Genomic DNA, 89251 nt, shown 5'->3' on the forward strand with positions numbered 1-89251 from the left:
TCAAGTAGCTGAGGGATGAGTAACCGGTGCCAAAGTCATCGATGGCAATCAACGCCCCGGAGCGACGCAGGCTCAGCAGATGCTGGGCTGCGGTGCTGATGTCTTCCATCAGGCCGGTTTCGGTGACTTCCAGTTCCAGGCTGCGCGGCGGCAGGCGGTAGATCTGCATCAGGTTATTGACCACCCGTGGCAGTTCGGTGTGGTGCAGTTGCACGGTGGACAAGTTGACCGCCATGCGCAGGTCGGTGAAGCCCAGGTCGTGCCATTCGCGCAATTGCCGGCAGGCCTGGTCCAGCACCCATTCGCCAATCGGAATAATGGTGCCGTTCTGCTCAGCGAGCGGGATAAACAGGTCCGGCGGTACCAGGCCATGCTCTGGATGCTGCCAGCGGATCAGCGCCTCCACACCGACCACGCGGTGATCGCGGTAGCTGATCTGCGGTTGGTACACCAGGTGGAACTGGTCGCGGCTGAGGGCTTCGCGCAGGTCTTTTTCCAGCTCGCGGCGGCGGCGCATTTCGCTGTCGACGCTGGCGATGTAGAACTGATAGCGGTTGCGCGAACGGGTCTTGGCCAGGGTCATGGTCTGTTCGGCTTTTTGCAGCAGCTTTTCGGTGCTGTCGCCGTCTTCCGGGAACAGGGTGATGCCGATGGTGGCGCGCAGGCGGATGCCTTCGTGATCGAGAGCGAACTCCGCCTCCAGGTCGTCCAGAATGCTTTGTGCCAGTTCGGCGGCCTCGTAAGGCTGGTCGATATCGGCCTGCACCAGGGCGAACTGGTCGCCACCCAGACGGGCGAGTGCGCCGAGGCGGCCGCTGTGGGCGCGCAATCGGTCGGCCAAGGCCAGCAACAATTTGTCACCGGCCTGGTAGGTGAACTGCTCGTTGACGCTCTTGAAGTCATCCAACCCCACGCACAATACCGCTACGCGCCGTTGTCGACGGCCGGCGTCGATGAGGATCTTGTCCAGTTGCTCCTGCAGTTTCTGGCGGTTCGGCAGGCCGGTCAGGAAGTCGTACTGGGCCATGCGCAACAGGCTGCTTTCGGCCTCATGACGCAAATGGGTGTTACGTTCGATGGATTCGAGCAATTGGTTGGCGGTGTTGATCCACAGCCCCAACTCGTTGCGCTCGTGGCCCTTGAGCTGCGGGATCTTGTGTTCGCTGGGCCGGTCCGGGTTGATCGACGTCAGGTGCTCGATAATCCGTGACAGCGGCTTGGTCAGCAGCCAGTGATAGACCAGGTACAGCACCAGGCCCATGGCCAGGGCGCGCAACACCCCGGAAATGAAGATGATCACCGAGTTGACGATAAAGCCCTGGCCATAAGTCGCGGTGTCGAGGGTGATGCTCAGGTCGCCGTAATACTCGCTGTAGGGGCCTTTGCCCACCAGCGCCGTGGTGAAGGTGCGTTCCCGGCCGAGAATCAGGTCAGTCAACCAGCGGCTGGGCGCTTGCTGCAAGGCACGGCTTTTTTCCGCCAGCATGGTTTCGTTGGGGTGGCCGATGGACGCCATGCGCACCGCGTCATCCTGGAACAGGCCCTCAATCACTTGCATGCCCATCTCGCGGTCCAGGCTGTAGACGGCCTGGGTCGAGGGGTCGCGAAACATGTCGAGGATGCGCTGGGCATCACCGGCTACGGCCTGGCGTGTCTTGTAGGCATCGAACACGATCTGCGCCACGCTCAGCACGACGCCCACGATCAATGCCGACAGCAGCACAACCCGTAGCAACTTCACCGACAAGCTGTTTTTGAGTTCCAGCTTCAAAGGGGCATTCCTTGTCTCATGCGGGTGGCCTTCAATATGCCATGAGTATTGGCAATCTGGGGTTGGCAGTCAAAGGGACATTGGGTCAGCCGCAAAAAGGTCATGAGACATGGAACCCTCTCCTTGGAAATGCCCACTCAGGGCGGGAGAGGAATGTGCCTTTCATTGAATATCGGAGTATTTACTTATGAGCGTAGCAATAGCCGCCGCAGCACTGGCACCCGTCGCCGCCGCCGTGGCCCCCGTGGTTCTCTCCGTTGCAGGTCAGGCAGCAAAAGTGGCTACGGATGCCGCGAGGGACATGGTGGGCGGTGCAATCGATTTGGCAGGAAGCGGTGTCAGCAAACAACCGCAAATCCGGTTCTGACTGGGCGTATCTGTACGTTTCGATCCTATGTCATCAGGGGGGGGCGGAGAGAGGCGCTCCCGCCACCCCTTGGTTTCTTCTTTAACTCAGTCAGTGCTTATTGCTTGAAGCTGATGGCTATTTTTCCTGCGCCTTTCTCCATGGGGAGCTCAATGGTTTTGCTTGGGGGCTCTTCCTCTTTGCCGGCAATCTGTTTAGCCAGGGCATCGGCAAAGGGTTGCAGCAGCGGCGCGACCGCTTTGACTATGTCGCCAACCACAGGAAGTCCTGTTTTCACCAGATCACCCACTACGGGAAGTTGTGCCAGTGCACCAATAGTCATTGTTATTTCTCCGACAGGTAAGAGACCTCAATTTGTCTCACTGAATACGTGGCAAATGACAATGGCTGAGTTCCTGAGCCTGAATGACTATATGTTGCGCAAAAAAACCGGCATTCCAGGCTGTCTGAAAACGCAGCCTGCGCCGGTCAAAAGCAAATGCCCCGACTTATCGGGGCATTTGCTTTTTAGGTTTCGGATAATGAAAAAGGGCTTTTCAGCCCATCAACCCCATCATCTTTTGCACACCCAGCACGGTTATGGCTCGTTTCAGGTTGTACGCCTGTATCGCAAGTGCCATTTCCGGTCGCCTTTGTTGAGCGCTTTAAGCGTGAGTACCGTGCCGTTGGGGCAGTGGTAGCTATCACTTTCCTCGTCGTAACTGAAAAGTGTGCGATCAAGATTTTGCTCTTCACCACCCTGGGTATTTACAGCTCGATTGGGCGGGACAAAGGGGGTGATACCAGCATCTTCACACGCCTGGAACTGGCCGCCATCGGCTCAAGCTGACGGTTATCAGTACCTTCCTGGGTTACTTCGTGATGCACGATCAGGCGGTGTTTCGCGTCGACCGCACTTTCGTCCAGTGAGACTGGAAACAGAGCGCCTTGAGTACGGTCTTCACCTTGGATATAGCGCATAAGAAAAATGCCCGTATCTTGCGATACGGGCATTTTTTTAAACCGGGCGGCAGATTGCTAGGTTTTCACACAGCCTGATTCGCCGGGCTTTTTTTACTGCAAGCGTTGCTTAGGCAGTGAAGGTCTTGCCTTCGAACTGCTCAGCCACGAACTTCCAGTTGACCAGGTTCCAGAACGCTTCCACATACTTTGGACGCACGTTGCGGTAGTCGATGTAGTAGGCGTGTTCCCAGACGTCGCAGGTCAGCAGCGGGGTGTCGCCGCTGGTCAGCGGGTTGCCGGCGCCGATGGTGCTGGCCAGGGCCAGGGAACCGTCAGCCTTTTTCACCAGCCAGCCCCAACCGGAGCCGAAGGTGCCGACGGAGGTCTTGGTGAACTCTTCCTTGAACTTGTCGAACGAACCGAACGCAGCGTTGATGGCTTCAGCCAGCGCGCCGGTGGGTTGGCCGCCAGCGTTTGGCGCCAGGCAGTTCCAGTAGAAGGTGTGGTTCCAGACCTGGGCAGCGTTGTTGAAGATACCGCCCGAAGAGGATTTGACGATCTCTTCCAGGGTCTTGCCTTCGAACTCGGTGCCTGGCACCAGGTTGTTCAGGTTCACGACATAGGTGTTGTGGTGCTTGTCGTGGTGGTATTCCAAGGTTTCCTTGGAGATGTGCGGCTGCAGGGCATCGTGTGCGTAGGGCAGCGGCGGCAATTCGAAAGCCATGATAAATCTCCTAATCAGGTCAGTTGCGGTGAGCGCAAGGCCGATCACGGGCGGCCAAACAAGCGCCGGGGAGTTTGTACTCTTTGCGGCGCAGGGTCAGGATCATAGCACCGGGGTTGTGGCAAAACCACGCAACAACTGTGTGGGATAGAGGTTCCAGAGCGTTTTGGAATATTCCTCAGGCACTGATCAATTGATAGGCCACGCTGAACATCATCACCGCCACCAACAGGTCCAGCAGGCGCCAGGTGGCCGGGCGTGCCAGCCAGGGGGCCAGCCACGCCGCGCCGAGCGCCAGGGTTGCGAACCACAGCAGCGACGCACTGGCCGCGCCGGCGACGTAGGCGCCGGGTTCGGTTTGTTGGGCGCCGAGCGAGCCGATCAGCAACACGGTGTCCAGGTACACGTGAGGGTTGAGCAGGGTGACGGCCAGCGCGCTCAGCAGCACCGCGCGCAGCGAGCGCACCTGCAGGTTGCCGCCCTGGTCCAGGCTCTGTTTCGAACAGGCCCGGCGGAGTGCGCAGGCCCCGTACCAGATCAGGAAAGCCGCGCCGCCCCAGCGTGCGATCGCCAGCAGTATCGGGCTCTGCGCCAGCACTGTCGCCAGGCCGAACACCCCGGCGGCCACCAGCAGCGCATCGCACACCACACACAGCGCTGCCACGGGTAAATGATGTTCACGGCGCAGGCTTTGCGCCAAGACAAAGGCATTCTGGGTGCCGATGGCCATGATCAGGCCGAGGGCGACCAGCAAACCATTCAGGTAGCTTTGCCACATAGGGTCTACTCCGCGTTTGCCGCCAGTTGCTGCAACACCTGCATGGCACGCTGGGCATCGGCACGGCCGACGAACAGGTGGTCGTGGTAATAGCCGGCAATCACGTTGCAACTGATGCCGGCCTTGCCCAAGGCACTGGCGAAGGCGGCGGTCAGGCCCACGGCCTCCAGGGCCGAGTGCACATTCAAGGTGATCCACGCGGCGACGTAGTCGAAGGCCAGCCCAGCCTGTTCCGCTTGTTGGCGTTCGACGATCAGGGTCAGGCCTTCTTGTTCGCGGAAGCTGCCGATCACCTCGCAATCGGCAGGGATTCGCTGATCGGGCAGGGTGCAGAATATGTAGTCGCCGTCATTCAGATGAGGGCTCATGCTGCGCAGCAGGGTAGCCAGGGCGGTTTCGGCAGCCATGGAGGTTCCTTATAAAGAGAGAAGCGATGCTGGCTATTCTCATGGCGCAGGCTGTATAAGAAAAACCAATATTGCTGATCGCTCATTAGAGAAACTGATGTTCGACTATAAATTGCTTTCCGCTCTGGCGGCGGTGGTGGAGCAGGCGGGCTTCGAGCGCGCCGCCCAGGTGCTGGGGTTGTCGCAGTCGGCGATCTCCCAGCGCATCAAGTTGCTGGAGGCGCGTATCGGCCAGCCGGTACTGGTGCGGGCCACGCCGCCGACACCCACCGATATCGGCCGTCGCCTGCTCAACCATGTGCAACAGGTGCGCCTGCTGGAGCGCGACCTGCAAAGCCAGGTGCCGTCCCTGGATGAGGAAGGCATGCCCGAGCGCCTGCGTATCGCGTTGAACGCCGACAGCCTCGCCACCTGGTGGGCCGAGGCCGTCAGTGGTTTTTGCGCCGAACAGCATCTGCTGTTGGATCTGGTGGTGGAGGACCAGACCGTAGGCCTCAAGCGCATGCGCGCCGGTGAAGTGGCGGCCTGTATCTGCGCCAGCGAGCGCCCGGTGGCCGGGGCACGCAGCCTGCTGCTGGGGGCCATGCGTTATCGCGCGTTGGCCAGCCCGGCCTTTATTGCCCGGCACTTTCCCGACGGCGTGCGCGCCGACCAACTGGCACGCACCCCGGCATTGGTTTTTGGCCCGGATGATTTCCTGCAACACCGCTACCTGGCATCCCTCGGCGTGGATGGCGGCTTCGAACACCATTTATGCCCATCGTCCGAAGGCTTTATTCGCCTGACCGAAGCGGGCCTGGGTTGGGGGCTGGTGCCGGAATTGCAGGTGCGCGACCAACTGCAAAAGGGCCTGTTGGTCGAGTTATTGCCAGATAAGCCCATCGATGTGCCGTTGTACTGGCATCATTGGCGCAGTGGCGGGCAACTGCTGGGCTTGTTGACCGACCATCTGGCCCAGGCATGCGGGCAGTGGTTGGTGCCGTTGGAGTGATGGCGTGCGTCAAGGCAACAGCGATGAAAAACGAAAGCACACGGGGTAATACATGAAGATTCTGGTCACCGGCGCAAGCGGCTTCATCGGCGGGCGCTTTGCGCGTTTCGCCCTGGAGCAGGGCCTGGACGTGCGGGTCAACGGGCGACGTGCCGAAGGTGTGGAACACCTGGTCAGGCGCGGCGCCGAGTTTATCCAGGGTGATTTGAATGACGCCGACCTGGTGCGCGATCTCTGCCGCGATGTCGAAGCCGTGGTGCATTGCGCCGGCGCCGTCGGGCTGTGGGGCAAGTATCAGGACTTTCATCAGGGCAATGTGCTGGTCACCGAAAATGTCGTCGAGGCCTGCCTCAAGGAACGCGTGGGCCGGCTGGTGCACCTGTCGTCGCCGTCGATCTATTTCGATGGGCGCGATCACCTGGGGCTGACTGAGGAGCAAGTGCCCAAGCGCTTCAAGCACCCCTATGCCGCCACCAAGTACCTGGCCGAACAGAAGGTGTTCGGTGCCCAGGAGTTCGGCCTCGAAGTCGTGGCCCTGCGTCCGCGCTTCGTCACGGGCGCCGGTGACATGAGTATCTTCCCGCGCCTGCTGAAAATGCAGCGCAAGAATCGCCTGGCCATCGTCGGCGATGGTCTGAATAAGGTCGACTTCACCAGCGTGCACAACCTCAACGAAGCGCTGCTCAGCAGTTTGCTCGCCACGGGCTCGGCGCTGGGCAGGGCCTACAACATCAGCAACGGTGCGCCAGTGCCGGTGTGGGATGTGGTGAACTACGTGATGCGCCAAATGGAGTTGCCGCAGGTGACGCGGTATCGGTCCTACGGTTTGTCCTACAGCGTGGCAGCACTCAACGAAGCGTTTTGCGCGATGTGGCCCGGTCGTCCCGAGCCGGCGTTGTCGCGCCTGGGCATGCAAGTGATGAACAAAGATTTCACCCTCGACATCAGCCGCGCCAGGCATTATCTGGACTACGAGCCCAAGGTCAGCCTGTGGACCGCCCTCGACGAGTTTTGCAGTTGGTGGAAGGCCCAGGACCCTGGGTTGAAGTAAGAACACAACAGGCAACACTTCGGGAACCGAATTCGGCGTTCCGGGTCGATCAGGGCGTCGGGAACGCGGTTTATACTCCCGTCGCTCGCCACCTCACCGATTCAGGGTTGATACATGCGCAACGATGCTAAAGACGATTTCGACAACGTTCCCAGCCTGCGGGCGGATGTCGGGGATGACGATGACTTCGAACCTACCCCGGCCACCTCAGTGCGTTCGCGTAACACCAAGGTGGTCAAGGTCAAGAGCGCCAGCACCGGCCCGTTGTGGGCCTTGATCGGCGCGCTGCTGATCGCCTTTGCGGGCCTGGCCTGGTGGAGCTTCCAGCAGATCTCCCTGATGGGCCAGCAGTTGGTGGCCACCCAGGAGAGCTTTGCGCGCATCAGCGAAGAAGCGGCGGGGCGCCTGCAGGATATTTCCGGCAAGGTGGTGGCCAGCGAGGCCAGCGTCAACAACGGCAGCGAAGCGCTGAAACTGCAGATCAAGCAGCTTGAAAGCCAGTTGCTGGAGCAGGGTAAACAGCAGGTCGGCGTGGCCGGCCAGGCCACCGAGCTGGACAAGCGCCTGGCGCAAATGACCGCCAGCACCACCGACCTGTCCAACGCCAACAGCAAGCTGCAAGGCCAGGTCCAGGCGTTGACCGACGCCGTGGCGACCCTCAAGGCGGCGCAGGTTGACGCCGGCAAGCGCGATACCGAGATCAAGGAACTGGCCGCTGACGTGGCCGCCTTGAAGAAACAGGGCAACCCCAGCGCCGCCATCGCCCGGATCGAACAGGACCTCGTGGTGCTCAAGAGCGCCCAGGACAACGCGTCGGCCAACAGTGATGCGCCTACCAACAAAGAGTTCGACGTGTTCCGCATCCAGACCACGCGTAATATCACCACCTTGCAGAGCCAGGTGCAGAACCTCAACCAACAACTTAACGCGCCGGCGAGAGTTACCCCGCTCGGGCAATGAGGTCTCTTGTAGAAATGTCACCACTCGGTGACATTTCCCATCCCCTTCGTTACTTGCTCCCAGTGCGCCCTTGTTTAGACTCCGGTCATCCCACAAACAATAATAAGGGCCACCCATGACCACCCAACCACTGCCTGCCAGCAGTTGGCTGAACGCGCTTGCCCATCACGCCTGGCTCGCTGCCGAAGGCCAGCGCCTGCTGGCGTTTGCCAAGGCGTCTCGACTGCCCGATGGCTTTGGCAACCTGGACGACAAAGGCCGGCTGCCGGCCGATGCCCGCGCTGAAACCATGAACACCGCCCGCATGACTCACAGTTTCGCCATGGCCCACGCCATGGGGTTGCCTGGCTATGCCGAACTGATTGAACACGGGGTTGCCTCCCTCAACGGCCCGTTGCGCGACAGTGAGCATGGCGGCTGGTTCGCCGCACCCCACGCCGTCGACGGCAACCGTGGCAAGGCCGCGTACCTGCACGCCTTCGTGGCCCTGGCCGCCAGCTCTGCAGTGGTGGCGGGCGCTCCCGGCGCGCAACACTTGCTGAATGACGCCATCCATATCATCGACCAGTTCTTCTGGAGTGAAGAGGAGGGCGTGATGCTCGAGTCCTTTGCCCAGGACTGGAGCGGCGTCGAAGCCTATCGCGGCGCCAACAGCAACATGCACGCCACCGAAGCCTTCCTCGCCCTGGCCGATGTGACCGGCGATACACGTTGGTTGGACCGTGCGCTGCGGATCGTCGAGCGCGTGATCCATACCCATGCCGCCGGCAACCAGTTCATGGTGATCGAGCATTTCGATACAGGCTGGCAACCCTTGCTCGGTTACAACGAAGACAATCCCGCCGATGGCTTCCGCCCCTACGGCATTACCCCCGGCCATGGCTTCGAGTGGGCGCGGCTGGTGCTGCACCTTGAGGCCGCGCGTCTGCAAGCCGGGCTCGCCACACCCGAGTGGCTGGTGACCGACGCCAAAGGCCTGTTCGCCAGTGCCTGCGAGTACGCCTGGGCGGTGGATGGTGCCCCCGGCATCGTCTACACCCTTGACTGGAACCACCGCCCGGTGGTGCGCGAGCGCCTGCACTGGACTCACGCCGAAGCCAGCGCTGCTGCCCAGGCCCTGCTCAAACGCACCGGCGAATCGCATTACGAAACCTGGTACCGGCGCTTCTGGGAATTCTGCGAAACCCACTTCATCGACCGCATCAACGGCAGCTGGCATCACGAACTCAGCCCGCATAACCAACCCAGCAGCAAAATATGGGGCGGCAAGCCGGACCTGTACCATGCCTGGCAAGCGGTAGTGCTGCCTGCACTGCCCTTGGCACCCAGCATGGCCAGTGCCATCGGGGCTGGGCGCTATGTCACCAACTGGTGACATTTGTGCATCCCTTTGTTACCTGCGCCTCAAAAAACCCTGTTTAAACTCCGTGCAGCGCAAGCCTAAGACTTGCATGCATAACAACAAGAAAAGGTACTCAGATGAACGCGATTAATCGCCTCGCCGTCGCTATTTCCATTGCCTCGTTGTTTCCCCTCAGTGCATTTGCCGCCGACTCGAAAGGGACGGTTGAAGTTGTGCATTGGTGGACCTCGGGTGGTGAGAAGGCGGCTGTAGATGTCCTGAAGGCCCAAGTTGAAAAAGACGGCTTCACCTGGAAAGACGGTGCCGTCGCAGGTGGCGGTGGCGCCACGGCCATGACCGTGCTGAAAAGCCGCGCAGTCGCCGGCAACCCGCCAGGCGTTGCCCAGATCAAAGGCCCCGACATACAGGAATGGGCGTCCACCGGCCTGCTCGACACCGACGTGCTCAAGGACGTCGCCAAAGAAGAAAAGTGGGACTCCCTGCTCGACAAGAAAGTCTCCGATACCGTGAAGTACGACGGTAACTACGTTGCCGTACCGGTCAACATCCACCGCGTGAACTGGCTGTGGATCAACCCGGAAGTCTTCAAGAAAGCCGGTATCACCAAGAACCCGACCACCCTCGAAGAATTCTACGCCGCTGGCGACAAGCTGAAGAAAGCCGGCTTCATTCCGCTCGCCCATGGTGGCCAGCCTTGGCAGGACAGCACCGTGTTCGAGGCGGTGGTGCTTTCTGTTATGGGCGCCGATGGCTACAAGAAAGCCCTGGTCGACCTGGATAACGCTGCACTGACCGGCCCGGAAATGGTCAAGGCCCTGACCGAGCTGAAAAAAGTCGCGACCTACATGGACGTCGACGGCAAAGGCCAGGACTGGAACCTCGAAGCAGGCAAGGTCATCAACGGCAAGGCCGGCATGCAGATCATGGGTGACTGGGCCAAGTCCGAATGGACCGCCGCCAAGAAGGTCGCCGGCAAAGACTATGAGTGCGTAGCCTTCCCGGGCACCGACAAAGCCTTCACCTACAACATCGACTCCCTGGCGGTGTTCAAGCAGAAAGACAAAGGCACTGCGGCGGGTCAGCAGGACATTGCCAGAGTCGTGCTGGGTGAAAACTTCCAGAAAGTGTTCAGCATCAACAAGGGTTCGATCCCTGTGCGTAACGACATGCTGAACAAAATGGACTCGTACGGCTTCGACTCCTGCGCCCAGACCGCTGCCAAGGACTTCCTGGCAGACGCCAAGACCGGCGGCCTGCAGCCAAGCATGGCGCACAACATGGCCACGACCCTGGCGGTGCAAGGTGCATTCTTTGACGTTGTGACCAACTACATCAACGACCCGAAAGCCGACCCGGCCGACACCGCCAAGAAACTCGGCGCTGCGATCAAGTCCGCCAAGTAACGGTTGACCTTATGGGGGGGACTCCCTTGCCCCCCATAAGGCGTGTTCCTGTAGTCCTTTTTCCCTGTACTGGATTTTCCCATGAGTTCTGTTGCTGTGTTCAGCAAAGCCTCGCCGTTCGATGCACTGCAGCGCTGGCTACCCAAACTGGTGCTGGCGCCCAGCATGTTCATCGTGTTGGTGGGCTTCTACGGCTACATCCTGTGGACGTTTGTACTCTCGTTCACCAATTCCACGTTCCTGCCAAGCTACAAATGGGCGGGCCTTGCGCAATACGCGCGGTTGTTCGACAACGACCGCTGGTGGGTGGCGAGCAAGAACCTGGCGGTGTTTGGCGGGATGTTCATCGGCATCACCCTGGTTATCGGGGTGACCCTGGCGATCTTCCTCGACCAGAAAATCCGTCGTGAAGGCTTTATCCGCACCATTTACCTGTACCCGATGGCACTCTCGATGATCGTCACCGGTACGGCCTGGAAATGGCTGCTCAACCCGGGCATGGGCCTGGACAAACTCCTGCGTGACTGGGGCTGGGAAGGCTTCCGTCTCGACTGGCTGATCGACCCGGACCGCGTGGTCTACTGCCTGGTGATCGCCGCTGTATGGCAAGCCTCGGGCTTTATCATGGCGATGTTCCTCGCCGGCCTGCGTGGCGTCGATCAGTCGATTATCCGTGCCGCCCAGATCGACGGCGCGAGCCTGCCACGCATCTACTGGAGCGTGGTGCTGCCCAGCCTGCGTCCGGTGTTCTTCAGTGCGGTGATGATCCTGGCGCACATTGCGATCAAGAGCTTCGACCTGGTGGCGGCAATGACTGCCGGCGGCCCGGGCTACTCGTCCGACCTGCCTGCCATGTTCATGTACTCGTTCACCTTCAGCCGTGGCCAGATGGGCATGGGTTCGGCCAGTGCGATCCTGATGCTCGGTGCGATCCTGGCGATCATCGTGCCTTACCTCTACTCCGAGCTGAGGACCAAACGTCATGACTAGTCTCGCCTCCAAATCACCTGTCAGCCTGAGTCGCATCGCGATCTACGCGGTGCTGATCCTCGCCGTGCTGCTGTACCTGGTGCCGCTGGTGGTGATGCTGCTGACCAGCTTCAAAACCCCGGAAGACATCAGCACCGGCAACCTGCTGAGCTGGCCGACCGTGGTCTCCGGCATCGGCTGGGTCAAGGCCTGGGCCACTGTGGACGGTTACTTCTGGAACTCGATCAAGATCACCGTTCCGGCCGTACTGATCTCCACCGCCATCGGTGCGTTGAACGGCTATGTGCTGTCGTTCTGGCGCTTCAAAGGCTCGCAGTTGTTCTTCGGCTTGCTGCTGTTCGGTTGCTTCCTGCCGTTCCAGACCGTGCTGCTGCCGGCGTCGTTCACCCTCGGCAAGATGGGCCTGGCCAGCACCACCACCGGCCTGGTGTTTGTGCACGTGGTCTATGGCCTGGCGTTCACCACGCTGTTTTTCCGTAACTACTACGTGAGCATCCCGGACGCGCTGATCAAGGCGGCACGCCTGGACGGTGCGGGATTCTTCACCATCTTCCGTCAGATCATTCTGCCGATGTCGACCCCGATCATCATGGTCTGCCTGATCTGGCAGTTCACCCAGATCTGGAACGACTTCCTGTTCGGCGTGGTGTTCTCCAGTGGCGATTCCCAGCCCATCACGGTGGCGCTGAACAACCTGGTCAACACCAGCACCGGGGCCAAGGAATATAACGTGGATATGGCGGCGGCGATGATCGCCGGGCTGCCGACCCTGCTGGTCTATGTGATCGCAGGCAAGTATTTCGTGCGCGGCCTCACGGCCGGCGCGGTCAAGGGGTAATCATGGCTACGCTTGAACTTCGCAATGTAAACAAGACCTATGGCGCCGGCCTGCCCGACACCTTGAAGAACATCGAACTGTCGATCAAGGAAGGCGAGTTCCTGATCCTGGTCGGCCCTTCAGGGTGCGGCAAATCCACGCTGATGAACTGCATCGCCGGCCTAGAGACCATCACCGGCGGCGCGATCATGATCGGCGACCAGGACGTGAGCGGCATGAGCCCCAAGGACCGGGACATCGCCATGGTGTTCCAGTCCTACGCGCTGTACCCGACCATGAGCGTGCGCGAGAACATCGAGTTCGGCCTCAAGATCCGCAAGATGGCCCAGGCGGATATCGACGCCGAAGTGGCGCGGGTTGCAAAACTGCTGCAGATCGAACACCTGCTCAACCGCAAGCCGGGCCAGCTCTCCGGCGGCCAGCAACAGCGCGTGGCCATGGGCCGTGCCCTGGCGCGTCGGCCGAAGATCTACCTGTTTGACGAGCCGCTGTCCAACCTCGACGCCAAGCTGCGCGTCGAGATGCGTACCGAAATGAAGCTGATGCACCAGCGCCTCAAGACCACCACGGTCTACGTGACCCACGACCAGATCGAAGCGATGACCCTGGGCGACAAAGTGGCGGTGATGAAGGACGGCATCATCCAACAATTTGGCACGCCGAAAGAAATTTACAACGACCCGGCCAACCTGTTTGTGGCAAGCTTTATCGGTTCACCTCCCATGAACTTCGTTCCTATGCGCCTAAAACGCAAGGAAGGTCGTTTGGTCGCGCTGCTCGACAGCGGCCAGGCCCGTTGCGAATTGCCATTAGGCATGAACGACGCAGGTCTGGAGGACCGTGATGTGATTCTGGGCCTGCGCCCGGAGCAGATCGTGTTGGCGGCGGGTGAGGGCAACGGCTCGTCGAGCATTCGTGCTGAAGTCCAGGTCACCGAACCGACCGGTCCGGACACCTTGGTGTTCGTGCAGCTCAATGACACCAAGGTCTGCTGCCGTTTGGCGCCGGATGTGGCGCCCCAGGTCGGCGAGACCCTGACCCTGCAATTTGATCCGGCCAAGGTATTGCTGTTCGACGCCAACACTGGCGAACGCCTAGGCACTGCTTCTTCATTGCCCGCACAGGGGCATGCCGACAACGTGGCCCAATTCAAAGGCCGCTGAAGCAGCTAAGTTGTTGTTTCAAATAAAAAAGTAACCCGCGTTAGATAAAAACAGTTTAATAACAATAAAGACGAGGATGTAGGGATGAAAAAGCAACACAACAACACTCGGCTGATCTGCCAAATGTCAGCTGCAGCAGCCCTGGTTTTGTCCGCCAATGCGATGGCGGCCGATGCATTCAGTGCTGATTCGAAGTGGATGACCGGCGATTGGGGTGGTGAGCGTACCAAGCTGATCGAGCAAGGTATCGACATCAAGGCTGACTACGTTGGGGAGATGGGCTACAACGCCAAGGGCGGTTACAACCACGACAAGACCGGTCGCTACTCTGACCAGTTCGGTCTCGGCGTGGCACTCGACCTGCAAAAACTGTGGGGCTGGGATAACACCCAGGCCAAGATCCAGTTGACCAACCGTAATGGCCAGAACATCTCCAACGACCGCATCGGCGATCCGCGTGCCGGCACCTTGAGCTCGTCTCAAGAAGTGTACGGCCGTGGCCATATGGTGCGTCTGACCCAGTTCTGGATCCAGCACCAGATGTTCGATAACAAGTTGGACGTGAAGCTTGGTTACTTCGGCGAAGGCGAAGACTTCAACACCTTCCCGTGCGACTTCCAGAACCTGTCGTTCTGCGGTTCGCAAGTGGGTAACTACGTCAACACCTGGTACAACTGGCCGGTCAGTCAGGCCGCGATCCGTGTGAAGTACAACATCACGCCTGAGCTGTATGCGCAGATCGGCGCGTACAACCAGAACCCCTCGCAGCTCGAACACGGTAATGGCTTCAAGCTCAGCGGCAGCGGTACCAAGGGCACCGTGATCCCAGTGGAATTGGTCTGGTCGCCGAAGGTCAACAACCTGCCGGGCGAATACCGTGTGGGTTACTACAAGAGCGCGGCTGATGCCTCTGACGTCCGTGAAGACATCAACGGCAATGATGCTGCGACCACCCGCGCCGCCTACCGTACCCGCAGCAGCAAGAAAGGCTACTGGTTCGTTGCTCAACAGCAACTCACCACCCATAACGGCGATGCCTCCCGCGGCCTGAACATCGCGGCCAACGCCACCTTCCACGATAAGGAAACCAACCTGGTCGACAACTATCAGTCGCTCATGCTGGTGTACAAAGGCCCATTCGACGCGCGTCCGAAAGATGACGTCGGCATTGGTGTCGCGCGCCTGCACGTCAACGATGACGTGAAGAAAAACTCTGAACTGCTCAACGCCGCCAATGGTGTGAGCGACTATGACAATCCTCTCTACACGCCGATCCGTGAGACCGAGTACAACGTTGAACTCAACTACGGCTTCCACGTCACCAACTGGCTGACCGTGCGTCCTAACCTGCAATACGTTGTCCAGCCTGGCGGCGTGGACAAAGTCGACAACGCGTTGGTGGCGGGCCTGAAAATTCAGTCTACGTTCTAACGCTGTTGCGATAAGCTCCTTCTCTCTGTGCGCATTTTGCGGGTAGCCATGGCTACCCGCTTTTTTTGGGTCGCACTGTGAAGACAATCAGGACCGTGGCACATGCATGAGCAACCGCTGCAACGCTTTTTCAAATCCCTGCGCGAGCGTCCGGTGTTCGCCTGGGAGCGTTTTCAGATGCGTGATGTGTTGGTGATCGATCATCCGCTGTGCCAGGCGGTGTTCAGTCGCCAGGGCGCGCAATTGCTGCACTTTCAGCCTACCGGCCAGAAACCGTGGTTGTGGTGTGCCGCCAAGTGGCCGCAAGTCGGCGCCATCCGTGGAGGCGTGCCGGTGTGCTGGCCGTGGTATGGCCGTCACCCGAGTGAAAATGCCTGGCCATCCCATGGCTGGGCGCGCTTGATCGACTGGAAATTGCTCGACAGCAGCACTGACGACGACGGTGTGCGCCTGCACTGGCAATTGCAGCTGTGCGACTGGCAGGTCGACCTGCACGCGCACCTGGGCGAAACCTTGGAGCTGCGCCTGAGCACCGAGCATCAGGATGAGTTGCCGTGCCAACTGAGCCATGCATTGCACGCTTACTGGCGTATTGGTCATGTTGATGAGATAGCGCTGTCTGGGCTCGACGGTGCGCAAGGTTACGACCAGCTCAACCGCCAGGTCTGCCAGCAGGAGGGTGAGTTGCGGGTAGAAGGCGGTTGCCAGCGGGTGTTCCAGCACGAAGGCGAATTGCAACTCAAGGACCACGCCTGGCAGCGCGAACTATGCATCGACACCGGCGACAGCGCCGACACGGTGGTGTGGCATCCGGGCAGCCGGCCGCTGTTGGGCGTGAGCTTCAACGAGGCGTCGGGGTTTGTGTGCGTGGAGTCGGCGATGGCCGGGGCGAGCCTGGCGCCGGGGGAGAGGGCGCATTTGAGTTTGCAGGCCAGGGCTGGGGTTTAGCGGGGTGGTTGATGGCCTCATCGGGGGCAAGCCCCCTCCCACACTTTGCTCTGTGAATACAGTCAAAATGTGGGAGGGGGCTTGCCCCCGATAAGGCCAGTACAGCCAACACAAAGGCAGGCCTAGTTGAACTCATCCCCCACCGGATACCGGCTGTCATTCAAACTCTCTTTGATCTTGCGCAAATGCGGCTGGAAATCCACCCCGCGACGCAAGGTCATGCCGGTGGCCAATACGTCCAGCACCGTCAACTGGATGATCCGCGAGGTCATCGGCATGTAGATGTCGGTGTCTTCGGGCAGTGGAATGTTCAGGCTCACCGTACTGGCCTTGGCCAGCGGCGAGTTTTCGGCGGTCACGCCCAACACTGAAGCGCCGTTTCCACGGGCGATGCGCGCCACTTCCACCAGTTCACGGGTACGCCCGGTGTAGGAAATGATCACGAACAACTCGCCGGTGTGTGCCACCGAGGCGATCATGCGCTGCATCAGCACGTCGGCATGGGCGGTGACCGCCAGGTTGAAGCGGAAGAACTTGTGCAGCGCATCCATCGCCACCGGTGCCGAAGCGCCCAGGCCGAAGAAGTGGATCTGCCGCGCCTGGATCAACAGGTCCACGGCCTTGCTGATCAGGGCCGGGTCCAGGGCCTGGCAGGCGCTGTCGAGCGACGCGATGGCGCTGCCAAAGATCTTCTGGGTGTAGGCCTCGGGGTTATCATCGGCTTCCACTGCGCGGCTGACATACGCCGCGCCGCTGGCCAGGCTTTGCGCCAGCTGCAATTTCAGTTCAGGGTAACCGCTCACGCCGAACGAACGGCAGAAACGGTTGACCGTCGGTTCACTGACCGAGGCGGCCTGGGCAAGGGCGGCGATGGAGAAGCGGGTCGCCTGCTGCGGGTTGAGCAGGATGACCTCGGCAACTTTTTTCTCGGCCTTGTTCAATTCTTCGAGGCGGTTCTGGATCTGTTCCAGAAGATTTCGCACGCGGTCCATTCAGTCTTTCCTTCGGGCGACGATGCAAATTAGGGTGGCAACCAATCGACGAGTGGCCTTTTGCGGTGGCCTATCCTACTGAGGGTAGCTGAACACCACCACTCGGAATGCGTATTTTGGGAAAATGTTGTGGTTATTACTACATTTTTCCTTGAGTGATGCCTTGAAAAAAGGTATTTGTAGCTTAACTTGATAAAAGAACAAACATCATGCCTTCGATAACCGTAGAACCCTGCACCTTTGCCCTGTTTGGCGCCTTGGGTGATCTGGCGCTGCGCAAGTTATTTCCTGCCCTCTATCAACTCGATGGCGCCGCGCTCCTGCACGACGACACACGCATCCTGGCCCTGGCTCGCGAAGCCGGTTCCGAGCAACAGCACCTGGCGCACATTGAAAAAGAACTGCGTAAATACGTCGGCAAGGAACTGGACGAAACCATCGCCCAGCGTTTCCTGGCGCGCCTGACCTATGTTCACGTCGACTTCATGAAAGCCGATGACTACGTGGCCCTGGCGGAAGTCGCCGGCACCGAACAACGCTTGATCGCCTACTTCGCCACACCGGCGGCGGTGTACGGCGCTATCTGCGAGAACCTGTCCAAGGTCGGCCTGGCGGACAACACCCGCGTGGTGCTGGAGAAACCGATTGGTTCGGACCTGGAGTCCTCGCGCAAGGTCAACGACGCCGTGGCCCAGTTCTTCCCGGAGAACCGCACCTACCGTATCGACCACTATCTGGGCAAAGAGACCGTCCAGAACCTGATCGCCCTGCGTTTCGCCAACAGCCTGTTCGAAACCCAGTGGAACCAGAATTACATCTCCCACGTGGAAATCACCGTGGCCGAGCAGGTCGGTATCGAAGGCCGTTGGGGCTACTTCGACAAGGCCGGCCAGCTGCGCGACATGATCCAGAACCACTTGCTGCAGCTGCTATGCCTGATCGCCATGGACCCGCCGGCCGATCTGTCCGCCGACAGCATCCGTGACGAGAAGGTCAAGGTGCTCAAGGCCCTGGCGCCGATCAGCCCGGACGGCCTGACCACCCAGGTGGTGCGCGGCCAGTACATTGCCGGCTACAGCGCCGGCAAGCCGGTGCCGGGGTACCTGGAAGAAGAGAACTCCAACACCCAGAGCGACACCGAGACCTTCGTTGCCCTGCGTGCCGATATCCGCAACTGGCGTTGGGCCGGGGTGCCGTTCTACCTGCGCACCGGCAAGCGCATGCCGCAGAAGCTGTCGCAGATCGTCATCCACTTCAAGGAACCGTCCCACTACATCTTTGCCCCCGAGCAGCGCCTGCAGATCAGCAACAAACTGATCATCCGCCTGCAACCGGACGAGGGCATTTCCTTGCGCGTGATGACCAAGGAGCAGGGCCTGGACAAGGGCATGCAACTGCGCAGCGGCCCGTTGCAATTGAATTTTTCCGACACCTACCGCAGCGCCCGTATCCCGGATGCCTACGAGCGGTTGTTGCTGGAAGTGATGCGCGGCAATCAGAACCTGTTTGTTCGCAAAGATGAAATCGAAGCCGCGTGGAAGTGGTGTGACCAGCTGATCGCCGGGTGGAAAAAATCCGGTGATGCGCCCAAGCCGTACGCGGCCGGGTCCTGGGGGCCGATGAGCTCGATTGCACTGATCACGCGGGATGGGAGGTCGTGGTATGGCGATATCTGATTTGAAACTGCCCCAGGGCGTAACCCCTCACGAGTACCGCACCCCGGTGCTGTTGGCGGAAGGCCTGGCCAATGACGTGGCCGAGCAACTGCGCACGGCCATCAGTGCCCGTGGTGAAGCGACCCTGGTGGTGTCCGGTGGCCGCAGCCCCGTGGCGTTTTTCCAGCACCTGGCCAAGCAGGGCCTGGACTGGTCCAAGGTCACCATCACCCTGGCCGACGAGCGCTGGGTGCCAGTGGAACATGCCGACAGCAATGCCGGCCTGTTGAAGCAGCACCTGCTGCAAGGCCCGGCGGCCAAGGCCAGGTTCTTGAGCCTGTACAGCGCCGCGGCCAATCTTGAAGACGCAGCCGAGCAGGCCGATCGCCTGCTGGCCGAATTGCCAGCCATTGACGTGCTGGTGCTGGGCATGGGCGATGACGGCCACACCGCATCGCTGTTCCCCGACAGTCCCAACCTGGGCGAAGCGTTGAAGGCCGACGGTACCCGCCGTTGCTGGCCGATGCTGGCGCCGACCGTGCCGCACCAGCGCCTGACGATGAGTCGCGCGCTGCTGGCCACGGCGAACTACACCGTACTGTCGATTTCCGGCAGTTCGAAGTTGACCACCTTGAGCGCCGCGCTGGCCAGCGATGACGTCGCTGCCATGCCGATTCGCGCGTTTCTGCAACCTACATTAGAGATTTACTGGTGCCCATGAGCCAAGGATCAGCCGCTATGAAAAGCCCTCAACCGACCGTGTCCATGGCGGATAAAGTTGCCTTGATCGACAGCCTCTGCGCCAAGGCGCGGATCCTGCCGGTGATCACCATTGCCCGCGAACAGGACATCCTGCCGCTGGCCGATGCCCTGGCAGCCGGCGGTTTGACCGCACTGGAAGTGACCCTGCGTTCGGAGTTCGGCCTCAAGGCCATTCAGGTACTGCGCGAACAACGCCCTGAACTGTGCACCGGTGCCGGCACCGTGCTGGACCGTCACATGCTCGAAGCGGCCGAAGTGGCCGGCTCGCAATTCATCGTCACCCCCGGCATCACCCGCGACTTGCTGGAAGCTTCGGTACACAGCCCGATCCCGCTGCTGCCGGGCATCAGCAATGCCTCCGGCATCATGGAAGGCTATGGCCTGGGTTATCGCCGCTTCAAGCTGTTCCCGGCGGAAGTCAGCGGCGGCGTGGCGGCGATCAAGGCCTTGGGCGGCCCGTTTGGCGAAGTGAAATTCTGCCCGACCGGCGGCGTGGGCCCGGCCAACATCAAAAACTACATGGCGTTGAAAAACGTGATGTGCGTGGGCGGTAGCTGGATGCTCGACCCGGAATGGGTCAAGAACGGCGACTGGGCCCGTATCCAGGAAGTTACCGCACAGGCGCTGGCCCTGCTGGATTGATCTGCTTTTACTGAATCGTTGTTGCTGTGCTTGACGGCATTTTTGCGGTGCACTTGGTCGGTGTACCGCTTTTTTTTTCTGTAGAAAAGGCGCTTAGCCGACGCTCAACTCGGTGATGGCTTTGACCAGCACGGCGATCTCGGTTGCCGACGTCACCAGCCCCGGCGTCACCCGGATACAGGTGCCGAACGACGCACCGGTTCGAGTAGTGACAAACAGGTTGTAGTCCTTGAGCAGTCTATCGACCATCGCCTGCTGATCCCGCCCGCTGAACTTGAACGCCGTAATCCCGCAATACACCCTCGGATCATCCGGCGTCAGCACCTCGATCCCCGGCAATGCCCGCACCTGGCTGACCCACAGGTCCCGCAGGTAATTCACCCGTGCGCCTTTTGCCGCCGAGCCACCTAATTGGCGATGCTCTTCAAACACCAGCGGCAAGGTCATCAGCGCCGGAAAGTTCGGCGTGCTGTAGGACGTACGTGCACGCACATCGGTGGCGGGGTAGTGAAACTCACCCATGTCCGGGTCGATATCGGCCAGGCGCTCCGGGGCGATGTACAGGAAGCCCAGGGTCAGTGGCGCGCCGATCCATTTGTGCAGGTTGAAGCCGGCAAACTGAATGCCCAGCTCGGCCAGGTTGAACTCGATCTGGCCCAGGGCATGGGCACCGTCGAGGATCACGTCCACGCCATGCTCACGGGCCGCCCTGGCGACCGCTTCGACGGGCATCACCAGGCCGGTGCGGTGGGTGACGTGGGTCAGCGCCATCAGCTTCAGACGTGGGTACTGGACGAACGCATCGAGATACGTCTGCACCAGGCTGTCGAAACTGGCCGGGTGTGTGTGGGACAGTTCGATCACCTCCACCCCGCGAACGCCGGCCAGCCAACGCATGGCACCCTTGACCGTGTCGTACTCCAGGTCACTGATCAGCACCTGGTCGCCCGGTTGCAGGCGGTTGTAGTTGCGGATCAGTGATTGCAAGGCTTCGGTGGCGTTGCGGGTAAAGGCCACCGACTCCGGTGCCACATCAATCAGCTCGGCCAGTTGCCGACGAATCTCGACGTTCTCGCCTCGCTCGAAGCGCTGGCGCACATGCAGCGAATTACTCCGGTTGATAAACGCAACCTGGTCAAGGTAATGGGATTGCACCGTTCGGCTCATACGCCCGAAGTAACCGTTTTCCAGGTTGATCGGGCCGGGCTCCAGGGCGTAGCGCTCGGAAACGGCCTGCCAATGTTGTTCGTCGTCAGCATTGCGTGGCATTGGGAGGTCTCAATGGCGCGGGGCGGGTTTGCCGTGTTTGGCACGTAGCGGTTCGAGTAACTCGGACAATCCATTGCTGTCGATTTCCTGCATCAACGCCAACAAGCCGCCGAGTTCGCCGTGGGGGAAACCTTCACGGGCGAACCAGTTGAGGTAGGGGCCAGGAAGGTCGGCGATGATCCGTCCCTTGTATTTGCCGAAGGGCATTTCGCGGGTGATCAGCAGTTCGAGTTTTTCGGGATTCATGAAGGCTCGGAGGGTTGAGTCGAGACCTTGGAAAATACAGGCATTCTGCATGAAGGCCAAATGACAGATCATGCAAATAACATACATACAGATGGTTCAATTAATCTTAAGTTATTGAAATATATATGGATTTTGTTTTTTGAAAACCTGGCACGGGCGCTGCAATCACTAAGACAACCTTCTAACCCGTACAAGGAATTGAAAAATGACTGACATCAATAAAGAATCGATCTCCGTACTGAACGACCTGATCGAAACCAGCATCGACGGCCAAAAGGGTTTCAAGGAGTGTGCTGAAGACATCAAGCACCCTGAACTCAAAGCCCTGTTCGCCAAGCGTTCCGCCGACTGCGCCACTGCTGCCGCCGAGCTGAAAACCGCCGTGCGTGCCCTGGGTGGCGATCCGGAAGATTCCGGCAGCGTTGCCGGCGCTTTGCACCGTGGTTGGGTCGACGTGAAGTCGATGCTCACCGGTAAAACCGGTAAAGATGAAGAAGCGGTGCTGAACGAAGCCGAGCGTGGTGAAGACCACGCACTGAAGGCTTACAAGGAAGCGATCGAGAAGATCAACAAGCACAACCTGCTGGGCATTCGTGACCTGGTTGAGCGTCAGTACCACGGCGTGCAACGCAACCACGACCAGGTGAAAGCCCTGCGTAACCAGGCTCGCGCTCAGTCGTAAGCTCTGCGCTGTAAAAGAATGTGGGAGGGGGCTTGCCCCTCCCACATTTTTTTTGCGCAGACTTCAGCCAATGCTGATCGGCGGCAACTCGGTCAGCGTCACCACCTGCTGCTTGCGCGGCGCCAGGATTTCCGCCTCGCCATCCACTACCAACTCATCGCGCTGGTTGAACACACGCGTGGCGATGCGCACGCGGAACTTTGGCAGCTTCTCGAGGATTTCCAGGCGCACGGTCAGGGTGTCGCCGATTTTCACTGGCTTCTGGAAGCTCATCTGCTGGCCGATGTAGATCGTGCCCGGCCCAGGCAGCTCGCAGGCAACGGCTGCGCTGATCAGGGCACCGCTGAACATGCCGTGGGCGATACGCTCCTTGAACATGGTCGCCTTGGCGTACTCGGCATCCAGGTGCACCGGGTTGTGGTCGCCGGACATGGCGGCGAACAGCTGGATATCACGCTCCTCCACCAACTTGCTGTAACTGGCGGTCTGGCCGACTTCGAGGGCTTCGTACGGGGTGTTGGTTACCTGGGTCATCTAAACGTGCATCCTGTGGCTAATCGGTAATTTAACTGACTGATTTTAATCGAAAATTTATTCGCAGCGCGTCGGTCTGCGCAAGGTCAGGGCCTGGCCGAGCCAGCTCAGTACATCCGCCGTGACTTCATCACGGTTGGTTTCGTTGAACACTTCATGGCGCGCCTGCGGGTAGATATTCAGTTGCAGGTGCTGGCAGCCCGCTTCACGCAGGGCGTCGGCCAGGCTGTTGAGACGCTTGCCTTCGCTCACCGGATCACATTCGCCACCCATCACCAGGATCGGCAGGCCCGGGTCGATCTGCGCGAGATTGGACGCTTTGCTGATTTGCTGCAAGCCGCCGAGCAGGTCGATCCACAGCTGGTTGGTGCAGCGGAACCCGCACAGTGGGTCGTTGATGTACTTGTCCACTTCGGCCGGGTCACGGCTGAGCCAATCGAAAGCGGTGCGATTGGGTTTGAACGCCTTGTTGAACGATCCAAACGACAGGAAATCGATCAGCGCACTGCGCCCGCGCAATCCCTGGCGCAGTCGTTCGACCCGTGCGATCAATCGCGCCGCGCGGTACAGCGCCACCGGCTGGAAATTCGAACCGCTGAGAATCGCCCCATCCAGGCTGGCGCTGTGGTGCAGCAGATAGGCCTGGGCGATATAGCTGCCCATGCTGTGCCCCAGCAAGATGATCGGCAACCCCGGCTGCTGCTGGCCGATGTGCTGGTTGAGGCTGGCGAGGTCGCCCACCACCTTGTTCCAGCCGTCGTGCTCGGCGTACAGGCCCAGGGTGCCTTCGTCGGCGGTGCGGCCGTGACCCCGTTGGTCCGGCGCATATAAACCGTAGCCAGCGTCGCACAGGGCTTGCGCCAGGCGCGCATAGCGCCCGCTGTGCTCGGCCATGCCATGGGACAGCATCACCAGCGCCCTGGGCGGACCGTCGGGCATCCATTGATTGACGTACAGGCGGCTGCGGTCATTCGCGGTCAGCCAGAAGGAGGTGTGGTTCATGGCGGTTCCTTTGCTCAAGGTCTGCTCAAGGTCTGCTCAGCGTCGTTGCAGTGTATAGCTCATCCGCACGGCTGCGTCTGATCAGTGCGAAGCCTTGTAGGAAGATTCACGCAATTAATGACGCTCTTTCCTGTATTTGCCTGTTTGGCCATAGCTGCTAACGTCCCCAAAGCTCCGCTTTTCATAGCAGTCAGAAAGCGGCCGGACACACTCAGGTAAGAGGACAAGAATAATGCAACCTGATTTCTGGAATGACAAACGCGCAGCGGGCGTTCCCAACGACATTGACCTCTCTGCCTACAAGTCGGTGATCGAAGTCTTCGAGCGCTCCTGCAAGGCCTTCGCCGACCGTCCGGCATTCAGCAACATGGGCATCACCCTGACCTACGCCGAACTGGAACGCCAGAGCGCCGCGTTCGCCGGCTACCTGCAACAGCACACCGACCTCAAGCCGGGCGAGCGCATCGCGGTGCAGATGCCCAACGTGCTGCATTACCCGATTGCGGTGTTCGGCGCCTTGCGCGCCGGGCTGATCGTGGTCAATACCAACCCGCTTTACACCCCGCGCGAGATGCGTCACCAGTTCAAGGACGCCGGCGTGCGTGCGCTGGTCTACCTCAACCTGTTCGGTTCGCGGGTGCAGGAGGTGTGCAGCGACACCGAGATCGACTACCTGATCGAAGCCAAGATGGGCGACTTCATGCCCGCTGCCAAAGGGTGGCTGATCAACACGGTGGTCGACAAGGTCAAGAAGATGGTGCCGGCCTACAACCTGCCGCGCGCGGTGTCATTCAAGCGCGCCCTGCACATGGGCGCTGGCCTGGGCGTGACCCGCCACCCCGTCACACTGGACGACATCGCGGTGCTGCAATACACCGGCGGCACCACCGGCCTGGCCAAGGGCGCGATGCTCACCCATGGCAACCTGGTGGCGAACATGCAACAGGTGCGCGCCTGTATGTCCCAGACCGGCGATGACGGTCATCCGCTGATCAAGGAAGGGCAGGAGGTGATGATCGCGCCGCTGCCGCTTTACCATATCTATGCCTTCACGGCGAATTGCATGTGCATGATGGTCTCGGGCAATCACAACGTGCTGATCACCAATCCGCGAGACATCGGCGGCTTCATCAAGGAACTGAAAAAGTGGCGGTTCACCGGGCTGCTGGGGCTCAACACGCTATTTGTGGCGTTGATGGACCACCCGGACTTCAAGACCCTGGACTTCTCCCACCTCAAGCTCACCAATTCCGGCGGCACTGCGCTGATCAAGGCCACGGCCGAACGCTGGCAGCAGATTACCGGTTGCGCGATTGGCGAGGGTTATGGCCTGACAGAAACCTCACCGGTGGCCAGCACCAACCCCTACGGCAGCAAATCCCGCCTGGGGACGGTGGGCATTCCGGTGCCGGGCACGGCGATGAAAGTGATCGATGATCAGGGTGTCGAGCTGCCATTGGGCGAGCGCGGAGAACTGTGTATCAAGGGCCCGCAGGTGATGAAGGGCTACTGGCAGCAGCCGGCCGCCACCTCCGAGGCGCTGGACGCCGAAGGCTGGCTCAAGACCGGTGATATCGCGGTGATCGATGACGATGGCTTTGTGCGCATCGTTGACCGTAAGAAAGACTTGATCATCGTCTCGGGCTTCAACGTGTATCCCAACGAAATCGAGGATGTCGTGATGGCCCACCCGGCGGTGGCCAACTGCGCGGTGATCGGCGTGCCGGATGAACGCACGGGGGAGGCGGTGAAGCTGTTCGTGGTGGCGCGTGCCCAAGGGGTGAGCCTTGAAGAGTTGAAGGCATACTGCAAGACCAACTTCACGGGATACAAGGTGCCCAAGCACATCGTGTTGCGCGACTCGTTACCGATGACGCCGGTGGGCAAGATCTTGCGGCGTGAGTTGCGCGATATCGCTTGACCTGAAATATGCTGAAAAAAAGTGGGAGGGGGCTTGCCCCCGATGGCGGTGGGTCAGTCACCAGATGCGTAGACTGAACCACTGCCATCGGGGGCAAGCCCCCTCCCACATTTGTACTGTGTTGTTCTGAAAGCCCCGTTCCAGAGCCATCTATGCCGCTATTTCAGCTTGGTTTAAAGTGTGACCAAATATTGTAGGACAGTCGTGTTTATGACCGTGACCCCCTCTTTTGGCTCTAGGCGGCCTTTGGCAAAGCTGCTACTCTCGGCGCGCTTTGTGACGTCTCGGCCTGCTTGAAAGCGCCAGATTCACCTAAAAAAACATACACCAATAATAATCGCATCAAATGCGATGATGAATTCGCGTCGCTGACGTCGCTGAGGAGTGGGCTTCCATGAACGAAGACTTTTGGAAGGATAAGTACCCCGCCGGGATTGCCGCAGAAATCAATCCAGACGAGTATCCGAATATTCAGGCGGTACTGAAGCAGTCCTGCCAGCGCTTCGCCAACAAACCGGCTTTCAGCAACCTGGGCAAGACCATCACCTACGGTGAATTGTACGAACTGTCCGGCGCCTTCGCCGCGTACCTGCAACAGCACACCGACTTGAAGCCCGGCGACCGAATCGCCGTGCAACTGCCCAACGTCCTGCAATACCCGGTCGCAGTGTTCGGCGCCATCCGCGCCGGCCTGATCGTGGTCAACACCAACCCGCTGTACACCGCGCGGGAAATGGAACACCAATTCAACGACTCTGGCGCCAAGGCCCTGGTGTGCCTTGCCAACATGGCGCACCTGGCGGAAAAGGTCGTGCCCAAGACCGCCGTCAAGCATGTGATCGTCACCGAAGTCGCCGACCTGTTGCCGCCGCTCAAGCGCCTGCTGATCAACAGCGTCATCAAGTACGTGAAGAAAATGGTCCCGGCCTATCACCTGCCCAAGGCGATCAAGTTCAACGACGTGCTGGCCAAGGGGCACGGCCAACCGGTCAGCGATGCCAGTCCGGCCAGCAGCGATGTGGCCGTGCTGCAATACACCGGCGGCACCACCGGCGTCGCCAAGGGCGCGATGCTCACCCACCGCAACCTGGTCGCCAACATGTTGCAATGCAAGGCGCTGATGGGCTCCAACCTGAATGAAGGCTGCGAGATCCTGATCACGCCGCTGCCGCTTTACCACATTTACGCGTTCACCTTTCATTGCATGGCGATGATGCTGATCGGCAACCACAACATCCTGATCAGCAACCCGCGCGACCTGCCGGCGATGGTCAAGGAACTGTCGAAGTGGAAGTTCAGCGGCTTTGTCGGCCTGAACACGCTGTTTGTGGCGCTGTGCAACAACGAGGCGTTCCGCAAGCTGGATTTCTCTGCGCTGAAAGTCACCCTGTCCGGCGGCATGGCCCTGCAACTGGCGGCGGCCGAGCGTTGGAAGGCCGTGACCGGCTGTGGCATCTGCGAAGGCTACGGCATGACCGAGACCAGCCCGGTGGCCACGGTCAATCCGATCCAGCATATCCAGATCGGCACCATCGGCATCCCGGTGCCGTCCACCGTCTGCAAGGTCATCGCCGACGACGGCACCGAACTCGCACTGGGTGAAACCGGCGAGCTGTGCGTCAAAGGCCCGCAAGTGATGAAGGGCTATTGGCAGCGCCAGGACGCCACCGACGAGATGCTCGACAGCGAAGGCTGGCTCAAGACCGGTGACATCGCGATCATCCAGCCGGACGGCTACATGCGCATTGTCGATCGCAAGAAAGACATGATCCTGGTCTCGGGCTTCAACGTATACCCCAACGAGCTGGAAGACGTACTGGCGGGCCTGCCGGGCGTGCTGCAGTGCGCGGCCATTGGTGTGCCGGACGAGAAGTCCGGGGAGCACATCAAGCTTTTTATCGTGGTCAAGCCGGGTGCCACCCTGACCAAGGACCAAGTGATGGAGCATATGCGCGCCAACGTCACGGCCTATAAAGTGCCCAAGGCTGTCGAGTTCCGCGATGCCCTGCCGACCACCAACGTAGGCAAGATCCTGCGGCGTGAGCTGCGTGATGAAGAGTTGAAGAAGCTCGGTCTTAAAAAGTAACGCTATACAAATGTGGGAGGGGGCTTGCCCCCTCCCACATTTTGAACAGCGGTTTCTATAGGGCGAACTGCGCGAAGCTCACGCCAGCCCCGGCGGGGCGCACATCTTTCAAGAACGAGTCCTTGTCCGCGCTCAGCTCCAGAGTGATCTCAGGCTTGCGCTTGCCCGCATTGCGCACCACCAGGCCTTCGAGCTTTTCACGCAGGAACACCGTCGGCACCTTCAGGTGCAGCAACTGATCGGTCTCGGCGTTGTGCATCAACAGGTGGATCCACTCGTACTGGCCCACGGCAATCCGGCCCACTGGCAGGTCGAACCACCAGATGTTGCGCTTGCGGTCCAGGTCGGTGAAGTGGCAGTTGTTGACGCCGAGTACGGCACCGCCCAGTTCGGTGTTTCTGCGGGCGATGGCCTGTGCTTTATTGAGTTTCATAACCTTCCTACGGGATCTGTTATTCAGCGTTGTAGCCTGAATGTGCCGGGCATTCTCGTGGGTTGGCCGCAAAACATAAAGCCAAACCTGCGGTCGGCGATGAAATGCCCGACGAAAATAATTGAAACTCTGCCGAACGGCCCCGGGTCAATCTTTAGGTAATGACCAAAACCCTTTGATTGTTCTTTCGGAGAAATACCATGGGCAGCACAGCGGATAAGGCAAAAGGTTTGAAAGACGAGGCCGTCGGCAATATCAAGCAAGGCGTCGGCAAAGTCACCGGTAATGACAAACTGCGCGCTGAAGGCGTGGTGCAGGAAAAGAAAGGCCAGGTGGAAAAAGCCGTCGGCGATACCAAGGATGCAGTAAAAAAAGCGACCAAATAGGCCTGCTTTTGCGCAACCTGACGGCCATCCACGGATGGCCGTTTTTATGTCACATGGCGTGATTAAAGTTTCGAAATTGTTTCAAGGTCGCCAAATAGGCTACCTTGATGTAGAAAACGGCCCCTGAGTCGCCCACAAACTCAACCTTTATGCGGCGAAAGGAGACGCTATGATTTTTCCGGTTCTCGATGGTCTCAAGCTGCATAAAGTGCTGTTGCGTACCGTCAAGGAATTCGTCGATGACGAAATGCCCACCTACGCTTCGGCACTGGCCTACCAGATGCTGTTCTCGCTGTTCCCCTTCCTGCTGTTCCTGATTGCCCTGATCGGTTTCCTGCACCTGCCGGATTTCTTCACCTGGCTGCGCCTGCAATCGGAGCTGGTGTTGCCGCCCCAGGCCCTCGAGCAGGTCAACCCGGTGATCGACCAGTTGCAGCAATCCAAGGGTGGCCTGCTGTCGGTGGGTATCGTGATTGCGCTGTGGACCGCCTCGGCCGGTGTGCGCCTGATGATGAGCGCGATGAACGCCGCCTACGACGTGGTGGAAGGTCGGCCGATCTGGAAGCGCTTCCCGCTGTCGATTTTCTACACCGTCGGCATCGCCGGCATGTTGCTGGCCGCGGCCGCGCTGATGGTACTGGGCCCGCAAGTGATGGAGTGGCTGGCCGGGCAGATCGGCATGCAGGAATTCGTTGTGACCCTGTGGACCATCCTGCGTTGGCCGTTGATCGTGATTTTGTTGATGTTCGCCGTGGCCCTCATGTACTACGTGATGCCGGACGTCGAGCAGAAATTCCGCTTCATCACCCCAGGCTCCGTGCTGGCGGTGGTGGTGTGGATCGTCGCGTCCCTGGGCTTTGGCTACTACGTCAAAACCTTCGCCGACTACAACGCCATGTATGGCAGTATCGGTGCGATCATCGTGCTGCTCCTGTATTTCTATATTTCCGCCGCCGTGTTGCTGCTGGGGGCGGAAATGAACGCGGTGATCGAACACATGTCCGCCGAAGGCAAGGACCCGGGTGAAAAGGAATTCGATCAGTCCGCGCCGCCTGTCGGCGAAAAACAGCACGTCTCCGGCCTCGGCCGGGACCACTCCAAGCCCACCCCTGACGAAGTCTGATCGATGATCCGTGAAATCCTGAAAATGGGCGACGAGCGCTTGCTGCGTATCGCGCCTCCGGTTCCGCCGGAAATGTTCGACAGCCCCGAGCTGTGGCAATTGATCGATGACATGTTCCAGACCATGGAGCACGTGGGCGGCGTAGGCCTGGCCGCACCGCAGATCGGCGTGGACCTGCAATTGGTGATCTTCGGCTTCGAGGCCAGCGAACGTTACCCGGACGCGCCACCGGTGCCGCAGACGATCCTGATCAACCCGTTGATTACCCCCCTCAGCCCGGTGTTGGAAGAGGGGTACGAAGGTTGCCTGTCCGTACCCGGTATGCGTGGTGCAGTGAACCGCTATCAGCAGATTCGCTATGAAGGGTTTGATCCCAAGGGCGAGCCGATTGTGCGGTTTGCCGACGGTTTTCATGCGCGGGTGGTGCAGCATGAGTGCGATCACCTGATCGGCCGGTTGTACCCGTCGCGGATCACCGACTTCAGCAAGTTCGGGTTTATCGAGGTGATGTTCCCGGACATGGACCCCACCGCCGACGACTAACTCTCAGACATACTGAGATCACCCTGTGGGAGGGGGCCAAGCCTCCTCCCACAGGGTGACTGTATTTCAAGGCGGGTTATTGGGTCGGTTTGACGAACCGCAACGTCATCCGATCCGACTCGCCAATCGCCACATACTTCGCTTTGTCCTGCTCTCCCAATTTCAACGTCGGCGGCAACGTCCACACGCCCGCCGGGTAATCCTTGGCGTCCTTCGGGTTGGCATTCACCTCGCTCTGTCCCGCCAGCTTGAACCCGGCATCGGTCGCCAGCTTCACCACCTGCGCGGTGGTCAGGTAGCCGCTGTCCTTGATTGCCTGCAGATCCGCCCCGTCCTTGGCCCGGTGATCTTCCACACCCAGCACACCGCCCGGTTTCAGTACCCGGTAGAACGCACTGAACGTCGCCGGCGCGGTGCCTGCCGCTACCCAGTTATGCACATTGCGAAACGTCAGCACCGCATCCGCCGAAGCGGGTTTGCCGAATACCGGCGCCTTGGGATCGAACTCCACCACCGAGGCCTTACCGTAGCGCGTAGGGTCGGCCGCGAATTTCTTCTTCAGGTTCTCTTCCGACGTGCGCGCGTAGGCGCTGCTGCTCGCGGCCTGCACGGCGGCGATGTACTGCCCGTGATCCTTGAGCAGCGGCGCCAGTACTTCGCTGTACCAGCCGCCGCCCGGGGTGATCTCGATCACGGTTTGCCTGGCGCCCAGGCCAAAAAACTCCAGGGTCTGTTGCGGGTGGCGATAGCCGTCGCGGGCACTGTTGGCCGGGTCGCGCCAACTGCCGGCCAGCACGCTTTGGTACTGCCGGGAGCTGATCGGTGCGTCGGCGGCCTGGCTCAAGGCCGGGGCGAGCAGGGCGGTGAGGGAGAGAGCTGCGAGCGTCGTTTTCATGATCATCCTGTAAAGGGCCATTGTGCCGCCGAGGCTAGCATGGGCCCTGTACATGCTGATCACACATTATCGGTGGTCGACCTCACCAAACGATCTAAGCCCATCGCGATCATCGGTTTGTTGCGCTTGTAGCGCACCAGCCGTTCGTTGAGCGACTGCGGCAACAGCGTGTCCTGGGTGAAGCCCATGCGCCGGTACATCCCTTCCAGTTCCGGATGGCACAGCAACCACAACATACCGTCCACATCGGCCGCAGCCGCCGTGATCAGCCGCGCCGCCAAGCCTTGGCCGCGATAGGCCGGGTCAACGAACACCCCGGTCAACCACTGCCCGCCAACCACGGGCGTGAGGCACAGGCCGGCGACAATCTCGCTGTCGCGCGCCACCCACAAGCGCCCGCCCTTGAGCGCTTTCATCGACGAATTGTGGCTGCGGTAAAACTTGTTCAGCAGGGGCCACAAGGGCTCGGCCAGCGCTTCGATGTGCAATGGGGGCATGGTCTTCAGGCAGCGTGATCAAGGGCCGGGGATTATAAACGCCTTGTGCGAGGCAATAGGTGGTATACCCATGACTGCAACCCCTTAAAGTGGAGTACGCATCATGGCCAAAGGTATGGATTCAAAGAAAGCCGCGAAGAAAAAACCGGCGAAGACCGCGGATGAAAAACGCGCCGACAAGAAAGCCAAGAAAACCGAGACAGGCCTGTTCGGTCACTGAGTTACAAGCTTATAGCCAAACGATCTGCAAGATTTTCCCGCGCCATTGCACAGAGCAGGAAACACCTGCTCTGAGCTGCCGATGGCCCACTACCTTGATCCTGCCCAACGCCGGGAAATCGAAACCCTGGCCCAATGCTTTACCGCCAGAACCGAATGGCCGACCTGGCTACTGTTGATCGGCGTATACGCTGGCTGGTTTGCCGTGATCCTTGGCAGTCACTGGCTGGGCCCGTGGTTGAGCACACTGCTGTTGATCCCGCTCGTGACGCTGTGGTTGTCGGTCCAACACGAACTGCTCCACGGCCATCCCACCCGTTCGCTGCTGCTCAATAAACTTCTCGGCTATGCACCCTTTGCCGTGTGGTACCCCTACACGTTGTACCGCGACAGCCACCTGCTGCACCACAACGACGAAGACCTGACCCTGCCGGGCATCGACCCGGAAAGCCGCTACCTCACCCAGCAGCAATGGGACCATAGCTCGCTGTTCGAACGCGGCGTGCACGGGGTGACCAAGACCGTGCTCGGCCGCTTCCTGCTTTCTGCCCCTTTGGCAATTGGCCGCCTGATCCGCCACGAATGCCAGCGCCTGCCCCAGGTATGGCCGATGTGGCTGGCCCACGGTGCCGTCACCGTGCTGATGTTGATATTCATCGCCCACTACAGCGCGCTGTCGGTGGGGCATTACCTACTGCTGGTCAGCGTGCCGGCCTTGTCCCTGGCCTCGATCCGTTCCTACTATGAACACCGCCCGCACCCCCGGCCCGAGCAACGCAGCGTGCTCAACGAAGCGTCCTGGCCGTGGACCTGGCTGTTCCTCAATAACAACCTGCACCTGGTGCACCACGATTTGCCGAAACTGCCCTGGTACTTGCTGCCCACGGTTTACCGTGCCCGGCGTGAACAATGGATCGCGCGCAGCGGCGGCTTCCTGGTGCAAGGCTACGGCCAGTTGATCGGCCGCCACGGGCTCAAGGCCATCGACAGCCCCCGGCACCCCTTTGCGTGAGAGACGAGCATGAGTGAGCACTACGCCGAACTGCTGATGTATGTCGCGCCCGAGCCGATCCGGCAGGCCAACCAACAGTGGCTGGAGCGCATCCTTGAACACCTCGGACTGCGCCGTCTCAATGCCGATCATCTGGACTTGCCCGGCCTGTGGCTCGCCCCCGAATTGCTGGTAACCCAAACCTGCGGTTATCCACTGATGACCCAATTGCGCGGCCAGGTCCGCGTGATCGGTCGACCGCGCTATGAGCTGCCCCACAGCCGCCGGGGCGAACATTGCAGCCTGTTGCTGACCCGCGACGACAACCCGCGCCACCCTCTGGCGGACTTCTACAACAGCCGTGGCGTGATCAACGGCCACGACTCCAACAGCGGCATGAACCTGTTGCGCGAACGCCTGGCGCCGCTGCAGCGCGACGGGCGTTTCTTCGCCAGTGTCGGCATCAGCGGCGCCCATCGCGAAAGCCTGCGCTGGCTGCGCGAAGACCGTGCCGACCTCGCCGCTATCGACAGCGTGACCTACGACTACCTCGCCCGCTTCGCGCCGCAAGAGGTGGCGGGGCTGCGCATCGTCACCCACAGTGCGCCCAGCCCGACCCTGCCCTACATCGGCCCGCCGGGCTTGAGCGATGAACAGGTGGTCCAGGTCCGCCAGGCGATGAACCAGGCGTTGCAGGACTTACCCGAGGTGGCCGAGACACTGGGCTTGCATGAAGTATTCCCCGCCAGCGAAGACGACTACGCAGTGCTCTTGACCTACCAGGATCAGGCCGTCAGCGTCGGCTATCCTGTAATTCAATAGAGTTATATAAAAATACCTTTTAAATATTATTAAAGAATAAGCAGCCTTGCTAGGATCGCTCCACCGGAACACCGGACATAACGTGCAACCCTCTCAAATGGAGCCACTATGTCCGGCGCCGACACTTCTCACAGCGATTACGTGGGCGGATTGTTCCGCAGTCATTACGGCTGGCTGTGCAGCCGTTTGCACCGCCATCTCGATTCCCGCGCCCACGCCGAAGACATTGCCGCCGACACCTTCGTCCAGCTCCTGAGTGCGCCGAGTGTGGTGCCGATCCGCCAGCCCCGCGCCTTGCTCACTACGATCGCCCAGCGCCTGATGTACCAGCTGTGGCGTCGCCGTGACCTGGAACGTGCCTACCTCGATGCTCTCGACAACGATACGACGTCTACCGCGCCATCCCCGGAAGAGCTGGCACAAATGCTCGAAGCCCTGCACGCCATCGACCAGCTGCTCGACGGCTTGCCGGCCAAGGTCAAGGCGACCTTTTTGCTTTCGCAACTCAATGGCCTGACCTACCCGGAAATCGCCGCCGAGCTGGGGATTTCCCAGCGCTCGGTCAGCGACTACATGACCCGCGCCTTCAACCGTTGCCTGCGGCTGTGCCTGGAATGAACGACGACCTGATCAACGACGCCACGCGCTGGTACGTGCTGCTGCGTTCCGGCCAGGCCACGGCGGGCGACTGGCAGCGCTACCAACTCTGGCGTGCCGCCGACCCACGCCATGACGCGTTGTGCCGGCAGTTGGAAACGCGCCTCGGCGTGTTCCAGATTCCCCAGGCACAAGGGGTCAGCGGCCAGCTGTTGCAGCAGGCATTGGACGCACCGTCCAGCCGTCGCCAGGTGTTACAGGTCGCGCTGGTCGGTGCTGGTGTGGCTGCCGGCGCGACTTGGTTGGCCAAGCCGCTGGGTGTGCCGTTGGCGGACCTCACGGCGGATATCCGCACCGGCACCGGCGAGCACCGCACCGTCACGTTGGACGACGGCAGCGAGCTGTCGCTCAACGCGCAAAGCGCGGCGGATATTCAGTTCGACCCACAACGGCGCCTGGTGCGCCTGCGCGAAGGCGAGTTGCTGGCCAAGGTGGCTGGCGATCGCATTCGGCCTTTTATGATCCAGACCGACCAGGCGCGTTTGCGTGCCTATGGCAACCGCCTCCTGGTGCGCGAGCGTGCAGGGCAGGGCCAGGTCGTCGCGCTGAACGGCGCGGTGGAAATCGACAGCCAGAACGGCGAGCGCCTGCAACTTGCCGCCGGCCATGAGGTGCACTACGACCGTGCCGGTTTCGGCCCGGTGCAGGCCAGCTCATCCGGAGCCACGGCCTGGGTCGATGGCTTCCTGCAAGTGCGCGACCGCCCGCTGTCTGAAGTCATCGAGGCGCTGCGGCCTTACCACAACGGCGTGTTGCGCCTGGACCCCTCCGTGGCGGGCCTGCGTGTCAGCGGCCTGTACCGCTTGGACAACCCCCAGCAAATCCTCGATACCCTGGCGCGCACCTTGCCGATCCACATCACTCGCCGCACCGGTTTGTGGGTGAACGTCAATGCCGCGTGACCTTGGTTCTATCGACATAACCAAACGATCTGCAAGTTTCCCCCCGGCCGTGCCACATCACTCCCGTAAGCGCTGCGGGGAGCAGCGTTCTCGAGTTTCCTTGGGGGGAGCCAAAGTGAGTCAGTTCAACCGTGTGCCGCGTCGAACCTTTGCCCTGGTGCCGTTGGCCAGTCTGTTTTTCACGTTCGCCGCCAGTGCCGAAGAGTCGCGCCAGGTCTACCACATTGCCCCTGGCCCGTTGGATGAAGTACTGCTCGATATCAGCCGGCAAAGCGGCCAAGTGATCTCGTTCACGCCACAGTTGGCAAACTATTCTTCGTCCAGCGTAGACGGTTCGCTGTCGGCGCAACAGGCCGTCGACGCCGCACTGAAGGGCACCGGCCTGCACGTCCAGGTCAGCCCGGACGGCGCGTTCATCATCAAGGAAAGCGCGAGCAACAACGCCATCCGCAACGTCAAGGCCCAGACCAGCGCCGCCCAGGCCCCGACCCTGGACCGCGTGGTCGCCATCGGCACCCGGCGCAATGACGCCACGGCCCTCACCAGCGCCGCGCCGGTGGATGTGATCAACGCCGAAGAACTCAAGCAGACCGGCGCCACCAGCCTCAACCAGGCTTTGTTCCAACTGCTTCCGTCATTCAACTTTCCGCAGAACCAGAGCGCCACCCGTGGCCAGAACCCCAAGGGCGCATCCCTGCGCGGGCTGGCCCCGGACCAGACGCTGGTGCTGATCAACGGCAAGCGCCGCCATGCCTCGGCGGTGGTGAACATCTCCGGTGGCGTGCCGTTCATTGGCGCGCAGCCGGTGGACCTGGACATGATCCCCATCAGCAGCATCGATCACGTCGAAGTGCTGCGCGATGGCGCCTCGGCGCAATACGGTTCGGATGCGGTGGCGGGCGTGGTCAACATCGTGCTCAAGGAGCGTGACAGCGGCGGCCAGGTCAACACCCAGCTGGGCAAATACGCCCAGGGCGACGGCTTCAGCAAGACCACCGATGGCTGGTACGGCCTGGGCTTGCCGGGGGATGGTTTCCTCACGCTGAGCTTCAACACCCTCAACAACAAACCCACCGACATTGGCGACAAATATGTCGCCGACGGCCAACTGCAAGACCCCCGCTGGGGCGGTGCCGGGCGCGATAAATTCAACCTGGCGGCGAATGCCGAAATCGGCTTGAACGACCAGTGGCGGCTCTACAGTTTCGCCACCTTCGGCCAGGACAAGTCGGTGAACAACACGCCGCCGCTGCTGGCCAACAACCCAAACAACGTGCCGGGCATCTACCCCAACGGCACCATTCCCAAGTACCGCTACCGCTATGAAGACGGTGCGCTGACCGTCGGCACCCGCTACGAAGACGAGACCCTCGGCCGCTTCGACCTCAGTGCCACCTATGGGCGCGACCAGCACGATGAACTGGCCTTCAACACGGTCAACCCCAGCTACGGCTTGAACAGCCCGACCAAGTTCGACGTGGCCACCCTGGTCAACGAGCAGACCAACCTCGGCCTGGATTACGCCAAGGATCTGGACGTCAACTGGTCGAGCCATCCGCTGACCGTCTCGGCGGGCATTGCCTACCGCCATGAGCAATATCGGCTGGAAGAGGGCGACTACGAGTCTTACTCCTTTGGCGGCATCAGCGGCGTGCAGGTCGGTGCGGTGCAAGCCTCCGGGCTCACGCCGGATGACGCCGGCACCTACAAGCGTGATGTCGGCGGTGTGTACTTCGGCCTCGAACATCAGCTCACCGATAAATTCCAGATCGGCCTGGCCGGGCGTACCGAGCACTACTCGGACTTCGGTTCGGCCACCACCGGCAAGCTCTCGGCGCGTTATGACTTCACCCCGCAGGTGGGCCTGCGCGCCACGGTGAACAACTCCTTCCGCGCACCGACCCTGGGCCAGATCGGCACGTCGTGGACCACCACCACCAACGTCGACATCAACGGCAACCCGGTGTTGACGCGCATGCTGCCCGCCGACAACCCGGCCGCCCGTGCCTTGGGCGCCGAGCCGCTCAAGCCCGAGAAGTCCACCAACTACTCCCTGGGCCTGGTGCTGCGGCCGGTCGAAAACGCGTCCCTGACCGTTGACGCTTACCAGATTTCGATCCGTGACCGCCTGCTCTACAGCGGCGGCATTTCCGGGCCGCGCGCCGAACAGATCCTGCAGCAGGCCGGGTTTGGCCAGTACACCTGGGCGCAGTTCATGACCAATGCGGCCAATACGCGCACGCGGGGTGTCGACATCGTCGGCAAGTACAACCTGGACCTGGCGCAGTACGGCGCATTGAGCCTGTCGGCCGGTTACACCAGGGCGCGCACCACGATTGAGAAGGTCCACGAGAACCCCAACGGATTCGACATCCTCACCCGCGAAGCCCGTGGTTTCCTCGAGCACGGTTACCCCGAAGACAAGCTGGTGCTCGGCGCCACCCACCGCATCGGCGCCTGGACCATCGCCCTCAGCGAAACCCGCTACGGCGAGTACCGCAAATACGCCGCCAGCGCAGCCAATGCCCAGTACGACCAGACCTTCGCCGCGCAATGGAACACCGACCTGGACGTGAACTACGCGTTCACCCAGCAACTGCGCCTGTCGATCGGCGCCAACAATCTGTTCGACAGCAAACCCGACGACTTCAACACCCGCCTGCGCCAGACCCCGGGCCAGCAGTACAGCTACCTGTCGCCGTCGGCGCCGGAAGGGGCGTTCTACTACACGCGGCTCAGTTATGACTTTTAACGAACATCACCGCACAACTATGAGGTTGCCGATGAAGCATCTGAAGAAACTCCTGGGCGGCGGCCTGCTGGCCCTGAGCCTGCTGTCCCCAACCGTCCACGCCGCCGAAGCCGTCAAACCCATCCACTTCGGTGACATCACCTGGGAAAGCGGCAGCCTGATCACCGAGGTGCTGCGCCTGATCATCGAGAAGGGCTACGGCTTGCCCACCGACACCCTGCCCGGCAGCACCGTGAGCCTGGAAGCCGCCCTGGCCAAGGACGATATCCAGGTGATCGGCGAAGAGTGGGCCGGGCGCAGTCCGGCGTGGGTCAAGGCGGAAAACGAGGGCAAGGTGTTCGGCCTGGGCGACACGGTCAAAGGCGCTACCGAAGGCTGGTGGGTGCCGGAGTTCGTGATCAAGGGCGATGCGGCGCGCGGTATCAAGCCCCTGGCGCCGGACCTGAAGTCGGTGGCCGACCTGCCGCGCTACAAGGATGTGTTCCGCGACCCCGAAGATCCGAGCCGTGGGCGCTTCCTCAACAGCCCCACCGGCTGGACCTCGGAGATCGTCAACAGCCAGAAACTCAAGGCCTACAAACTCACTGACAGCTTCGTCAACTTCCGCACCGGCTCCGGCGCGGCGCTGGATGCCGAAGTGGCCTCGTCGATCCGCCGTGGCAAGCCGGTGTTGTTCTACTACTGGTCGCCAACGCCGCTGCTGGGCCGGTTCAAGCTGGTCAAGCTGGAAGAGCCGCCGTTCAACGCTGATGCCTGGAAGACCCTGTCCGACGCGAAAAACCCCAACCCCATCGGCACCCGCTCGATGCCGGCACGCCTGGCGATTGGTGTGTCGGCGCCGTTCAAGGCGCAGTACCCGCAACTGGTGAGTGTGTTTGAAAAGGTCGACCTGCCGATTGATCTGCTCAACGGCATTCTCGGCGACATGAGCGAGAAACGCACGCCGCCCCGCCAGGTGGCTGAGGCGTTCCTCAAGGACCATCCAGACGTCTGGCAACAATGGGTGCCGGCGGATGTCGCGGCCAAGGTCAAGGGAGCGCTCTGATGCTTAAAGTCTTCGCTGCAGCTGTACTTTCGTTGATCGCCGGTCACGTGCTGGCGGCCGAGCCCTCCACCTTGCGCATCGGTTACCAGAAAAGCTCGGTGAGCATGGTGTTGGCCCGTGAGCACAAACTCTTCGAAGCGGCGCTGCCCGGCACCCAGGTGCAGTGGATCGAATTCCTCGGTGGCCCGCCGCTGATCGAAGCGCTGAATGGCGGCAGCCTGGACATCGGCAATATCGGCGACATCCCGCCGATCTTTGCCCAGGCCGCCGGCATCGACTTGCAATACTTCGCCGTCGAGCCCAACGAGGGCAAGACCGAAGCGGTGCTGGTGCCCAAGGCCAGTCCGGTGCAGAGCGTGGCTGAACTGAAGGGCAAGCGCGTGGCGCTGCTCAAGGGCTCCAGCGCGCACAACCTGTTCCTCAAAAGCCTGCTGCGCGCCGGCTTGCAATGGAAGGACGTGAACGTGGTGTACCTGTCGCCGTCCGATGGTCGTGCTGCGTTCGAGCAAGGCAAAGTCGATGCCTGGGTGGTGTGGGACCCGTACTACTCCGCCGCCGTGGTCGACGGCTCCGCCCGTGTGCTGGGTGACGGCCAGGGCCTCAACCCGGCCGGCAGTTTCTTTGTGGTCAGCAGCCCGTTTGCCAAGCAGTACCCGCAGTCCATCGGCACGATCATCCAGACCCTGGGCAAGGCGCAGCGCCTGTCCCTCGACAAGCCCGAAGAAAGCATCGCACTGATGGCCAAGACCCTGGGCCTGCAACCGGCCGTGGTGAAAAGCTACTTCGAACACCGCTCGCCCGCGCCGATTCGGCCGCTGCAAGCCTCGGACGTCGCGACCCAGCAACGCACGGCGGACCTGTTCTTCGCCAACGGCCTGATCCCGAAAAAGGTCGACGTGCAGCAAGCCGTCTTCAAGGCGCCATGAATGTGTGGTGAGCGGGCTTGCCACAACCACAAAAGCCCTTAATCAGTGAGCAGACCATGCAACCGATCTACATCGATTTTCTCAACGGCCTCGACATCGACGAACTGGGTCTCTCCAACGATGAAATCCTTAGCGCCATCGAAGCCAGCCTGGCGATCCAGGGCCGTGGCGAGGCGGTGATCGAGCCGCGTACCCACCTGATTCCCGGTGGCGAGATCAACGGCCACTTCAACGTGCTGCGCGGTGTGCTTGGCGGCGCTATCGGTTATGCCGGGGTCAAGGTGGTTGGGGATTTTGTCGACAACTATCGCAAGGGCCTGCCCTCGGAACTGGCGATTCTCAACCTGCTGGACCCGGCCACCGGGATTCCCTGGGCCATCCTGGATGCCTCGGCGATCACCGATATGCGCACCGGCGCGGTCACGGCCATCGGCGCCAAATACCTGGCCCGACCCGACAGTAAAGTGCTGGCGCATATCGGCGCGCGCGGCACGGCCTACTGGAACGTGCGCCTGCTGGATCACCTGTTCGACTTCGACGAAATCCGCGTGCACTCGCGCCGCAGTGAAAGCCGCGAGGCCTTTGCCGAACGCCTGCGCCGGGACCTGGGCAAGCCGGTGATCGTCACCGGCGATTGGGAATCCGCCGTGCGTGGTGCCGACATCGTCGTCGAGGCCTCGCGCCTGGACCAGCCCGAACCGCTGCTGCGCACCGAGTGGATCAAACCCGGCGCCTTCGTGGTGCCCTACGGCACCATGAGCGCGGTGGAACTGTCGCTCACCGACATCATGAGCAAGTTGGTGGTGGATGATTGGGGCCAGTGCAAGGGCGGTCTGTTCGGTTCGTTGCGTGCCCATGTCGATGCAGGAAAACTCAGCGTCGAGACCCTGCATGCCGAGTTGGGCCAGATCGTGGCCGGCTTGAAGAATGGCCGGGAAACCCCCGAGGAAACCATCCTGTTCTGGCATCGCGGGCTGAGCCTCAGTGATATCGCATTGGGCCATGCGCTGCTGGAGAAATCCAGGCGCCTGGGCATCGGCCAGCGGTTGCGCTGGGCATGATTCACTTCGATCCCCAAGGCTTGGTGCTGGCGGATTTGCTGGCGATTGCGCGGCAGGATATACCGGCGGATTTCAGTCAATCGGCACGTCAACGTATCGACGAAGGCCATCGGCTGCTGGTGAAACTGGCGGCTGACGGCACGCCGATCTATGGCGTCAACACCGGCCTTGGCGCGGCGGTGGATACGCCGGTGGCGCCGGTGCAGGCGAGCATTCCGTTGGGGCGTGCGGTGGGGGTGGGGCGCCTTGCCAATCGCCAGGAGTTGCGCGCCATCACCGCGGCGCGCCTGGCCGGGTTGGCCCAGGGTCGCTCGGGGATTTCACCGGCAGCGGCGCAGGCATTGCTGGACCTGCTCAACTCGGGCGTCGAGCCCGAGGTGCCGTTGCTGGGTTCCCTGGGCGAAAGCGACCTGGCGCCATTGTCGCACCTGAGCCTGGCGCTGGCGGTGCCTTTGACCGGTAAGGATGGCTTGGCGCTGGTGTCGGCGAATGCCGCCAGCGTTGGGCTCGGTGCGTTGCTGGTGGCTGAGGCGCAGCAGGCGTTGGAGGCTGTGCTCGCGGCGCTGGCGTTGTCGTGTGAAGGCTACCGCGCCAATCTCAGTGCGTTCCAGCCATGGGCCTCACGCCTGCGCCCGGCCCCGGGGCAAACCGAGCAATCGGCGGCGCTGTTGCGCTTGCTGGCGGGGGGCGAGTTGGCGGACAACCCACGTCGCCTGCAAGACCCACTGAGCTTTCGCTGCGCCACGGTGGTCCAGGGCGCGGCGCAGCAGGCGTTGCACCAGTTGCATGAGCTGATCGAACTGGAACTGCGCAGCGGCGCGGACAACCCGGGGTTGATCAGCGAGGAAGCGCTGGTGTTGGCCACGGCGAATTTCGACAGCACGCATCTGGCACTCGCCGCAGAAGGGCTGGGCCTGGCGCTGAATCGAGTGGCGGCGTGCAGTGCAGAACGCATCGCCAAGTTGCTCTCGCCTGGGTCCAGTGACTTGCCGCGCTTCCTGATCACTCAACCGGGTCATGTCGGCATGGCCGCGTTGCAGCGCACCAGTTCGGCGCTGGTCGCGGAAATCGGACACTTGGCCAATCCGCTGCCGGCGGTGAGCGTGCCGGTGGCGGATCGTGTCGAAGACTATGCGGGGCAGGCCTTGGCGGTGGTCGACAAAACCCGGCGGTTGGTCGAGCGGGTCGTGTGGCTGGCCAGCATCGAGCTGATCGTCGCGGCGCAGGCGGTGGACCTGCGGGGGGCGTTGCGATTGGGGCAGGGCTCCGGGCAGATCCATGCCGAGGTGCGCAGCCAGGTGGCGCACCTGGATCAGGATCGCTCGGGCTCGGTGGATGTGTTGGCGCTGAGCCGCTTCATCTCAACTCATGGGTTTTCAGCGGCCAATGCGGCAACCACCGCAGGTCGCTCACCCACCCGTTGCTGAAACGCCGCCAGCGCCGGCCACCGGCCCAGGTCAATTGCGTGAAACGCGGCCCAGCGCAGCACCACGAACAGGTAGGCATCCGCCACCGAGTAGTGCGACCCCAGCAGGTAATCCTGGCGCTCCAGCGTTTGCACCAGCACCGCGAAACGCTTGAAGAGTGTGGCCTCGAACAGCGCGCGCACGTCGCCCTGGATCGCGTCGTTGAAGAACACCGCCAGGCCGCCATGAATCTCGGTGGCGATAAAATTCAGCCATTCCTGCAAACGCACCCGTTCCCAGCTGCCATTGGCAGGGGCCAGGCCGGCGGCGGGTTTCAGGTCGGCGAGGTATTGCAGGATCGCGCTGGCTTCGGTCAGTACCTGGCCGTTGTCCAGTTTCAGGGCGGCGACGTAGCCCTTGGGGTTGATCTGCAGGAAGTCCTCGCCCTCGGCGGTGGTCTTGGCCTGGTTATCGACCAGCACCAGGTCGAACGGCAACGCCAATTCGCGCAACACGATATGCGGGGCGAGGGAACAGGCGTGAGGGAAGAAATACAGTTTCATCTGGGGCAGCTCCGTTGAATTTGCGCCAGTCTCGCGGGCGTGGCACCGTGCGTAAAATTAAACCTTCAGACCCCTGCCATAAGGACAGCTACTGCCATGATGAACCTGATGCACTGGCGCCTGCTGGTTGCCGTGGCCGATCACGGCAGCATCACCGCCGCCGCCGAGCGGGTAGGCATGACCCAGTCCGCTGCCAGCCAGGCCATGGCCGGCATGGAGGCGACGCTGGGCGCGCAACTGTTCACCCGTGAACCGCGCAAGACCTTGCCTACGGCGTTGGGCTTGAGTGTGATCGAACAGGCGCGGGTGATGCTCGGTGCCTTGCAGGCGATCCGCAGCACCGTGGACGAAGCCAGGCCCATGCTGCGGGGGACGATTCGCATCGCCAGTTTCCCGAGGGTGCTGGCGACGTTTCTGACACCCGCGTTGCAACGTTTTGCGCAGCTCTATCCCGGCATCGAGGTCACCACCCTGGATGTCACCGACAACGAAGTACTCACCCTGCTCGACACCGGCCTCATCGACCTGGGCGTGGTGCTCAACCCCGCGCCCGAGCGCAATGCCACCGTGTTGGGCCGTGACTTATGGATGGCCGTGCTGCCAGCGAACCATGCCCTGGCGCAACGCCCGGCTGATGCGTGTGTGTCGCTCGAGGAGTTACTGGAGCAGCCTTTCGTACTGGCCACCGGTGGCTGTACCGCCAATGCCCGCAGCCTGGGGGCCGCAGCGGGGCTGACCCTGCGGGATATCCGCGTGGAAGTGCGCGAATGGAACAGTGCCTTCAGCCTGGTGCGCGAGGGGGTTGGCGTTACGCTGGTGCCGGAAATGGCCCTGCCCATCCAGCGTAAGGGGCTGCGGGTGATGGCACTGAAGGTGCCGCTGCACCGTGAGTTTGCCTTGGTCGGTACGCCAAATCGTCCACCTTCAGCCGCCGCCCGTGCATTGTTAGAAATGCTGGCTCAATAGTGGCTTGCAGAGTGCCAAGCCCTGTCTATGCTCATCCAGAACCGTTGATGACGCTTGGTATATAAAGCGATTTGGATGGTTTGCGACTGTATTCGATCCGTGAATGGAATGCGCCCCGCCAGGCGCTGGTAATTGAAGGGTGATCCGAACATGTTCAACCTCCACCACAAATCCGACCTGCAGCAAATCGAACGTTTCTCCTGCGCCCTGTCCGAATCCAACGCCAAGCTCGCCGCCATCAGCCGTTCCATGGCCATGATCGAATTCGACCCTGGCGGCGTGATCCTCGACGCCAATGACAACTTCTGCAAAACCATGGGCTACAGCGTTGAAGACATCCGTGGCAAACATCACCGCATCTTTTGCGACGAGGCTTACACCCACACCGACGCCTACGCCAAGCTATGGCACGACCTGGCGCGGGGCGAGGCGCTCAGCGGCACCTTCATGCGCTTGAACAAGCACGGCCAGGAAGTGTGGCTCGAAGCCAGCTACATGCCGGTGCTGGACAAGGACAATCACGTGCAGAGCGTGATCAAGGTCGCTTCGGATATTTCCGCGCGGGTTCACCATGAACATGAAAACCAGAGCCTGATCGATGCCATTAGCCGTTCCATGGCGGTAATCGAGTTCACTCCCCAGGGCCAGATCCTCAACGCCAACGAAAACTTCCTGAAAACCGTGCAGTACTCCCTGGATGAAATCGTCGGCCAGCACCACAGCCTGTTCTGCCATCGCCGTGACGTCGAGTCGCCAGCCTACAAGGCGTTCTGGGCGTCCCTGAACCGCGGCGAGTACCACTCGCACCGTTTCGAGCGCAAAGACAAATACGGCAAGACATTGTTCCTGGAGGCGTCCTACAACCCGATCTTCGACGCCAGCGGGCGCCTGTACAAAGTGGTGAAGTTCGCCAGCGACATTACCGACCAGGTCACCACCCTGCGCAACGCCGCCGACTCGGCTCACGCGACGTCAGTGCAAAACGATGTCTGCGCGCGCAAGGGCTCGGAGGTGGTGCAGCAGACCGTGCAGATCATTGAAGAAATTTCCAACGACCTGAACCAGGCGGCGCAGAGCATTGATGCGGTGAACAAGCAATCGGACATCATCGGCAGCATCGTGCAGACCATCCGCAGTATTGCCGAACAGACCAATATGCTCGCGCTCAATGCGGCGATTGAAGCGGCGCGGGCGGGCGAGCATGGGCGCGGCTTTGCGGTGGTGGCCGATGAAGTGCGCAGCCTCGCGGCACGTACCAGCCAGGCGACGGTGGAGATTGTCGATGTGGTGCGCAAGAACCACGACCTGTCGCTGAGCGCGGTGTCGAGCATGCAGTCGAGCTTGAGCCGCACGGGGCTGGGGGTGGAACTGGCGAATGAGGCGGGGCAGGTGATCCTGGAAATCCAGGAAGGGTCACGGCATGTGGTGGATGCGATCGGGCAGTTCAACTCGACATTGCAACTGCAATAGCCTGCAGGAGCGCGTTCGCTCCCGCAGGGGCGGATGGCGTCAGATCGCAGCCAGGGTTTCTTTGACTGTCTGCGCCTGCGGCTCAGCGGTTTTCGCCGCTACTTGCTGTTCTTGCTGCTGCTTCAGGCGTTCAGCCACCTGCTTGGAAATAGCGTCCTGCTTTTCCTGGGACATGTTCTGCACATCCGCCTCGGTCAAACCCTGCTCCTTGAGCAATTGCTCGCGGATACGCTCGGCCGGGGATTTGCTCATGTAGTCCGTGAATTCGGCACGTGCGCCGGAGGTGGCGCTGGTAGCCGGCACATCCGAGGTCGCCGCGCTGGTCTGCAACTGCACACGGGTCTTGGCGAAGGCTTCGTCGATGCGGTCGGCGGCCTTGTCCAGTTCCTTCTGCGCGGCCGGCACGGTCACGCTTTGCTGCGCGGCCTGCAGGGCACCGCTGTACAGCGCGCTGGCGGCGGCGTTGGCGGGGTCCATGTCGGGCCGTTTGATCTGTTGAACGGTCGACACGGCTTGGGTGTTGTTGTTAACCAGCATGATCGGTCACCTGTGGAAATGTGCGGTGCCACAGGTGGAGCAAATAGCGTGCCGGGCGTGAAGTGCCCGGTTTTATTGGGGATGGCGTGGCCGGCGCGGCAAGGGTTGTCCTGCCGGCGGCCAGCCGTTGCCGTCAATGGGCGATGTTTTCCAGCGCCAGGTTCCGCGTACGCGGCCCGAACCAACTGATGGTGATCATCACGATCAGCATGCTGCTGGCAATGAACGCCAACACTCCAGGCGTGCCCAGATGCTCGAGGATAAAACCGATCAACAAGCTGCTGAACACGGTGGACAAACGGCTGAACGAGTAACAGAAACCCACCGCCCGTGCGCGAATGTTGGTGGGGAACAGTTCGCTCTGATAGGAGTGGTAGCTGAAGCTCAGCCAGGCGTTGCAGAAGGTGATCATCACCCCGCAGATCACCAGACCCACCGCCGTGGTTTGCAGGGCGAACAGGCTGCCGAAGATCATCGCGCCCAGCGCCGATCCGACGATTTGCCATTTGTTTTCAAAGCGATTGGCCACCTTCACGAACAGCAGCGGCCCCAACGGGTAGGCGAGGGTGATGATGAAGGCGTAGAGCAAACTGTGGGTCACGCTGACGCCCTGGCCGGACAGCAACGCCGGCAACCAATTGCCGAAGCCGAAGAAGCCGATGGCCTGGAACACATGAAACACGATCAGCATCAACGCGCGGCGGCGGTACGGCGGTTGCCAGATATCGGCAAAGCGGCCACTGCCTTGCACGCTGACGGCTTGCGGCTCGGGTTCGTCCAGCGGTTTGCCGTGGTCTTTCTGGCAGCGTGCTTCCAGGTTGTCCATGATCGTCCCCGCTTCTGCGAAGCGGCCCTTTTGCGCAAGCCAGCGCGGTGACTCTGGCAGGCGCTTGCGCAGTTGCCAGATAAACAGCGCAAACACCGCACTGCTCAGCACCACCCAGCGCCAGCCCGACACGCCGAATGGCGCTTGCGGCACCAACCACCACGACATCAATGCCACCGCCGGCACGGACAGAAACTGGATAAAAAACGCAAAGGCAAACGCCGAGCTGCGCATGCGCTTGGGCACCAGTTCCGAGAGGTAGGCGTCGATGGTCACCAGTTCGATACCCAGGCCGATCCCCACCAGGAAACGCATGCCGATGATGCCCAGCGCTGACGTTTGAAGCCCCATCAACACGGTAGCGACGGTGTACCAGATCAACGCAAAGGTGAAGATCGCCCGGCGTCCGAAGCGGTCGGCGATGGGGCTTAGCAGGCTGGCGCCAAGGAACAGACCGAGAAAGGTCGCCGAGGCGAAGGCGGCCTGATCCGAGAAGCCGAACACACCCTCGCTGCCGGTGTGGAAAATCCCGTCGCTGATCAGGCCGGGGCTGATGTAGGCGGTCTGGAACAGGTCATACAGCTCGAAAAAACCACCGATGGACAGCAGCGCGACCAGGCGCCAGACGGTGGCGACGGCGGGCAGGCGGTCAATGCGTGCGCTGATGTGGGCGGCGCGGATCGGGTCGATGCCGTCAGTGCTAGAGAGTACGGGCATGGGAAAACTCAATAAGTGATCGGAATCTCGACTGTTTGAAACGCGCCATCCCGAGGATGCTTTCTCTCGCAGCGTGCTCAGTTATGGCCGTCGAGGGCAAAGGTTTTGAAGCCGGAGCTCTGGCTGAGGCGCTGGTAATACGCTTGCACCGCAGGGTAGTCGGGATGCGCCAGTGGGGCGTTGCGCCAGCGGTGCACCGAGAGGCCGATGAGGATGTCGGCCAGGGTGAACTCATCGCCCGCGACGTAGGCGCCGGTCTTGAGCAACTGCTGTTCGAGCAGGCCCATCTTGTCATTCCACGCTTGCACGCCAGCCTGGATGCGCTGCGGGTCCTGGTAGTCCGGGTTCTGGCGCACCAGCGCATGGAACGCATAACCCCACGACGGGTTGAGTTCGGTGGCTTGCCAGTCCATCCATTGCTCGACGCGTGCCCGTGGCGCGGGTTCGGCGGGGAGCAGGTCGTGGCGTTGGTAGAGGCCGACGAGGTAGCGGCAGATGGTGTTGGACTCCCACAGCACGCCGTGGTCGTCGATCAGCACCGGTACCTGGGCGTTGGGGTTCAGGGCGAGGAACTCAGCGGATTGAGTGGGCTTGAAGCCGATGCCCCAGTCTTCGCGCTGGTAGTCGATGCCCAGTTCCTGGCAGGTCCAGAGTACTTTGCGCACGTTGATGGAAGAGGTGCGGCCCAAGATTTTCAGTGAGTGTCCCATGGTGCTTCCCTGGCATTTGGAGAAGGCTCAATCTAGCAGGGGTGATAGCAATGTGGGAGGGGGGTTGCCCCCTACCACATGGGTCAAGTGCTTTCCCGTATCTGCAATTCAAAGCCCATATCCACCACCGGCTTGGCGATTTTGCTGCCCGCCATGATCGTCAGCAGATGCTCCGCCGCCCGCCGACCAATCGCTTCCCTTGGTGTACTGATACTGCTCAGGCGCGGCACCATGAACGACGACGCCGGTAAATCGTTGAAGCCCAGCACAGCCACGCGCTCCGGCACCTTGATGCCATGGCGCATGGCCTCCAGCAGGGCGCCCTGGGCCAGGTCGTCGTTGCCGAAAAAGATCGCATCCACGTCCGGATGGGTTGCCAGCAACTGCAGGAACAATTCACCTCCCAGGCCGACTGAGGAAGGGCGCGGCGTCAGTAGTTCCAGCGCCGGGTCGTACAGGCCGGCCTGTTGCAGCGCCCGGCGGAAACCTTCACCGCGCAGCAGCGTGCGTTGGTCCAGTTGCGCGCCGATATACGCCAGGCGCTTGCGCCCACGGGACAGCAAGTGCGCCGCCGCTGTCTCACCCGCCGCCAGTTGCGAGAAACCCACGCAGTTCACCCCGGCGTTGGGGTCCAGGTCCATCATGTACACGCAAGGCACATTGCTGGCCTCGACCATTCGTCGGGCGCTTTCGGTGCGATCAAAGCCGGTCAGCAACAAACCCCGTGGCTGATAGGCCATGTAGTTGCGCAACAGGTTTTCTTCTTCGTCGCGGGAATAGTGGGAATTGCCGATCAGCACTTCGAAGCCCTTGGGCCGCAGAATCTGGTGGATGGCTTCGAGGGTTTCGATAAACAGCAGGTTGGACAACGACGGCACCAACACCACCACCGAATGGCTCTGGGCCGAGGCCAGGGCGCGGGCGGCGGGGTTGACCACATAGTTCAGTTCGGCGGCGGCCTGCTGTACTTTCTCCACCAGCTCGGTGGCGACGGTACTGATGCCGCGCAGGGCGCGGGAGGCGGTAATCGGGCTGACGCCGGCCAGGCGGGCGACTTCGTTAAGGGTCGGGCGACCCGTGGTGCGCATTTTTTTATCGTTCTTGGAGGTCATCAGGCGGCTTGCCAAACAAAAATCGAGGCACTAAGGTAGCGCTGTCTCCAAGTAGCTGCAAATGCTTGAACGCTGGGTTGCCTGATCCGGTTCAAATGATTGGAGAGGATGCACGCGTCACTCCATAAAAATGACAAGACGGCGCGGGAAAGCCTGTTTTTGCACTAGCCTTACAGCGTGCAAAGGTAGCGCTATCTGCGTCCTGAGGTGTTTCATGAGTCAACCTGTTACCGCCCTGGTCATCATGGGTGTCGCCGGCTGTGGCAAGACCAGTGTCAGCGAGGCCCTGTGCCGCCTGAACGGCGCCACCGCGATCGAAGGCGACAGCTTTCACCCCGCCGCCAACATCGAAAAGATGAGCGCCGGCCACCCCCTCAACGACGACGACCGCGCCGGCTGGCTCGACATCCTGTGCGATGAACTGCGCCGTTCGCTCAAGGCGGGCGAGCATCCCGTGCTCACCTGTTCCGCCCTCAAGAAGAAATACCGCGACCACCTGCGCGAAGCCGCCCCGGGCCTGGGTTTTGTGTTCCTGGAACTGACCCGTGAAGTGGCCGCCGACCGTGTGTCCCATCGCCCCGGGCATTTCATGCCGGCCAGCCTCATAGACAGCCAGTTCGCCACCCTTGAATCGCCCAAGGGCGAGCCGCTGACCCTGGCCCTCAATGCCAGCGAAGACAGCGTCGAGCAGTTGGCCGAGCAGACCAATGCCTGGTGGCTGCAACACGGCTTTGAACCAACCCATTGATTTTTTGCCGGAAAAGATAGCGCTGTCCCCGGCAGGAAATTCAACACCCGCTTTAATAACAACAACAAACAGGAGAGACCCCCCATGTTTGGCATGTCCCACGAGTCCTACCTGCTGCTAGACGCAGTGGTTACCATCATCGGGTTGATCGTTCTGATCACCAAGTTCAAGGTGCACCCGTTCATTGCACTGATCATCGCGGCCGGCTTCCTCGGCCTGACCTCGGGCATGCCCGTGGACAAGATCATCAAGGCGTTCCAGGACGGCTTCGGCGGAGTGCTCGGCTTTGTCGGCATCATCCTCGCGCTCGGTACGATGCTCGGCAAGATGATGGCCGAATCCGGCGGTGCCGATCAGATCGCCCAGACCCTGATCCGCGCCTTCGGCAAAGAGAAGGTCCAGTGGGCCATGATGTTCGCCGCGTTCCTGGTGGGCATCCCGCTGTTCTTCGAGATCGGCTTCGTGCTGTTGATCCCGCTGGTGTTCATCGTCGCGCGCCGTACCGGTGTGTCGCTGATCAAGATCGGCATCCCGTTGCTGGCCGGCCTGTCGGCGGTACACGGCCTGGTGCCTCCGCACCCGGGCCCACTGCTGGCCATCGGCGTGTTTGGCGCGGACATCGGCAAGACCATTCTCTACGGCCTGATCGTCGCACTGCCGACAGCGATCATCGCCGGCCCGATCTTCGGTACGTTCATCGCCAAGTACATCCCGGGCAACCCGTCCCAGGAACTGGTCGATCAACTGGCCCGCGAGCCTGAGAACAAAGACCTGCCGAGCTTCGGCATTACCCTGGTCACCGTGCTGCTGCCGGTGTTCCTGATGCTGCTGAAAACCTTCGCCGACATCGCGTTTGCCGAAGGCAACGTGGTACGCAACTGGATGGACATGATCGGTCACCCGATCACCGCCTTGCTGCTGGCGTTGCTGCTGTCGCTGTACACCTTTGGCCATCGCCAGGGCATCCACTCCAAGCAGATCCTCAAGCTGCTCGACGCCAGCCTCGCGCCGACCGCCGCGATCATCCTGATCATCGGTGCCGGTGGTGGCTTCAAGCAGATGCTGGTGACCAGTGGCGTGGGCGATGTGATCGGCCACATGGCGGTGAACGCGCAGATCAACCCGATCCTGCTGGCGTGGCTGGTGGCGGCGGTGATCCGTGTGGCGACCGGTTCGGCCACAGTCGCGACCATTACCGGCGCGGGCATCGTGGTGCCGGTGGTGGGGATGATTCCGGGGGTTAACCGTGAGCTGCTGGTGCTGGCGACGGGGGCGGGCTCGTTGATCCTGTCTCACGTCAACGATGCGGGGTTCTGGCTGGTGAAGCAGTACTTCAACATGACCGTGGCCGAGACGTTCAAGACGTGGACGGCGATGGAGACCATTCTGTCGGTGGTCGCGCTGATTTTCATCATGCTGCTGTCGTTGGTGGTCTAAGCCACACCGTGGAACAAATGTGGGAGGGGGCAAGCCCCCTCCCACAGTTTTGACTGCAGTTCTACAGGTGGATGCGGTCAGGCTTTGGTGACCAGGCCATCCGCCCGGAACATCCCGCGAATCCCGCGCACTGCCTGGCGGATCCGGTCCTGGTTCTCGATCAGCGCAAAGCGCACGTGATCATCGCCATACTCGCCAAATCCAATCCCGGGCGACACACATACCTTCGCCTCCAACAGCAATTTCTTGGCAAATTCCAGCGAGCCCAGGGCGGCATACTGCTCGGGAATCTTGGCCCAGACGTACATCGACGCCTTGGGGTTCTCCACCATCCAGCCCAGCTCATGCAGGCCCTTGACCAGCACATTGCGGCGCTGGCGGTACTGCTCGGCGATGTCCTTCACGCACTGTTGGTCGCCTTCCAATGCAGCAATCGCGGCGACTTGCAGCGGGGTAAAGGTGCCGTAGTCGTGGTAGCTCTTGATCCGCGCCAGGGCGTTGACCAGCTCCGGGTTACCCACCATGAATCCGATGCGCCAGCCGGCCATGTTGTAGCTCTTGGACAGGGTGAAAAACTCCACCGCAATGTCCTTGGCGCCAGGCACTTGCATGATCGACGGGGCTTTCCAGCCGTCGTAGACGATGTCGGCGTAGGCCAGGTCATGCACCACCAGCACGTCGTACTGCTTGGCCAGGGCGATCACGCGTTCGAAGAAGTCCAGTTCCACGCACTGCGCGGTAGGGTTGGACGGGAAACCGAGGATCATCATTTTCGGCTTGGGGATCGAGCCGCGAATCGCCCGTTCCAGCTCAGCGAAGAAGTCCACGCCAGGCACCAGCGGCACTGAACGCACCTGGGCACCGGCAATCACCGCACCGTAGATGTGGATCGGATAGCTCGGGTTGGGCACCAGCACCGTGTCGCCCTGGTCCAGAGTGGCGAGCATCAAGTGCGCCAGGCCTTCCTTGGAACCGATGGTGACGATGGCTTCCGACTCGGGGTCGATGTCCACTTCATAGCGGTCCTTGTACCAGCGCGAAATCGCCCGGCGCAGACGCGGAATGCCTTTGGAGGTGGAGTAGCCGTGGGTGTCTTCACGCTGGGCGACGGTGACCATTTTCTCCACGATGTGGGCAGGCGTGGCGCCGTCAGGGTTACCCATGCTCAAGTCGATGATGTCTTCGCCGCGCCGACGCGCAGCCATCTTCAGCTCGGCAGTGATATTGAAAACATACGGGGGGAGTCGATCTATGCGCGCAAAGCGGCGCGGCGAACCTTGGTCGGCCATTGTTGCCTCGAGAGTACGTAAGCGCCCGGAACCGTCCGAGCGACGTCGGCCACTGCGGTGGCCTGCGGGGCAGACAATACGGTCGATGATGGCCAGTTGTCCAGATGCGTAGGAAAATTTTCTGCATGGAGTAGCGCGTGGATATGCCCCTATACTCGATACGGGTTTGTTCCCTCATAAGAAGGAGACTGTTCGTATGGATCAGCAGACAAAACAACCGTTGGAGCCACGCATGGAAGCAGGCAAGGCCCTGGTGATTGCCGGTGTACAAGGGCGTTATTCGAAGGCCACCGTGGGCGATATCCCCAAGCTGTGGGAGTTGTTCGACACCTGCATCAAGGACATCAAGAAGCGCGTCGGCGGTGTGACCTATGGCGTTTGCCATAACCCCAACCATGGCGAATTCGACTACATGGCGGGTGTCGAAGTCCCCAACAAGGGCGACGTGCCGAGCAACTTTGAATACATCGAAATTCCGCCGCTCAACTATGCCGTGTTCCCGCATTACGGGCCGGTGCAGGCGCTGGAACAGACGTACGAACGCATCATGTTCGAGTGGCTGCCGCACTCGGGCTACAAGGTGATGGGTGCGGATTTCGAACGCTACAGCGAGGATTTTGATGCGCGTAAGGGCACCGGGACGGTGGAGATCTGGTTGCCGGTGGGCGAAAGAGGCTGAAGCACTCGCCGATGTCACGTAAACAGGACATTAACGTCTGAAAGTCATGTTTACGTGACATCAAAGGGCTGGGTTAAACACCCTCTTCAATCTGCGCTCATACCCGATCCGCCCTTTATACGCCTCCCCGCTATCGACCCAACCAGCCGACAGATACAACCCCATCGCCGCCACATTGTCCGCGTCCACCGACAACTCCAGGCCCCTGATCTGCGGCCACGCAGCCAATGCCGCCGCCGGCAGCGCCTGCAAGCACGCCTTGCCGAACCCGCGCCCTTGTTGATGCCGATCGACCTGCAACGCATGCAGGGTCGCGCTGTGCTCATCGGCCCAATGGGGCAGGCACGGTGGGCGTTTGAGCAGCAGGAAGGCCACCGGGATTTCATCGGCGAGCAGGGCGAAGCCTTTGATGGCACCGGTGCTGGGATTGACCAGCAGGCTGTTCAGCGCACAGTAGATATCGCCGGAGTACGGCAGTTGCTCGGGATGCACTTGCAGGGTGTCGAGTTGCTGTTTCTGCACAAGGCTCAGCGTCTCATAGGCGACGAGGCGGGTTTCCATCGGTGGCGCATCCGAAATCCTACAAAGAGGCGTGGATTCTAGCGGGTTTGCCGAAGACGAAATTATTTTTAAGCGGGGTGTCGATTTGTCGGCGGGCCATTCGACCAAGGGTGTCTTCCGTGATGTTTTCCAACCCGAGGAGTATCGCCATGAGCACTGCCATCAACACCCTGATCGAACAATGGAAGCAAGCTGTCACCGCCAAGGATGTCGACAATATTGTCAGCTTTTATGCCGAGGATATCGTCGCGTTCGACGCCGTTGGCGCCCTGCAATTCAAAGGCAAGGCCGCCTACCAGGCGCACTGGAAGGCCTGCATGGAGTTCTGTCCCGGCCCCGGCATTTTCGACTTTCATGAGCTGCATATCGTAGCCGGAGAAGACAGCGCCTTTGCCCACTGGCTCGCCCACTGTGGTGGCGCCGGGCCGGATGGCGTGCTCAAGACGTGCTGGATGCGGGTCAGCGCCGGTTACCAGCGCATCAACGGGCAGTGGAAGGTGGTGCATGAGCACTGGTCCGCGCCTTTTGACATGGAAACCGGCGCCGGTCTGTTCGACCTGAAACCTTGACCTGCGCGATCTATAGTCAGTAATCCGAAAACGGAGAACGCCATGAAATACCTGTGCCTGATCTACAGCAACGAACAGGTGCTGCACACCTCGCCGGACAGCCCCGCCGACCCGGAGTGCTTCGCCTACGCGCAGTCCGTGCAGGCCAGCGGTCGCATGCTGGCCGCCGAGCCGTTGGAGTCGGTGAGCACCGCCACCACCGTGCGCATGCGCAATGGCAAGCTGTCGATCACCGACGGGCCGTTTGCCGAAACCAAGGAACAGCTCGCCGGCTTCTACCTGATCGAGGCCCGTGACTTGAACGAAGCGATCCAGGTGGCTGGCGGTATTCCGGCCGCCCGGGTCGGCAGTGTAGAAGTGCGTCCCGTGCGTGAATTGAATCTGTGACTGCAACAACCTCGGTCGATGCCCTTTACCGCAGCGAATCACGTCGGGTTCTCGCAACGCTGATTCGCTTGCTGGGCGACTTCGACCTGGCCGAAGAAGCCCTGCACGACGCGTTTTTCGTCGCCGTGCAGCGCTGGCCCCTGGACGGTGTGCCAGCCAACCCAAGGGCATGGCTGGTGTCGACTGGGCGCTTCAAGGCCATCGACCGTCTGCGCCGCCAGGCGCGGTTTACCCCGTTGTTGCAGGAGCAGGCCGACACGCTGGAAGCGGCTGACTGGAGCGACGAAGACGTGGAAGACGACCGCCTGCGCCTTATTTTCACCTGCTGCCACCCAGCACTGGCGGCAGATGCCCAGGCGGCGCTGACCCTGCGTGAGATCTGCGACCTCACCACCGAGGAAATTGCCCGGGCGTTCCTGGCCACGCCGGCCACCATCGCCCAGCGCATCGTGCGCGCCAAGGGCAAGATCCGCGAGGCGAAAATCCCTTATCAAGTGCCGTCCAGGGACGCGCTGCCGGAGCGTTTGGATGCGGTGCTGCGGGTGATTTACCTGGTGTTCAACGAGGGGTATTCGGCGTCCATCGGTGCCGACCTGACCCGCGAGGAGTTGACCCGCGAAGCGATTCGCCTGGGGCGCCTGCTGCTGGAGTTGCTGCCCGAACCGGAAGTCATGGGTCTGCTGGCCTTGATGCTGCTGCACGAGTCCCGCCGCCCGGCGCGCACCTCGGCCGAGGGTGAGTTGGTGCTGCTGGCTGAGCAGGATCGCTCGCTGTGGGACGCCTCGTTGATTGCCGAAGGTTGTGCCCTGGTCGAGCGCGCGCTGGGCACACGGCGCTTTGGTCCGTATTGCCTGCAGGCCGCCATCGCCGCGGTGCATGCCGAAGCGGCGCGTGCCGATGAGACGGACTGGCCGCAGATCGTCGGGCTCTACGATGTATTGCTCAGGGCCGTGCCGTCACCGGTGATCGAACTGAACCGCGCCGTAGCCCTGGCCATGCGCGATGGGCCGTTGGCGGGGTTGCAGCAGGTGGAGGGCATTCTGGCACGCGGCGAGTTGCTGGATTACCACTTGGTGCATTCGACGCGGGGGGAGTTCTGCCGGCAACTGGGGCGCGTCGAAGAGGCGCGCGCCGCCTACGCAAAAGCCCAGTCGCTGACCCAGCAGGGCCCGGAACGACGTTTCCTCGAACAACGTTTGCAAAACCTGTAGGCGGTGTCATTCGAGCATTTGACTGAGCATCCAACTGCCCGCCGGCCCAGGTGGGTGTTGTCGCGACCACAACGCATCCACCGCCACCGAGCGTGGCCAGCCCCGAACGTTGAGTTCAATCAGTTCGGCATTACCAAAGCGCTCCACCAACCAGCGTGGTAACTCCGCCCAGCCGAAACCGAGTTGAGCCATCTCCATCAGCATCAGAAAACTCGGCGCCGACCACACCCGGCCCATGGGGCGTGTCTCGTTGGGGCTGATGATGCTTGCCAGGCGCAGTTCCCGGTGTTGTTGCAGGGCCTGCGAGTCGATGTTTTCTACGCGCGCCAATGGGTGAGTGGGGGCGACGAACAGTGCGATTTCCGTGCGTTCGGCCACGGGCGAGTGGGTCAGGTCGGGCGGGTAGATGTGCTGGGCTTCGATCAAGGCAATCTGTGCACGGCCGCTCTGCACCAGGGCGATCAGGTCTTCACACTCGGCGATCAGCCATTCCAGTTCAAGGTCCGGGTAGCGATGTTCAAAGGCCTTGAGGGCGATCTCGAAGCGTTCCGACTGATACGTATCGGACATGGCGATCGTGACCTTCGGCTCCAACCCCTGGGACAACTGGCTCGCCGCCAGTTCCAGGCGACTGCTGGCCTCCAGCACCTGTTCGGCGCGCTGCAGCAGCACATGGCCGGCCGGGGTCAGCGTCGGCTTGCGGCTGCTGCGGTCGAACAGCACCACATCCAGGTCAATCTCCAGGCTCGCCACGGCCGCACTGACGGTGGACTGGCTCTTGCCCAGCTTGCGTGCCGCCGCCGAAAACGAGCCTTGGGTAGCGGCCTGGACAAACGCTTGCAGCACTTCGTGGGAGGCCATGACTATCGCCTTGATCGATGGTTATTAGTTATGAAGTATCGATTCAAAGGGTAATCATGGCAACCATCGTCCTTCACAGAGCACAGGTTATGAGCCCTACCAAGTCGATTACTGAACGCGTTTGCCAGGCCCTGGGTTTTGAAGGCCTGGCGTTGTTGATCTGTACGCCGCTGCTGGTCTGGATCACCGGCAGGCCGGCCCTGGAAATGGGCGCGGTGACCCTGGGCCTGAGCCTGTTGGCGCTGACCTGGAACATCATCTTCAACAGCCTGTTCGACCGCCTCAAGGTGCGCCTGCAACTGTCCAACGGCGGTTGGACGCGAGTGTTGCATGCGCTGATGTTCGAAGGCGGGCTGATCATCGTCGCCGTGCCGCTGATCGCGGCGTGGCTGAACATCAGCCTGATGCAGGCGTTCATGCTCGACATCGGCGTGTTGCTGTTTTTCCTGCCGTACACCTATGTGTATCACTGGGGGTATGACGTGATCCGGGAAAAAATCATCAACAGAAACGCGCCTGCAGGTTATGTGTGAAATCAGAGGAACATGCCGCCTGAGGCTTCGATGCGTTGCCCGGTGATCCAGTGGCTGCCATCGGCCAGCAGGGTCGAGATCGCCCCGCCAATGTCGTCCGGCAAACCGGCGCGACCCAGGGCGGTGTTGTTGGCCACCATCGTATTCACATCCGGGTTGTCGCGCACGGCGCCGCCGCTGAAATCCGTGGCAATGGCGCCAGGGGCCAGGGTGTTCACGCTGATCCCGCGCGGGCCCAGTTCCTTGGCCTGGTAGCGCGACAGCACTTCCACCGCACCTTTCATCGACGCATAAGCCGCATACCCCGGCAGGCTGAACCGCGCCAGGCCGCTGGAAATATTGAGGATGCGCCCACCATCGCAGATCAGCGGCAGCAATTTTTGCGTGAGGAAAAACGGCGCCTTGAAGTGGATCGCTACCAATTGGTCGAACTGCGCTTCGGTGGTCTCGGCAAAACTGGCGTGGGCGCCGATACCGGCGTTGTTGATCAGAAAGTTGAAGTGATCCTGTGCAAACACGTCCTTGAGCAGGGTGCCGACTTCGCCGACAAAGGCATCGAAGCGGTCGCTCTGGCTCACATCCAGTTGCAGCATGGCGGCGCGGCCACCCAGGGCCTGGACCTGCTCGACCACCGTCTGGGCTTCAGCTGCCGCGCTGTGGTAGGTGCCGATGATGTCGACGCCCTGGGCCGCCAGGTGCAGCGCGGCGCTTTTGCCCAGGCCACGACTGGCGCCGGTGATCAGTGCGATTTTACGGGGCATGGTGCAGTCCTCTCAGGTGATTGGTGGGACTGAGTGTATTTATTCGTCCGTAACGTGATAAACAGCGCCATACCGGAATCACTGGCCGGATAAGGCGAACAATCCCATGAATAAACTTGAGCTGTTGCGCACCTTCGTGCGCGTCACCGAACTGTCGAGTTTTACCCAGGCCGGCGAGAGCCTCGGCCTGCCGCGCTCGACCGTGTCCGAGCATGTGCAAGCCCTGGAAGAACTGCTCGGCGCGCGCCTGTTGCAACGCACCACGCGTAAGGTGCAGGCGACCCAGGACGGCCGGGTTTTGTATGAGCGCAGCAAGGACCTGCTGTCGCACATGGAGGAGTTGGAGGGGTTGTTTCGCCAGGATGAGGCGCAACTGAGCGGGCGCATCCGGGTGGACATGCCCACCGTGATGGCGCGGGAGTTGATCCTGCCGCGCTTGCCCGAATTCATGGACGCGCACCCGCTGATCGAGCTGGAGATCAGCAGTTCCGACCGCCAGGTGGATCTGATCGCCGAAGGCTTTGATTGCGTGTTGCGTGTCGGCGCCCAGCCGGATCAAACGGTGGTCGCACGAAAAGTCTGCAGCATGCCGATGGTCAACTGCGTGAGCCCGGTCTACCTGCAACGCTATGGCACGCCGATGACCCTGGCGGACCTGGCGCAGCATCAACTGGTGCATTACGTGCGGCCGCTGGGGTCACGTTCGGCGGGCTTCGAATACCAGCAGGGCAACAAGGTGCACCGCGTGCCGATGGCCGGGCGGGTCACGGTCAACAGCACAGATGCCTATCAGGCTGCTTGCCTGGGTGGGTTCGGGATTACCCAGGTGCCGTTGCTCGGTATCCGCGAGTTGCTGGCGCGTGGCGAACTGGTCAGCGTCCTGCCGGATTACCCGGCTCCCCCATTGGACGTGTCGATGCTCTATGCCGGGCAACGGCATTTGCCGCAACGTGTGCGGGTATTCATGGAGTGGCTGGCTGCGACGTTGCGAGCCCAGCTCTAACGCCGTGCCGACAATTGCTGCGGCGCCAGGAACGCGTCGTGGAAGTAATCGCGCACTGCCTGCATCGCCGGGGTGAACGCGCGCTCGCGGTGCCAGGCCAGGCCCACGCTCATCGGCGTGACGGGGTCGGTGACGGTGAGGGTTTCGATGCGCTTGCCTTCCAGGGACCAGGGCCGATGCACCAGGTCGGACAGGATCGCCACGCCGCTGCCATTGGCGACCATGCTGCGCACCGCTTCCACCGAACTGGTGCGCAGCCGCACCTGGGGCGTTTGCCCGGCCTGTTCCCAATAGCGCATGGCGCTGTGTTCGGCCTCGTCGACGGTGAGCAGGATGTAGGGTTCCCGGGCCACATCGGCCAGGCTCACGGCGCCGCGCTCGCACAGCGGGTGGTGGCTGGGCAGCCACAGGCGGCGTTCCGAGTTGAACAAGATCTCCGAGACGATAGCCGGGTGGGTAAGGTTGGCGGTGAGCACCACCGCCATGTCGAACTGGCCGTCGAGCAAACCCTGTTCGATGGCCTGGCGTTCCTGCTCGAAGACCTCGATGGTCACGTCCGGGTGCCAGTGCTCCATGCGCTGCAAGTGGTGCGGCAGGAAGTAGCCGAGCACCGTGTAGCTGGCCGCCAGGCGCAGCACGCCGCTGGCGCGGTAGTCGGGCAGCGGGCTGTTCAGCGCGTCATCGACACTGCGCAGGATCACGTAGGCGCGGTTGAGAAAATGCCGCCCGGCGTCAGTCAGGTTCATGCCCTGGGCCGAACGCACGAACAGTTGCACACCGAGCATGCCCTCCAGCTCCTTGATCGCCGTGGTCACCGCCGACTGGGAGATGTTCAGGTGGATGGCCGCCTGGGAAATCTGGCCGATCTCGGCGGTGGCGACAAAGTAGCGGACTTGGCGCAAGGTCAGGGACATCGGCCTCTCCAAAACGTAGGGCTATCTGATTTTCAGAAGATGGGTCATCTGATAATAGATCTTCCCAAGGGGTCAAGGGGCAGCCTACTTTTCCTGCATCACTTAGGCGGAGCGACTTCGATGCAGGCAGTGGATTTCAATTCGGACATGGGCGAAGGCTTTGGCCCCTGGACCATCGGCGATGGCGTCGACGCTGAGCTGATGGCCTACATCAGCTCGGCCAATATCGCCACCGGCTTCCACGCCGGCGACCCCGGCACCATGCGCCGCACCGTCGAGCGGGCCAGGCAATTGGGCGTGGCCATCGGCGCGCATCCTGGCTTCCGTGATCTGGTCGGCTTTGGCCGCCGCCATATCAACGCTCCGGCCCAGGAGCTGGTGGACGACATGCTCTACCAGCTTGGCGCCCTGCGGGAAATTGCCCGCGCCCAGGGCATGACCCTGCAACACATCAAACCCCACGGCGCGCTGTACATGCACCTGGCCCGCGACGAAGAAGCCGCGCGCCTGCTGGTGCAGAACCTGCGCATCATCGAGCCGACGCTGCTGCTGTACTGCATGCCCAACTCGGTGATCTGGCGTGTCGCGCAGGAGCTGGGACAGCCGGTGGTCCGGGAGTTTTATGCCGACCGTGAGTACGATCTGACCGGCTCCATCGTGTTTACCCGCAATGTGCGGGCGCTGGACCCGGCGACGGTGGCGGCGCGCGTCCTGCGGGCCTGTCAGACGGGACTTGTTCGAACCGTGGAAGGCGAAGACCTGTTTATCGAATTCGACTCCATCTGCCTGCACAGCGACACCCCCGGTGCGCTGGAGCTGGTGGAAGCCACCCGCGAAGCGCTGGACCAAGCGGGCATCACGGTCAAGACACCACAATAAAAATCATCGCCTTATTTTTTCGCCTGCCTTTCTACAATGATTCCAAGAGGAACAGACATGGCTGAAACGTCCCCCATCCGCTACAGCTTCGGCGGTGATGAACACCTGTTTGCCGAGGTCAGCGACAGCATGTCCCTGGAGGCCTTTTTCAAGGGCATGGCGGTGACCCGCGCGGTGGAGCGCCTGGCGCTGGAAGGCGTGCTGGATGTGTGCCTGGCCAACGCATCGTTCCAGATCCGCTTCGACCCCGACCGCATCGCGCCCCATGTATTGCTCGATGCGGTGCACACCGCCGAAGCCCAGGCCGTGGCCGAACGCACGCTGCACACGCGCATCATCGAAATCCCGGTGCTGTACAACGACCCGTGGACCCATGAAACCCTCATGCGTTTTCGCGACCGCCACCAGGACCCCAGCGGCACCGACCTGGAATACGCTGCGCGTATCAATGGCCTGGCCGATGTCGACGCGTTTATCGCTGCCCACAGCGGTGCGCCATGGTTTGTGTCGATGGTCGGGTTTGTCGCGGGCTTGCCGTTCATGTTCCAGATGGTCGAGCGCGAGCGGCAGTTGCAGGTGCCCAAGTACCTGCGCCCGCGCACCGACACGCCGAAACTCACCCTCGGCCATGGCGGCTGTTTTGGTTGCATCTACTCGGTGCGCGGTGCCGGCGGTTACCAGATGTTCGGCGTGACCCCGGCGCCGATCTATGACCCGGCGCAGCAGTTGGCCTACCTCAAGGAGCACATGGTGTTCTTCCGGCCAGGCGATATCGTGCAGTTCAAACCCATGGACCGTGACGCCTACGACCGAGCGGTGGCCGAGGTGGACGCAGGACGTTTCGACCTGCGTATCCGTCCGGTGGAATTTTCCCTCGACGCTTTTCTCGCCGACCCCATTGGCTACCCGAAAACCCTGCAGGAGGCGCTGGCATGATCAAGGTCCTCAAACCCGGCCTCGCCACCTCCGTGCAAGACCTTGGCCGCGAAGGTTACTACCACCTGGGCATCCCGCCGTCGGGTGCGTTGGATCAATACGCGTTGAGCGCGGCCAACCACCTGGTGGGCAACCCGGTGGGCGCGGCGGGTCTGGAATGCACATTGATCGGCCCAGAACTGCAGTTCCAACAGGATGCGCTGGTGGCCCTCAGCGGCGCCCTGATGTCGCCGCGCCTGGACGGTGAAGTGGTGCACCAGGACACCGCGTTCCAGGTGCGCGCCGGGCAGGTGTTGCGCTTTGAATTTCCCAAGGCGGGGGCGCGGACTTACCTCGCGGTGGCCGGTGGCATTGATGTGCCGCTGGTGCTCGGTAGCCGCTCGACCTACACCCTCGGCGCGCTTGGCGGCTTTCAGGGGCGGCGCTTGCAGGAAGGCGATGAATTGCCCATAGGTGAAGCCAGTGGCACGGGGCGCGCGGGCAACAGTCTGCCGATGGCGTTGCGTCGCTCAGTGGGCGGGGATATCACCCTGCGCGTGGTGCCGGGGCTGTATTACGAGCGCCTCACGGATGCGGCAAAAAGCAGCTTTTTCGCCGAGCCCTGGACCGTGGGTTCCGAAGCCGACCGCATCGGCTATCGCTTCAAGGGCGGCAGTGCGTTGAGCTTCCAGCCACGGGAGCAGCCGTTTGGCGCGGGGTCGGACCCTTCGAACATCGTCGACAGTTGCTACCCGATCGGTTCGATCCAGGTGCCGGCTGGCTTGGAGCCGATTGTATTGCACCGGGATGCGGTGTCGGGCGGTGGCTACGCGATGATCGGCACGGTGATCAGCGCCGACCTGGATTTGATCGGGCAGATGCAACCGAACCAGCGGGCAGGGTTTGTGGCGGTGACGCTGGAGCAGGCGTTGGAGGCGCGGCGTGTCTACAAGAAGCGGTTGAAGATAATGTCCGGGCTGTTCGCTGGATAAAACTGTGGGAGGGGGCTTGCCCCCGATAGCGGTGGACCAGCCAGCTTCTCTATAGCTGACCCACTGCAATCGGGGGCAAGCCCCCTCCCACATGTTCAATCACTGTTGTGTCAGAAGAGTTGGGTGAACAGCCAGTAGAGGCTGCCGGAAAGCAGAATCGCCGCCGGCAACGTCAGCACCCACGCCATCGCCAGGTTGCGGATCGTGCGCATCTGCAACCCGCCCCCGTTCGCCACCATGGTCCCCGCCACACCCGACGACAGCACATGGGTGGTCGACACCGGCAACCCATACATGTCCGCCGCGCCGATGGTCAGCATCGCCACCATTTCTGCCGAGGCGCCTTGGGCGTAGGTCAGGTGGGTCTTGCCGATCTTCTCGCCCACGGTCACCACGATGCGCTTCCAGCCGACCATGGTGCCCAGGCCCAGGGCGATGGCCACGGCGATTTTCACCCACAGCGGAATAAAGCGCGTGGAATTGTCGATCTGTTGCTTGAACAGTTGCAGCTTGCCCTGGGTGTCGGCGTCGAAGCTGCCGACCTTGCCCTTGTCCATCAGGCGAATGGTTTCGCTGGTCAGGTACATGTCGTTACGCACGTTGCCGACGGCTTCGGCAGGCACCTTGGCCAGGGAGCCATAACCTTTGACTTCATCACCGATCTGCCCGGCGAGGGCGGCGAGGGCGGGGACCAGTTCCGGGGTGGCTTCCTTGGTGCGCACGTAGGTGGAGAGGATCGGGCGCGGGTCACCGGTCAGCGCTTGCGGGGCACTTTTCACCAGGGCGACCTGGGTGACTTCGGCCACTGCCGCGAACTGCAGCGACTGCTCGGCCGGCATGGTGCGGTTCAGCGCGTAGGCCATCGGCAAGGTGCCCACCAGGATCAGCATGATCAGGCCCATGCCTTTTTGCCCATCGTTGGAGCCATGGGCAAAGGACACGCCGGTGCAGGTGGCGATCAGCATGCCGCGGATCCACCACGGTGGCGGGGTGTCGCCCTTGGGCGCCTTGTACAGCGCGCGATTCTTGACGAAGGCGCGCAGGGCCAGCAACAGCATCGCCGCAAACGCGAAGCCGATCAGCGGCGACAGCAGCAAGGCGTAACCGATCTTGATCGCCTGGCTCCAGTCCACACCGCTGGTGCCGTCACGCCCGTGCATCAAGGCATTCGCCACGCCCACGCCGATGATCGAACCGATCAGCGTGTGGGACGACGACGCCGGCAAGCCCAGCCACCAGGTGCCGAGGTTCCACAGGATCGCGGCGATCAGCAGGGCGAAGATCATCGCAAAGCCGGCGGAAGAACCCACCTGCAGAATCAGCTCGACCGGCAGCAACGCAATAATCCCGAACGCCACCGCGCCGCTCGAAAGCAGCACGCCGAGGAAGTTGAAAAAGCCCGACCACACCACCGCAAAATGCGGCGGCAGCGAGTTGGTGTAGATCACCGTCGCCACGGCGTTGGCGGTGTCGTGGAAGCCGTTGACGAACTCGAAACCCAAGGCGATCAACAGCGCCACGCCCAGCAGCAGAAACGGCGTCCAGGTGGTGAGCTGGGCGCCCATTTCATGCATGTCGTGCATCAGGCTGTAGGCGGTGAACAACAGGCCCATGGCGAGCACGGCAAAGAAGATGATTACCGTCACCAGGCCGGGTTTCTTGTCCAGCCTGGGCTTGGGCGCGGCGGGTGAGGCGTGGGTGGAGGCAGTCAGGGAAGGGGTGGCCATGCCGGGGCATCCAGTGTGGGGAGGATGCCGTTCATAGTCATTGCAGAATGTTACAAAGATACTGCCATAGGTCAGTGTTTGGAGGATTGAGCATGCTGCTGGTCAGTAGTCATTCTAAAGGTCCGGTCCGCCATCATCAGGAGGCAATGCCTATTGAAGGAGACAATTTTCAGTGTTGTTAAGTTTGATGTCGGGTCTTATTGGTAATGCCTGTTTCAGAGTGACTTGATACTCGTATGTACCTGTTATATTTGACAGTAGACGTACTAATGAGGGGGGCGGTTTAATCGAGTTGTCGGCCTGATTCAATTAATTTAAAAAAGGTGAATGTGATGGCTATTCCTACTCTCCCAAAAATCCAGATTCCTCAAGCTATACCTAATGCCTATGGTGAAAGCGTCCGCGTGGGGCATTTTGATATATTGAAAGTTGTTGTTCCTCCAATTACTTACGTTCCACCTTTTGGGTATAACACTGTCACAGTACTGATTGATGGCTGGCCAGTCCAAGAAACATTGCTTGAACCAGGGGACTCCGAACTTATTCTACTTGATATCCCACCCTTTGCGCTAAAGTGCTGCTGGCAAACAATCGGATATACGGTTGCACATGTCCATGGTACGGATATTTCAGAAACACTCTTGCTTCTCAATGAGGGCGCGTGAGGCTGAGATAAATGTTTTAACGGGCGCCAAACTGGGTTGGCGCCTCTATTTATTTGAAAATCACGTGTTTACTTGTCTTTCAAGACGGTGCTGTTTCAGGCGTCAAGGTTTAATTAGGACCCCCTGCTAGGGGCGTGGTTACGCAAATCTCAAGTCAATAGTCTTTACGCTTGCGAAAGGCCCACCGCCCGGCAATCAAGGTAAAGGTCGCCACCAACGCCACCAGGATCCAGAAGCCTTCCGGGTCCTGCGAAAGCGGCACACCCCCCACGTTCATGCCGAAAAAACCGGCGATGATGTTGATCGGCAACGCCAGCACCGTCACCACGGTGAGGGTGAACAGTGTGCGGTTGCTCTGCTCGTTGAGGTTGGCGGCGATCTCTTCCTGTAACAGCTTGATGCGTTCGCCCAGGGCCATCAGGTCGTTGATGATCAGCGCAAACTCCTCGGTGGATTTGCGCAGCTCTTTCACGTCCTCTTTTTGCAGCCATTGCGGCGGGCGGTTGAGCAGGCGCAGCAGCGAACCCGGTTCCAGCGCCAGCAGGCGTTGCAGGCGCACCAGCACCCGGCGTGCCGCCCCCAGTTCAGCGCGGTTGGTGGACAACCGTGACGAGAGCAATTGGTCCTCGATATGGTCGACGCTGATGCTGGTCTTGCGCACGATCTGCGTCAGCACTTCACCCTGGTCACGCAGCAAGTGCACGAGCAAGGCCAGCGGTGAGCGGAAGCTTTCACCGGCTTTCACCGACGAGCGCAGCTTGTCCACCGAGTGCAGCGGTTGCAGGCGTGCGCTGATCAACAGGCGGCTGCGGGCGCACACCCACAGCGTAGAAATGTCCGACGAGACCATGCTGCTGAAGTTGAACACCACGTCGTTGACCACCGCCAGCAAGGCCGAGTCAACATGCTCGATGCGGGTTGAGCGCGAACCTTCATGCAGGGCTTCGAAGAACTCTTCCGGCAGGTCCAGATGCGCCTGCATCCAGCGCTCGCATGCGGCGTGGGCCAGGTTCAGGTGCAACCACAAAAACTCGTCCGGGTCGGCCGGCTGGCGCAAGGACTGGAGGGCCGTGGCCGAATCGATCTGCTCGCCCTTTTCACCGGGGCGAAAACGGAAACCGTAAAGCAAGCCGAACAGGTCTGAGTCCTGGTGGCTGTGGTCGATGCTGTGGTTCATGGAGACTCGCAGAGAAAGGGCCTGTAGGACGTTTCACAGGTCGCGCAGCGAATCATTGCAAGGTGATATGACGATTCTGTGACCGTTTGACGGTGCCCACAAAAAAACGCGCCACCCGAAGGTGGCGCGTTTTTCACAGGGGGTAAATCAAGTGTCCAGCTTGTCTTCCAGCACGGCGCCGGTCTTGGCGTCGAGCTTCACTTCAAACCGCTTGCCGGCGGTGTCGGTCAGCTCGACTTCGTAGACCAGCACGCCGCTGTTGTTGTGGTCCAACTCGGTGTCGTTGATGGTGGCGCCAGCGTGTTGGGCCAGGGCGGCAGCGTTGAGTTTGTCGAAAGGCATCACGGCGCCGGACTTGAGCAGGCCTTCAATATGATCCGGGCGAACATCCGCCTGGGCCAGGCCGGCGGTCAGGGTCAGGGCGGTAGCGGCGAACAGAGCGGTCAAGGTTTTCATGGTGTGTGTCCTTCTTCAGTGAGCTGTTTAAGTGGCGCCAGATTAACCGGCGCAACTTAACTCATCCTTAATGGCACACTGACCACTCAGTACTTATAGTCGTTCAGCAGGTCTTGCACGCTGGACGACGGCCAGCGCTTGTAGAACTTCAGCAGTTCGGCGGCGCGGTTGGTGAAGATGCCATCGACGCCGGCCTTCATCACTTTGTCGAAGTCCACCGGCTCATCGACGGTGTAGACGTGCACCAGCAGGCCCTTGTCGTGGGTCAGCTTGTTCATCTCCGGTTTGACCAGGTCCGAATAGCTCTGGTCGCCGTGGTTGGTCAGCTCGGCCGATGGGCCGGTGCCGATAGCGCCGAGGCTCTTGGCTTCGTCGACCCATTTTTCGAACTCGGCGGCATCCTTCGGTTCCTGCTTGGCGTAGTAGGCGGCCTTGGTGGTTTCGCCGGACTCAGCGAACGTCTGCTTGTTTTTCGGCTCGATGCTGCCTTCACCCACCCACAACAGCAGGATCTTCGGGGTGTTGGGCATTTCTTTCTGCAGCTCTTTGAGGCTGGCAACCTCGAAGGTTTGCAGCACCACGCGGCCCTTGCCCTGGCCGACGCCGGTGTTGCTCTTGCCCAGCTTGGAGCCGGCGGAGCTCAGCCAGCCTTTATCCAGCAGCTTGTTCTTCAGGTCGGCTTCGATGCCCGGGAATTGCTTGGGCTCCTTGGTCTCGATGTACAGGCCGGGTTTGTGCGACGGGTTGCCTTCGGCGATCTTGATGATGTCGTCCAGGCTCTGGATTTTCAGGCCGACGAAGCCTGGACGCGCGCGGTCCGGGTAGGCGGCGTTGAACCAGCTGCCGGCGTCGAGGGTTTGCAGTTCTTTCCAGGTGAACTCGTTGGCCGGGGCGTCCTTGCGGTCGGGGAACTTGGTGGCCACGTCGGTGGTGCGCTGCAGGTTGTTGTCGTGCAGGGCGAACAGCACGCCGTCCTTGCTGCGCTGCAGGTCCATTTCCAGGTAGTCGGCACCCAGGTCGCGGGCAATCTTGTAGGCCGCGGCGGTGGATTCGGGGGCGTCGTAGGACGCGCCACGGTGGGCGATCACGGCTGGATACGGAATGCCTTCGTTGGTTGCCAATTCAGCCGGGCTGATCGGGTCGGCAGCCTGTGCCTGGCCAAGGCCGAGCATCAGGGCGAGCAGCAAGGCACTCTTGGTAAACGTGACAGGCATATGCGAAGTCCTTTCGTGGAGGTAGCTTTGAGAAGGCCTCCTTTTTAACAATTGATTGCGAAAGGCGCTATCACCAAACCGACATTAACGTGTGCACGCCTCGATTTTCTGCGTTTTTTTTGCAGGCATTGCAGTACTCTTGCCCGAAGCTGCCCCGTTAGAGGGCGGTACTTTGTGCCACGCGTGTAAACCATCTTTCCAGTCCCTGTGGGACTTTTCAGTGAGGTTTACCATGCGCATCACCTCCGAGCTTATCTGCCAGGCCGCCGACCAACTCCGTGGTTTTGTTGGCCTCAACCGCAAGACCGGCCAGTACATCGTGCGTTTCAGCGAAGACTCCTTCGGCATGGACGTGGCCGATGACGGCATCATCCCCACCTCCGAGTTCGTCTGGCTGCCGGCCCCGGAACAGACCATGACTCTGTCTCGCGAGCGCATCCAGTTACTGCTGGACCAGAACATCGACGAGCGTATCAACATCACCGAGCCGCTGCGGGTGTATATGCGGCGGGTGGAGATTCCGCAGATCAGTGCGTTGCGCAGCCTGGTGAGCTAACCCTGTGGCGAGCAGGCTTGCCCTGCGTTGGGCTGCGCAGCAGCCCCAATAAAGATCGCACTGTTCTTTCAGGAAAAACGCAGCCGCTGGTTTCAGGGGCGCTTCGCGCCCCAACGCAGGGCAAGCCTGCTCGCCACAACAAGCCTGTTAACCACAAACAACCCTGCTTTCATCATCAGGCCCTCTCACCCCAAAGCCTCAACCGCTTTCGAAGGCGTACGCCCGTTCGACTTTGCATACCCGCGTCTGGAACGCCGAGTACCAGGTGGTGCGCCCCTGTTCGCGTACCGCCCGGTGCTCGGCCTGCTGCTTCCAGGCCAGGATCGCCGCCTCGCTCTCCCAATACGACACGGTAATGCCCAACCCGTCTTCCCGTGCTGATTCCACGCCGAGAAATCCCGGTTGTCCGCGCGCCAGTTCGAGCATGCGGTTGGCGGCCTGGCCGTAACCCTGGTCGCCCTCGGTGCGCAGTGAACTGAAAATCACCGCGTAGTAGGGCGGGGCGGGTGTGCGGGCGATCATGCCGACACCGACTGGCAAGCCTTGAGCAGGGCAATTGCCAAGGGAGGGGTAATACCCTTTAACGCAGCGCGTTCGGGTTGGAACAAGGTGGCGACGAAGAACGGGTGGTCAAGCAACTCCACTGACCGCAGATCGCCCTCCGAGTCATGGCCGCTGGGGATCAGGTCGCCTTCCAGCAGGGCGTCGAGAAACTCGGGGTTCACGCCGTAGCGGCAACGATAGCCCTCCTGCTGATCAAGGGTGCCGTAGGCCTCGGCGATGCGTGTGTACGGCACCAGGCGCACGGTGTCGGTGGCTTCCACCAGCGCACAACTCAGTGGCGCGATCACGGCGCGCCTGGCGTGCGGCGCAAGTTCGCCGTGCTCGGCATCTTTCCAGCCCAGTACGTTGCGCGCATATTCCACCACCGTGTGCTGAAAACCGCCGCAGGTGCCGAGGAACGGCCGGCGTTGCTCGCGGGCAAAACGGATCGCCCGCAGTGCGCCATCGGTGTCGCGGTAGGGGCTGGCGGGGACGCACCAGAAGCCGTCGAAATCGTGCAGTGATTGCGGCAGGGTATCGGTGTCGAGCCATTGGACATGCACGCTCAGCCCCAGGGTCTCGGAGGCCTGTTGCAAGGCCACGGGAATGGCTTGGTGGGCGATGACATCGGGGTTGTAATCGCCGATCAGGGCAAGGTGCAGAGGTGTGGTTTTCATCGTGTACATCCCATGACTTGTGGTGTCCTGGGGCGCACTATAGATTGGCGTTCACGCAATCAATATTGGCGTTTGCCCATATGTTCAATGCAGCTACGCACTATTCACTCGATTACCCTGATTTGTCGCTGATCCTCGCGCTGGTGCGTGGCGGTACGCTCGCACGGGCGGCCGCGTTGTTGCGGGTGGACGTGTCCACGGTGTTCCGCGCGGTGCGGCGCCTGGAGGCGGCGCTGGGCCAGACATTGTTTGAAAAAAGCCGCGCCGGCTACCTGCCCACCAGCCTGGCAAGCAACCTGGCGCAGCAGGCCGAGCGTGCCGAACAAGCGCTGGAGGCGGCGCGCATTGGCGTGGAGCAGGGCGGTGAGGTGATCAGCGGCACGGTGCGCCTGACCTGTACCGACTCCGTACTGCAAGGTCTGCTGTTGCCGGCCCTGGCGCAGTTCATGCCGCACTACCCGGCATTGACCCTGGAACTGAGCACCTCGAATGACTTCGCCAACCTCAGCCGCCGCGACGCGGACATCGCCCTGCGCCTGACCCGCACGCCGCCGGAACATCTGGTCGGCCGACGCCTGGGCAACGTGGCTTATCAGGTGTGCGCCAGCGCGGATTTTGCTCGTCAGCACGCCGGTCGCGAGTTGGCTGACCTGCCATGGATCACCCCGGATGACTTCCTGCCCGACCACCCCACGGTCGCCTGGCGTCGCGAGCATCTGCCCGGTGTGCGTCCCAGTTATCGCTGCAACAGCATGTTGTCGGTTACCGAGCTGGTACGGGCAGGGTTGGGGGTGGCAGCCTTGCCGGACTTTCTATTGGGTGACGGCCTGCAATCGCTCGGCCCCGCGTTGGCAGGGCATGACACCGCGTTGTGGCTGCTCACGCGCCCGGACTGCCGAGCGTTGCGCTCGGTGGTGACCCTGTTCGATGAGCTGGGACGGCAGGTGCGATTGCCTTAGGTTTTTCGCACAAAATGCTCATGCATTTCGCAGGTCAGGCTTTCAATGTGCTCAGTCAGTTGTTTGGTCATTTCCGTGAGCCGGGTGTTTTGCTCCAGCAGTTCCAGTAACTGTTTGGTGGTCTGCGCCGCCTGGGCCTGGCGCTCGGTATTGGCGATCGCCAGGGCTTCACGGTGCTGCGCATCTGCATCGGACTGCGCCTTGTCGCGCGCGGCCTGGCGGGTCTGGGCCAGCAGGATCAGCGGCGCGGCGTAGGCCGATTGCAGGCTGAACGCCAGGTTGAGCAGGATGAACGGGTACACATCGAAATGCGTGATGCCGGTCATGTTCAGTACCACCCACAACACCACGATGGCGGTTTGTGCGCCAAGGAAGGTCGGCGTACCGAAGAAGCGCGCGAAGGCTTCGGCCTTGAGGGCAAAGGTGTCGTTGCCGAAGGTCGGCGCCAGGTGGGCGTGGGGGCGGTGGAAGCGCAGGTGGTCGACGGGGGTGGCTTCGGGCTTTTCTGGGGTCATGGCGGGCTCGGATCTCATGCTTGAAGAACAACCAGCACTATAGACCGAGCCCCCGGCACTCCGTATGAAGATCGGGTCAGTTGCCGCCACGCTCGTTGGCGAATGCACTCACCGCCTGCACCGCTTCGCTGGTGCCTTGGCGAATCTGCAGGATAACTGTGCCAGCCTGGTTGGCCATTTCAACGCCTTGGGCGGCGCGGTCGCGGGTGGCGTCCATGCTGTCGATGGCTTGTCGGGTTTCAGCCTGAATCATCGCGATCATGCTGGAAATCTCCGTGGTGGAGCCGCTGGTGCGCGCCGCCAGTTGCCGGACTTCGTCGGCTACCACGGCGAAACCACGGCCTTGTTCACCCGCACGCGCGGCCTCGATGGCGGCGTTTAGGGCCAGCAGGTTGGTCTGGTCGGCGATACCGCGAATGGTGTTGACGATGGCAGTGATCTGTTGCGAACGATCACCGAGCTTGGCGATCAGTTGTGAGGAACCGTCGATGTCGGCAGAAATTTCGCGCATGCCGTTGGCTGTTTTCTGAATCACCTCGGCACCTTTTTCTGCCATGTCCTGAGTGTTCAAGGACAGGTGATAGGCCTGCGCCGCACTCTGCGCGTCCGCCGCATGCTGTTGCACGCGGGCGGTGATGTCCGAGGCGAACTTCACCACTTTGCACAGCCGCCCGCTGGCGTCGTACACCGGGTTGTAGTTGGCTTCGAGCCACACGACCTGGCCGTTTTTATCCACCCGCTCGAACTGGCCGCTGAACATTTCCCCTTGGTTCAGGCGTTTCCAGAAGTCGCCGTAGGTTGAGCTGCTGGCCAGTGCCGCGCTGCAGAACATTCGGTGATGCTGGCCCTGGATCTGCGCCAGGGTGTAACCCATGCGCTGCAGGAAGTTGGCGTTGGCGGTGATGATGGTGCCGTCGAGGTTGAACTCGATCACCGCCATGGCGCGGCCAATGGCATCCAGTTTGGCATTGGCTTCGCTTTCGGCCTGCAGGCGCGGGGTGACGTCCATCGCGTATTTCACCACTTTGGTCACCAGGCCCGCGTCATCACGCACTGGGTTGTAGCTGGCTTCCAGCCACACCGACTGGCCATCGCCGGCCACCCGTTCAAAGGTGCCGGACTGGAATTGGCCGTTGCGCAGGTTTGACCACAGTTGGCTGTACTCGGGGCTACGGGCGAAGGCCGGGGTACAGAACATTCGATGGGACTGGCCCTCTACCTGCTCGGCGCGGTAGCCCATGGTCTGCAGGAAATTGGCATTGGCGCGCAGCACATTGCCGGACAGGTCGAATTCGATCACCGCCATGGAGCGCTCGATGGCGTCCAGCAGGCTGGCCTGTTGGGCGATGGTGTGTTGCTGGGTGCTGATGGTTCTTTTATGTGTGTTGAATAGCATGTGCGGTGCTCGGGCAAGCAGACTCTGGGGTTTCCTTGGATATGCGCCTGCCCCCGTAAGGCGTACGCCACACGGTTGACTTGCTCATTGCCAGCTTCCTTGTGCTGACAGAGGGGGGTGGGACAACGGGTTCAGAGTGATCAGCCTGACAAGAAGTTCGCCCGTGTGGGAGGACCTTTTTTGGGTAGGCGACCAGTGGTGGCATTATGCTTTCTTGTTGGGTGCTTTCTGGTCTTTGCAGACGAGGAGTCGTAGGACGACTTCAGGCGGAATGGGCGATCACTTCGTCGCTGACATTGACCCGGTTGCGCCCGGTGTCCTTGGCGGCGTACAGCGCGCGATCCGCTGCATTCAGCCACATCGCGGCATCGCTGAAGAAGGGTTGGAAATCGGCCAGGCCGATACTCAGGCTGACCCGCAATTCGGGGATCTGCGGGTTGCGGTAATTGCTGAAAGTTTCGCGCATGCGTTCCATGATTTCGGCAGCCTGTTCCAACGGCATTTGCGGAAGAATCACACAGAACTCATCGCCCCCGTAACGACCGGCCAGGTCGTTTTCCCGCAGGTTGCGCCGCAACTCCAGGCTCAACTGCCGCAGTACCGCATCGCCGACGATATGGCCGTGGGTGTCGTTGATCTGCTTGAAGTGGTCGATGTCGATCAAGGCAATGGTGGCGTGGCTCCGCTGCTGCCGGCACTTGTGGAACTTGAGGTGCAGCAGGTCCTTCCAGGAGCCGTGATTGAGCAGCCCGGTGAGGCTGTCGGTGCGGCTCAGGGCGCTGAGGGCGCGCTTGTGTTCGGAGAGTTTGATTGCCAGTTGATAACAGACCATGCCGATGGCCATGGGGTAGAGCGTCAGCATCGGCAGGCAGGTGTAGACCTGCAGCAGGCTGACATCGGGGTTGAACCGGATGCCGAACAGCGCGTTGGCCACGCCGATTCCAAGCCCTTGTGCGCACAGGCCACGCAGGAACAGGCGCTTGCCGCCGGCGGCGACGTTATTCATGGTCATCATCGACAGAATGGTCACGGCCGTCAGTGGCGTGAACTGCGTGGCGGCGGCCCAGAAGCCGCCGAGCAGCGAGTCATACAGCAGGTTGCGTTGTTCGGCCTGGTAGGGGTACCGCGAGCGGGCCGACAGTTGATACGCCACATGCGCCCAGGCAAACCCGTTGAACAGCAGGAGTGCCCACACCCAGCCCGGCATGGCGAGAGTGTAAAGGGCGCCGCTGACGCTGATGCAGCCGATAGAAAGGCCGATGATCCTTGGCTTGTAGATACGCTTGGCAAATGAAAGCCCTTTGCCTTGTCTGTTTTCCATAAATTCCTGGGGCAGCTGTTTTTTGCAGATACGGTGGCGCGCGTTCGCTGGATCAACCGTTGATCGGATAATGCCTGTGAATATTGTCAGTTATTCGCGTGGGAATAATCAGTGTCCTTCCAGGCCATTTGCGCAAAACAGAGGGCGAATGCGTCAAAAGCGACCTGGAATGTCGCTCACACAACAGGTTTTTTATGGCTGGCGGGGCAGGGTGACTTCGTAGCCGGCGAGGAACAGGTCGATGGCCGACTCGATCACGCTGGCCTGGTGGGCGGCATCCAGGGTGGGTTGGCCGAGGGTAATCTGTGGCCAGAAGGCGAAGGCCTTGAGCAGGCTCTGGATCTGGTGGGCGGCGAAGGCCGGGTCGGAGCAGTTGAGCCGGCCGTCTGCCTGGGCGGCGCGAACCCATTGGGTGAAGCCTTCTTCGCGTTGGCTCAGGCGGGTGACCATGTCTTGCGCACGTTCCGGCGAATGGATGGTGGCGGCGATGGCGACCCGGGCCAGGTCGAGGAAATTGGTGTCCGACATCATCTTCATCTTCGCCTCCAACAACCCGCGCAGTTGTTCGCGCAATGGGCGGTCGCTGGCGTAGCTGACGTCAAGTTGGGCGACGCTGCTGGCCCAGAGCTGATGAAGAATTTCTGCGAACAATTCTTCCTTGCTGGGGAAGTGGTTGTACACGGTGCGCTTGGATACGCCGGCAGTGGCGGCGATCTTGTCCATGCTGGTGACCTCGAAACCGTTTGCGCGAAATTCGGCGATGGCCGCAGCCACAATGGCTTCGCGTTTACGGTCGGTGAGGCGTTGAGGGGCAGTCATGGGTGGGGCTCGGCTCTTGGACGAAAATTACACTCGGTAGTTTACTTGCTCCGGGTTTTGTTGCAATCTTGAAACTACACTGTGCAGTGTAATTTATAAGCGATCCGTAGGAGTCACCCGGTAATGGCCACGATCTCGTCCCGTGTCGATTCTTCGCCAGCAGCGCCCAAGCAAGGCCAAGGGCACTTCAGCAACGATGCCCCCGTGCAGCACGGTGGCTTCGGCAAGACCTTGCGCATTTTCTGGAACATGCTGTTCAACAAACCCCGCAGCACGCGGCCGGTGGGGCAGATTCCGGTACAACCGCTGACGCGCGAGCAATTGCTGGCGGCCCCGGATCACAGCGTATTCCGCCTTGGACATTCCACCGTGTTGCTGAAAATGCGCGGTAAATTCTGGGTAACCGACCCGGTATTTGCCGAGCGCGCCTCACCGTTCAGTTGGGCCGGCCCCAAGCGCTTCCATCAGCCGCCCATCAGCCTTGAAGAGTTGCCGCCCCTGGAGGCGGTGATTCTTTCCCACAACCACTACGACCACCTTGACCGCAAGGCTGTCGTCCAATTGGCCGACAAGGCTCGTTATTTTCTTGCGCCGCTGGGCGTGGGCGACATCCTGGTCAAGTGGGGGGTGGATGGCAGCAAGGTGCGCCAGCTGGATTGGTGGCAGGGCACCGAGGTGGATGGCGTTCGGTTTGTCGCCACCCCTGCGCAACATTTTTCCGGGCGCGGTCTGTTTGATGCCAACCAGACCCTGTGGTGTTCCTGGGTGATGATCGATGGACCTCGGCGGATTTTCTTCAGCGGTGACACGGGTTACTTCGACGGTTTCAAACGCATCGGCGAACAGTACGGTCCATTTGACCTGACACTGATGGAAACAGGTGCTTACAACGTCGACTGGCCCCATGTGCACATGCAGCCAGAGCAAACCCTGCAAGCGCATATCGACCTCAAGGGCCGCTGGTTGCTGCCGATTCACAATGGCACTTTCGACCTGGCGTTCCATGCCTGGCATGAGCCGTTCGACCGCATCATGGCCCTGGCCTGGGAGCGCAACGTGTCGATCACTACGCCGCAGATGGGGCAGGCGTTCAGCTTGAATCAGCCAGAGCGTGGAGGTGCGTGGTGGCTGGAGGTGGAAACCCAGGGGGCACAGGAACACCTCGCAGGCTGACGGAGGGGGCTATGGAAAAAGGAGTTTTCAAGCTGTTTCAGAGCTGCGACAGGCGCCAGGCAACGGTGCGATGATCCCCGGAAATTTATGTGTCGGGGGACATATTTCATGGAGTGCAAATGTAAGAAATATTGGCAGGCGGGGTTGCCCTGTCCGACGGGGCAACCGGTGTCTGCGCTCACTGACTCGTCAGCCCAGGCAACGACAGCCCAAGAGCATACAAGCCCTCGTGGTATCGTTTTCGGTGTCGATCCCCAGGCTCATGGCACCCGAGGGGGCGTCCCGATCCCGGGGTATGACGCCCCGGGACTTGCCCTCAAACCCCCGCGCGACCCGTCGCTGTCATTGATCGCATTGAGTGGTATTGACCCCTCGGGGCCGTTGATGGCTGAAGTCCCTCCCGTGATGAACAACAGCCCCTTCACCCGCACTCAGGTATTGGTTGGCTGGCGCATAGGGTTTGCCAACCGTTACGTTGGACCCGGTGCAAGCGAGGCCGTAGACCACAGTCCTGCTTTCCTACAAGCCCTGGATACCTTGCGCTCGGCGGGCGCGCAACTGGTGGCGCTGGATGCCTTGCGAGGTGACAGGGCCAATCCATTCGTTGCGTATACTCGCAATGAGATCGATGAGCGCGTCGGTGAGCAAAGTCTTGATGCCCTTGTGTCCGAAAGTAAAAGCGCAGCGTTTCATGGCGCGTGCGCCAGCGGGTATCCCGGAGCATGCGAGCTGCTTGAGGACGGGACGAAACTGTGGTTTTACGGTGCTCGTTGGGCCGGTGACCGCATACTGGTACTGGTTCGGTTCTATCGTCGGTTACTGAAAGATTCCTTGCGGATGCCTACATCGAGTAGTAAATGATCGGACCCCGGAGCAGGATTAGCCTCAACGGTTGTCCACGGGGGACTTCTTAGACTGATGTCGGGTTATCGACCGATAGCCTGACATTCAGTCAAGTAGTGAGGCAGTTTATGACCGGACCGATTATCGCAGGCGGATTAACAGACGGTGTGCTGCAGGCACTTTTGAATCAGCCGCAAGGCTTCAAGAGTGCCTTTCAAATGTCAGAGGAAATGGCAAAAGGCCAAGCCACTTCAGAATCGCTGGTGAACGACTCGCTGAAACAAATCGCCAATATTGATCGCGGGTTGCAAGGTGGCAACGCGTTTATAGAAATCAACCCCGATGCCCGCAAGCAGGCGCAAATGCGCGATCAGGAGCGTGCCAGAGGCCTCTCTTGTGGATACTTACACGGCGTTCCGGTTGCGTTGAAAGACGTTTTTGAAACCAAGGACCGTATGCAGACAAGTGCAGGTTCCAAGGCATTGGTAGGCGCGCCGGCGCCAAAGAACGCCAAGGTCGTGGACAAATTGCTGAAGGCTGGTTCGGTGGTTGTGGGCAAAACCAACATGAGTGAATTTTCCAACTTCCGCTCTGAATTACCCGTTGATGGGTGGAGTTCCCGAGGTGGCCAGACGCTCAACCCACATCGGTTGGGAGGCCAGGTGGCTGGGTCGAGTTCCGGTTCTGCTGTTGCGGTTGCCCAAGGGCATGTTCCTCTGGCGTTAGGGGTGGAAACCAGTGGTTCGATCATTACCCCGGCTGCCTACAACGGTGTTTTCGGTCTGAAAACCACGGTTGGACTGGTCAGTACCGAGGGTGTCATGACCAGTTCACGTATGGATACGATAGGCACCTTCACACGTAATGTCCGGGATGCGGCAGAGGCACTCAACGCAATGACCGAAAGCAAGCGCTACACTGAAGGCCTGCGGTCTGATGCCTTGAAAGGCAAGAGAATTGGCTACACACCGCTGCCTGAACTGTCTGAAGAGGATGCCAAAGACCCGGCGAAACGGGCAGACCGAAAGCACTATGAGGCTGCAATCGAAGTGTTGAAGGATAGGGGCGCTATCTTGGTTCCGGTCGGACAATTGGATGAAGGCATTACTGAACAAACCTACAAGGACTATAACGAAGCGTTGTTTGCAGACGTCAAACAACAACTGGAAAATTACCTGGCAGGTCGGGAGGGGTTGCCGGTCAAGTCGATCTCGGAAGTGATAGCTTTCAACAAACGTCACTTGCAGCCAGGAGAGCCTGACCAGAAGCTTCTGGAAATCATCAACGATCTGAACGTGACCCAGGAGAGGCGCGATCAGTTGTGGCAGGATATCGTTCCGATTTTCCAGAAAATCATCGATGATCCCATCAAAGAACACAAACTCGATGCCATGGTGTCGAACTTTCTTTCTCACAACTATTATTACGCCGCCGCTGCGGGCTACCCGGGCATGTCCATCCCGTCCGGGATGGATGATGAAGGTATGCCTACAGCGCTCTATTTATATGGCACAGCTAACAGTGAAGCGGCCTTACTCTCGGCTGCTTATGTCTATGAACAAGCTTCCCCGTCGATCAAGGAACCCGCCTTTCTTCCGGGGACGCCCTTCTCGCCAGCACCCGTTGATACAGGCGCCACTATAGAGGAACCTACAAACCTCGCATAAGGTTGATTCAACCTCTGCTGGCAGATGCACAGCAGAGGTCCGTCTCCCTTGATCAACTCGAACCGTAGCGTAAGGCGGGTTTGCGATGTGACAGGTTTGGCCCCAGGGCCAGGGGCCCAAATTGATGCGCCGGGCACTGCAACTGCAGGCCTGAAGCGCTACACACCATTAGGTTGTGGCGTTGGTGAGTCAAGTGATGACGAAGTTGCGCCGATCAACCGAGAGATGATCCCTTGCGCCGCGTGTTCGGTTGTGGCGGTGTCAAAGCGGCGCGCACTCATCCCCCACCCCGGCGCAAACCCCGGGAAGAACGCCAGCCCTTCAGCTTCCAACCGAAACGCCAATGCCAGGCGGGTTTCATCCCCCACGTCGTATTGATTTTCAAACTGTTGAACCGCTTCGACCGCCACGCCGGCCTGAATAGCCAGGTGTTCCCTGCTCCAGCCCAGCATCGCGCGCGCTTGCACGCTGTGTTTGGCGGTGAATTGATGCAGGACGATCTGCTGTTCTACGAAAGAGCTCATTGCCAGAGAGGACATGGGTTTTCTCCAGGATTCGACGGGGGAGGGCAAACTATACTGTGTTTTTGTACAGTTGTTTTGACCGCTCATCAACTGGATGTTCAACGACCCGTTATTCCACCCCTGGCGCCTCGCGAATGATCAGGTGATCCAGGTTCTCGATATTCGCGCTGAACACCCCGAACGTCTGCTCGGGGTTTTTCTTGCTCGGCACCTGTTTCAGCTCCGGCGTCACCCCATAGAAGAAGCAGTACAACGCCCGCTCACTGTCCACCGCCGCCTTGATCTGCTCCAGGAATGCCTTGCGCTTGCGGTAGTTCTCGATGAGTTTCTTGCTCAGGTAGACGTTGACCGAGTAGGGCTTCTTGTCGAGCCACGCCTTCTTTTCGAAATCGATGCGAAAGCTGCTGGTGTAGTCCTTGATTTCTTTGATCTTGCCCCAGTAGATCAGGCCCTTGTTGTCCTGCAGGTATTCGATCTTCTTGAAGAACGTCCAGTAGGTGGCGGTGTGGTCGCCGATCTTCAACGGCATGGACTTGAGCTTGTCCTTGTCGTCGATGTTGGACACATAGCATTCCACCGGGTGGGCGAACACGCTGGTTTTGTCTGGTGTGGTGTCGCTGGCGCCGTGGGAAACGGAGTTGCGGTCTGAGGGGGTCTTGGTTGGTTCTAGTGGCATGCTTCCTTCGGTGCCCGCCAACGGGATCTTGCGCTCGTACTGGCGGCGTGTGAGGACAAATTCCGATGGGAAATTGTCCTCACGCTCGTCATCACTTTCGCCGGCGGTGGTCTTGTGCGTGCTGGCGTAGCGGCAGCCATCGATGTGTTGGGTGCCGGTCTTGTTCTTGAAGTGCGGCGTGCGCAGGTAATTGACGTTTTTGGCGTTGAAGGTGCTCAGGGTATTGTTGGTATCAAACGCTGCCCGGCATTCGTCGTTGGGGCACAGGAAGCGATCTCTGTCGGAATCGAAGTCGGCGGTTTCGTCGAAATTCAGGTCTCGTACGTCGTAGATCGACAGCTTGTCATCGAGACTCAGGCTGTAGGCCGTATCGAATTTCATGGGGCGCTGGTCCGTGGGAGGTTTCGCTATTAATAGCGGGATCCTGGGTAAATATCAGCAAGAACCTGCTACCCGTCGTCCACTCAAGAAACACAAGGTGCCACCTACCGCAGTCAGTGCCCCCAACGCATAGAACATGCTGGCCGGCGTGGCATTGATCAACAGATAGCCGCAAATCACTGGGCTCATTGCCCCGCCAAATGCCGCCAGGTTCTGCGCACCGTAGTAACTGCCGCGCAGCGCATCAGGTGCGATGGTGTCGATAAACAGGAACTCGGAGGGGTAGATGATCATCTCGCCCAGGGTGAACACGAACATTGCCAGGCACCAGGTGACCAGGCTGTTTGCGAGGCTGAAACCGATAAGCCCGGCAATGAACAGCAACGTACCTAGCACGATCCAATAGCGCAGTTGCTCACGCTTGAGGAAACGGCCGATCTGGTACTGCATCAAAATCACAGTGATGGCATTGCAGGCCAGTACCGCAGACAGAATCTTCAGCGCCTCGGCAGGTTTGTAGGCTACGAGCAAAAACTGCGACAGATACAAGGTGTAGCGCCCATGGACAATGGTGCTCAGCAGGCTGCCGCTGGTGAACAGAATCAGCGTGCGGTCGTTGCGCAAGGTGCGCAGGGTGATGAGGAAACTCAAGGGCTTGTTGCTGTCATCCCGTTGGGTGGGCGGGATGCCAATCATCAGGAACAGGCTGCCAAAGGCGATCGCGCTGGCGATCAGGAACGGTGCCAGTTGCATATGGCCGGCAATCACGACGCCGACCATCGGGCCTGTGGCGTAGCCGACGTTGGTCAGTGTGTAGCGCAGGGAAAACACCTTGGCACGCTCGCCCACCGGCAGGTTCTCGCTGATGATGGCTTTTGAGCCAATCAGGAACAGCGCCGACGCCGCTTCGGTGATGACCAGGGTCAGGGTGGTGAGGTAGAGGTTGCTGGCAAAGGTCAGCAATAGAAAACCGATGGAGCTGGAGAGCATGGCCAGGATCAGCAGCTTGCGCTTTTCCAGGCGGTCGATGATGTAGCCACCGTACAGGCCCAGCAATGTCGCGATAAACACCGCGATGCCCATCAGCAAGCCGATGTCCTGCTGGTTCAGGCCCAGGCGGGTACTCAGCAACAGGGCCAGCAACGGGCTGGTCATGGCGCGGCTGACCACGATGGTCACCGAGCAAATCATCAGGCGGCGGATTACCAGGGAGTAGGTGGCCACGGTGGGGCGGGTGTCCTTGTTATCTTTGTGGACAACGAAAATCCAGGGTGGGAGGGGGCTTGCCCCCGATGGCGGTGGCTCAGTCACCAGATGCTTGGCTGATAGACCGCTCTCGGGAGCAAGCCCCCTCCCACATTGTTCAGATCGAGTTATTGGCCGGAGTTGATGGTGATCTTCTCGACCGCACCTTGCTCCAGGTCCCACTTCTTCAGAATCTTGCCGTAGGTCCCATCATCGATCATGCCTTGCAACGCTTCACTGATCGCCGTGACCAATTCTGTGTTGCTCTTCTCAATCCCAAGCCCGGTGAACTGCTTGGAAATCGCCAGGCCCACCGGCTTGTACTTGCCTTTATCCAGCGACATCAGATAAGGAATGGTCTCGCTGCCCTGCATCGCCGCGTCCAGGCGGTTCTGTTGCAACTGCGCCCGTGCATCCGCCGAGCCCTCAGTGCCGATCACCACGATCGCCGGTTTACCCGCCGCTTCGCAGTTTTCCTTGCTCCACGCGGCAATTTCCGACGGCCAGGTGGTACGGCGGCTGGTGCCGACTTTTTTACCGCACAGGTCGGTCAATTCCTTGAGGTCGTCACGCTTGGCCAGGGTGTACAGCTGCGGGCCGCTGGTGAAGTAGTCGATGAAGGTCACCGCTTTCTGGCGCTCGGCGGTGTCGGTCATGCCTGACAGCACGATGTCCACGCGCTTGGTGGTCAGGCCGCTGAGCATCTGCTCGAAGCCGGTTTCCTGCCACTTGATCTTCACGCCCAGGCGCTCGGCGAGGGCGTTGCCCAGGTCGAAATCCAGGCCGGTGATCTTGTTGGTGGCCGGGTCCTTGAAGTCCATCGGCGGGTAGTTCGGCACGATGGCCGCGCTGATCTCACCCTTGTCCTTGATTGCCGCCGGCAATGCCGCGAAAACAACGGAAGAGGCCATCAGGCCTGCGAGCAACGTGGGGATAACTATTTTCTTCATGGAGGCGTTCTCGTTTGTTTTTTAGTTAAGTGCGAACGGCAGAAATAAAGCTTTGGGTACGCGGGTTTTGTGGGCTTATTAGAATTTCTTCGGGGCTGCCGGCTTCCACAATCTGGCCGGCATCCATAAACACCATGCGGTTGGAGACCTCGCGGGCGAAGCCCAACTCATGGGTGACCACGATCATGGTCATGCCAGTGGTGGCCAGGTCGCGCATCACCGACAGCACTTCTCCTACCAGCTCAGGGTCGAGGGCTGACGTCGGTTCGTCAAACAGCATCAGCTTGGGGCGCATCGCCAGCGCACGGGCGATCGCCACACGCTGTTGTTGCCCGCCGGACAACTCCACCGGATAGGCATTGCGTTTGTCCGCCAGGCCGACGCGGGCCAGCAACTCCAGGGCGTCCTCGGTGGCTTCCTTGGGCGAACGCTTGAGTACCTGGCACGGGCCTTCGATGATGTTTTGCAGCACGGTCATGTGCGGGAACAAATTGAAACGCTGGAACACCATGCCGGTGGCCAGGCGCTGGCGGGCAATCTGCGATTCATTCATCTCATGCAGCTTGTTGCCGACCACGCGGTAACCCACCAGTTCGCCGTCGACCCACAGGCCGCCCTTGTCGATTTTTTCCAACTGGTTGACGCAGCGCAGCAGGGTGCTTTTACCCGAGCCGGACGGGCCGATGATGCACATCACTTCGCCTTGCTCGACCTCGATATTGATGTCGCGCAGCGCGTGATACTGGTCGTAGTACTTATTCAGGTTGACGGCCTTGACGATGCTTCTCATGGGGCAATTCTCCTCGACCCAGACTTACGAACGCTTGCCGGCGCCGCGGGCAAAGCGGCGCTCGAGGCGGCTTTGGCCAAATGAAAGAACAGTCACCACCGCCAGGTACCAGATGCCGGCCACAATCAGCAGCTCCATGACCCGGGCGTTGGCGTAGTAGATGTTTTGCGCGTTGTGCAGCAGTTCCGAATACTGGATCACGCTGGCCAGGCTGGTCATTTTCACCATGCTGATGAACTCGTTGCCTACAGGCGGAATGATCACCCGCATGGCCTGCGGCAGAATGATCCTACGCAGTGCTTGTAGGCTCGGCATGCCGATGGACTTGGCGGCTTCGTACTGGCCGGTGTCGACCGAGAGCAAACCGGCGCGCACCACTTCGGCGGTGTACGCACCCTGGTTGATACTCAGGCCGAGCAGGGCGGCCACGAACGGCGTCATCAGGTCGACGGTGTCGATGCTGAACAGACCGGGAATCGCGATCACCGGGAAGATCAACGCCAGGTTGAACCACAGCAGCAGCTGCAGGATCAGCGGCGTACCGCGAAACAGCCAGGTGTAGGTGATTGCCACGTAGCGCAGGATCGGGTTGGCCGACATGCGCATGATCGCCGTGATCACCCCGATCACCACGCCCAGCGCCATGGCCAGGATCGACATGACGATGGTGTTGACCAGGCCCCAGAGGATGGCCTCAGACGTGAGGAACTGCCCGATGTAGGACCATTCGATCTGGCCGTTGGCGAAGGCACGCAGCAATGCAGCCAACACGATCACGATCAACGTGGCAAAGAACATCCGCCCGTAATAACGACGCGGCACGTGTTCGTACTGCGTGATATCGAACTGGTTCTCGGACAACTTGCGCTCGGCTGCCAAGCGCTCGGCCGGGGTTTGGTTCATGGTGAATCTCCAAAACTTACAACGCTCTAACTACTGTACGCGGTCCAAATGTGGGAGCTGGCTTGCCTGCGAAGACGCCAGCCCAAACACCGCAGATTTAAATCCGGAACCCCTGATAACTCTCTGCCCACTGCTGTTGAGCCGCTAATGCGGACTTCAACCGCCCAATCTGCTCCCGAACCCGCTCCGGCGCTGTTCCACCCCACCCACTGCGCGCCGCAATCGCCGCTTCCAGGGTCAGGCAGTCGCGCACTTCTGGTGTGAGTCGTGCATCCACCTCCGCTAACATCGCCGGCGAGGCTTCCCACAACTCAATCTCATGCTTCTCACAGGCCTGCACCAACGCGCCGGTGATCTCGTGGGCCTCTTTAAACGGCACGCCACGGGTGGCCAACCAATCCGCCACCTCAGTCGCCAAGGTGAAGCCCATCGGCGCCTGACGCCGCAGCTCTTGTACCTGCACCTTCATGGTCGCAACCATTCCGGCCATCGCCGGCAACACCAGCAGCAATGTATCCACGCTGTCCAACACGCTGTGCTTGTCTTCACTCAAATCACGGTTGTACGACAGCGGCAATGATTTGAGCGTCGACATCAAGCCGGTCAGGTTGCCAATCAAGCGCCCAGCCTTGCCGCGCGCCAATTCGGCAATGTCCGGGTTCTTTTTCTGCGGCATGATCGAGCTGCCGGTAGCGTAGGCATCGTCCAGCACCACCCAGCGAAATTGCCGCGAGGACCACAGGCAAAACTCTTCGGACAGGCGCGAAATATTCACCCCGAGCATGCCCGCCACAAACAGGAACTCCGCTACATGGTCACGGCTGGCCACCGCGTCGATGGAGTTTTCGCACGGCCCGGTGTAGCCCATTTCCTTAGCGGAATGTTCTGGCTGACGGGCAATCGCAGAACCTGCCATTGCGGCTGCGCCTAAAGGCGACAAAGCCGTGCGTGCATCCCAATCCACCAAACGCTGTACATCCCGCAACATCGATTGGGCATGGGCCAGCAAGTGGTGGGCGAACACAATCGGCTGCGCCTGCTGCAAGTGGGTGAAGCCGGGGCAAATGCTCTCGATATGCTGCTCGGCCTGATCCACCAGCGCCTGCTGCAAACCCAGTACTTCAGTGGTGATGGTGCGCGCATGGTCCCGTAGGAAAAGGCGCAAATCGTTGGCGGTCTGATCGTTACGCGAACGCCCGGCGCGCAATTTTCCGCCCAGGGCACCAAGGCGCTCGGTCAATACGCGTTCGATGAAGGTGTGCACGTCCTCGTCATCCAGGGTCGGATGCAGCGTGCCGGCGGCGAAATCTGCGCCAATACCGTCCAGCGCGTCGAGGGTGCGCAGGGTCTCCGACTCATCCAGCAAACCGGCGCGCTGTAATTCACGGGCATGGGCACGGGAGCCGGCCAGGTCGTAGGGTGTCAGGCGGAAATAGCGCTCAGGGCAACGCGACAACGCGGCCAATGCAACAGACGGGCCGGTCTTGAAACGAGCGCCCCAAAGGCGGTCGGTGGGCTGGGACATGGTTGTTCCTCACGCTTGTTTTTAGAAGAGTCGGAGGCAGTAAAAATAAGTTTTCAACTAGACTGAACCAGCGTCTGACGCGCCGTATTCAAGGTTGCCAAGGGCGGATGTTTATGTTCATTATCGCCGCCTGGCTATGTTCAAGGATTGGGTTGAAGCCTGTTGAATATGGCACTTGAGGTCAACGCGTATTATGGAAACCCCACTTTCCACTTCTGGAAACCTGCTACCCAAACCCGGCACAAGACCGCCCCTGCAGTTGAGCGGGCTGGACTTCAAACTGCTGCGCGTGTTCATGGCCGTGGTCGAAGCCGGCGGCTTCAGTGCCGCGCAAAACGAGCTGAACGTGGGCCTGGCGGCCATCAGCAAACAGATCTCCGACCTTGAGATTCGCATCGGCATGCGCCTGTGCACCCGGGGTCGCGAAGGGTTTGGGCTGACCGAAGAAGGCAAGTTGGTGTATCAGGCTTCCATCGAGTTATTTACCTCGGTGGACAGTTTTCGCGACAAGCTTAGTTCGGCGCAGAACGAGCTTATTGGTGACCTTAGTGTGGGCGTTATTGATAACACGGTGACCGACGTTAATTCCCCGCTCATTACCGCGTTGGGGAAATTACATAGCGAATCGCCAAAGATTAGATTGCGCCTGCATGCCTCACAATTGGACGAAGTTGAACGCGGCGTGGTGGAAGGGCGCTTGATCGTCGGCATCGTGCCGGTGTACCAGCGCCGTGAAGAATTCGACTATTTCCCGCTGTATGAGGAAAAGGCCCACGCCTACTGTGCCGTAGGGCATCCACTGTTCAACGCGAGTGAAATCACACCGGAAGTGCTGCGCCAATACGAAGTGGTCAACCATCGCTATGCGATTCATCGCGACAAGGCCAACTTCGTCAACTATGACAGCCAGTCCGCCTCGGCCTCACAAGTCGAAGCCGTCGCGATCCTGATCCTTACTGGCCGTTTCCTGGGCTTCTTGCCCGAACACTACGCCGCGCCATTGGTAAGAGAAGGGCGCCTACGGGCACTGTGCCCGGAGCAAGTGCACTTGAGCACCGACTTCAACCTCATCCTTCGCCACAACGCCCCGCGCAGCCCGATGGTAAAAGCCTTTGCGACGGCGTTGGGCGTGGACCTCAAAGCCACGGCATAGACCTCCTGCCAAACACGAATCTGGGCTCGGCGAAGATCAAATGTGGGAGCTGTCGAGCTTCGGCGAGGCTGCGAAGGGATCGAATCGGTTTCCCTGGCGAACCTGCCATTCGCATCGATACATTTTCCGCCTAGGCAACAAACAAGCTGGCTTGTATTGTCTTCAGCCAACCCAAAGGAGGGATGCTCATGACTCAAACAAAAAACAGCCCCCCAGCGGAAAGCACCTGGGACAGCTATTTTCTCCATGGCGAATCAGTGTCTGACGACTTTATGTCTGAGGATAATCGATTGGAGGTTCTGAAGTTGAATCAGATTGTTCAGGAGCGACTCGACGTCAGCGAAACACCCATTGATGTGTCCCTCGAAGAACGAGATTTCGGGGCAACGTAATTCAATCTTTCAACCCCTAGCACCCCTTGCTAGTGCGCGACTACCGCAGCTGCTTGCGCTTCTTCTTCGCATGAAAATGCCGAAAATGCGCATCCTGCGCCGCCGCCAGCAACTCCCGATCCCCACGCGTATCGCCCCAGGCCCGCAGCCGATACTCGCCCAAATCCCCGTACACCGCCTCAAGCCGCAACACCTTGTTCTCACACCGGCAGTTATTCCCGGTGAGCTTGCCAGTCAACACCCCGTCGACCACCTCAAGCTCCGTGCCGATCAACTTGATCCCCAGCCGATTGGCAAACGGCTGCAACACTAATGCCGGCGACGCCGAACACAGCGTGACCTCCGCCCCGGAGCCCAACTCCTGCTCCACCGATAACACCCCTGTCGGCCGCATCAGTCGCGCCCAGGTCTTCTGGCAATACTCCTCGGCTTTCTGTTGCACCCATGCCTTCTCCACCCCGGTCATAAAGGTGCGGATCAACTGCGCCTTCAACTCATCCCGGCTGATCTGCCGCACCAGAAAGCGCAGCCCCGGCACCGCCAGCTTGACCATCCGGCCGTAGAACTCACCGGGGCCAAAGGCAAACTTGAGGAAGGGCACGAAACTGTCGTGGTGGGTCAGGGTGCCGTCGAAGTCAAAGACGGAAAGTACTTTGGCGTCAGCGGGGCCGGCTTCGAGCATGTCTGGGTTCACGGGTTGGCCTCGGTCCTATCGGGTATTTTTTGAGTGTGCATCAGGTGTGACAGCGGGAGTTTACTCCCGTGCCAACCTTCCGACGTTGCTGTAACGCGCCTCGGTGAAGGCATCCCGGTCACTCGACCGGTGACAACGCTGATGGCAATTGGGGCACAAGGCTACAGCATTGGTGATGCAATCCGAACCCTTCTGGGCGAGGAGGTCAGCCTGATGTGCTTCAAAAAGTGGCAATTCACCGCGCACAAAAAAGCCCTGAACACGTCAGGGCTTCATGGGTGAGGCCTGGCTCAGGAATCAATCCCAGCTCAGCGCGCCGCCAGTCTGGTATTCGATCACACGGGTCTCGAAGAAGTTTTTCTCTTTCTTCAAATCCATGATCTCGCTCATCCACGGGAACGGGTTAGTCGTCCCTGGGTACTCTTCCTTCAACCCAATCTGCGACAGACGACGGTTAGCGATGAACTTGAGGTAATCCTCCATCATCGCCGCATTCATGCCCAACACCCCACGCGGCATGGTGTCGCGAGCGTATTCGATCTCCAGTTGAGTCCCTTGCAGGATCATCTGGGTCGCTTCTTCCTTCATCTCGGCATCCCACAGGTGTGGGTTTTCGATTTTGATCTGGTTGATCACATCGATACCGAAGTTCAGGTGCATCGACTCGTCACGCAGGATGTACTGGAACTGCTCGGCGACACCGGTCATTTTGTTGCGACGGCCCATGGACAGGATCTGGGTGAAGCCGCAATAGAAGAAGATGCCTTCCAATACGCAGTAGTAGGCGACCAGGTTGCGCAGCAGTTCCTTGTCGGTTTCGACGGTGCCGGTTTCGAACTTCGGATCGGAGATCGAGCGGGTGTACTTCAGGCCCCAGGCGGCCTTTTTGGCGACCGATGGGATCTCGTGGTACATGTTGAAGATCTCGCCTTCATCCATGGCCAACGATTCGATGCAGTACTGATAGGCGTGGGTGTGGATCGCTTCTTCGAAGGCCTGGCGCAGGATGTACTGGCGGCACTCCGGGTTGGTGATCAGGCGGTACACGGCCAGCACCAGGTTGTTGGCGACCAGGGAGTCGGCGGTGGAGAAGA

At 60.7% G+C, this 89251-nt stretch carries 91 protein-coding genes and 4 pseudogenes (1 of these 95 running past the window's edge); 51 read left to right on the forward strand and 44 right to left on the reverse strand.

Annotated features, from left to right (window positions below; translation table 11 throughout):
* Both BMX59_RS20875 and BMX59_RS20885 read right to left on the reverse strand, forming a co-directional pair.
* Positions 1-1771 carry the 5' portion of a putative bifunctional diguanylate cyclase/phosphodiesterase gene (locus BMX59_RS20875; protein ID WP_092246961.1) on the reverse strand. 281 nt of this gene lie to the left of the window's left edge, so 1771 of the gene's 2052 nt are visible here — the first part of the coding sequence; its start codon is at positions 1769-1771; its stop codon lies beyond the left edge, outside the window.
* 464 nt (positions 1772-2235) lie between these two features.
* Positions 2236-2460, reverse strand: a complete 225-nt coding sequence (locus BMX59_RS20885; protein ID WP_092246967.1) for a hypothetical protein — start codon at positions 2458-2460, stop codon at positions 2236-2238.
* Between the two features lie 61 nt (positions 2461-2521).
* Between BMX59_RS20885 and BMX59_RS31190 the strand changes: the two genes are divergently transcribed.
* Positions 2522-2818, forward strand: coding sequence for a hypothetical protein (locus BMX59_RS31190; RefSeq protein WP_371914388.1), 297 nt, complete (start codon positions 2522-2524; stop codon positions 2816-2818).
* Here the strand turns inward: BMX59_RS31190 and BMX59_RS20890 are convergent.
* The 4 genes and pseudogenes from BMX59_RS20890 to BMX59_RS20905 all read right to left on the reverse strand — a co-directional run.
* A pseudogene (locus BMX59_RS20890) lies at positions 2761-3038 on the reverse strand (IS5/IS1182 family transposase); the annotation flags it as partial. The gene BMX59_RS31190 and the pseudogene BMX59_RS20890 overlap by 58 nt on opposite strands.
* A 169-nt stretch (positions 3039-3207) precedes the next feature.
* Positions 3208-3804: a superoxide dismutase gene (locus BMX59_RS20895; RefSeq protein ID WP_003212997.1), complete on the reverse strand. Its 597-nt coding sequence runs from the start codon at positions 3802-3804 to the stop codon at positions 3208-3210.
* A gap of 178 nt (positions 3805-3982) precedes the next feature.
* Positions 3983-4582, reverse strand: coding sequence for a LysE/ArgO family amino acid transporter (locus tag BMX59_RS20900; RefSeq protein ID WP_092246970.1), 600 nt, complete (start codon positions 4580-4582; stop codon positions 3983-3985).
* Between the two features lie 5 nt (positions 4583-4587).
* Complete coding sequence (locus BMX59_RS20905) at positions 4588-4989, reverse strand: ACT domain-containing protein (protein ID WP_093125320.1); 402 nt, start codon at positions 4987-4989, stop codon at positions 4588-4590.
* Between the two features lie 97 nt (positions 4990-5086).
* On the opposite strand from BMX59_RS20905, the gene BMX59_RS20910 reads away from it, so the two are divergent.
* The 10 genes from BMX59_RS20910 to BMX59_RS20955 all read left to right on the forward strand — a co-directional run bounded on the left by BMX59_RS20910 (position 5087) and on the right by BMX59_RS20955 (position 16127).
* Positions 5087-5980: a LysR family transcriptional regulator ArgP gene (locus tag BMX59_RS20910; protein ID WP_071489437.1), complete on the forward strand. Its 894-nt coding sequence runs from the start codon at positions 5087-5089 to the stop codon at positions 5978-5980.
* A gap of 52 nt (positions 5981-6032) precedes the next feature.
* Complete coding sequence (locus BMX59_RS20915) at positions 6033-7031, forward strand: NAD-dependent epimerase/dehydratase family protein (RefSeq protein WP_093125323.1); 999 nt, start codon at positions 6033-6035, stop codon at positions 7029-7031.
* A 114-nt stretch (positions 7032-7145) separates the two neighbouring features.
* On the forward strand, positions 7146-7991 hold the full coding sequence (locus BMX59_RS20920) for an ATPase (protein ID WP_093125327.1): 846 nt from the start codon (positions 7146-7148) through the stop codon (positions 7989-7991).
* 115 nt (positions 7992-8106) lie between these two features.
* Positions 8107-9366, forward strand: coding sequence for a D-mannose isomerase (locus BMX59_RS20925; RefSeq protein WP_092246981.1), 1260 nt, complete (start codon positions 8107-8109; stop codon positions 9364-9366).
* Between the two features lie 104 nt (positions 9367-9470).
* Positions 9471-10757: an ABC transporter substrate-binding protein gene (locus BMX59_RS20930; protein WP_093125330.1), complete on the forward strand. Its 1287-nt coding sequence runs from the start codon at positions 9471-9473 to the stop codon at positions 10755-10757.
* 81 nt (positions 10758-10838) lie between these two features.
* Entirely contained in the window at positions 10839-11747 is a 909-nt protein-coding gene (locus tag BMX59_RS20935; RefSeq protein WP_071489442.1) for a carbohydrate ABC transporter permease, read from the forward strand.
* Positions 11740-12585, forward strand: a complete 846-nt coding sequence (locus BMX59_RS20940) for a carbohydrate ABC transporter permease (RefSeq protein ID WP_071489443.1) — start codon at positions 11740-11742, stop codon at positions 12583-12585. The genes BMX59_RS20935 and BMX59_RS20940 overlap by 8 nt, the downstream gene beginning before the upstream one ends.
* 2 nt (positions 12586-12587) lie before the next feature.
* Positions 12588-13748 (forward strand): ABC transporter ATP-binding protein, encoded by a 1161-nt coding sequence (locus BMX59_RS20945; RefSeq protein WP_071489444.1) that lies wholly within the window; start codon positions 12588-12590, stop codon positions 13746-13748.
* 84 nt (positions 13749-13832) lie between these two features.
* Positions 13833-15179, forward strand: a complete 1347-nt coding sequence (locus BMX59_RS20950) for a carbohydrate porin (protein WP_071489445.1) — start codon at positions 13833-13835, stop codon at positions 15177-15179.
* A 102-nt stretch (positions 15180-15281) separates the two neighbouring features.
* Positions 15282-16127 carry a D-hexose-6-phosphate mutarotase gene (locus BMX59_RS20955; RefSeq protein WP_071489446.1) on the forward strand — a complete coding sequence of 282 codons (846 nt, stop codon included), beginning with the start codon at positions 15282-15284 and terminating at the stop codon, positions 16125-16127.
* 122 nt (positions 16128-16249) lie between these two features.
* On the opposite strand, the gene BMX59_RS20960 is transcribed toward BMX59_RS20955, so the two are convergent.
* Positions 16250-17110 (reverse strand): MurR/RpiR family transcriptional regulator, encoded by an 861-nt coding sequence (locus BMX59_RS20960; RefSeq protein ID WP_170856097.1) that lies wholly within the window; start codon positions 17108-17110, stop codon positions 16250-16252.
* Positions 17111-17328: 218 nt separating this feature from the next.
* On the opposite strand from BMX59_RS20960, the gene zwf reads away from it, so the two are divergent.
* The 3 genes from zwf to BMX59_RS20975 are packed head-to-tail and all read left to right on the forward strand — an operon-like array spanning position 17329 to position 20178.
* Complete coding sequence (gene zwf / locus BMX59_RS20965; protein ID WP_092246987.1) at positions 17329-18795, forward strand: glucose-6-phosphate dehydrogenase; 1467 nt, start codon at positions 17329-17331, stop codon at positions 18793-18795.
* Positions 18782-19495: a 6-phosphogluconolactonase gene (pgl, locus tag BMX59_RS20970; RefSeq protein ID WP_071489448.1), complete on the forward strand. Its 714-nt coding sequence runs from the start codon at positions 18782-18784 to the stop codon at positions 19493-19495. The genes zwf and pgl overlap by 14 nt, the downstream gene beginning before the upstream one ends.
* Positions 19496-19512: 17 nt before the next feature.
* Positions 19513-20178, forward strand: a complete 666-nt coding sequence (locus tag BMX59_RS20975; RefSeq protein WP_026013852.1) for a bifunctional 4-hydroxy-2-oxoglutarate aldolase/2-dehydro-3-deoxy-phosphogluconate aldolase — start codon at positions 19513-19515, stop codon at positions 20176-20178.
* A 93-nt stretch (positions 20179-20271) separates the two neighbouring features.
* Here the strand turns inward: BMX59_RS20975 and BMX59_RS20980 are convergent, their stop codons facing one another.
* Positions 20272-21447, reverse strand: coding sequence for an aminotransferase class V-fold PLP-dependent enzyme (locus tag BMX59_RS20980; protein WP_093125334.1), 1176 nt, complete (start codon positions 21445-21447; stop codon positions 20272-20274).
* 9 nt (positions 21448-21456) lie between these two features.
* Positions 21457-21693 (reverse strand): DUF3820 family protein, encoded by a 237-nt coding sequence (locus BMX59_RS20985; protein WP_010208204.1) that lies wholly within the window; start codon positions 21691-21693, stop codon positions 21457-21459.
* Positions 21694-21898: 205 nt separating this feature from the next.
* On the opposite strand from BMX59_RS20985, the gene BMX59_RS20990 reads away from it, so the two are divergent.
* The gene (locus tag BMX59_RS20990) at positions 21899-22375 is read left to right on the forward strand and encodes a ferritin-like domain-containing protein (RefSeq protein ID WP_093125337.1); all 477 of its coding nucleotides are present in this window, start codon (positions 21899-21901) and stop codon (positions 22373-22375) included.
* 63 nt (positions 22376-22438) lie between these two features.
* On the opposite strand, the gene BMX59_RS20995 is transcribed toward BMX59_RS20990, so the two are convergent.
* Both BMX59_RS20995 and BMX59_RS21000 read right to left on the reverse strand, forming a co-directional pair.
* Positions 22439-22909: a MaoC family dehydratase gene (locus tag BMX59_RS20995; protein ID WP_010208208.1), complete on the reverse strand. Its 471-nt coding sequence runs from the start codon at positions 22907-22909 to the stop codon at positions 22439-22441.
* Between the two features lie 57 nt (positions 22910-22966).
* The gene (locus tag BMX59_RS21000; protein WP_092246993.1) at positions 22967-23911 is read right to left on the reverse strand and encodes an alpha/beta hydrolase; all 945 of its coding nucleotides are present in this window, start codon (positions 23909-23911) and stop codon (positions 22967-22969) included.
* 232 nt (positions 23912-24143) lie between these two features.
* Here BMX59_RS21000 and fadD2 point away from each other — a divergent pair, with 232 nt between their 5' ends.
* Both fadD2 and fadD1 read left to right on the forward strand, forming a co-directional pair.
* Positions 24144-25832, forward strand: coding sequence for a long-chain-fatty-acid--CoA ligase FadD2 (gene fadD2 / locus BMX59_RS21005; RefSeq protein ID WP_092246996.1), 1689 nt, complete (start codon positions 24144-24146; stop codon positions 25830-25832).
* Positions 25833-26226: 394 nt separating this feature from the next.
* Positions 26227-27918, forward strand: coding sequence for a long-chain-fatty-acid--CoA ligase FadD1 (gene fadD1, locus BMX59_RS21010; protein ID WP_092246999.1), 1692 nt, complete (start codon positions 26227-26229; stop codon positions 27916-27918).
* 55 nt (positions 27919-27973) lie between these two features.
* Here the strand turns inward: fadD1 and BMX59_RS21015 are convergent, their stop codons facing one another.
* Positions 27974-28351, reverse strand: a complete 378-nt coding sequence (locus BMX59_RS21015; protein ID WP_016973105.1) for a hypothetical protein — start codon at positions 28349-28351, stop codon at positions 27974-27976.
* A 200-nt stretch (positions 28352-28551) separates the two neighbouring features.
* Between BMX59_RS21015 and BMX59_RS21020 the strand changes: the two genes are divergently transcribed.
* The 3 genes from BMX59_RS21020 to def all read left to right on the forward strand — a co-directional run bounded on the left by BMX59_RS21020 (position 28552) and on the right by def (position 30403).
* Positions 28552-28737 (forward strand): CsbD family protein, encoded by a 186-nt coding sequence (locus BMX59_RS21020; RefSeq protein ID WP_016973106.1) that lies wholly within the window; start codon positions 28552-28554, stop codon positions 28735-28737.
* Positions 28738-28906: 169 nt separating this feature from the next.
* Positions 28907-29860, forward strand: coding sequence for a YihY/virulence factor BrkB family protein (locus tag BMX59_RS21025; RefSeq protein ID WP_058423207.1), 954 nt, complete (start codon positions 28907-28909; stop codon positions 29858-29860).
* Between the two features lie 3 nt (positions 29861-29863).
* Positions 29864-30403 (forward strand): peptide deformylase, encoded by a 540-nt coding sequence (gene def, locus BMX59_RS21030; protein ID WP_092247002.1) that lies wholly within the window; start codon positions 29864-29866, stop codon positions 30401-30403.
* Between the two features lie 76 nt (positions 30404-30479).
* On the opposite strand, the gene BMX59_RS21035 is transcribed toward def, so the two are convergent.
* Together BMX59_RS21035 and BMX59_RS21040 are read right to left on the reverse strand one after the other, a co-directional pair.
* A complete protein-coding gene (locus BMX59_RS21035) occupies positions 30480-31298 on the reverse strand; it encodes a class I SAM-dependent methyltransferase (protein ID WP_093125342.1) in 819 nt (272 codons plus the stop codon).
* A gap of 59 nt (positions 31299-31357) precedes the next feature.
* Positions 31358-31795 (reverse strand): GNAT family N-acetyltransferase, encoded by a 438-nt coding sequence (locus BMX59_RS21040; RefSeq protein WP_093125345.1) that lies wholly within the window; start codon positions 31793-31795, stop codon positions 31358-31360.
* Between the two features lie 301 nt (positions 31796-32096).
* On the opposite strand from BMX59_RS21040, the gene BMX59_RS21045 reads away from it, so the two are divergent.
* The 9 genes from BMX59_RS21045 (at position 32097) to BMX59_RS21085 (ending at position 42597) form a co-directional block, all read left to right on the forward strand.
* A complete protein-coding gene (locus BMX59_RS21045; protein WP_093125349.1) occupies positions 32097-33026 on the forward strand; it encodes a fatty acid desaturase in 930 nt (309 codons plus the stop codon).
* A gap of 9 nt (positions 33027-33035) precedes the next feature.
* Positions 33036-33827 carry a phosphate/phosphite/phosphonate ABC transporter substrate-binding protein gene (locus BMX59_RS21050; RefSeq protein WP_093125352.1) on the forward strand — a complete coding sequence of 264 codons (792 nt, stop codon included), beginning with the start codon at positions 33036-33038 and terminating at the stop codon, positions 33825-33827.
* 108 nt (positions 33828-33935) lie between these two features.
* Positions 33936-34445 carry a sigma-70 family RNA polymerase sigma factor gene (locus tag BMX59_RS21055; protein WP_093125355.1) on the forward strand — a complete coding sequence of 170 codons (510 nt, stop codon included), beginning with the start codon at positions 33936-33938 and terminating at the stop codon, positions 34443-34445.
* Positions 34442-35386 carry a FecR domain-containing protein gene (locus tag BMX59_RS21060; RefSeq protein WP_093125358.1) on the forward strand — a complete coding sequence of 315 codons (945 nt, stop codon included), beginning with the start codon at positions 34442-34444 and terminating at the stop codon, positions 35384-35386. The genes BMX59_RS21055 and BMX59_RS21060 overlap by 4 nt, the downstream gene beginning before the upstream one ends.
* A gap of 115 nt (positions 35387-35501) precedes the next feature.
* Entirely contained in the window at positions 35502-38138 is a 2637-nt protein-coding gene (locus tag BMX59_RS21065; protein ID WP_093125361.1) for a TonB-dependent receptor plug domain-containing protein, read from the forward strand.
* Between the two features lie 31 nt (positions 38139-38169).
* Positions 38170-39183: an ABC transporter substrate-binding protein gene (locus BMX59_RS21070; protein WP_093125366.1), complete on the forward strand. Its 1014-nt coding sequence runs from the start codon at positions 38170-38172 to the stop codon at positions 39181-39183.
* Positions 39183-40109 carry an aliphatic sulfonate ABC transporter substrate-binding protein gene (locus tag BMX59_RS21075; protein ID WP_092247027.1) on the forward strand — a complete coding sequence of 309 codons (927 nt, stop codon included), beginning with the start codon at positions 39183-39185 and terminating at the stop codon, positions 40107-40109. Before BMX59_RS21070 ends, BMX59_RS21075 begins: the two co-directional genes overlap by 1 nt.
* A 56-nt stretch (positions 40110-40165) precedes the next feature.
* Entirely contained in the window at positions 40166-41170 is a 1005-nt protein-coding gene (locus BMX59_RS21080) for an ornithine cyclodeaminase family protein (RefSeq protein ID WP_093125372.1), read from the forward strand.
* Positions 41167-42597, forward strand: a complete 1431-nt coding sequence (locus tag BMX59_RS21085; RefSeq protein ID WP_093125375.1) for an aromatic amino acid lyase — start codon at positions 41167-41169, stop codon at positions 42595-42597. Before BMX59_RS21080 ends, BMX59_RS21085 begins: the two co-directional genes overlap by 4 nt.
* Here the strand turns inward: BMX59_RS21085 and gstA are convergent.
* Entirely contained in the window at positions 42537-43139 is a 603-nt protein-coding gene (gene gstA, locus BMX59_RS21090) for a glutathione transferase GstA (RefSeq protein WP_093125380.1), read from the reverse strand. The two genes, BMX59_RS21085 and gstA, sit on opposite strands and share 61 nt — an antisense overlap.
* Positions 43140-43235: 96 nt before the next feature.
* Between gstA and BMX59_RS21095 the strand changes: the two genes are divergently transcribed.
* From BMX59_RS21095 to BMX59_RS31200, 3 genes and pseudogenes are all read left to right on the forward strand, one after another.
* Complete coding sequence (locus BMX59_RS21095) at positions 43236-44105, forward strand: LysR family transcriptional regulator (protein WP_092247039.1); 870 nt, start codon at positions 43236-43238, stop codon at positions 44103-44105.
* Positions 44106-44255: 150 nt separating this feature from the next.
* A pseudogene (locus BMX59_RS31195) lies at positions 44256-45032 on the forward strand (PAS domain-containing protein); the annotation flags it as partial.
* Positions 45033-45173: 141 nt separating this feature from the next.
* A pseudogene (locus BMX59_RS31200) lies at positions 45174-45575 on the forward strand (methyl-accepting chemotaxis protein); the annotation flags it as partial.
* 39 nt (positions 45576-45614) lie between these two features.
* Here the strand turns inward: BMX59_RS31200 and BMX59_RS21105 are convergent.
* The 4 genes from BMX59_RS21105 to BMX59_RS21120 form a co-directional block, all read right to left on the reverse strand.
* Positions 45615-46112, reverse strand: coding sequence for a hypothetical protein (locus BMX59_RS21105; RefSeq protein ID WP_071489477.1), 498 nt, complete (start codon positions 46110-46112; stop codon positions 45615-45617).
* A gap of 133 nt (positions 46113-46245) precedes the next feature.
* Positions 46246-47655 (reverse strand): MFS transporter, encoded by a 1410-nt coding sequence (locus BMX59_RS21110; RefSeq protein WP_093125390.1) that lies wholly within the window; start codon positions 47653-47655, stop codon positions 46246-46248.
* Between the two features lie 77 nt (positions 47656-47732).
* Positions 47733-48365 (reverse strand): glutathione S-transferase family protein, encoded by a 633-nt coding sequence (locus tag BMX59_RS21115; protein ID WP_093125393.1) that lies wholly within the window; start codon positions 48363-48365, stop codon positions 47733-47735.
* 83 nt (positions 48366-48448) lie between these two features.
* Positions 48449-49480, reverse strand: a complete 1032-nt coding sequence (locus BMX59_RS21120; RefSeq protein WP_175486697.1) for an HTH-type transcriptional regulator GntR — start codon at positions 49478-49480, stop codon at positions 48449-48451.
* Between the two features lie 211 nt (positions 49481-49691).
* On the opposite strand from BMX59_RS21120, the gene BMX59_RS21125 reads away from it, so the two are divergent.
* Complete coding sequence (locus BMX59_RS21125) at positions 49692-50225, forward strand: gluconokinase (RefSeq protein ID WP_071489482.1); 534 nt, start codon at positions 49692-49694, stop codon at positions 50223-50225.
* Positions 50226-50309: 84 nt separating this feature from the next.
* A complete protein-coding gene (locus BMX59_RS21130; RefSeq protein ID WP_058423189.1) occupies positions 50310-51662 on the forward strand; it encodes a GntP family permease in 1353 nt (450 codons plus the stop codon).
* A gap of 77 nt (positions 51663-51739) precedes the next feature.
* Here BMX59_RS21130 and alaC read toward each other — a convergent pair whose 3' ends face one another.
* Positions 51740-52951: an alanine transaminase gene (gene alaC / locus BMX59_RS21135; protein WP_071489483.1), complete on the reverse strand. Its 1212-nt coding sequence runs from the start codon at positions 52949-52951 to the stop codon at positions 51740-51742.
* Between the two features lie 196 nt (positions 52952-53147).
* On the opposite strand from alaC, the gene BMX59_RS21140 reads away from it, so the two are divergent.
* On the forward strand, positions 53148-53630 hold the full coding sequence (locus BMX59_RS21140) for a GyrI-like domain-containing protein (RefSeq protein ID WP_071489484.1): 483 nt from the start codon (positions 53148-53150) through the stop codon (positions 53628-53630).
* Positions 53631-53690: 60 nt separating this feature from the next.
* Here the strand turns inward: BMX59_RS21140 and BMX59_RS21145 are convergent, their stop codons facing one another.
* On the reverse strand, positions 53691-54191 hold the full coding sequence (locus BMX59_RS21145) for a GNAT family N-acetyltransferase (RefSeq protein ID WP_071489485.1): 501 nt from the start codon (positions 54189-54191) through the stop codon (positions 53691-53693).
* A 149-nt stretch (positions 54192-54340) separates the two neighbouring features.
* Between BMX59_RS21145 and BMX59_RS21150 the strand changes: the two genes are divergently transcribed.
* Genes BMX59_RS21150 through BMX59_RS21160 form a run of 3 tightly spaced genes read left to right on the forward strand, consistent with a single transcriptional unit; the run spans position 54341 to position 56358 of the window.
* Positions 54341-54760, forward strand: a complete 420-nt coding sequence (locus BMX59_RS21150) for a YybH family protein (RefSeq protein ID WP_093125399.1) — start codon at positions 54341-54343, stop codon at positions 54758-54760.
* A 42-nt stretch (positions 54761-54802) separates the two neighbouring features.
* A complete protein-coding gene (locus BMX59_RS21155; RefSeq protein WP_016978318.1) occupies positions 54803-55147 on the forward strand; it encodes a YciI family protein in 345 nt (114 codons plus the stop codon).
* Entirely contained in the window at positions 55144-56358 is a 1215-nt protein-coding gene (locus BMX59_RS21160; protein WP_093125402.1) for an RNA polymerase sigma factor, read from the forward strand. Before BMX59_RS21155 ends, BMX59_RS21160 begins: the two co-directional genes overlap by 4 nt.
* Positions 56359-56364: 6 nt before the next feature.
* Here the strand turns inward: BMX59_RS21160 and BMX59_RS21165 are convergent, their stop codons facing one another.
* On the reverse strand, positions 56365-57219 hold the full coding sequence (locus tag BMX59_RS21165; RefSeq protein ID WP_092247065.1) for a LysR family transcriptional regulator: 855 nt from the start codon (positions 57217-57219) through the stop codon (positions 56365-56367).
* An 89-nt stretch (positions 57220-57308) separates the two neighbouring features.
* On the opposite strand from BMX59_RS21165, the gene BMX59_RS21170 reads away from it, so the two are divergent.
* Positions 57309-57752 (forward strand): multidrug/biocide efflux PACE transporter, encoded by a 444-nt coding sequence (locus tag BMX59_RS21170; RefSeq protein ID WP_092247068.1) that lies wholly within the window; start codon positions 57309-57311, stop codon positions 57750-57752.
* A gap of 2 nt (positions 57753-57754) precedes the next feature.
* Here BMX59_RS21170 and BMX59_RS21175 read toward each other — a convergent pair whose 3' ends face one another.
* Positions 57755-58513, reverse strand: coding sequence for an SDR family NAD(P)-dependent oxidoreductase (locus BMX59_RS21175; RefSeq protein ID WP_093125407.1), 759 nt, complete (start codon positions 58511-58513; stop codon positions 57755-57757).
* A gap of 106 nt (positions 58514-58619) precedes the next feature.
* On the opposite strand from BMX59_RS21175, the gene BMX59_RS21180 reads away from it, so the two are divergent.
* A complete protein-coding gene (locus tag BMX59_RS21180; RefSeq protein WP_093125410.1) occupies positions 58620-59516 on the forward strand; it encodes a LysR family transcriptional regulator in 897 nt (298 codons plus the stop codon).
* Here the strand turns inward: BMX59_RS21180 and BMX59_RS21185 are convergent.
* Entirely contained in the window at positions 59513-60430 is a 918-nt protein-coding gene (locus BMX59_RS21185) for a LysR family transcriptional regulator (RefSeq protein WP_071489492.1), read from the reverse strand. The two genes, BMX59_RS21180 and BMX59_RS21185, sit on opposite strands and share 4 nt — an antisense overlap.
* 120 nt (positions 60431-60550) lie before the next feature.
* Between BMX59_RS21185 and BMX59_RS21190 the strand changes: the two genes are divergently transcribed.
* Genes BMX59_RS21190 through BMX59_RS21200 form a run of 3 tightly spaced genes read left to right on the forward strand, consistent with a single transcriptional unit; the run spans position 60551 to position 63216 of the window.
* A complete protein-coding gene (locus BMX59_RS21190; protein ID WP_092247074.1) occupies positions 60551-61309 on the forward strand; it encodes a 5-oxoprolinase subunit PxpA in 759 nt (252 codons plus the stop codon).
* A 57-nt stretch (positions 61310-61366) separates the two neighbouring features.
* Positions 61367-62245 (forward strand): 5-oxoprolinase subunit B family protein, encoded by an 879-nt coding sequence (locus tag BMX59_RS21195; RefSeq protein WP_093125413.1) that lies wholly within the window; start codon positions 61367-61369, stop codon positions 62243-62245.
* Positions 62242-63216 (forward strand): 5-oxoprolinase subunit C family protein, encoded by a 975-nt coding sequence (locus BMX59_RS21200; protein WP_093125418.1) that lies wholly within the window; start codon positions 62242-62244, stop codon positions 63214-63216. Before BMX59_RS21195 ends, BMX59_RS21200 begins: the two co-directional genes overlap by 4 nt.
* Positions 63217-63326: 110 nt before the next feature.
* On the opposite strand, the gene BMX59_RS21205 is transcribed toward BMX59_RS21200, so the two are convergent.
* Complete coding sequence (locus tag BMX59_RS21205) at positions 63327-64943, reverse strand: inorganic phosphate transporter (protein ID WP_071489496.1); 1617 nt, start codon at positions 64941-64943, stop codon at positions 63327-63329.
* Positions 64944-65275: 332 nt separating this feature from the next.
* Here BMX59_RS21205 and BMX59_RS30260 point away from each other — a divergent pair, with 332 nt between their 5' ends.
* On the forward strand, positions 65276-65608 hold the full coding sequence (locus BMX59_RS30260) for a hypothetical protein (RefSeq protein WP_139212917.1): 333 nt from the start codon (positions 65276-65278) through the stop codon (positions 65606-65608).
* A gap of 154 nt (positions 65609-65762) precedes the next feature.
* Here the strand turns inward: BMX59_RS30260 and BMX59_RS21210 are convergent, their stop codons facing one another.
* From BMX59_RS21210 to BMX59_RS21220, 3 genes are all read right to left on the reverse strand, one after another.
* Positions 65763-66785 carry a transporter gene (locus BMX59_RS21210; protein WP_093125423.1) on the reverse strand — a complete coding sequence of 341 codons (1023 nt, stop codon included), beginning with the start codon at positions 66783-66785 and terminating at the stop codon, positions 65763-65765.
* 147 nt (positions 66786-66932) lie between these two features.
* Positions 66933-67241, reverse strand: coding sequence for a PepSY domain-containing protein (locus tag BMX59_RS21215; protein WP_093125428.1), 309 nt, complete (start codon positions 67239-67241; stop codon positions 66933-66935).
* A gap of 86 nt (positions 67242-67327) precedes the next feature.
* Positions 67328-68455: a glycerophosphodiester phosphodiesterase family protein gene (locus tag BMX59_RS21220; protein ID WP_092247092.1), complete on the reverse strand. Its 1128-nt coding sequence runs from the start codon at positions 68453-68455 to the stop codon at positions 67328-67330.
* A 232-nt stretch (positions 68456-68687) separates the two neighbouring features.
* On the opposite strand from BMX59_RS21220, the gene BMX59_RS21225 reads away from it, so the two are divergent.
* Entirely contained in the window at positions 68688-69011 is a 324-nt protein-coding gene (locus tag BMX59_RS21225; protein ID WP_093125434.1) for a DUF2025 family protein, read from the forward strand.
* A gap of 198 nt (positions 69012-69209) precedes the next feature.
* On the opposite strand, the gene BMX59_RS21230 is transcribed toward BMX59_RS21225, so the two are convergent.
* Together BMX59_RS21230 and BMX59_RS21235 are read right to left on the reverse strand one after the other, a co-directional pair.
* Positions 69210-69533, reverse strand: a complete 324-nt coding sequence (locus BMX59_RS21230) for an antibiotic biosynthesis monooxygenase family protein (protein WP_058427268.1) — start codon at positions 69531-69533, stop codon at positions 69210-69212.
* Positions 69530-70231 (reverse strand): CTP synthase C-terminal region-related (seleno)protein, encoded by a 702-nt coding sequence (locus tag BMX59_RS21235; protein ID WP_175486694.1) that lies wholly within the window; start codon positions 70229-70231, stop codon positions 69530-69532. Before BMX59_RS21235 ends, BMX59_RS21230 begins: the two co-directional genes overlap by 4 nt.
* An 80-nt stretch (positions 70232-70311) precedes the next feature.
* On the opposite strand from BMX59_RS21235, the gene BMX59_RS21240 reads away from it, so the two are divergent.
* Positions 70312-71190 (forward strand): LysR family transcriptional regulator, encoded by an 879-nt coding sequence (locus BMX59_RS21240; RefSeq protein WP_093125444.1) that lies wholly within the window; start codon positions 70312-70314, stop codon positions 71188-71190.
* Here the strand turns inward: BMX59_RS21240 and BMX59_RS21245 are convergent.
* The 5 genes and pseudogenes from BMX59_RS21245 to BMX59_RS21260 all read right to left on the reverse strand — a co-directional run bounded on the left by BMX59_RS21245 (position 71187) and on the right by BMX59_RS21260 (position 75241).
* Positions 71187-71705, reverse strand: coding sequence for a DUF1003 domain-containing protein (locus BMX59_RS21245; RefSeq protein ID WP_058427265.1), 519 nt, complete (start codon positions 71703-71705; stop codon positions 71187-71189). The genes BMX59_RS21240 and BMX59_RS21245 overlap by 4 nt on opposite strands.
* Positions 71706-71781: 76 nt before the next feature.
* Positions 71782-72261, reverse strand: a complete 480-nt coding sequence (locus BMX59_RS31205) for a methyl-accepting chemotaxis protein (RefSeq protein ID WP_371914387.1) — start codon at positions 72259-72261, stop codon at positions 71782-71784.
* Between the two features lie 117 nt (positions 72262-72378).
* A pseudogene (locus BMX59_RS31210) lies at positions 72379-73101 on the reverse strand (PAS domain-containing protein); the annotation flags it as partial.
* Between the two features lie 262 nt (positions 73102-73363).
* Positions 73364-74422 carry a diguanylate cyclase gene (locus tag BMX59_RS21255; protein ID WP_093125454.1) on the reverse strand — a complete coding sequence of 353 codons (1059 nt, stop codon included), beginning with the start codon at positions 74420-74422 and terminating at the stop codon, positions 73364-73366.
* A 192-nt stretch (positions 74423-74614) separates the two neighbouring features.
* Positions 74615-75241 (reverse strand): TetR/AcrR family transcriptional regulator, encoded by a 627-nt coding sequence (locus tag BMX59_RS21260; protein ID WP_093125459.1) that lies wholly within the window; start codon positions 75239-75241, stop codon positions 74615-74617.
* Positions 75242-75364: 123 nt separating this feature from the next.
* Here BMX59_RS21260 and BMX59_RS21265 point away from each other — a divergent pair, with 123 nt between their 5' ends.
* From BMX59_RS21265 to BMX59_RS21275, 3 genes are all read left to right on the forward strand, one after another.
* Positions 75365-76414 carry an MBL fold metallo-hydrolase gene (locus BMX59_RS21265; RefSeq protein WP_092247111.1) on the forward strand — a complete coding sequence of 350 codons (1050 nt, stop codon included), beginning with the start codon at positions 75365-75367 and terminating at the stop codon, positions 76412-76414.
* Between the two features lie 384 nt (positions 76415-76798).
* A complete protein-coding gene (locus tag BMX59_RS30860) occupies positions 76799-77275 on the forward strand; it encodes a hypothetical protein (RefSeq protein ID WP_256572985.1) in 477 nt (158 codons plus the stop codon).
* 110 nt (positions 77276-77385) lie between these two features.
* On the forward strand, positions 77386-78924 hold the full coding sequence (locus BMX59_RS21275) for an amidase family protein (RefSeq protein WP_256572986.1): 1539 nt from the start codon (positions 77386-77388) through the stop codon (positions 78922-78924).
* A 158-nt stretch (positions 78925-79082) separates the two neighbouring features.
* Here BMX59_RS21275 and BMX59_RS21280 read toward each other — a convergent pair whose 3' ends face one another.
* From BMX59_RS21280 to argH, 7 genes are all read right to left on the reverse strand, one after another.
* Positions 79083-79463 (reverse strand): helix-turn-helix domain-containing protein, encoded by a 381-nt coding sequence (locus BMX59_RS21280; RefSeq protein ID WP_092247114.1) that lies wholly within the window; start codon positions 79461-79463, stop codon positions 79083-79085.
* A gap of 94 nt (positions 79464-79557) precedes the next feature.
* Positions 79558-80505, reverse strand: a complete 948-nt coding sequence (locus BMX59_RS21285; protein WP_092247117.1) for a hypothetical protein — start codon at positions 80503-80505, stop codon at positions 79558-79560.
* A 54-nt stretch (positions 80506-80559) separates the two neighbouring features.
* Complete coding sequence (locus BMX59_RS21290) at positions 80560-81729, reverse strand: MFS transporter (RefSeq protein ID WP_092247120.1); 1170 nt, start codon at positions 81727-81729, stop codon at positions 80560-80562.
* Positions 81730-81878: 149 nt separating this feature from the next.
* Positions 81879-82700 carry an ABC transporter substrate-binding protein gene (locus BMX59_RS21295; protein ID WP_092247123.1) on the reverse strand — a complete coding sequence of 274 codons (822 nt, stop codon included), beginning with the start codon at positions 82698-82700 and terminating at the stop codon, positions 81879-81881.
* 25 nt (positions 82701-82725) lie between these two features.
* Positions 82726-83490, reverse strand: coding sequence for an amino acid ABC transporter ATP-binding protein (locus BMX59_RS21300; RefSeq protein ID WP_016974699.1), 765 nt, complete (start codon positions 83488-83490; stop codon positions 82726-82728).
* Between the two features lie 24 nt (positions 83491-83514).
* A complete protein-coding gene (locus BMX59_RS21305) occupies positions 83515-84393 on the reverse strand; it encodes an amino acid ABC transporter permease (protein ID WP_058427255.1) in 879 nt (292 codons plus the stop codon).
* A gap of 97 nt (positions 84394-84490) precedes the next feature.
* A complete protein-coding gene (gene argH, locus BMX59_RS21310) occupies positions 84491-85918 on the reverse strand; it encodes an argininosuccinate lyase (protein ID WP_093125473.1) in 1428 nt (475 codons plus the stop codon).
* Between the two features lie 193 nt (positions 85919-86111).
* Here argH and BMX59_RS21315 point away from each other — a divergent pair, with 193 nt between their 5' ends.
* Complete coding sequence (locus BMX59_RS21315) at positions 86112-87071, forward strand: LysR family transcriptional regulator (RefSeq protein WP_093125477.1); 960 nt, start codon at positions 86112-86114, stop codon at positions 87069-87071.
* 188 nt (positions 87072-87259) lie between these two features.
* Positions 87260-87463 carry an AbrB/MazE/SpoVT family DNA-binding domain-containing protein gene (locus tag BMX59_RS21320; RefSeq protein ID WP_093125481.1) on the forward strand — a complete coding sequence of 68 codons (204 nt, stop codon included), beginning with the start codon at positions 87260-87262 and terminating at the stop codon, positions 87461-87463.
* A 40-nt stretch (positions 87464-87503) separates the two neighbouring features.
* On the opposite strand, the gene BMX59_RS21325 is transcribed toward BMX59_RS21320, so the two are convergent.
* Entirely contained in the window at positions 87504-88145 is a 642-nt protein-coding gene (locus tag BMX59_RS21325; protein WP_038846731.1) for an HAD-IB family hydrolase, read from the reverse strand.
* A 309-nt stretch (positions 88146-88454) separates the two neighbouring features.
* On the reverse strand, positions 88455-89251 hold a 797-nt coding region (locus tag BMX59_RS21335; protein WP_139212918.1), incomplete at its 5' end, for a ribonucleotide-diphosphate reductase subunit beta.

Origin of the sequence: Pseudomonas sp. NFR09 (genome assembly GCF_900111535.1) — a bacterium.
GTDB lineage: Bacteria > Pseudomonadota > Gammaproteobacteria > Pseudomonadales > Pseudomonadaceae > Aquipseudomonas > Aquipseudomonas extremorientalis.

Coding starts and splice junctions, on each gene's coding strand:
- BMX59_RS21025 (WP_058423207.1), top strand. CDS start 28,907: ATGATTTTTCCGGTTCTCGATGGTCTCAAGCTGCATAAAGTGCTGTTG.
- BMX59_RS21255 (WP_093125454.1), bottom strand. CDS start 74,422: ATGGAAAACAGACAAGGCAAAGGGCTTTCATTTGCCAAGCGTATCTAC.
- BMX59_RS21265 (WP_092247111.1), top strand. CDS start 75,365: ATGGCCACGATCTCGTCCCGTGTCGATTCTTCGCCAGCAGCGCCCAAG.
- BMX59_RS20895 (WP_003212997.1), bottom strand. CDS start 3,804: ATGGCTTTCGAATTGCCGCCGCTGCCCTACGCACACGATGCCCTGCAG.
- BMX59_RS21075 (WP_092247027.1), top strand. CDS start 39,183: ATGCTTAAAGTCTTCGCTGCAGCTGTACTTTCGTTGATCGCCGGTCAC.
- BMX59_RS20995 (WP_010208208.1), bottom strand. CDS start 22,909: ATGACCCAGGTAACCAACACCCCGTACGAAGCCCTCGAAGTCGGCCAG.
- BMX59_RS31190 (WP_371914388.1), top strand. CDS start 2,522: ATGGCTGAGTTCCTGAGCCTGAATGACTATATGTTGCGCAAAAAAACC.
- BMX59_RS21140 (WP_071489484.1), top strand. CDS start 53,148: ATGGATCAGCAGACAAAACAACCGTTGGAGCCACGCATGGAAGCAGGC.
- BMX59_RS21295 (WP_092247123.1), bottom strand. CDS start 82,700: ATGAAGAAAATAGTTATCCCCACGTTGCTCGCAGGCCTGATGGCCTCT.
- BMX59_RS21305 (WP_058427255.1), bottom strand. CDS start 84,393: ATGAACCAAACCCCGGCCGAGCGCTTGGCAGCCGAGCGCAAGTTGTCC.
- BMX59_RS21150 (WP_093125399.1), top strand. CDS start 54,341: ATGAGCACTGCCATCAACACCCTGATCGAACAATGGAAGCAAGCTGTC.
- BMX59_RS21020 (WP_016973106.1), top strand. CDS start 28,552: ATGGGCAGCACAGCGGATAAGGCAAAAGGTTTGAAAGACGAGGCCGTC.
- BMX59_RS21240 (WP_093125444.1), top strand. CDS start 70,312: ATGTTCAATGCAGCTACGCACTATTCACTCGATTACCCTGATTTGTCG.
- BMX59_RS21165 (WP_092247065.1), bottom strand. CDS start 57,219: ATGGCCTCCCACGAAGTGCTGCAAGCGTTTGTCCAGGCCGCTACCCAA.
- BMX59_RS21245 (WP_058427265.1), bottom strand. CDS start 71,705: ATGACCCCAGAAAAGCCCGAAGCCACCCCCGTCGACCACCTGCGCTTC.
- BMX59_RS21300 (WP_016974699.1), bottom strand. CDS start 83,490: ATGAGAAGCATCGTCAAGGCCGTCAACCTGAATAAGTACTACGACCAG.
- BMX59_RS21260 (WP_093125459.1), bottom strand. CDS start 75,241: ATGACTGCCCCTCAACGCCTCACCGACCGTAAACGCGAAGCCATTGTG.
- zwf (WP_092246987.1), top strand. CDS start 17,329: ATGCCTTCGATAACCGTAGAACCCTGCACCTTTGCCCTGTTTGGCGCC.
- alaC (WP_071489483.1), bottom strand. CDS start 52,951: ATGGCCGACCAAGGTTCGCCGCGCCGCTTTGCGCGCATAGATCGACTC.
- BMX59_RS21105 (WP_071489477.1), bottom strand. CDS start 46,112: ATGCTGGTTAACAACAACACCCAAGCCGTGTCGACCGTTCAACAGATC.
- BMX59_RS20905 (WP_093125320.1), bottom strand. CDS start 4,989: ATGGCTGCCGAAACCGCCCTGGCTACCCTGCTGCGCAGCATGAGCCCT.
- BMX59_RS31205 (WP_371914387.1), bottom strand. CDS start 72,261: ATGGCAGAAAAAGGTGCCGAGGTGATTCAGAAAACAGCCAACGGCATG.
- BMX59_RS30260 (WP_139212917.1), top strand. CDS start 65,276: ATGGCTATTCCTACTCTCCCAAAAATCCAGATTCCTCAAGCTATACCT.
- BMX59_RS21170 (WP_092247068.1), top strand. CDS start 57,309: ATGAGCCCTACCAAGTCGATTACTGAACGCGTTTGCCAGGCCCTGGGT.
- BMX59_RS20980 (WP_093125334.1), bottom strand. CDS start 21,447: ATGCCACGCAATGCTGACGACGAACAACATTGGCAGGCCGTTTCCGAG.
- BMX59_RS21000 (WP_092246993.1), bottom strand. CDS start 23,911: ATGAACCACACCTCCTTCTGGCTGACCGCGAATGACCGCAGCCGCCTG.
- BMX59_RS21145 (WP_071489485.1), bottom strand. CDS start 54,191: ATGGAAACCCGCCTCGTCGCCTATGAGACGCTGAGCCTTGTGCAGAAA.
- BMX59_RS20940 (WP_071489443.1), top strand. CDS start 11,740: ATGACTAGTCTCGCCTCCAAATCACCTGTCAGCCTGAGTCGCATCGCG.
- BMX59_RS21080 (WP_093125372.1), top strand. CDS start 40,166: ATGCAACCGATCTACATCGATTTTCTCAACGGCCTCGACATCGACGAA.
- BMX59_RS20945 (WP_071489444.1), top strand. CDS start 12,588: ATGGCTACGCTTGAACTTCGCAATGTAAACAAGACCTATGGCGCCGGC.
- BMX59_RS21045 (WP_093125349.1), top strand. CDS start 32,097: ATGGCCCACTACCTTGATCCTGCCCAACGCCGGGAAATCGAAACCCTG.
- BMX59_RS21280 (WP_092247114.1), bottom strand. CDS start 79,463: ATGTCCTCTCTGGCAATGAGCTCTTTCGTAGAACAGCAGATCGTCCTG.
- BMX59_RS20930 (WP_093125330.1), top strand. CDS start 9,471: ATGAACGCGATTAATCGCCTCGCCGTCGCTATTTCCATTGCCTCGTTG.
- BMX59_RS21320 (WP_093125481.1), top strand. CDS start 87,260: ATGACTCAAACAAAAAACAGCCCCCCAGCGGAAAGCACCTGGGACAGC.
- BMX59_RS20975 (WP_026013852.1), top strand. CDS start 19,513: ATGAAAAGCCCTCAACCGACCGTGTCCATGGCGGATAAAGTTGCCTTG.
- BMX59_RS30860 (WP_256572985.1), top strand. CDS start 76,799: ATGGCTGAAGTCCCTCCCGTGATGAACAACAGCCCCTTCACCCGCACT.
- pgl (WP_071489448.1), top strand. CDS start 18,782: ATGGCGATATCTGATTTGAAACTGCCCCAGGGCGTAACCCCTCACGAG.
- BMX59_RS20915 (WP_093125323.1), top strand. CDS start 6,033: ATGAAGATTCTGGTCACCGGCGCAAGCGGCTTCATCGGCGGGCGCTTT.
- BMX59_RS20990 (WP_093125337.1), top strand. CDS start 21,899: ATGACTGACATCAATAAAGAATCGATCTCCGTACTGAACGACCTGATC.
- BMX59_RS21200 (WP_093125418.1), top strand. CDS start 62,242: ATGATCAAGGTCCTCAAACCCGGCCTCGCCACCTCCGTGCAAGACCTT.
- BMX59_RS21195 (WP_093125413.1), top strand. CDS start 61,367: ATGGCTGAAACGTCCCCCATCCGCTACAGCTTCGGCGGTGATGAACAC.
- BMX59_RS21315 (WP_093125477.1), top strand. CDS start 86,112: ATGGAAACCCCACTTTCCACTTCTGGAAACCTGCTACCCAAACCCGGC.
- BMX59_RS21155 (WP_016978318.1), top strand. CDS start 54,803: ATGAAATACCTGTGCCTGATCTACAGCAACGAACAGGTGCTGCACACC.
- BMX59_RS20885 (WP_092246967.1), bottom strand. CDS start 2,460: ATGACTATTGGTGCACTGGCACAACTTCCCGTAGTGGGTGATCTGGTG.
- BMX59_RS20935 (WP_071489442.1), top strand. CDS start 10,839: ATGAGTTCTGTTGCTGTGTTCAGCAAAGCCTCGCCGTTCGATGCACTG.
- BMX59_RS21285 (WP_092247117.1), bottom strand. CDS start 80,505: ATGAAATTCGATACGGCCTACAGCCTGAGTCTCGATGACAAGCTGTCG.
- fadD2 (WP_092246996.1), top strand. CDS start 24,144: ATGCAACCTGATTTCTGGAATGACAAACGCGCAGCGGGCGTTCCCAAC.
- BMX59_RS21110 (WP_093125390.1), bottom strand. CDS start 47,655: ATGCCCGTACTCTCTAGCACTGACGGCATCGACCCGATCCGCGCCGCC.
- BMX59_RS21190 (WP_092247074.1), top strand. CDS start 60,551: ATGCAGGCAGTGGATTTCAATTCGGACATGGGCGAAGGCTTTGGCCCC.
- BMX59_RS21175 (WP_093125407.1), bottom strand. CDS start 58,513: ATGCCCCGTAAAATCGCACTGATCACCGGCGCCAGTCGTGGCCTGGGC.
- BMX59_RS20985 (WP_010208204.1), bottom strand. CDS start 21,693: ATGAATCCCGAAAAACTCGAACTGCTGATCACCCGCGAAATGCCCTTC.
- BMX59_RS21215 (WP_093125428.1), bottom strand. CDS start 67,241: ATGAAAACCTTGACCGCTCTGTTCGCCGCTACCGCCCTGACCCTGACC.
- argH (WP_093125473.1), bottom strand. CDS start 85,918: ATGTCCCAGCCCACCGACCGCCTTTGGGGCGCTCGTTTCAAGACCGGC.
- BMX59_RS20920 (WP_093125327.1), top strand. CDS start 7,146: ATGCGCAACGATGCTAAAGACGATTTCGACAACGTTCCCAGCCTGCGG.
- BMX59_RS21040 (WP_093125345.1), bottom strand. CDS start 31,795: ATGCCCCCATTGCACATCGAAGCGCTGGCCGAGCCCTTGTGGCCCCTG.
- BMX59_RS21205 (WP_071489496.1), bottom strand. CDS start 64,943: ATGGCCACCCCTTCCCTGACTGCCTCCACCCACGCCTCACCCGCCGCG.
- BMX59_RS20900 (WP_092246970.1), bottom strand. CDS start 4,582: ATGTGGCAAAGCTACCTGAATGGTTTGCTGGTCGCCCTCGGCCTGATC.
- BMX59_RS21085 (WP_093125375.1), top strand. CDS start 41,167: ATGATTCACTTCGATCCCCAAGGCTTGGTGCTGGCGGATTTGCTGGCG.
- fadD1 (WP_092246999.1), top strand. CDS start 26,227: ATGAACGAAGACTTTTGGAAGGATAAGTACCCCGCCGGGATTGCCGCA.
- BMX59_RS21275 (WP_256572986.1), top strand. CDS start 77,386: ATGACCGGACCGATTATCGCAGGCGGATTAACAGACGGTGTGCTGCAG.
- BMX59_RS21015 (WP_016973105.1), bottom strand. CDS start 28,351: ATGAAACTCAATAAAGCACAGGCCATCGCCCGCAGAAACACCGAACTG.
- BMX59_RS21050 (WP_093125352.1), top strand. CDS start 33,036: ATGAGTGAGCACTACGCCGAACTGCTGATGTATGTCGCGCCCGAGCCG.
- BMX59_RS21210 (WP_093125423.1), bottom strand. CDS start 66,785: ATGAACCACAGCATCGACCACAGCCACCAGGACTCAGACCTGTTCGGC.
- BMX59_RS20925 (WP_092246981.1), top strand. CDS start 8,107: ATGACCACCCAACCACTGCCTGCCAGCAGTTGGCTGAACGCGCTTGCC.
- def (WP_092247002.1), top strand. CDS start 29,864: ATGATCCGTGAAATCCTGAAAATGGGCGACGAGCGCTTGCTGCGTATC.
- BMX59_RS21185 (WP_071489492.1), bottom strand. CDS start 60,430: ATGTCCCTGACCTTGCGCCAAGTCCGCTACTTTGTCGCCACCGCCGAG.
- BMX59_RS21055 (WP_093125355.1), top strand. CDS start 33,936: ATGTCCGGCGCCGACACTTCTCACAGCGATTACGTGGGCGGATTGTTC.
- BMX59_RS21130 (WP_058423189.1), top strand. CDS start 50,310: ATGTTTGGCATGTCCCACGAGTCCTACCTGCTGCTAGACGCAGTGGTT.
- BMX59_RS21095 (WP_092247039.1), top strand. CDS start 43,236: ATGATGAACCTGATGCACTGGCGCCTGCTGGTTGCCGTGGCCGATCAC.
- BMX59_RS21220 (WP_092247092.1), bottom strand. CDS start 68,455: ATGCCTGTCACGTTTACCAAGAGTGCCTTGCTGCTCGCCCTGATGCTC.
- BMX59_RS21180 (WP_093125410.1), top strand. CDS start 58,620: ATGAATAAACTTGAGCTGTTGCGCACCTTCGTGCGCGTCACCGAACTG.
- BMX59_RS20955 (WP_071489446.1), top strand. CDS start 15,282: ATGCATGAGCAACCGCTGCAACGCTTTTTCAAATCCCTGCGCGAGCGT.
- BMX59_RS20950 (WP_071489445.1), top strand. CDS start 13,833: ATGAAAAAGCAACACAACAACACTCGGCTGATCTGCCAAATGTCAGCT.
- BMX59_RS21035 (WP_093125342.1), bottom strand. CDS start 31,298: ATGAAAACGACGCTCGCAGCTCTCTCCCTCACCGCCCTGCTCGCCCCG.
- BMX59_RS21225 (WP_093125434.1), top strand. CDS start 68,688: ATGCGCATCACCTCCGAGCTTATCTGCCAGGCCGCCGACCAACTCCGT.
- BMX59_RS21070 (WP_093125366.1), top strand. CDS start 38,170: ATGAAGCATCTGAAGAAACTCCTGGGCGGCGGCCTGCTGGCCCTGAGC.
- BMX59_RS21325 (WP_038846731.1), bottom strand. CDS start 88,145: ATGCTCGAAGCCGGCCCCGCTGACGCCAAAGTACTTTCCGTCTTTGAC.
- BMX59_RS21230 (WP_058427268.1), bottom strand. CDS start 69,533: ATGATCGCCCGCACACCCGCCCCGCCCTACTACGCGGTGATTTTCAGT.
- BMX59_RS20910 (WP_071489437.1), top strand. CDS start 5,087: ATGTTCGACTATAAATTGCTTTCCGCTCTGGCGGCGGTGGTGGAGCAG.
- BMX59_RS21115 (WP_093125393.1), bottom strand. CDS start 48,365: ATGGGACACTCACTGAAAATCTTGGGCCGCACCTCTTCCATCAACGTG.
- BMX59_RS21235 (WP_175486694.1), bottom strand. CDS start 70,231: ATGAAAACCACACCTCTGCACCTTGCCCTGATCGGCGATTACAACCCC.
- BMX59_RS21125 (WP_071489482.1), top strand. CDS start 49,692: ATGAGTCAACCTGTTACCGCCCTGGTCATCATGGGTGTCGCCGGCTGT.
- BMX59_RS21060 (WP_093125358.1), top strand. CDS start 34,442: ATGAACGACGACCTGATCAACGACGCCACGCGCTGGTACGTGCTGCTG.
- gstA (WP_093125380.1), bottom strand. CDS start 43,139: ATGAAACTGTATTTCTTCCCTCACGCCTGTTCCCTCGCCCCGCATATC.